This window comes from Bifidobacterium sp. W8103, assembly GCF_016100775.1.
GTDB lineage: Bacteria > Actinomycetota > Actinomycetes > Actinomycetales > Bifidobacteriaceae > Bombiscardovia > Bombiscardovia choladohabitans.
Genome location: NZ_JACFRV010000002.1, coordinates 57,672 through 172,726 on the forward strand (window position 1 = coordinate 57,672; position 115,055 = coordinate 172,726).

At 62.4% G+C, this 115,055-nt stretch carries 100 protein-coding genes and 4 tRNA genes (2 of these 104 cut by a window edge); 72 read left to right on the forward strand and 32 right to left on the reverse strand.

The window, feature by feature from the left end; all coding sequences use genetic code 11:
• From H3U90_RS06980 to H3U90_RS07030, 11 genes are all read left to right on the forward strand, one after another.
• Positions 1-451, forward strand: the 3' end of a protein-coding gene (locus H3U90_RS06980) for a UPF0182 family membrane protein (RefSeq protein WP_198177673.1). The gene continues 2,750 nt to the left of window position 1, outside the view; 451 of the gene's 3,201 nt are visible here — the last part of the coding sequence; its start codon lies off the left edge, out of view; the stop codon is at positions 449-451.
• Positions 448-978 (forward strand): GNAT family N-acetyltransferase, encoded by a 531-nt coding sequence (locus tag H3U90_RS06985; RefSeq protein WP_198177674.1) that lies wholly within the window; start codon positions 448-450, stop codon positions 976-978. Before H3U90_RS06980 ends, H3U90_RS06985 begins: the two co-directional genes overlap by 4 nt.
• Before the next feature lie 40 nt (positions 979-1,018).
• On the forward strand, positions 1,019-1,618 hold the full coding sequence (pth, locus tag H3U90_RS06990; protein ID WP_198177675.1) for an aminoacyl-tRNA hydrolase: 600 nt from the start codon (positions 1,019-1,021) through the stop codon (positions 1,616-1,618).
• Entirely contained in the window at positions 1,608-5,210 is a 3,603-nt protein-coding gene (gene mfd / locus H3U90_RS06995) for a transcription-repair coupling factor (RefSeq protein WP_198177676.1), read from the forward strand. The genes pth and mfd overlap by 11 nt, the downstream gene beginning before the upstream one ends.
• A 43-nt stretch (positions 5,211-5,253) precedes the next feature.
• Positions 5,254-6,549 (forward strand): phosphopyruvate hydratase, encoded by a 1,296-nt coding sequence (eno, locus tag H3U90_RS07000; RefSeq protein WP_024627326.1) that lies wholly within the window; start codon positions 5,254-5,256, stop codon positions 6,547-6,549.
• 95 nt (positions 6,550-6,644) lie between these two features.
• On the forward strand, positions 6,645-7,229 hold the full coding sequence (locus tag H3U90_RS07005; protein ID WP_198177677.1) for an FtsB family cell division protein: 585 nt from the start codon (positions 6,645-6,647) through the stop codon (positions 7,227-7,229).
• 184 nt (positions 7,230-7,413) lie between these two features.
• Positions 7,414-8,022, forward strand: a complete 609-nt coding sequence (locus H3U90_RS07010) for a DUF501 domain-containing protein (RefSeq protein WP_232340695.1) — start codon at positions 7,414-7,416, stop codon at positions 8,020-8,022.
• Between the two features lie 11 nt (positions 8,023-8,033).
• Positions 8,034-9,035, forward strand: a complete 1,002-nt coding sequence (locus H3U90_RS07015) for a Ppx/GppA phosphatase family protein (protein WP_198177679.1) — start codon at positions 8,034-8,036, stop codon at positions 9,033-9,035.
• A 24-nt stretch (positions 9,036-9,059) separates the two neighbouring features.
• Positions 9,060-9,145, forward strand: a tRNA-Leu gene (locus H3U90_RS07020).
• 90 nt (positions 9,146-9,235) lie between these two features.
• Positions 9,236-9,643 (forward strand): FKBP-type peptidyl-prolyl cis-trans isomerase, encoded by a 408-nt coding sequence (locus tag H3U90_RS07025; RefSeq protein WP_024627330.1) that lies wholly within the window; start codon positions 9,236-9,238, stop codon positions 9,641-9,643.
• 105 nt (positions 9,644-9,748) lie between these two features.
• Positions 9,749-10,228 carry a GreA/GreB family elongation factor gene (locus tag H3U90_RS07030; RefSeq protein WP_024627331.1) on the forward strand — a complete coding sequence of 160 codons (480 nt, stop codon included), beginning with the start codon at positions 9,749-9,751 and terminating at the stop codon, positions 10,226-10,228.
• Positions 10,229-10,406: 178 nt separating this feature from the next.
• Here the strand turns inward: H3U90_RS07030 and trhA are convergent, their stop codons facing one another.
• Positions 10,407-11,327, reverse strand: a complete 921-nt coding sequence (gene trhA, locus H3U90_RS07035) for a PAQR family membrane homeostasis protein TrhA (protein WP_198177680.1) — start codon at positions 11,325-11,327, stop codon at positions 10,407-10,409.
• Between the two features lie 168 nt (positions 11,328-11,495).
• On the opposite strand from trhA, the gene H3U90_RS07040 reads away from it, so the two are divergent.
• The gene (locus H3U90_RS07040; protein ID WP_198177681.1) at positions 11,496-12,983 is read left to right on the forward strand and encodes a sensor histidine kinase; all 1,488 of its coding nucleotides are present in this window, start codon (positions 11,496-11,498) and stop codon (positions 12,981-12,983) included.
• Positions 12,984-13,112: 129 nt separating this feature from the next.
• Here the strand turns inward: H3U90_RS07040 and H3U90_RS07045 are convergent, their stop codons facing one another.
• From H3U90_RS07045 to H3U90_RS07060, 4 genes are all read right to left on the reverse strand, one after another.
• A complete protein-coding gene (locus tag H3U90_RS07045) occupies positions 13,113-13,391 on the reverse strand; it encodes a WhiB family transcriptional regulator (RefSeq protein ID WP_015021978.1) in 279 nt (92 codons plus the stop codon).
• Between the two features lie 77 nt (positions 13,392-13,468).
• The gene (locus H3U90_RS07050) at positions 13,469-15,424 is read right to left on the reverse strand and encodes an ATP-binding protein (protein ID WP_198177682.1); all 1,956 of its coding nucleotides are present in this window, start codon (positions 15,422-15,424) and stop codon (positions 13,469-13,471) included.
• Between the two features lie 87 nt (positions 15,425-15,511).
• Entirely contained in the window at positions 15,512-16,786 is a 1,275-nt protein-coding gene (locus tag H3U90_RS07055; RefSeq protein ID WP_232340679.1) for an LCP family protein, read from the reverse strand.
• A 73-nt stretch (positions 16,787-16,859) separates the two neighbouring features.
• Positions 16,860-18,290 (reverse strand): LCP family protein, encoded by a 1,431-nt coding sequence (locus tag H3U90_RS07060; RefSeq protein WP_232341318.1) that lies wholly within the window; start codon positions 18,288-18,290, stop codon positions 16,860-16,862.
• A gap of 325 nt (positions 18,291-18,615) precedes the next feature.
• Between H3U90_RS07060 and H3U90_RS07065 the strand changes: the two genes are divergently transcribed.
• The 3 genes from H3U90_RS07065 to H3U90_RS07075 are packed head-to-tail and all read left to right on the forward strand — an operon-like array spanning position 18,616 to position 23,592.
• A complete protein-coding gene (locus tag H3U90_RS07065; RefSeq protein WP_029678496.1) occupies positions 18,616-18,873 on the forward strand; it encodes a WhiB family transcriptional regulator in 258 nt (85 codons plus the stop codon).
• 58 nt (positions 18,874-18,931) lie between these two features.
• Positions 18,932-22,072: a glycosyltransferase gene (locus H3U90_RS07070; RefSeq protein WP_198177684.1), complete on the forward strand. Its 3,141-nt coding sequence runs from the start codon at positions 18,932-18,934 to the stop codon at positions 22,070-22,072.
• Positions 22,069-23,592 carry a DUF5719 family protein gene (locus H3U90_RS07075; protein ID WP_198177685.1) on the forward strand — a complete coding sequence of 508 codons (1,524 nt, stop codon included), beginning with the start codon at positions 22,069-22,071 and terminating at the stop codon, positions 23,590-23,592. Before H3U90_RS07070 ends, H3U90_RS07075 begins: the two co-directional genes overlap by 4 nt.
• Before the next feature lie 10 nt (positions 23,593-23,602).
• Here H3U90_RS07075 and H3U90_RS07080 read toward each other — a convergent pair whose 3' ends face one another.
• The gene (locus H3U90_RS07080) at positions 23,603-24,037 is read right to left on the reverse strand and encodes a metallopeptidase family protein (RefSeq protein WP_029678500.1); all 435 of its coding nucleotides are present in this window, start codon (positions 24,035-24,037) and stop codon (positions 23,603-23,605) included.
• Positions 24,038-24,102: 65 nt separating this feature from the next.
• On the opposite strand from H3U90_RS07080, the gene H3U90_RS07085 reads away from it, so the two are divergent.
• Complete coding sequence (locus tag H3U90_RS07085) at positions 24,103-24,942, forward strand: HAD-IIB family hydrolase (RefSeq protein ID WP_415873748.1); 840 nt, start codon at positions 24,103-24,105, stop codon at positions 24,940-24,942.
• 175 nt (positions 24,943-25,117) lie between these two features.
• The gene (locus tag H3U90_RS08415; protein WP_198177686.1) at positions 25,118-25,810 is read left to right on the forward strand and encodes a ComF family protein; all 693 of its coding nucleotides are present in this window, start codon (positions 25,118-25,120) and stop codon (positions 25,808-25,810) included.
• Here the strand turns inward: H3U90_RS08415 and H3U90_RS07095 are convergent.
• From H3U90_RS07095 to H3U90_RS07110, 4 genes are all read right to left on the reverse strand, one after another.
• Positions 25,807-27,159, reverse strand: coding sequence for a Y-family DNA polymerase (locus H3U90_RS07095; RefSeq protein WP_198177687.1), 1,353 nt, complete (start codon positions 27,157-27,159; stop codon positions 25,807-25,809). The genes H3U90_RS08415 and H3U90_RS07095 overlap by 4 nt on opposite strands.
• Entirely contained in the window at positions 27,156-27,776 is a 621-nt protein-coding gene (locus H3U90_RS07100; RefSeq protein ID WP_198177688.1) for a LexA family protein, read from the reverse strand. The genes H3U90_RS07095 and H3U90_RS07100 overlap by 4 nt, the downstream gene beginning before the upstream one ends.
• Before the next feature lie 70 nt (positions 27,777-27,846).
• Positions 27,847-28,986, reverse strand: a complete 1,140-nt coding sequence (locus H3U90_RS07105; protein WP_415873749.1) for a sensor histidine kinase — start codon at positions 28,984-28,986, stop codon at positions 27,847-27,849.
• Between the two features lie 9 nt (positions 28,987-28,995).
• Positions 28,996-29,739 carry a response regulator transcription factor gene (locus H3U90_RS07110; RefSeq protein ID WP_198177689.1) on the reverse strand — a complete coding sequence of 248 codons (744 nt, stop codon included), beginning with the start codon at positions 29,737-29,739 and terminating at the stop codon, positions 28,996-28,998.
• Between the two features lie 223 nt (positions 29,740-29,962).
• On the opposite strand from H3U90_RS07110, the gene H3U90_RS07115 reads away from it, so the two are divergent.
• The gene (locus H3U90_RS07115) at positions 29,963-30,583 is read left to right on the forward strand and encodes a CarD family transcriptional regulator (protein WP_198177690.1); all 621 of its coding nucleotides are present in this window, start codon (positions 29,963-29,965) and stop codon (positions 30,581-30,583) included.
• 14 nt (positions 30,584-30,597) lie between these two features.
• A complete protein-coding gene (locus H3U90_RS07120) occupies positions 30,598-31,077 on the forward strand; it encodes a 2-C-methyl-D-erythritol 2,4-cyclodiphosphate synthase (protein WP_198177691.1) in 480 nt (159 codons plus the stop codon).
• A gap of 6 nt (positions 31,078-31,083) precedes the next feature.
• Here the strand turns inward: H3U90_RS07120 and H3U90_RS07125 are convergent, their stop codons facing one another.
• The gene (locus H3U90_RS07125) at positions 31,084-31,911 is read right to left on the reverse strand and encodes a metal ABC transporter permease (protein WP_198177692.1); all 828 of its coding nucleotides are present in this window, start codon (positions 31,909-31,911) and stop codon (positions 31,084-31,086) included.
• On the reverse strand, positions 31,908-32,783 hold the full coding sequence (locus tag H3U90_RS07130; protein WP_198177693.1) for an ABC transporter ATP-binding protein: 876 nt from the start codon (positions 32,781-32,783) through the stop codon (positions 31,908-31,910). The genes H3U90_RS07125 and H3U90_RS07130 overlap by 4 nt, the downstream gene beginning before the upstream one ends.
• Positions 32,784-32,994: 211 nt before the next feature.
• Here H3U90_RS07130 and H3U90_RS07135 point away from each other — a divergent pair, with 211 nt between their 5' ends.
• The 6 genes from H3U90_RS07135 (at position 32,995) to pyk (ending at position 41,116) form a co-directional block, all read left to right on the forward strand.
• Positions 32,995-33,915: a bifunctional methylenetetrahydrofolate dehydrogenase/methenyltetrahydrofolate cyclohydrolase gene (locus H3U90_RS07135; protein WP_198177694.1), complete on the forward strand. Its 921-nt coding sequence runs from the start codon at positions 32,995-32,997 to the stop codon at positions 33,913-33,915.
• Positions 33,916-34,018: 103 nt separating this feature from the next.
• The gene (gene rpsA, locus H3U90_RS07140; RefSeq protein WP_198177695.1) at positions 34,019-35,524 is read left to right on the forward strand and encodes a 30S ribosomal protein S1; all 1,506 of its coding nucleotides are present in this window, start codon (positions 34,019-34,021) and stop codon (positions 35,522-35,524) included.
• A gap of 71 nt (positions 35,525-35,595) precedes the next feature.
• Positions 35,596-36,243, forward strand: coding sequence for a dephospho-CoA kinase (gene coaE / locus H3U90_RS07145; protein WP_232341317.1), 648 nt, complete (start codon positions 35,596-35,598; stop codon positions 36,241-36,243).
• Between the two features lie 39 nt (positions 36,244-36,282).
• Positions 36,283-38,394 (forward strand): excinuclease ABC subunit UvrB, encoded by a 2,112-nt coding sequence (gene uvrB, locus H3U90_RS07150; RefSeq protein ID WP_198177696.1) that lies wholly within the window; start codon positions 36,283-36,285, stop codon positions 38,392-38,394.
• A 166-nt stretch (positions 38,395-38,560) separates the two neighbouring features.
• Complete coding sequence (locus H3U90_RS07155) at positions 38,561-39,562, forward strand: TerC family protein (protein ID WP_045935466.1); 1,002 nt, start codon at positions 38,561-38,563, stop codon at positions 39,560-39,562.
• A gap of 111 nt (positions 39,563-39,673) precedes the next feature.
• A complete protein-coding gene (gene pyk, locus H3U90_RS07160) occupies positions 39,674-41,116 on the forward strand; it encodes a pyruvate kinase (RefSeq protein WP_045935465.1) in 1,443 nt (480 codons plus the stop codon).
• Positions 41,117-41,265: 149 nt separating this feature from the next.
• On the opposite strand, the gene H3U90_RS07165 is transcribed toward pyk, so the two are convergent.
• Positions 41,266-41,859 carry an NUDIX domain-containing protein gene (locus H3U90_RS07165; RefSeq protein ID WP_198177861.1) on the reverse strand — a complete coding sequence of 198 codons (594 nt, stop codon included), beginning with the start codon at positions 41,857-41,859 and terminating at the stop codon, positions 41,266-41,268.
• Between the two features lie 121 nt (positions 41,860-41,980).
• Here H3U90_RS07165 and H3U90_RS07170 point away from each other — a divergent pair.
• From H3U90_RS07170 to H3U90_RS07210, 9 genes are all read left to right on the forward strand, one after another.
• A tRNA-Leu gene (locus tag H3U90_RS07170) sits at positions 41,981-42,054 on the forward strand.
• A gap of 49 nt (positions 42,055-42,103) precedes the next feature.
• Positions 42,104-42,751 carry an ANTAR domain-containing response regulator gene (locus H3U90_RS07175; protein WP_015021953.1) on the forward strand — a complete coding sequence of 216 codons (648 nt, stop codon included), beginning with the start codon at positions 42,104-42,106 and terminating at the stop codon, positions 42,749-42,751.
• A gap of 7 nt (positions 42,752-42,758) precedes the next feature.
• Positions 42,759-45,653 carry a DNA polymerase I gene (polA, locus tag H3U90_RS07180; RefSeq protein WP_198177697.1) on the forward strand — a complete coding sequence of 965 codons (2,895 nt, stop codon included), beginning with the start codon at positions 42,759-42,761 and terminating at the stop codon, positions 45,651-45,653.
• A 48-nt stretch (positions 45,654-45,701) separates the two neighbouring features.
• Positions 45,702-46,619 (forward strand): Nif3-like dinuclear metal center hexameric protein, encoded by a 918-nt coding sequence (locus H3U90_RS07185; protein WP_232340678.1) that lies wholly within the window; start codon positions 45,702-45,704, stop codon positions 46,617-46,619.
• A gap of 35 nt (positions 46,620-46,654) precedes the next feature.
• Entirely contained in the window at positions 46,655-47,338 is a 684-nt protein-coding gene (locus H3U90_RS07190; protein ID WP_198177698.1) for an NUDIX hydrolase, read from the forward strand.
• 128 nt (positions 47,339-47,466) lie between these two features.
• A complete protein-coding gene (locus H3U90_RS07195; protein ID WP_198177699.1) occupies positions 47,467-48,180 on the forward strand; it encodes a TetR/AcrR family transcriptional regulator in 714 nt (237 codons plus the stop codon).
• A 117-nt stretch (positions 48,181-48,297) separates the two neighbouring features.
• Complete coding sequence (locus H3U90_RS07200; RefSeq protein ID WP_198177700.1) at positions 48,298-49,029, forward strand: ABC transporter ATP-binding protein; 732 nt, start codon at positions 48,298-48,300, stop codon at positions 49,027-49,029.
• A 1-nt stretch (position 49,030) separates the two neighbouring features.
• Complete coding sequence (locus H3U90_RS07205) at positions 49,031-49,726, forward strand: ABC transporter permease (RefSeq protein ID WP_198177701.1); 696 nt, start codon at positions 49,031-49,033, stop codon at positions 49,724-49,726.
• Positions 49,727-49,738: 12 nt separating this feature from the next.
• Positions 49,739-51,025 carry an MFS transporter gene (locus tag H3U90_RS07210; RefSeq protein WP_198177702.1) on the forward strand — a complete coding sequence of 429 codons (1,287 nt, stop codon included), beginning with the start codon at positions 49,739-49,741 and terminating at the stop codon, positions 51,023-51,025.
• Here H3U90_RS07210 and H3U90_RS07215 read toward each other — a convergent pair.
• Positions 51,017-51,090: transfer RNA gene (locus tag H3U90_RS07215), tRNA-Pro, on the reverse strand. The genes H3U90_RS07210 and H3U90_RS07215 overlap by 9 nt on opposite strands.
• 118 nt (positions 51,091-51,208) lie before the next feature.
• On the opposite strand from H3U90_RS07215, the gene aroA reads away from it, so the two are divergent.
• On the forward strand, positions 51,209-52,564 hold the full coding sequence (gene aroA / locus H3U90_RS07220) for a 3-phosphoshikimate 1-carboxyvinyltransferase (RefSeq protein WP_415873760.1): 1,356 nt from the start codon (positions 51,209-51,211) through the stop codon (positions 52,562-52,564).
• A 32-nt stretch (positions 52,565-52,596) separates the two neighbouring features.
• On the forward strand, positions 52,597-53,397 hold the full coding sequence (gene hisN / locus H3U90_RS07225; RefSeq protein ID WP_198177704.1) for a histidinol-phosphatase: 801 nt from the start codon (positions 52,597-52,599) through the stop codon (positions 53,395-53,397).
• A gap of 156 nt (positions 53,398-53,553) precedes the next feature.
• On the opposite strand, the gene H3U90_RS07230 is transcribed toward hisN, so the two are convergent.
• From H3U90_RS07230 to H3U90_RS07240, 3 genes are all read right to left on the reverse strand, one after another.
• Positions 53,554-54,780, reverse strand: coding sequence for an acetate/propionate family kinase (locus H3U90_RS07230; RefSeq protein ID WP_198177705.1), 1,227 nt, complete (start codon positions 54,778-54,780; stop codon positions 53,554-53,556).
• Positions 54,781-54,970: 190 nt separating this feature from the next.
• Positions 54,971-56,659, reverse strand: coding sequence for a phosphate acetyltransferase (pta, locus tag H3U90_RS07235; RefSeq protein ID WP_332460602.1), 1,689 nt, complete (start codon positions 56,657-56,659; stop codon positions 54,971-54,973).
• A 126-nt stretch (positions 56,660-56,785) separates the two neighbouring features.
• Positions 56,786-59,260 carry a phosphoketolase gene (locus H3U90_RS07240; RefSeq protein WP_198177707.1) on the reverse strand — a complete coding sequence of 825 codons (2,475 nt, stop codon included), beginning with the start codon at positions 59,258-59,260 and terminating at the stop codon, positions 56,786-56,788.
• 333 nt (positions 59,261-59,593) lie between these two features.
• Between H3U90_RS07240 and guaA the strand changes: the two genes are divergently transcribed.
• A complete protein-coding gene (gene guaA / locus H3U90_RS07245; protein ID WP_198177708.1) occupies positions 59,594-61,156 on the forward strand; it encodes a glutamine-hydrolyzing GMP synthase in 1,563 nt (520 codons plus the stop codon).
• Positions 61,157-61,291: 135 nt separating this feature from the next.
• Here the strand turns inward: guaA and H3U90_RS07250 are convergent, their stop codons facing one another.
• From H3U90_RS07250 to H3U90_RS07275, 6 genes are all read right to left on the reverse strand, one after another.
• Complete coding sequence (locus tag H3U90_RS07250) at positions 61,292-61,648, reverse strand: hypothetical protein (RefSeq protein ID WP_198177709.1); 357 nt, start codon at positions 61,646-61,648, stop codon at positions 61,292-61,294.
• Positions 61,645-62,070 (reverse strand): helix-turn-helix domain-containing protein, encoded by a 426-nt coding sequence (locus H3U90_RS07255; RefSeq protein ID WP_198177710.1) that lies wholly within the window; start codon positions 62,068-62,070, stop codon positions 61,645-61,647. Before H3U90_RS07255 ends, H3U90_RS07250 begins: the two co-directional genes overlap by 4 nt.
• Positions 62,071-63,245: 1,175 nt before the next feature.
• A complete protein-coding gene (locus tag H3U90_RS07260; protein ID WP_110417278.1) occupies positions 63,246-63,542 on the reverse strand; it encodes a hypothetical protein in 297 nt (98 codons plus the stop codon).
• A 428-nt stretch (positions 63,543-63,970) separates the two neighbouring features.
• The gene (locus H3U90_RS07265; protein ID WP_198177711.1) at positions 63,971-64,297 is read right to left on the reverse strand and encodes a hypothetical protein; all 327 of its coding nucleotides are present in this window, start codon (positions 64,295-64,297) and stop codon (positions 63,971-63,973) included.
• Positions 64,284-65,291 carry a hypothetical protein gene (locus H3U90_RS07270; RefSeq protein ID WP_198177712.1) on the reverse strand — a complete coding sequence of 336 codons (1,008 nt, stop codon included), beginning with the start codon at positions 65,289-65,291 and terminating at the stop codon, positions 64,284-64,286. The genes H3U90_RS07265 and H3U90_RS07270 overlap by 14 nt, the downstream gene beginning before the upstream one ends.
• Positions 65,292-65,647: 356 nt before the next feature.
• Complete coding sequence (locus tag H3U90_RS07275) at positions 65,648-66,472, reverse strand: oxidoreductase (protein ID WP_198177713.1); 825 nt, start codon at positions 66,470-66,472, stop codon at positions 65,648-65,650.
• Positions 66,473-67,214: 742 nt separating this feature from the next.
• Between H3U90_RS07275 and H3U90_RS07280 the strand changes: the two genes are divergently transcribed.
• Together H3U90_RS07280 and H3U90_RS07285 are read left to right on the forward strand one after the other, a co-directional pair.
• Entirely contained in the window at positions 67,215-68,387 is a 1,173-nt protein-coding gene (locus tag H3U90_RS07280) for an aminotransferase class I/II-fold pyridoxal phosphate-dependent enzyme (RefSeq protein WP_198177714.1), read from the forward strand.
• Between the two features lie 72 nt (positions 68,388-68,459).
• Positions 68,460-69,452, forward strand: a complete 993-nt coding sequence (locus H3U90_RS07285) for a D-2-hydroxyacid dehydrogenase (RefSeq protein WP_198177715.1) — start codon at positions 68,460-68,462, stop codon at positions 69,450-69,452.
• Positions 69,453-69,491: 39 nt separating this feature from the next.
• Here H3U90_RS07285 and H3U90_RS07290 read toward each other — a convergent pair whose 3' ends face one another.
• Complete coding sequence (locus tag H3U90_RS07290; protein ID WP_198177716.1) at positions 69,492-70,082, reverse strand: xanthine phosphoribosyltransferase; 591 nt, start codon at positions 70,080-70,082, stop codon at positions 69,492-69,494.
• Positions 70,083-70,329: 247 nt separating this feature from the next.
• Here H3U90_RS07290 and H3U90_RS07295 point away from each other — a divergent pair, with 247 nt between their 5' ends.
• Entirely contained in the window at positions 70,330-70,623 is a 294-nt protein-coding gene (locus tag H3U90_RS07295; RefSeq protein WP_045924523.1) for a hypothetical protein, read from the forward strand.
• A gap of 207 nt (positions 70,624-70,830) precedes the next feature.
• Positions 70,831-73,347: a UvrD-helicase domain-containing protein gene (locus H3U90_RS07300; protein ID WP_198177717.1), complete on the forward strand. Its 2,517-nt coding sequence runs from the start codon at positions 70,831-70,833 to the stop codon at positions 73,345-73,347.
• Between the two features lie 51 nt (positions 73,348-73,398).
• Here the strand turns inward: H3U90_RS07300 and H3U90_RS07305 are convergent, their stop codons facing one another.
• Positions 73,399-74,052: a response regulator transcription factor gene (locus H3U90_RS07305; protein WP_198177718.1), complete on the reverse strand. Its 654-nt coding sequence runs from the start codon at positions 74,050-74,052 to the stop codon at positions 73,399-73,401.
• A complete protein-coding gene (locus H3U90_RS07310) occupies positions 74,049-75,311 on the reverse strand; it encodes a sensor histidine kinase (protein WP_198177719.1) in 1,263 nt (420 codons plus the stop codon). The genes H3U90_RS07305 and H3U90_RS07310 overlap by 4 nt, the downstream gene beginning before the upstream one ends.
• Before the next feature lie 178 nt (positions 75,312-75,489).
• On the opposite strand from H3U90_RS07310, the gene H3U90_RS07315 reads away from it, so the two are divergent.
• From H3U90_RS07315 to H3U90_RS07330, 4 genes are all read left to right on the forward strand, one after another.
• Positions 75,490-76,446: an ABC transporter ATP-binding protein gene (locus H3U90_RS07315; protein ID WP_198177720.1), complete on the forward strand. Its 957-nt coding sequence runs from the start codon at positions 75,490-75,492 to the stop codon at positions 76,444-76,446.
• A 40-nt stretch (positions 76,447-76,486) separates the two neighbouring features.
• A complete protein-coding gene (locus tag H3U90_RS07320; protein WP_198177721.1) occupies positions 76,487-77,680 on the forward strand; it encodes an ABC transporter permease in 1,194 nt (397 codons plus the stop codon).
• Positions 77,667-79,004 carry an ABC transporter permease gene (locus H3U90_RS07325; RefSeq protein ID WP_198177722.1) on the forward strand — a complete coding sequence of 446 codons (1,338 nt, stop codon included), beginning with the start codon at positions 77,667-77,669 and terminating at the stop codon, positions 79,002-79,004. Before H3U90_RS07320 ends, H3U90_RS07325 begins: the two co-directional genes overlap by 14 nt.
• A gap of 70 nt (positions 79,005-79,074) precedes the next feature.
• Complete coding sequence (locus H3U90_RS07330) at positions 79,075-79,698, forward strand: NAD(P)H-dependent oxidoreductase (protein WP_232341316.1); 624 nt, start codon at positions 79,075-79,077, stop codon at positions 79,696-79,698.
• 114 nt (positions 79,699-79,812) lie between these two features.
• Here H3U90_RS07330 and H3U90_RS07335 read toward each other — a convergent pair whose 3' ends face one another.
• Both H3U90_RS07335 and H3U90_RS07340 read right to left on the reverse strand, forming a co-directional pair.
• Entirely contained in the window at positions 79,813-81,090 is a 1,278-nt protein-coding gene (locus H3U90_RS07335; protein WP_198177723.1) for an MFS transporter, read from the reverse strand.
• On the reverse strand, positions 81,087-81,773 hold the full coding sequence (locus H3U90_RS07340; RefSeq protein ID WP_198177724.1) for a TetR/AcrR family transcriptional regulator: 687 nt from the start codon (positions 81,771-81,773) through the stop codon (positions 81,087-81,089). Before H3U90_RS07340 ends, H3U90_RS07335 begins: the two co-directional genes overlap by 4 nt.
• Positions 81,774-82,091: 318 nt before the next feature.
• Between H3U90_RS07340 and rpsD the strand changes: the two genes are divergently transcribed.
• The 7 genes from rpsD (at position 82,092) to mltG (ending at position 88,791) form a co-directional block, all read left to right on the forward strand.
• On the forward strand, positions 82,092-82,718 hold the full coding sequence (gene rpsD / locus H3U90_RS07345; protein ID WP_015021916.1) for a 30S ribosomal protein S4: 627 nt from the start codon (positions 82,092-82,094) through the stop codon (positions 82,716-82,718).
• Between the two features lie 105 nt (positions 82,719-82,823).
• Positions 82,824-83,492, forward strand: a complete 669-nt coding sequence (locus H3U90_RS07350; RefSeq protein ID WP_198177725.1) for a histidine phosphatase family protein — start codon at positions 82,824-82,826, stop codon at positions 83,490-83,492.
• 92 nt (positions 83,493-83,584) lie between these two features.
• A complete protein-coding gene (locus tag H3U90_RS07355) occupies positions 83,585-84,016 on the forward strand; it encodes a DUF948 domain-containing protein (protein ID WP_045924514.1) in 432 nt (143 codons plus the stop codon).
• Positions 84,016-84,255: a hypothetical protein gene (locus H3U90_RS07360; RefSeq protein ID WP_024627396.1), complete on the forward strand. Its 240-nt coding sequence runs from the start codon at positions 84,016-84,018 to the stop codon at positions 84,253-84,255. The genes H3U90_RS07355 and H3U90_RS07360 overlap by 1 nt, the downstream gene beginning before the upstream one ends.
• A 166-nt stretch (positions 84,256-84,421) precedes the next feature.
• Positions 84,422-87,103, forward strand: coding sequence for an alanine--tRNA ligase (gene alaS / locus H3U90_RS07365; protein WP_198177726.1), 2,682 nt, complete (start codon positions 84,422-84,424; stop codon positions 87,101-87,103).
• Positions 87,104-87,111: 8 nt separating this feature from the next.
• Entirely contained in the window at positions 87,112-87,594 is a 483-nt protein-coding gene (gene ruvX, locus H3U90_RS07370) for a Holliday junction resolvase RuvX (protein ID WP_198177727.1), read from the forward strand.
• On the forward strand, positions 87,595-88,791 hold the full coding sequence (mltG, locus tag H3U90_RS07375) for an endolytic transglycosylase MltG (protein WP_198177728.1): 1,197 nt from the start codon (positions 87,595-87,597) through the stop codon (positions 88,789-88,791).
• A 30-nt stretch (positions 88,792-88,821) separates the two neighbouring features.
• Here the strand turns inward: mltG and H3U90_RS07380 are convergent, their stop codons facing one another.
• Positions 88,822-89,295, reverse strand: a complete 474-nt coding sequence (locus tag H3U90_RS07380) for a peptidase A24 (RefSeq protein WP_198177729.1) — start codon at positions 89,293-89,295, stop codon at positions 88,822-88,824.
• A 62-nt stretch (positions 89,296-89,357) separates the two neighbouring features.
• Here H3U90_RS07380 and aroC point away from each other — a divergent pair, with 62 nt between their 5' ends.
• The 12 genes from aroC (at position 89,358) to H3U90_RS07440 (ending at position 104,676) form a co-directional block, all read left to right on the forward strand.
• A complete protein-coding gene (aroC, locus tag H3U90_RS07385) occupies positions 89,358-90,551 on the forward strand; it encodes a chorismate synthase (protein ID WP_198177730.1) in 1,194 nt (397 codons plus the stop codon).
• Positions 90,552-90,564: 13 nt separating this feature from the next.
• On the forward strand, positions 90,565-92,196 hold the full coding sequence (locus H3U90_RS07390; RefSeq protein ID WP_198177731.1) for a bifunctional shikimate kinase/3-dehydroquinate synthase: 1,632 nt from the start codon (positions 90,565-90,567) through the stop codon (positions 92,194-92,196).
• Positions 92,197-92,199: 3 nt separating this feature from the next.
• Positions 92,200-92,670, forward strand: a complete 471-nt coding sequence (gene aroQ / locus H3U90_RS07395) for a type II 3-dehydroquinate dehydratase (protein ID WP_198177732.1) — start codon at positions 92,200-92,202, stop codon at positions 92,668-92,670.
• The gene (locus H3U90_RS07400; RefSeq protein ID WP_198177733.1) at positions 92,667-95,210 is read left to right on the forward strand and encodes an excinuclease ABC subunit UvrA; all 2,544 of its coding nucleotides are present in this window, start codon (positions 92,667-92,669) and stop codon (positions 95,208-95,210) included. The genes aroQ and H3U90_RS07400 overlap by 4 nt, the downstream gene beginning before the upstream one ends.
• A gap of 65 nt (positions 95,211-95,275) precedes the next feature.
• A complete protein-coding gene (locus H3U90_RS07405) occupies positions 95,276-96,940 on the forward strand; it encodes a CTP synthase (protein ID WP_198177734.1) in 1,665 nt (554 codons plus the stop codon).
• A 259-nt stretch (positions 96,941-97,199) separates the two neighbouring features.
• Positions 97,200-98,654, forward strand: a complete 1,455-nt coding sequence (sufB, locus tag H3U90_RS07410; RefSeq protein WP_081581024.1) for a Fe-S cluster assembly protein SufB — start codon at positions 97,200-97,202, stop codon at positions 98,652-98,654.
• Entirely contained in the window at positions 98,654-99,880 is a 1,227-nt protein-coding gene (sufD, locus tag H3U90_RS07415) for a Fe-S cluster assembly protein SufD (RefSeq protein WP_198177735.1), read from the forward strand. The genes sufB and sufD overlap by 1 nt, the downstream gene beginning before the upstream one ends.
• 1 nt (position 99,881) lies before the next feature.
• A complete protein-coding gene (gene sufC, locus H3U90_RS07420; RefSeq protein WP_198177736.1) occupies positions 99,882-100,661 on the forward strand; it encodes a Fe-S cluster assembly ATPase SufC in 780 nt (259 codons plus the stop codon).
• A gap of 21 nt (positions 100,662-100,682) precedes the next feature.
• Positions 100,683-101,957, forward strand: a complete 1,275-nt coding sequence (locus H3U90_RS07425) for a SufS family cysteine desulfurase (protein WP_198177737.1) — start codon at positions 100,683-100,685, stop codon at positions 101,955-101,957.
• Positions 101,958-102,017: 60 nt separating this feature from the next.
• On the forward strand, positions 102,018-102,605 hold the full coding sequence (sufU, locus tag H3U90_RS07430; RefSeq protein WP_198177738.1) for a Fe-S cluster assembly sulfur transfer protein SufU: 588 nt from the start codon (positions 102,018-102,020) through the stop codon (positions 102,603-102,605).
• Positions 102,602-103,258 carry a metal-sulfur cluster assembly factor gene (locus H3U90_RS07435; protein WP_198177739.1) on the forward strand — a complete coding sequence of 219 codons (657 nt, stop codon included), beginning with the start codon at positions 102,602-102,604 and terminating at the stop codon, positions 103,256-103,258. Before sufU ends, H3U90_RS07435 begins: the two co-directional genes overlap by 4 nt.
• Positions 103,259-103,359: 101 nt before the next feature.
• Entirely contained in the window at positions 103,360-104,676 is a 1,317-nt protein-coding gene (locus tag H3U90_RS07440; protein ID WP_029678570.1) for a uracil-xanthine permease family protein, read from the forward strand.
• Between the two features lie 231 nt (positions 104,677-104,907).
• Here the strand turns inward: H3U90_RS07440 and H3U90_RS07445 are convergent, their stop codons facing one another.
• Both H3U90_RS07445 and H3U90_RS07450 read right to left on the reverse strand, forming a co-directional pair.
• Complete coding sequence (locus tag H3U90_RS07445; protein WP_232340677.1) at positions 104,908-105,783, reverse strand: TrmH family RNA methyltransferase; 876 nt, start codon at positions 105,781-105,783, stop codon at positions 104,908-104,910.
• A gap of 165 nt (positions 105,784-105,948) precedes the next feature.
• A tRNA-Leu gene (locus H3U90_RS07450) sits at positions 105,949-106,037 on the reverse strand.
• Positions 106,038-106,155: 118 nt separating this feature from the next.
• Between H3U90_RS07450 and H3U90_RS07455 the strand changes: the two genes are divergently transcribed.
• From H3U90_RS07455 to era, 6 genes are all read left to right on the forward strand, one after another.
• Positions 106,156-106,956: a 16S rRNA (uracil(1498)-N(3))-methyltransferase gene (locus tag H3U90_RS07455; protein ID WP_198177740.1), complete on the forward strand. Its 801-nt coding sequence runs from the start codon at positions 106,156-106,158 to the stop codon at positions 106,954-106,956.
• Between the two features lie 89 nt (positions 106,957-107,045).
• Entirely contained in the window at positions 107,046-107,393 is a 348-nt protein-coding gene (locus tag H3U90_RS07460) for a histidine triad nucleotide-binding protein (RefSeq protein ID WP_198177741.1), read from the forward strand.
• 67 nt (positions 107,394-107,460) lie between these two features.
• The gene (locus tag H3U90_RS07465) at positions 107,461-108,618 is read left to right on the forward strand and encodes a PhoH family protein (RefSeq protein WP_415873761.1); all 1,158 of its coding nucleotides are present in this window, start codon (positions 107,461-107,463) and stop codon (positions 108,616-108,618) included.
• Positions 108,615-109,169, forward strand: coding sequence for an rRNA maturation RNase YbeY (gene ybeY, locus H3U90_RS07470; protein WP_198177743.1), 555 nt, complete (start codon positions 108,615-108,617; stop codon positions 109,167-109,169). The genes H3U90_RS07465 and ybeY overlap by 4 nt, the downstream gene beginning before the upstream one ends.
• A complete protein-coding gene (locus tag H3U90_RS07475) occupies positions 109,162-110,574 on the forward strand; it encodes a hemolysin family protein (RefSeq protein WP_198177744.1) in 1,413 nt (470 codons plus the stop codon). Before ybeY ends, H3U90_RS07475 begins: the two co-directional genes overlap by 8 nt.
• Entirely contained in the window at positions 110,571-111,524 is a 954-nt protein-coding gene (gene era, locus H3U90_RS07480) for a GTPase Era (protein WP_198177745.1), read from the forward strand. The genes H3U90_RS07475 and era overlap by 4 nt, the downstream gene beginning before the upstream one ends.
• A 6-nt stretch (positions 111,525-111,530) precedes the next feature.
• Here era and H3U90_RS07485 read toward each other — a convergent pair whose 3' ends face one another.
• Positions 111,531-113,552: an AMP-dependent synthetase/ligase gene (locus H3U90_RS07485; protein ID WP_198177746.1), complete on the reverse strand. Its 2,022-nt coding sequence runs from the start codon at positions 113,550-113,552 to the stop codon at positions 111,531-111,533.
• A gap of 235 nt (positions 113,553-113,787) precedes the next feature.
• Between H3U90_RS07485 and H3U90_RS07490 the strand changes: the two genes are divergently transcribed.
• A complete protein-coding gene (locus H3U90_RS07490; protein ID WP_198177747.1) occupies positions 113,788-114,411 on the forward strand; it encodes a 50S ribosomal protein L25/general stress protein Ctc in 624 nt (207 codons plus the stop codon).
• A gap of 187 nt (positions 114,412-114,598) precedes the next feature.
• On the forward strand, positions 114,599-115,055 hold the start of the coding sequence (locus H3U90_RS07495; protein ID WP_045935416.1) for a branched-chain amino acid aminotransferase. Its footprint extends 671 nt past the window's final position; the window shows 457 of its 1,128 coding nt (coding positions 1-457); its start codon is at positions 114,599-114,601; its stop codon lies beyond the right edge, outside the window.

Consider the following 115,055-nt stretch of genomic DNA (forward strand, 5'->3'; position numbering starts at 1 on the left):
CAACCTGCTGACCCTGCCCATAGGCGGCGGACTGATCTACATCCAGCCGGTCTACGTGCAGTCCAGCGGCGCCACCAGCTTCCCCCTGCTCAAGCGGGTTTTGGTGGCCTTCGGAGACAAGGTCTCCTCCTCGGCGACGCTGGATGCGGCCCTCGACAAGACCTTCCAGGGCAACTCGGGCGCATCGGCAGGTGATGCCGACAACACCGGGCGTACCAATGCCGATAAGGCCCCTGATTCCGATAAGGCCCTGGATAAGACCGCCGGGTCCAGCGGGGCGTCGGCGACAGGAGGGCAGGCCCTGAAACAGGCCCTGGACAAGGCCAACCAGGCCATGAGCGACGGCGATGCCGCCCTGAAGAAGGGCGACTTCAGCGCTTACGGCGAGGCGCAGAACCGCCTGCGTGAAGCCCTCAAGGAGGCCTCCGACCAGGAGGGCGGCAACAAGTGAGCGCCACCCCGCGCATCCGGCTCTGCCGTCGCGGGGACCTGGAGGCGGTCACCGCCATCTACAACCAGGCGGTCATGGACGGTGGTTCCACAGCGGATACGGCCCCGGTCAGCCTGGACCAGCGCCTGCAGTGGTGGCTGGGCCACGAGCCGGACCAGGGCCATCCGGTCCTGGTCCTGGAGCAGGAGGGCAAGGTGCTGGCCTTCGGCTCCCTGTCGGCCTACTACGACCGGCCCGGCTACCAGGAGACCTGCGAGCTGGGCTACTACGTGGACCGCGACAGCCGTGGGCGGGGCCTGGGGGCCCTGATGGTCCATTCCCTGCTGGAGCGCGCCCAGCAAGTGGGCATGCGTCTGGCCGTGGCCATCATCTTCGATGACAATTCGGCCTCCAAGGCCCTGCTGCACAGGTTCGGTTTCAGCCGCTTCGGTCTTCTTCCCCAGGCCGCCTGGGACCGGTTCGCCCTGCATGATGTCTCCTACTGGAGCCTGTCCCTTGAGCGAAACGGGGTCGGGGAGCCTGTGTAGAATCTCACCGTCCCGTTTGAGAGCAGGAGGTATCACCTACATGGCATCCGATTTCTGGCTGATAGCCGGACTGGGCAACCCGGGTGACGAGTATGAGGGCACCAGGCACAACATGGGCTTCATGTGCGCCGATCTGCTGGCCGAACGATGGTCGGTCAACCTGCGCGACCACAAGGGTCTGGCCCAACTGGGTCGTGGCACCCTGGATCTTGACGGACGGCGCATACCTTTCTTCCTGGCCAAGCCGCTGACCTTCATGAACGACTCCGGCGACGCCCTGGCCTCCATCTGCTCCTACTACCACATACCGGTTGGCCGGGTCGTGGTCATCCATGACGACATGGACCTGGAGTTCGGCCGAATCAAGGTCAAGGCCGGTGGGTCCTCGGGCGGGCACAACGGCATCCGTTCCATCGACCGCTCTTTGGGCAGCAACGCATACGCCCGGGTTCGCATGGGCGTGGGACATGCCCGGAGAGGCCCGGAGGCCCACCGCCGCACTGTGGACTGGGTCCTGGGCACCTTTGTCGGCGATCAGCGCAAACGTCTGCCCGAGTTTCTGGCCGACGGCGCGGATGCCGCAGAAATCGTCGTTACCAAGGGCCTCAGCCAGGCTCAGGAGCAGTTCAATGGTCGATGAGGATACCCAGAAGTCGGAGCCCAAGGAATCGTTGAACGGGTCCCTGCGTCCTCTGTTGGACGACCTGCAGGCGGATGCTGCCTTCAAGAGGTTGGTCCAAGGGGACTCCGAACCTGCGGCTGACACCGACACCTCCCTTATGGTCCAGGCTCCCCAGGGCATCAGGCCGGCCCTGGCAGCCGCAGCAGCCGGACGTGCCCCGGTTGTCCTGGTGGTCCCCTCCGAGCGTGACGCCCAGGAAATGACCGGCGCCATCCGCTCCTGGTATGAGGGCGACCCGGCGGATGTGGCCCTGTTGCGCTCCTGGGAGACCCTGCCTCACGAGCGGCTCTCGCCCCGGGCAGACACCGTGGCCTCCCGGATGGCCGTCTTCAGGCGGCTGGCCCATCCGGTCCAGGACGATCCCGACTTCGGACCCATCCGCATCCTGGTCATGCCCGTGCGCTCCCTGCTGCAGCCGGTGGTCAAGGGTCTGCAGGATGTGGAGCCCCTGGTCTTTCTGCGCGGCCAGGATCTGCCCCTGGACCAGGCGGTCGAAGCTCTGGTCCGCAACGCCTACACTCGGGTGGACCTGGTCATGGAGCGCGGCCAGTTCGCCGTTCGAGGCGGCATCCTGGATGTCTTCGTCCCCACCATGGCCCACCCGGTGCGCATCGAGTTCTTCGGCGACGAGGTGGACACCATCCGCAGCTTCCACGCCTCCGACCAGCGCACCTACGGCAACGACCTGGACCGGATCTGGGCACCGCCATGCCGCGAGCTGCAGCTGACCGACCAGGTCCGCGCCCGTGCCCGCTCCCTGATCGGGAGCATCCCCAACGCCGACGACATGCTGGAGTCCATCGCCCAGGCCATTCCGGTGGAGGGCATGGAGTCCCTCCTGCCGGCCCTGGTCGACGACCTGGTGCCGGTGGGGTCCATGCTGCCCGAGGGTGCTCTGATTCTGCTATCTGAGCCGCAGCTTCTGGCCCGCTCCGCCCAGGACCTGGTCAAGACGGCCAACGAGTTCCTGGCCGCCAGCTGGCATGTGGCAGCCTCCGGGCAGGGCTCGGGCGCGCCCATCAGCTTCGACAGGGCCAGCTTCCTGGAATATGACGAGGTCATCTCATCCCTGGAGTACCGCAAGGGGGAGGTCTGGAAGCTGACCGACCTGTCGGTGGACCCGGACCGGGAGGGGGCCGAGCGTCTGGATGCCCTGGCTCCGGACCAGTACCGCGGCGACGAGGATCGGGCCGCTTCGGGCATCGCCTCCCTGCTGGAGCGCGGCGACCGGGTTGTGGTGACCGCTCCGGCCCAGGGGACGCTCAGCCGTCTGCGCCGGGCCGTACAGACCACTGGCGTTGTCGGGGTGGAGTACCACCGCTCCCTGGCCGTGGACGGCTTCGTGGACCAGTCCGCCCATCTGGCCCTGCTGACCGAACGTGACCTGACCGGCCGTACCAGCGTGGCCGCCGGAAGCAAGACCTCCAACCGTCGGCGCAAGGCCATCGACCTGGACGAGCTCAAGCCCGGCGACTACGTGGTCCACGACCAGCACGGCATCGGCCGCTTCCTGGGCATGCGTCAGCGCAGCGTGGGCGTGGGCCCCAGCAAGGGCAGCCGGGAGTATTTGGTCCTGGAGTACGCCCCCTCCAAGCGCAATGCCCCACCGGACAAGCTCTTCGTGCCCGCTGACCAGCTGGACCAGGTCAGCCGCTACATCGGCGCCGAGATCCCCAGGCTCAACAAGCTGGGCGGATCCGACTGGTCGGCCACCAAGGCCAAGGCCCGTAAGCACGTCCACAAGATCGCCCAGGGCCTGGTCAAGCTCTACTCGGCCCGGCAGCGCACCAAGGGCTTCGCCTTCAGTCCAGACACCCCCTGGCAGAAGGAGCTGGAGGACGCCTTCCCCTACCAGGAGACCCCCGACCAGCTGACCGCCATCGACGAAGTCAAGGCCGACATGGAGAAGCCGGTGCCCATGGACCGGCTGATCTGCGGGGATGTGGGCTTCGGCAAGACCGAAATAGCCATCCGTGCCGCCTTCAAGGCCGTCCAGGACGGCAAACAGGTGGTGGTCCTGGTGCCCACGACCCTGCTGGTCCAGCAGCACTACCAGACCTTCACCGAGCGCTTCGAGGGCTTCCCTGTGGACGTGGCCGCCATGAGCCGCTTCCAGACCGCCAAGGAGAACCAGGCCACCATGGAGGGCCTGGCCAGCGGGGCCGTGGACGTGGTCATCGGCACCCACAAGCTGCTCAACCCGCGCATCCGCTTCAAGGATCTGGGCCTGATGATCGTGGACGAGGAGCAGCGCTTCGGCGTGGAGGCCAAGGAGACCCTCAAGGCCCTGCGGACCAACGTGGACGTCCTGTCCCTGTCGGCCACGCCCATTCCCCGCACCCTGGAGATGGCGGTGACCGGCATCCGGGAGATGTCCACCCTGGCCACGCCCCCCGAGGACCGTCTGCCTGTCCTGACCTATGTGGGCGCCTACGAGGATGCCCAGGTGACGGCGGCCATTCGCCGCGAGCTCCTACGCGGGGGGCAAATCTTCTACATCCACAACCGGGTGGAGGACATCGGCAAGGTCTCGGCCAAGGTCCAGACCCTGGTCCCCGAGGCCAAGGTGGGCGTGGCCCACGGCAAGATGGGGGAGAAGCAGCTGGACGGGGTCATCCGCGACTTCTGGCACCGGGACATCGATGTGCTGGTCTGCACGACCATCGTCGAGACCGGACTGGATATCCCCAACGCCAACACGCTGATCGTGGACCGGGCCGACCGCTTCGGGCTCTCCCAGCTCCACCAGCTGCGCGGTCGGGTGGGACGTGGCCGGGAGCGTGCCTACGCCTACTTCCTCTACGACCCCAGCAAGCCCATGACCCAGACCGCCCACGACAGGCTGGCCACCATCGCCCAGAACACGGCCCTGGGTTCCGGCTACGACGTGGCCATGAAGGACCTGGAGCTGCGCGGCACCGGCAACCTGCTGGGCGACGAGCAGTCCGGACACATCGAGGGGGTAGGCTTCGACCTCTACGTGCGCATGGTCTCCGAAGCGGTGGAAGAGTACAAGGAGCCCGGGCGGACCGAGCCGGTCACCGTCAGCATCGACCTGCCCCTGGAGGCCTCCATTCCGGTGGACTACATCGACTCGGACAAGCTGCGCCTGGAGGCCTACCGCAAGCTGGCCTCGGCCCGCAACGAGCAGGACCTGCGCGACCTGCACGAGGAGCTGACCGACCGCTACGGACGTCCGCCGGCCCAGTTCGACACCCTCTTCGCGGTGGCCAGGCTCCGGGCCAAGGCTCGCTCCCTGGGCATTGCGGAGATCGCCTCCCAGGGCTCCAGGGTGCGGATCAGGCCCGTTGCCATGCCCGACTCCCTGCAGGCCAGGATCGCACGCATCTACAAGGGCAGCCAGTACCGCCCGGTGACGCAGACCCTGCTGATCCCGGCGCCCTTCGCGGGCTCCTTGGGATCGGGACCCATGGATTCGGCGGCCATGACCGCCTGGGTGGACACCCTGCTGGACGACCTGGCCTGGGGGCTGCCCAAGTCCTCGGACGATGGCACGCCAGCGGGTCCCGCGCCCGTCCAACAAAACTAGTATCCTGTAAGAGACATCACAACAACTTATTGAAGGAGCAGTTGTGGCAGCAATTGAAAGCGTGTTCGCGCGCGAAATTCTTGATTCCCGTGGCAACCCGACCGTCGAGGTCGTTCTGCAGACCGAGGACGGCGCCGAGGGGCGTGGTCTGGTTCCCTCCGGTGCCTCCACCGGCGAGGCCGAGGCCTGGGAACGTAGGGATGGCGACAAGAAGCGCTATCAGGGCAAGGGTGTGCTGGACGCCGTCAAGGCGGTCAATGAGACCATCGCTCCCAATGTCATCGGCATGGACGCCACCGATCAGCGCGCCCTGGACGAGACCATGATTGACCTGGACGGAACCCCCAACAAGGGCAAGCTGGGCGCCAACGCCATCCTGGGCGTCTCCCTGGCTGCGCTCTATGCGGCTGCCGAGTCCGCCGAACTGCCTCTCTACCGTTACCTGGGCGGCACCAACGGCCACATCCTGCCTGTGCCCAACATGAACATCATGAACGGCGGCGCCCATGCTGACTTCGCCACCGACATCCAGGAGTACATGATCTCCCCCTATGGCTTCGACTCCTACCGGGAGGCCCTGCGCGCCGGCGTCGAGGTCTACCACACCCTCAAGGGCATCCTCAAGAAGGACGGCCACGAGACCGGCCTGGGCGACGAGGGCGGCTTTGCCCCCAAGATGAAGTCCAACGAGGACTCCCTGAAGTACATCGTCGATGCCATTGAAGCCGCCGGTTACGAGCCCGGCAAGCAGATCGGCCTGTGCCTGGACGTGGCCTCCTCGGAGTTCTACAACAAGGACACCGACAAGTACCACTTCGACGGTGAGGACCGCGACGCCGACTACATGCTGGACTACTACCAGGGTCTGGTCGAGCGCTATCCGCTGGTCTCCATCGAGGATCCCTTCGCTGAGGAGGACTGGGGTGCCTGGCAGAAGATCACCGCCGCCATGGGCGACCGCCTGCAGTTCGTGGGCGACGATCTGCTGGTGACCAACCCCAAGAGGCTGCAGAAGGGCATCGACCTGAAGGCCGCCAACTCCCTGCTGGTCAAGCTCAACCAGATCGGCACCGTCACCGAGACCCTGGACGCCATCGAGCTGGCCACCGCCAACGGATTCACCTCCATGGTTTCCCACCGTTCCGGCGAGACCTCCGACACCACCATCGCCGACCTGGCTGTGGCCAAGAACACCCGCCAGATCAAGACCGGTGCCCCGGCCCGTGGCGAGCGCATCGCCAAGTACAACCGTCTGCTGGAGATCGAGGAGGAGCTGGGCTCCACCGCCGAGTACGCCGGCTACAGCGCCTTCAAGGCCTGCAAGAAGTACACCAAGTAAGGTCCTGCCGGTCGGGTCGGAGCCTCTGCAGGTTTTGACCCGACCGTGAAGTCTTTCACCCGTGGCGGTCCGCGTCGGCTGCCGCGGGTATTTTTATGGGTATGGCCAAGAACAAACGTGACGGCGCCGACCGGCGGACAAGCAGGCGGTCGTCGGGACCCATCACCTTCTTTGTGGCGGTCATCGTCGTGGCCCTGGGGCTGATCCAGCTGGTCTCCACCTTCCACGCCTACGCCATCAATCTTTCCGAGCTCAACGGCCTGCGCAACCAGCAGGCCCAGCTTGTAGAGCACAAGCGTGAACTGGAGAACCAGATCCGCCGCTGGGACGACAAGGCCTATGTGACCGCCCAGGCCCGGGACCGTCTGGGATTCGTCTTCCCCGACGAGGAGGCCATCCGGGTCCTGCATCCGGAGGCGGTCACGGGCGGCAAGGACAAGGACCAGGCCGGGAGCAAGGGGGTTCGGGCCCCCAGGAGGAACTCCCTGCCCTGGTATCAGGAGATGGCCTACTCCTTCGCCAAGGCCGACCAGGACCCGGTGGGCAATAGGAGCAAGGGGAGCGCGGGTCAGCAACCTGGTGACGGAGCCAGTCCGAGCGGATCTGCTGGTCCAGCTGGTTCCAACAGTCCAGGTGGCTCTGACAGTCCCTCTCCATCCAAGGGTGGGGAAGCGCAGTGAACTCCGAAGGTTCGGATTCCGTTGCGTCAACAGTCAATGAACCCATCAGCGGCAAACAATTAGGAAAGACGAGGAAAGCGTGATCAAGGCCCAGGGAAGGCCCCAGGCAGCGGTGGAACCTCAAGCCGGCGACAAGGCCCGGGTCGAGCCACAGGTTGGGCAGGACAAGGTCGAAATTTCCGGCCTGGTTGCTGACCGGGATCTGGCCGCGGTAAGAGAAAGAGTCCAGGAGCTTCTGGCGACTCCGGCCACACCGGAGCAGATAGCCGTCGTGAACCGGCAGCTTGGCCGCTATCCGCGGGGCATGGTGGCCGTCGGCGCCCGCTGTGTCTGTGGCAACCCCCTGGCTGTGGTCACCCGGCCCCAGCTGGAGGATGGCACGCCCTTTCCGACCACCTGCTATCTGACCAGCCCCGAGGCCGTCAAGGCCGTCTCACGACTTGAGGCCGACGGCATCATGGCCGACTGGAACACCGAATTGGGTTCGGATGCGAACCTGGCCAGCGCCTACCGCAGGGCCCACGAGCTCTATCTGGCCTTCCGCTCTGTCCTGGCCCAGCGGCTGGGCGACGACGAGGGGCACATCACGGGAATCTCGGCCGGGGGCATGCCCAAGCGGGTCAAGTGTCTGCACGCTCTGACCGCCCAGTCCCTGGTTATGGGCCCTGGGATCAATCCACTGGGTGACCGGGTTCTGGGTCTGGTGCGTCAGGTGTTCGATCCGCAGGTCTGCAGGTGCGCCCAGCCCCGGACTGAGGCATCCCGGCAAGAGGATCGACAAGAGAAGCAATGAAGGGGGTTTCCATGGATCAGGTGACAGTGGCTGGCGTGGACTGCGGCACCAACTCCATACGTCTGCTGATGGCCCGGGTTGACCGGCAGGGGCTCCACCCGGTGGCTCCCAGGCTGATGCGGGTCATCCGGCTGGGGGAGGGTGTGGATCGCAACCACCGCTTCTCCGACCAGGCCCTTGAGCGCGCCTTTGAGGCCTGTCGGCTCTTCGCCCAGCAACTGCAGGAGCATCCTGTGGATGGCCTGCGCTTTGTGGCCACTTCGGCCACCAGGGATGCCGACAATCGGGAAAGTTTTGAAGAGGGGGTGCGCTCCATCCTGGGGGTCACGCCCAAGGTGATCAGCGGCTCCCAGGAGGCCTCGCTGAGTTTTCTGGGCGCGGTCAGCGTGCTGGAGCAGCGGGGCAGCGCCGACATGCCGCCTGCACCATACCTGGTGGTCGACCTGGGTGGCGGATCCACCGAACTGGTCCTGGGCGGGGACGGAAAGAATCTGCCCGTGGATCAGGTCAGGGCCTCCTACTCCATGAACATCGGCTCCGTTCGGATGACCGAGCGCCATCTGCTGGATGATCCGCCCACTCAGGAAGAGATTGACCAGGCCCTCGGGGATGTTGACGACTGGATTGACCGGGCCTTCGACCAGGTTCCTGTAGCCGGGGTGGGCAGCTTGATCGGGGTCTCCGGCACGGTCACCACCATGAGCGCCCTGGCCCTGGGATGCCAGGTCTACGATCGCCATGCCGTCGATGGGCGGTCCATTTCCGTTGATGCGGCCCGCCGGGTTGACGACCAGGTGCTGACCATGAGCCGTCAGGAGCGTCGGAAGCTCAAGACCATCCATCCCGGACGTGTGGATGTGATCGGCGGGGGTGCCCTGATCTGGAGCCGTCTGCTGGAGCGACTGGGTCAGGCCAGCCCGAGCGCGCTGGCTTCGGGTACCTATGTGGCCAGCGAGCACGGCCTCCTGGATGGCCTGGTCCTGGACTACGGCAGGACCCTCCTGCGCGAATGATATACTAAGGCGTTATGGGTTACGGCCCCGGTGGCGAAATGGTATACGCATCGGACTTAAAATCCGCCGCCTTCACCGGCTTGTGGGTTCGATTCCCACCCGGGGCACCAAGGCCTCATCGGCTTGGAGGGCAGTGTCGCGACTTGTCACCCGGCCGACGAACCGATACTCTGGTACGCAAGAAAACCAAAGGAGTTGTCATGAGTGACCAATCCATGCCCGAGGTGAACGCCGAATTCGGCGCCACGCCGACCATAACCTTCCATGGTCCGGCACCCAGCGGGCTGCGCGCCGTGGAGCTGGTCGAGGGGGACGGTCCGGTCGTCCGCAAGGGCGATACCGTCACCGTCAACTATCACGGTGTCGTCTGGGGTTCGGATCAGGTCTTCGACTCCAGCTTCCAGCGTCATCAGCCGGCCAGCTTCGGCATTGGCGTGGGGCAGGTCATTCGCGGCTGGGACCAGACGGTGCCCGGTCACAACGTGGGGTCCAGGTTGGTGGTCTCCATTCCGCCGGAGTATGGCTATGGTCGTCAGGGGATGCCCCAGGCGGGCATCGGCGGCGACGATACCCTGGTTTTCGTGATCGACATCATATCGACACGGTAGACAAGGGTCTCCAGGCGCCGGTGAGGGCCGGCGCCTTTTTCATACCCTTGACTTTGCAGTTCAGGTCGGGCCACGAGACAAGTGCATCAAACAAGGAGGAATCACATGGCTGAGGAAAAGACGATTCTGCTGACACAGGCCGCTTACGACAAGCTGAAGGAGGAGCTTGACCACCGTCAGGGCGAGTACCGCGACGAGATCACCGAACGCATCGCGGCGGCTCGGGCCGAGGGCGATCTGAGCGAGAACGGCGGTTATCAGGCTGCCCGCGAGGAGCAGGGCAAGAACGAAGGGCGGATCAACGAGCTGATCGTCAAGCTGCGCAACGCCAAGATCCTCAAGGCCCCCAAGGCGGGCACGGTGGGCAATGGCTCCCTGGTGACCCTGACCATGGCCGGCAACGAAATGGTCTATGTACTGGGCTCCAGGGATCTGACCGTGGCCACCGACTACGACGTCATCAGCCCCGAGTCGCCCATCGGCGCGGCCCTGATGGGTGCCAAGAAGGGTCAGACCGTGACCTACAAGGCTCCCAATGGCAAGGACATCTCGGTCACCGTCAAGGATGCCCAGCCCCTCAAGTAGCGGGACGACCCCTCACCGTCCCAGCCCTGCCTGAATGAAGCCGCTCCCCGCCCTGGTCGACGGAGGGCGGCTTCGTCCATGAATGACCACTCTATGAATGACTGTTTGCTTCTTGGGATAGGCCGCCGATCTCAGTTGGGTGGCGTCTGATGAAAAGACCGTCAGGCTGCCAATCTGCTCAGCGTAGGTTGCAGACCACCAGGTAGATGGCCACGATGTGGCAGGCGTAGCCGATGACCGTGCCGCAGTGGAAGATCTCGTGGAAGCCGAATACCCGGGGCCAGGGGTCCGGCCGGCGCAGACCGTAGACAATCGCCCCCAGGATATAAGCCAGGCCGCCGGCCACAATCAGCCAAACCACGGGCGGACCGGCCATGGGGGAGTCCCAGAAGAGCTTCAGGAAGCCTACACCCGAAACCCCGAAGACAACGTAGACCAGGGTGTAGAGCCAGCGGGGAGCATCGATCCAGAAGACGTGGACGATCATGGCCACCAGGCTGGCCCCCCACATGCCCAGGATGATGATCCGCCGCCAGAAGGGGTCCAGCGCGAAGGAGATCGGCGTGTAGGTGCCGGCGATGAGCAGAAAGATGTTGACGTGGTCCAGGCGGCGCAGCACGTCCGTGGTCCCCGGGGTCCAGTCGCCCAGATGGTAGAGGGCGGAGTTGCCGAAGAGGGCCAGCGAGGCGACCATGAAGACCGCACAGGCCAGCTTGAGCCCAGTGCCGTGGGCCAGGCAGATCAGGACAATGCCGGCGGCCAGGGCCAGGGGGGCGGCCACGGCGTGGATCCAGCCGCGCAGTAGTGGCTTGGGGCGTCCGTGCACGTCCAGACGGACCTTGCGCTCGATTTCCATGTCGGGGATGCCCTCGATCCGCGAAGCCTTGATCTCCGCCTTGGTCATGATCCGTGCAGCCTTGGCCTTGGCCTTGGCGCGCACAGCGTCGGCCCTGGCCTGCAGATGGGCCTCGTGGGCCACCTCCGCGTCCCGGCGCAGGTAGGTCAGCTCCTGGCGGCGCTGCTGGCGGCGGCGTTCGAGATCGGGATCGATCTCCTGATTCTCGGGCGATCCGCCGTTCTCGCTGGTCCTGGTTGCCATGGCCCTCCCTTGGCCCCTTGGCTGGTCCGGGCCTGTCGGGTCCGGTCGCCGGGGCGAAACATCCGTGAACCACCCTACCCCAGACCTATGTATTGGGCGCGCATGTCATCATCGCCCTTGGCATGACCCGCCTGTCTGCTTCCGAGGGCCCTTTGTATGATGGAGTGCATGGCTGATTTTTCCGAGATTCTGGCATCCTGTGACGACTGCAATGAGGAGGACCGCGAGTGGCTCCACCACCTGGTGGCCGACTGGCAGGTCATCGCCGATCTAAGTTTTGCCGATTTGCTGCTCCTGCTGCGCACGGGTGAGGGGGAGTTCACCGTGGCCGAGCAGTGCCGGCCCTCTACGGTCATGTCCCTGCGCACCGAGGATGTGGTGGGGGAGCACTTCCCGGCGGATCAGCGTGAGGAGCTGGAAGCAGCCATGCGGTCCAAGGGTGTGCTGCGGTCCAACAAGCTGCGCACCATCGGCCGCGCCACGGTCTGCGATGTCTACGCTCCCATCCGCCACCAGGGCAAAACCCTGGGCCTGGTGGTCCGCGAGACCAACATGGCCACCCGCGAGTCCAACGGTCGCTACGAGAGCGAGAGCATCAACGCGGGCAAGGAACTCTTCGAGATGATCACCCGCGGCGAGTTCCCCTATGCGGATTCGGTGCTCAACCAGCGGCACAACGCCAGGGTGGCCGACGGCTTCTTTGTGCTGACGGCAAGCGGCGTGGTGCGTTATGCTTCGCCCAACGCCATTAGCTGCTTCCGCAGGCTTGGCTCGGTGGAGACCATGATCGGCCAGTATCTGAGCGAGATCGGCACCTCCCTGCTCAAGGAGAACGATCCGGTGCCCGACTCCCTGCCGCTGGTCCTGTCGGGCAAGGCGGCTGTGGACTCGGAGCTGGACGCCAACGGGTCGGCCGTCTCCATGCGCTCCCTGCCCCTGTACGGCAAGCAGGGAAGGACGGGCGCCATCGTGCTCTGCCGGGACGTGACCGAGCTGCGCCGCCGGGAGAAGGAGTTACAGACCAAGGATGCCACCATCTCCGAGATTCACCACCGGGTCAAGAACAACCTCCAGGCCGTGTCGGCCCTGCTGCGGCTGCAGGCCAGGCGGACCAAGTCCGACGAGGTCCGCAAGGAGCTCGAGGAGGCCCAGCGCCGCGTCCAGACCATCGCCGTGGTTCACGAGGGCCTCAGTCAGACCGCCGACGAGATTGTGGACTTCGACAAGGTGATCGCCAACCTGCTGAAGATGAGCGTGGACCTGGCCACCACCAGCGACCAGCACATCACCATCTCCTACGTGGGCAAGTTCGGGATGATGCCCGCCCAGGATGCCACGCCCCTGTCCCTGGTGCTGACCGAGCTGGTCAACAATGCGGTCGAGCACGGCTTTGAGGGCCGTGACGAGGGGCATATCACCATATCGGTAGGCCGGGGCGGCAACAACCTCAATGTCGTGGTCGAGGATGACGGCAACGGCTACAGCACGGAGTCGGATCAGGGCCAGGCTCGCTCCACCGGGTCCGGACTGGGCACGCAGATCATCAACACCTTCGTCACCAACGACTTCGGCGGCACGGTCAAGTGGGAGCCCCGTCGGGATGGCGGCACCCGGGTGGTCATCAACATCAAGCTGCGCGTGGCCCAGGACGTGTGATACCGGGCATCTTGCAACCCGTACACCTTACAGTCCGGACTCCTTTTGCGAGGGGTGCTTTTCAGAAAAAGAAGGGGGGCAATGGCATCGAGCCATCGCCCCCCTGCTGTTTGGCGCAATCGAGAAGATTCAGGACTGCATCTGCATGGCCTGGGACCTGCGCGCACGCATGGCCCGGCGCTTCAGAGCCCTGCGTTCGTCCTCGCTCAGTCCGCCCCAGACGCCGTAATCCTGATTGGTGTCCAAGGCGCACTTCAGACAGGCGTCGATGACCTTGCAGGTCCGGCACACGGCCTTGGCCTCCTCGATCTGCTGATAGGCTGCACCTGTGTTGCCGACGGGGAAGAACAGCTCAGGATCCTTGTCACGGCAAGCAGCCTTAGCGCGCCAATCAAACGCATTACTCATCTACCTAAGCCTCCAAGAAGTTTTTATCGGTGCTTTATCACTACCCTATGCAAGATAAGCACGATGAGTGACTTTTTTCAAGGGTCCGATTGTTTTACGGCTAAAGAGAACACCTGTAGCGGAATGGCGAGACCTGCCTCCAGGACCAGACACCGTCCGGGAATGGCGCTGGCTCGGGAGGATAGGTTGGCCAGCTGATCGGCGGGGATGCCAGCTGCCAGGTCGGCCCCTCTTTCGCCACAGGGGAACACCAGACGACGGCTGAAACGCTCAGGTCTGCGCAGGGCACCGGCCGTCTCCACGGCCAGAACCACGGTGGTTCCCTCCTGCCCCAGAGCCTCCTGCAGAAGAGGGGCCAGAGGATCCCGGCAGAGCGGATCCAGCAGGTCCTGTGCATCGTCAAGGATCCAGACCAGCCTTCGGCTGCCATTGTGGCGACCCTTAGGCGGTTCCGGTAGCGGGCCTGGGAAATCCCTACTGCTGTAGCCGTGGCCTGTCCGGCGGGTGATACGCAGATCGAAACTGGGTCCTGGTCGGGCTCCCGGCTGCATCAGGGGGATCAGGGAACGAGCCAGCAGGGCCAGCAGGGTGCTCTTACCACGGCCAGGCGGTCCGATCAGGGCCGTATGACCTTTGAGTGGTAGGCGATAGAGGTGGAGCAGGACCCCGTCATCGGAGCGTCCCAGGGGTATCAAGGGCCGTCCCGACTGCCAGAGGATATTTCCGCAGGCCGGATCATGCTCTGGCAGGGGAGGGGAGAAGAGCGGCGCTGGCGGACGGCAGCCGCAGAAGCGGCTGGCTTTGATGACCTGTTCCACCAGGGCCTGCGGATCGACCGCAGGGCAGGTGCGGAAGGCTTGTGGGCCCCGACCATGCTCCAGAAAGCCCAGACCAGGACAGGCGGGGTCGATTGCCGTGGCGCAGGAGGAGCCCAGCAATTCCCTGGACTGCAGGGGATCCCGCACCCGTAGACAGATACCCAGGTTCATGTTGGCCCGCATCTGGGCACTGACCTGTCCCATGGTCTGCTGGGTGCAGGCCACCAGGTTCATGCCCAGGGACCGGCCCTGGGAAGCCAGTGAGGTCAGCCTGTCCAGATAGTCGGGCAGGAGTTGGCGCAGGGCCTGGAATTCGTCGATGACCACCACCAGGCGCGCCGGAGGGTCGGCCATCAGGGCCGTGTCCTCCACTCCAGCTTTGGCCACCAGGCGCTGACGTCGCTCCAACTCCCGCTGAAGGCCGTTCAGCGCCCGCACCGCTCGGTCCAGATCCAGATTGGTCACGCAGCCCACGGTGTGCGGCAGTCGGGCCAACAGGCCGAATCCGGCACCGCCCTTGAAGTCCAGCAGAACCAGATTGAGCCGGTCCGGCGGCTGGCTGGCGGCCAGGGCCAGGCACCAGGTCTGCAGAAAGACCGATTTGCCTGATCCGGTGGTGCCCGCCACCAGGGCGTGGGGTCCGTCACGGGGCAGGTCGATGACCAGCGGGCGGTGATCGGGGCGGATGCCGATGACTGCCGGCGCTGTAGGACCAGATGCGGCAAGCCAGGCATGGACGATGCCCTGCCAAAGCAGGCCATGTGTTCCCGGAGCCCCTGATGCCAACAGTCGGGTCTCTAGTTCAGGGCCTGGGTCGGAGACCAGTTGAGCCAGGTCTTGCCGGGTCTGGTCCTCTCTGGTTCTCAACGGTGATGCACGATCCGATGCTGGGCTGTATGCCAATTGCGCGCGAGCGGGGGAAGCGGGGGATGGCCGACGGTGCGCTCGCAGCAGGCTCAAAAGCACCATGGCCAGGGTACCGGTCAGGCTGGGCAACAGGAGGAGAAGCAGCATCCAGCGGCCGTGGCCGACCACGTACCAGATCATGCCCGCCTGGGCCAGGGCCGGAGCCGTCTGGGCAACCACGGTCAGAATGACCTGGGCTCTGCCCTTGTTGGCATAGCGTGGATGGTCATACTCAGCATCGTTTGCAGACCCGTGGCCGACCGCCGCCGATGAAGGGCGTGCAGATGCTAACGAATGGACCTTGGTCATACTTCCAGCATGAAAGGTCCGGTGCCTGAATGCCAGGGCGAACCTGGCATGTGGTCGAACGTGGACGGTGCCTGCCAGGTGGTGCTGTCAGTTGCCGCCGACGGTGCCCGGGTCGTGACTGCCCTGAACCAGCTGGTCGAACAGCTCGGTGTTGCGGGCCTGATCCAGCAGGACGGTGGAGCCGACTCGCCTGTTGGGGAAGTAGTTGGGGTTGGTCCAATACAGGCTTCCGGTGACGCCCTTTGGGCCGCTGGCGCTGCGGAAGGCCAGGACCATGCGCACCAGGTCTATGGCGTTGGCCCGCTCATCCACCACCAGGGAATCCAGACCTGCAGAAAGGACCTTGCCGGCCGTGACGGGATTGAGCAGGACCGAAGGCTGCAGGGCCTTGGAGGTGATTGCTGAGATGGCCTGACGCTGCCGTTCGGCCCGCCCGAAGTCACCCTTGGGATCCGAGTAGCGCATGCGGGTGAAGGCCAGGGTCATGCCGCCATCGGCCTGATGGCAGCCCTTGGACCAGACCATGCCTGATCTGGCGTCGTTGACATCGGCGTCATAGCAGAGTTTGACGCCACCCATGGCATCGACCACCTTGCTGAGGCCTCCGAAGCGGATCAGGGCCACATGGTCGACCTTATGGCCGGTGATGTCCTCAATTTGGCTGGTCAGGGACCGATAGCCCGAGGTGTAGGCCACGGCGTTGATCTTCATGTATCTCCCGTCCTCTTTGACCAGGGAGTCACGGGGGACGGAAATCAGGGAAGCGGCCCCGTGCCGGGGCTTGGTCAGCACCAGGATGGTGTCGGTCCGGAAACCGGTGATGCTGGTATCCTGGCCGGCCCCCGGGGAGCCGTCACGCTGGTCCGACCCCAGCAGCAGCCAGGTGGTGGCTCCAGAGCCCGGGGCGTCCGTCAGCATTTGCTCGCGGTTGAGTCTGGCGTTGATCCAGAACCATCCGCCGCCTGCTAGTACGACCAGAGCCAAGAGGATGATCAGCAGCAGTATGCCTATGAACCTGCGCACTGGATGCTTATGGGCCAGGGCGGTACCGGAACGCAAGCCCCGATTGCCTCGACCACCGCCGTTACCCCAGCCGTTCCCACTGGGAGCAGGCTGGGCCGCTGGTCTGGGCGTGGTCCGCGAGGAGCCGCTGGTGCGTCTGGCTGTTCGGGTCCTGCCGACTTGCTTCGGCTGAGTTGCGCCTCTTGAGGAAGGCGAGAAGCTTGGAAGCTCCTGCTGTCTGCGGCTGTGCCTGGACGAGGCGGCGGGAGCGCTGGCAGCACTTTCGGGACGACGATGCCTGGAGGGCATGAAGCTTGGTGGCTCCTGCTCTTGTCCGCCTTGGTCTGAACCAGTCCGCATGCCTTCAACCTCCATAGCTTTGGCCGACTAGGCAAGCAATAGCATGTCTGAACGACCCGAGAGAGTCAATCCGCTATCTCTGCGCCGGAACCGCACAGACCGTGGCGAACAGGTAGCGGTCGGCCATGCCGATGTACTGTCCGGTGTTCGCGTCCTTGATGGTCCCGTCGTTCGGATCGACGATTCCGCCTGTGCTTGGATCAATCAGGGTCTTATTGGGCATGGTGATCAGTCCCGTGCGCGGATCCGGATCGGGCAGAGCGGTGGCGGAAGCGGAGGGGGTCTGGGTGGGGGACTGTGTTTCGGAGTTCCTGCTCCGGGTTTGGGCCTTGCCCTGTGCTCTTTGGGTGCCTTGGGTCTGATTGTCCGAGGAGGAGGTGGATGACGAGGAGGCTGTCTCGGCTTCCTCATTGGCCTGTGTCAACGGCTTGCCCTGGCGCAGCAGACGCCAGATGGTTTCGGCCTGCTCGGTCCATACCACCCGGTAGCGGTCCTGGGACCATTCCTTGACCGGTATGGTCCGGGCGTAGATGTGCGCGGTGTCGATGTGCTTGAGCGAGTTGCCCAGGCCCAGCAGGGTCTGGAAGCTGCCCAGACCCTCGCTCAGCTGCAGGGTGGACATGGAGGTGGTGGCCAGGCGGTAGGCCTTGGGAAGGTCTGAATAAATGTCGACGTTCTTGGCCTCGTTGACCAGGCTCTTGATCAGGTACTGCTGGCGGGTGGTGCGCATAATGTCCGATCCGTCGGCGCCGGTGCCATGGCGCATGCGGGCGTACTCGGTGGCCTGGGTCCCGTCCAGATGGTGCAGGCCGCGCTTCAGATCAATGCCGGTGTAGCTGTCCTTGGTGTCCTTGGGGATGCATACGTCGACCCCGCCCAGGGCGTCGATGATGGATTTGAATCCGTTGAAGTCGGCCACCACGAACTGCTGGATGTCCAGGCCGGTCAGGGAGCGGACCGCAGCAAGGGAGCAGCTGGCGGCCGAATTCGCATCGCCGCCTTGGTTGTAGCCCTCAGCGAAGATGGAGTTGAACATGACCTGTCGGCGGGCCGGGATGGTCTCGCCCTTGCTGGTGACGCAGGCCGGGGCGTTCACAATGGAGTCCCTGGGGATGGAGACCACGTTCACATAGGAGCGGTCGGCGGCGATCTGGACCACCATGGCCGTGTCGGACTGGTGGTTCTCCTCCAGGCCGTCCCCGCTGCCGCCCACCTCCGAATTGCCCTTGCCGTCGCGGGTGTCCTGGCCCAGTACCAGGACGTTCAGGGTCTTGCCCTTGTAGATGTCTTCCGGGGCCTTGTGGGCTTGGGTCAGGTTGATGGGCTCGAGCACGTGCATATGCCCATTGATGTCTGTCCAGAAGGCTGCCACGGTCGAGGCCAGGAAGCAAAGAACGAAGGTGAGGGCCAGACAGATGCCCGTGCGCAGGGAGTGGCTGCTGCGGAACCCGTCGCTGTGCTGGGGTTTGCCGTTCCTGCCCGCCTTGATGTTGGGCAGACCCATCTTTCTGGTTGGGGACGTCAATGGTATGCCTTCCTCATCGGCTGTCGCTGTAGGGGCCATTCCGGCGGGAAGAACCGGGATGGCGCTGGCGCGTGCTTGAACCAGTCACAGTATAGTCTGACCCCCATCCGCAGCTCCTCTTGGGGCGATACGAATCCCTCAACGTGTCGCTTAGTTGCGCTTGCAGGCATTTAGGGGTTGACAGAAGACCCCGGCAGTGTCTGTAATAAAAGTGTGTAAACACACTAGGGACTGGGGGGTCGCTATGAGTGGTTTTGTAGACACTCGATACAGCAATACAACTAAAAACAGGCTGACGCCGCTGATGCAATGGTTCGAGGTCAACATCGGACCATCCTGGCGGAGCGAGGCGCTCTGTGCACAGACCGACCCGGAGGCGTTCTTCCCGGGCAAGGGAGGCTCCACACAGGAGGCCAAACGGGTCTGCGCCGACTGCACCGTCCGCAAGCAGTGCCTGGACTGGGCGGTCGAACACGACGAGCGCTTTGGCATCTGGGGCGGCATGAGCGAACGGGAGCGCCGCCGTTACAAGAAGAGGATGCGCGCGCAGCGTCAGGTCTGAATCGCCGCAGGTGCCCGAGCGGGGCATCCGGTGACCTGGATTGCGTAGACTGGAACGCATGAGTTTCGTCGCGCCTCAAGCCCAGGATGTCCGGCAGGTACTCTCTGCAGTCATGAACGAATGTTCGCCTGCCGCCAGCCCTCATGTTGAGGATGCGGTGGCTGCGGTGATCACCGTCGAGCATGACCTGACCTACCTGCCTGACACCCTGCGTGCCCTCTTGCGGCAGAGCCTCTTGCCGCGCCTTCTGATCATCGCGGACTGCTCGGGGGCCACTGTGGAGCCTCTCTATGCGCAATTCCCGGTGGACGGGCCAGTGCGGATGGAGGTGCAGGTGGTTCGCGCCCGGGGCGCCTCCTCCTTCGGCGATGCCGTGGACAAGGCGCTTGGCTATGCCCGTCTGCCTGGTCGGGTTCGAGCACTTTGGCTTCTGCACGACGACTGCCGTCCATTGGACAATCATTGCCTGGATCAGCTGGTGGACACCTGGCACAGCAATCCCACTGCCTCCCTGTTGGGCGCCAAGCAGTACGACTGGCAGGGCGAGGGCCTGCGGGACGTGGGTCGGTATGCCTATCGTCACCGAACGGTTGGCCTGGTAGTGGACAGCGAGCCCGACCAGGAACAGTATGACGCGCGTCAGGATGTCTTCGCGGTGAGCCTGGCCGGCGCCCTGGTGCCCATGCAGACCATGAAGGACCTGGGCGGACCGGGTGCCTGGGCCGGCACTTTCGGCCAGGCCGACGATCTCTGCCGCCGCATCTGCCTGTCCGGCGGACGTGTGGTGGTGGTGCCCGGCGCCCGGATGGCCCATGCCGGCGCCCGGTTGAGCGGATTGCGCGACCGGAATGGACGGCCGGTGCAGCCCGACCACCGCTTGGATGCCTCCATGGGCCCCATACTGGCTCGGGAGCGTTACCTGCTGACCGATTTTGCCCTGCCCTGGTGGCTCCTGGTCTGGCTCTGGCGGGCCCTGGCGGCACTGTGGTTCACGGTCGTTGATCTTATCGGCAAGCGGCCCTACAGGGCCCTCTGCCGTCTGTGTGCGCCCTGGCGGATCCTGGCTCGTCCTGCAGCCTTGCTGACCATGCGTCGCCGTCTGACTTCCGCCTGCCATGGCGGTCCCCGTCGATTGGACGTTCTTCAGGCCAACGGTCAGCAGATCCGGCAGTGGCGGCAGCGCAGGCAGGCCTTCCGCGACCAGCAGGAGCACCCCATGCTCAGCCACCTAGCCCTGGCCCATCTGCGCCGGCAGTTTCTGCGTCGCCTGGCCTGGGCGACAGGCATGACCCTGGCCGTCTTGGTGGCCCTGGTGGCCACCCACTGGCCCCTGTGTCGTGCCATCTTCTCAGGAGGGGCCATCCATGCGCCCTCCCTGCCCTCGTCGGGAGCCGACTGGTCCCGCCTGCTGGAGGCGGCAACCACCTCCTGGTCCTGGGCCGGGGGCGTGGGACAGCCCGCAGTTCCTGCCCCCTTCCTTCTGGTCCTTCTGCCCTTCGCTCTGCTCACCGGCGGTCATGTGGCCCAGGCCATGGCCCTGATGCTCCTGGCAGAGACGGGACTGGCCGCTCTGTCTTTCTGGGCGCTGGTCGGCGTGGTCACCAGGTCCAATCCCATCCGCGTCCTGCTGGGGCTGCTCTGGGCTAGCCTGGCATTCGCCCTGGGCATGGTGGATGGTCTGCAGCTGCCCATGCTGACGGTCATGGCCTTCATGCCCGCTGCCTTTGCCTTCGTTTTCAAGGCCGTGGGGCTGTATCAGACCGAGGCTCCCGTGCACCCCAAGGCTTCGGTGCAGCAGGCGGCTCTGGCCTCCATCTGCTTTCTGCCGGTCCTGGCAGCCGAACCTCAGCTCATACTGGCCATGATTCCGCTCTTCATCATGGCGATCTGCCTGGTGCCCTCCCATCGGATCATGCTGCTGCTGATGCCCCTGCCTTCGGTGCTGGCCCTGGCACCCACCCTGGTCAACTCCCTGCATCATGCCAAGGATGGGCTTTGGAGGCAGCTTTTCGCAGACCTGATGGTTCCTTCGGCAGACCTGACTGGCCAGCCTCGAACCGGGAGCCTGGGGGAGATGCTGGCCCGTCTGCTGGGCCTGGATGTTTCGGCTCTGTGGCCTATCAGGTGGCGGGCTGAACTCTGGCGTCCGGTCACCCTGGTCTGCTGTCTGCTGGCGGTTGCCCTGCTGGCCTTTGTTGCCCTGGTTGTGCCTCGGGTGCTCAAGGCGGCCAGGATTCTGTGGATCACGGTACTGCTGGGTCTGGTCCTGGCGCTGGTCTCGCAGGCGGTCTGCACAGGTCTGGATGAAACAGGTCCAGTGGCTGGTTCAGTCCTGCCCGGCGTGATGATGGCCTTCATGGGGTTGCTGACGTGTCTGGGCCTCCTGGCAGGCAGGGCCGTCCGTCCCTTCTCGCCCCTTGCTCCCGGGCATGACCAGGCCCCCGACAACGATGCCGATCGTCCGCCCCTGCCTCCTGCGCAGTCATCCCCGACGTCAGCGGTTGCAGTCGGTGGTGGCGGAAGGGTTTTAAGGCTCCTCCTGGGCCTGCTCCTGACCCTGGTCACTGCAGGCGTGGCGGTGGCCGGTCTGGCTGCGCCTGCCGGCGGGCCCCTGTCGGCTGACGGCCGACAGCTTCCGGCAGTCGCGGTGGACTACCTTGACAAGGATCCATCCCACCGGGTGCTGGTGCTGACCTCGCCCTCCCATGGCCGCGTGGCCTACACCGGTCTGCACACTTCACGAGGGGATCTGATCGATGCCTCGCCTGCCCTGCGTGCCCAGCGGGTGAACGGCGGGCGGATGACCGGCGAGGATGTCCTCTCGCATTCGGCGGCGTCTCTGATGGCCAATGCCGACTCCAAGGCCGTAGCCGCGGTGACCGACCTGGGCTTCGGCGGAATCTACGTGCCCGTCGACCGTTCCGGGGCAGCGGGCTTGGGGTCCACGCCCAACGATGACCTGGTATCCAACATCACTGCCAGCGATGGCGCGCAGCTGGTGGTGGCCAACGCCCAGGGAACCTATTTCCGTTTGAGCTCGCAGTCCGGCAAGGATGTGGGCGTTGATATGGCCGGGGTCGATCAAGCAGAGGCCAGCACCTGGAGGAGGGTCTGGCTGTGGACCCTGGGTCTGATCCTGCTGGGATACTGCCTGGTGGCGCTGCCGCGTCCGGGCTATTTCGGAGGGGAGCAACTATGAGTGGACGAAGCAAGGGATCCCTGGTGGCCGCTCTGGTCACGGCACCCCTGGTGGCGGTTTTGATTGCAGCGCTGCTGATCTGGACGCCTCCTGCCTCCCTGGCCGATGGGGCCAAGGGCTCGACTGTCGTAGCCAGCCGGGTCAGCCAGCGGGAGGTGGCGGCCTACTGTCCGGCCCGCCTGGCGGTAGCGGACGAGGACAAGGTCGGCGATGACCAGTTCAAGGCATCGGAGGGCGATCTGAGCTCACGTGTCACTGCTGCCGCCTTCGGATCCATCGGCGGTTCCAGCCTGACTCCAATGGGGGGTGGGCAACGCACCACGGTGACTGATCCTGATCTCTTGGACGGGCAGAAGGCCATGGCCGCATCGCTCGATCCCGGTGCCTCGGCAACAGCCTTCGATTCCCGGATGCTCAAGTCCCAGCCGGGCACAGGGGCTGCCGTCGGCATGGTCTCATGGGCCACCAAGGGCGATCTTAGGGGGATTCAGGCGCTGGCCTGCCCCCGGGCCGTCATGAATGCGGACTTCCTGCTGCCCGCCACCAGCAGAGGGACCACCCAACGGCTGGTGGCCTACAATCCGTCATCCAAAGCCACGGTGATCAGTATTGAGGTCCAGGGTTCGCACTCCTCGGGCCATTTGTCCCTGGAGACAGGGAAGACCATGACCGTGGCTCCCGGCGGCCATGCCTCATACGATCTGTCTGCGGCGGCTCCTGGCCAGCAGGCCATTTACGTCCGGGCTCGCAGCTCCCAGGCCCCGGTGGCCATGTCGGTCTCCGTCAATGTCATGTCGGGGCTTGATCCACGCGGGTCGGATCAGATGGCTGCCTTGCCGGCTCCAGGCCGTGATCTGGTCATTGCCGGCCTGCGAGGTGCAGACCAGGCCACCCTGCTTCTTCAGGGCTCCCATGCCACGGCGGTGGACCTGTCCTGGGTGGATGAAGGCGGTCAGCAATCCCTGCGACGGGTGGATCTGGAGGGTTCTCAGGCCACGGCGGTGGATCTTGGCGGCGTGCCCGATGGCAAGCTGGCTCTGCACGTGCATGCCGACCGGCCTGTGCGAGCGGTCCTGCAGGTGACCGGCCAGGGCAGTCAGGACCAGTCGCAGTCCGACCTGGCTCTGATTCCTGCGGGGACTGCTGCAGCATCCTCGGCCCTGACCATATCCCAGCCTGCCCAGGCTGCGCTGACCCTGGTCAACCCATCGGCGAATCCGGTCAAGGCCGAACTGGTTGGATTCGATGACAAGGGCAACAAATTGGAAGAGCGCTCACTGACTGTTGAGGCGGGTCGAGCCAGCGAGCTTTCGACTCACGATCTGGGCGATCAGGTGGCCGCCGTGCGGCTGAATGAGGAATCTGGGCATGGCTCCTCACGGCTGATCTGGAACGCCCGCCTGAGTGTGGACGCGGTCAACCAGGCTGGCCTGGCCGGTCTGGCGGTCATGGTCCCTGACGGGCTCATGCCCACCACCACCGTGATCCGCTCCGGCCCCGACTCCACCGTCCTGCCCTAAGATTCGGCCCTCAGCGTCCCCACATGGGGTCGATCTCCTCGGGGTCGCGCCCGTAGAGGTCTGCCAGCTGCAGGACCAGCTCGTCGCGGATGATCAGCTCCAGCTCGGTGCGGTCCCGGGTCTTGCTTTGGATTGGCATTCGGTATAGGACAATCCTGGCGGGGATGCCACGTCCTGCCGGGAAACTGCGCGAGAAGAGGTCCGACCTGTCCTCCCAGGGGGTGGGGTCGGAGGGTGGCACATCCTCGACCGCGAATTGGACAGGTTTGACCAGCTGAGGCCAGCCGGCGCCCAGCCGCCGGATCTGGGCTGCGGTCAGATCGTCGAAGATTCCACACCTGGTGCGATAGCGGGGCAGGCGGGTGCCGAAGGTGGGCCGACGGATCCCCCGGCCATGGCTGTCCCGATAGACGGTGCGGGCCCAAGGCGGCTGATCGTTGATCATGACACTCACCATAGCCCCTCAACTCGGTGGCAGTTTCGATTCAGGGTGTCTTGTAGCATGGAGCGATGATCGACAAGTGGATGGGAGCAATCATGGCGGAGGACGGTGCGATGAACGTGGCCTGGTGGGGCAGCCAGGACATAGGGTCCATCTGCGCACGGGCACGGATGCTGGCCTTCGATCTGGACAATACTCTGGCGCTGTCCAAGACCCGTATGGACCAGACCATGGCCGTCCATTTCGCCGCCCTGACCCGGCTCAGGCCCGTGGCCATCGTCTCGGGCGGACGGTTCAGCCAGTTCCGCGACCAGGTGCTGGATGCCCTGCCCGACGATACCCGTTTCGATCAGCTTCATCTGATGCCCACCAGTGGCACCCGCTACTACCGCTGGCAGGACGGAAGCTGGAATTGCGTCTACGCGCACGACCTGAGTGCCCAGGACCGGCAGGCCGCCGAGGCCAGTCTGGAGCGCAGGGCCAAGCAGCTGGGCGACTGGGAGGATCAGGTCTGGGGGCCTCGCATCGAGGATCGCGGCAGCCAGATAACCTTCTCCGCCCTGGGTCAGCAGGCGCCCGTGGAAGCCAAGGAGGCCTGGGATCCCGACAACAGCCGCAAGGATGCCCTGGCCCGGGCCGTGGCCGCCGATCTGCCCCACCTGCAGGTGCGCTCCGGCGGCTCCACCAGCGTGGACATCTCAGCCAAGGGCATCGACAAGGCCTATGCCATGACCTCCCTGGCCAGGATACTGGGCGTGGAAGTCGGCCAGATCGCCTTCGTGGGCGACCGGATGGATCCGGACGGCAACGACTATCCGGCGGCTGAGGCCGGGGCCATGGCTCTGCGTGTGCACAATCCGGCCGATGCACTGGACCTGATCCGGGCCTTGGAGGCTGACCTGGCCTGAACCTGTCTGCAGACAATTCTGTGAACAGCGATTCTGTGAACAGCTGGCCCGTTCATGCACATGGTCTTCCCCTGCTTGCCTATCCTCTGCACTTGAGGGTTGGCTGGGCTATATGCGCAACCTTTCATTGGCATCCGTCCGATTCCGACAGGCGGTTTGTGCTGTTGCCTCAGCCGTGGCCAGCTCGGCCCTGGACCTGCTGGCTCCTCGGGCCTGCGCCGGCTGCGATCGCCCTGACTTTCTGCTCTGCTCCTCTTGCAGATCTCTGCTCTTCCGGCCCCTGTTGGTGCCTGCGCCCGCCTATGCCCTTGGTCTGGCCCTGGCATGCGCTCCATATCGCGGACCCGTCCGGCGAATCATTCTGGCATGGAAGGACCATGACAACCGGCCCTTGGATGGACCCTTGGGCCAGGTCATGGCCGGTCTGGCTCCGGTCCTGTCCAGGCTGATCGATCCCCTGCTCCGGTCCAAGCCCGCGAAGGCGATTCTGGTGGTTCCCGCCCCCTCCTCGGCTGCCTCCTTGCGGAGGCGGGGGAGGGTTCATCTGCAGCCGATCCTTTTGTCTCTGGTCCAGGCCCTGCAGTGGCAGGGTCTGGACGCCCGGGCGGAGCCGGCACTGATCATGGACTCCGTGAGAACCAAGTCTGTCCAGGCGGGCGGCCGCCGGAACCGTTCGCGTCGGCTGGCGGGCCGGATTACAGTTGCGGATCCATCGCAGTTGGTCGACCATCCTGTCCTGGTGGTGGACGACATCATCACCACGGGATCCACCATCCGCCAGTGCGCTCGTGCCCTGGAGGCCGCAGGCGCCCTGCCCCTGGCCGCCCTGGCTCTGGCGGCCGTTCCTCCAGGCCATGAGGATCTCTAGCGGGCCCGGGCCACGGCCATCTCATCCCAGCGGGTGGTGGACCGGGGGGAGAGCATGCCCCGGTTCATGGCCCAGTCGGCACCCGTATCCTCATCGCCCCGGCCCTGGCCGCGGATGCCACCGTAGCCTACGCCTACCCGGAAGGGACCGAAACGGCGGGTGGCATCCTCCAGGACGTCCCCCAGGCCACGGGTGTCCCGGGCTGCGTCCAGGCCTTCCAGGGTGTGGAAGTGGTCAGCATCGGTCAGGTCCAGTAGAACCACCCCGGCCCGGATCCAGCGGGCGTGCGGATCCACACGGCCCTTGAGCGCCCGGCTGGCTGCGCCGGCGATGACCAGGGGATCGTCGCTGGGATCCTCCAGGACGACGGTCCTGCTGGCTGCGCAGAACTGCTGGGGTGCATAAGGACTGGTGGAACAGAAGACCTGCACTTTTCCGCACAGACCATGCTGTCGACGCAGACGGCGGCAGGCCTTCTGGGCGTAGATGCTCAATGCCTGGGCCAGGGTGGCGTAGCCCTCGATGGGGTGGGAGAACATGCGCGAGCACAGAATCTGATTGGTGCGCACGCCCCTGGCGGCATCCGTCTCGGGCTCGATGCAGGGCCGTCCCCTCAATTCCAGCACGGTGCGCTGCAGCATGACGGAGAACCGGTGACGGATCAGTGAGGGGTCGGCATCGCGCAGGTCCAGGGCGGTGGTGATGCCCATGCCCATGAGCCTGCCGGTCAGCCGTCGGCCCACCCCCCAGACCTGGTCGACGGGCACTGATGCCAGAGCCTGATCGCCGTACTGGGCCTCTACTTGGCTCCAGAGGGTGATCCCTTCGGTCGAGGGATGGTCCTTGGCCCAGTGGTTGGCCACCTTGGCCAGGGTCTTGGTGGGCGCCACACCCACACTGACGGGGATGCCGGTCGATCGCAGGACCGCGGCGCGCAGCTCCCGGCAGATTTCGACGGTGTGTTTGTCGTTCCAGATGCTGTCCATGAAGCACTCGTCGATGGAGTAGACCTCCTGGTTGGGCAGGAAATGGGCCATGATGGCCATCATGCGCCTGGAGAGACTGGCGTAGAGCTCATAGTTGGAACTGCGGGCCACCACCCCGTCCTGCAGGGCCCGTTCGCGAATGGTGAACCAGGGTGTGCCGTTGGTGATGCCCAGGGCCTTGGCCGGGCGGTTGCGGGCCACCACGCAGCCGTCGTTATTGGACAGCACGACCACCGGGCGGTCAGCCAGGGAGGGGTCGAAGACAGCCTCGCAGGAGGCAAAGAAAGAGTTGGCGTCGGCCAGGACCACCTGACTGGTCAGAGCGGTCCCGGCTGCAGGATAGGCCGGTCTCTGCGCGCTCATACCGAGCCCCAGCCCGTGGAAGGGTAGACGGGCCTCCGGCCTTGACCTCCCGTCGTGCGCCCACGCCCGTGCGGGGTGTGTCCGGGATAGGTGACCTGAGGCAGGGGAGAGCCGCTCCGGGATTCGCCTTTGGTATCCACCCGCTGCCAGTGGTAGTTGCCGATGACCACCCCCCAGATGACCAGTTCCTCGCCCTCCTGGGGCATGAAGTCGGGGTAGGCGGGGTTTTCGGCCCGCAGCATGGTCCTTCCCTTGCGCCTGGCCAGCCGCTTGACCAGCAGCTCGTCGTCCAGGATGGCGATGACGATGTCCCCTTCGCGCGGCTCCAGGGAACGGTCGACCACCAGCAGGTCCCCATCGAAGATGCCGGCGCCGGTCATGGAATCGCCGGCCACATGGATGATGAAGGTGGAGTCGGGGTGGACGATGACGTTCTGGTCGAAGCTGAAGTCGCCGCTGAAGTAGTCCTGGGCCACTGAGGGGAAGCCGGCGTGGACGGCCTCCAGGGCCTGGGGGACAGGGCTGGGGTGTCCTCGGAAGAGGCTCAGGGCATCGACCCGGCACTCCGGCAGGGAAGCAGGGGCCGCATCCGGCGACCCATGAATGGTAGCGACCATGGCACACCTCGAACTCGATGGCATTCGAACAAATGTTCGATTTCATTATGAGTCGAAGTGCGCCTCCCCGTCAATGCGGCGCGTCGGAACCGCCGGAGCGGCTCCCGTCCCCCTCGTCCTCGTCGGGTTCGCGGTGATATCTGGGCAGGGTGATCTCGAAGTCCGCTCCGCGCGGATCGTCCACCACCTGTACCTGGCCTCCATGCAGCTGGGCCGCCCAGCGGGCGATGGACAGCCCCAGCCCGGTGCCGCCGGACTCCGTACCAGGCCCGGCCTTGCCCTTGACGAAGCGCCGGAAGATGTCGGTACGGGCCTCGGGGGGTATCTGCGAGCCGAAGTTGACTACGTTGGTGACTATGGCCTCCTGCTGCCGGTCCTCGTGGGCCTGGATCAGCACCGTGGTGCCGTCGGCCGAGTGCTTCAGTGCATTGCTGATGACGTTGGTGAAGAGCTGGCGCAGCCGGTCCTGGTCGCCCTCCATCCTCAGACCCTTCTCCAGATCAACCTGGATGTCGTGGGCGTGCCCGGCGTCGGCTATGGCCAGGGGCTGAAGGGTCTCGTCGATGAAATCCCCGAAGTCGAAGTCCTCGATCTGCAGGCTGGCGGCACCGGCCTCCATCCGCGACAGGTCCAGCAGGAAGGCGATCAGGTCGGACAGCCGGTGGGTCTGTTCCAGAATCCCCTCCAGGTTGGCTGGCGTGGGCTCGGTCACCCCGTCCGCCATGTTCTCCACCATGGCCTGCAGGGCCGAGACGGGGGTGCGCAGCTCGTGGCTGACATTGGCCACCATGTCCCGGCGCATCTGGTCGGCATGCTGGAGCTCCTCGGCCATCTCGTTGAAGGACTGGGCCAGGAGCCCCACCTCGTCATGGCTGGTCGTGGTGGCGTGGACCCGGACCGTATAGTCCCCGTCGGCCATGGCTTCGGCCGCATCCCGCATCTGCCGCAGGGGGGCGGTGAGCCCTCGGGAAAAGAAGTAGGTGATCCCCAGGGCCACCACCAGGGTCAGCGGCATGGCGATCCAGCCGCTCCAGCCCATTTTCAGCAGGAACCAGGCCATGACGAAGGCGATGGCTGTGGAGATGATGATCAGGACGCTCAGCTCCACCTTCAACGAGGCGAAGGATCCGATGGGCCGTTCGCGGTCCACCCGCGCACTCAGACCGGGCCCCTTACGCCGGCTTCTGCCGTCCTTGCTCATGGCGTGCATCCGTGGCCGCTACCGCTGGTCCTGGTCCTGTTCCTGATCCTCGGGCGGTTCGAAGGCGTAGCCCACCCCATGCACGGTACGGATCATCTGGGAGCCCAGCTTGTGGCGCAGGGCCTTGACGTGGGAGTCCACCGTCCTGGTGCCCGAGGCATCCACCCAGTCCCAGACCTCCTCCAGCAGCTTCTCGCGGGTGAGCACGGACTTGGGCCGACGGGCCAGCGTGGCCAGCAGGTCGAATTCGGTGGGGGTCAGGTGGATCTGTTCCCCGCGCAGGGTCACGATGCGCTGGGCCGGGTCGATGACCAGGGATCCGAAGTCCAGCACCTTCTCGTTCTCGGAGTTCTTGGCGATGACCTTGGCCCGCTCCACCCGGCGCAGAAGGGCCTTGCAGCGGGCGATCAGCTCGCGCATGGAGAAGGGCTTGGTCATATAGTCGTCGGCCCCGGCGCCCAGACCGGTCACCTTGTCGGCCTCGTCGTCCCGGGCGGTCAGGATGAGCACCGGCACCGGCCGCTCGGCCACGATCCGCTTGGTGGCCTCCAGTCCGTCCATGACGGGCAGCATGATGTCCATGATGATCAGGTCGGGTTTGATCTGGGACGCGGCCTGCACGGCGCTGGCACCGTCCGAGGCCACCCGTGCCGTCCACCCTTCGGCGGTGATGCGTTGGGCGATGGCGGTGGCCAGGGTGGGTTCGTCCTCAACCACCAGGATGGTGCTGGGTGTAGTGTAGCGGCTTGTGTTTTTGATCATGCCTACCTCTGTCTTCGATCACTGATCCGCAAAACGATGCTCGTCATGCGGGGTGGAGCCTTGCCGACATTCGTTCCACCACCGTCGTTTCTTCCAGAATAGTCTTCAGAGCCTCCAGGGGAAGTGTGCTCGCAGAGAATCGCGTCGCCTCCGAGCCCCGTCGGCAAGTCCATGCGCAATGACATTATTATATGGTATTTTATCGACTCGTTCTGGAGGACATATGGGTTACAAGGTCGGTGACATGGTCGTCTATCCGCGTCATGGGGCCGCCAGGGTGGATGCCATCACCGAACGGACCGTCAAGGGCGTCACCCGCAAGTACCTGCAGCTTTCCGTGCTCTCCTCTGATGGGCTGGTCATCAACGTCCCCGTCGAGAACGCGGCCAAGGTGGGCGTCAGGGACATCGTCGACGCCAAGGCGGTGGCCAAGGTCTTCGAGATCCTTCGCACCCCGGTGGTCGAGGAGAAGGAGATGAACTGGTCCCGCCGCTACAAGCTGAACGTGGAGAAGATCGCCACCGGCGAGGTCAACAAGATCGCCGAGGTCGTGCGCGACCTCTCCCAGCGTGACGTGGACGAGCATGGACTTTCGGCGGGCGAGAAGCGGATGCTGATCAAGGCCCGCAAGATTCTGACCTCCGAGATCGCCCTGTCCGAGAAGCTGGACGAGGACGAGGCCCAGCGTCTGCTGGACGTCAACCTGGGCTATGCGGAGCCCATGCCCGGCGACGACAAGCACCATACCAAGTCCCCCAAGGAGCCGGCTTCCAAGACCCTGGCACGGGTGGCCCAGGAAGCCGCCAAGAACAAGGCCAAGGGCAAGACCAAGGCCAAGCGCTGAGGCCGGATCCGGTCATGGGCCATCCAAGCGTCGGACTGGGCTTTGACGCCCATCGCTTCGACCCGACCGGCGGGCGTCGCCTCTGGCTGGCCTGCCTGTCCTGGAATGACGGAACCCCCGGCCTGCTGGGCGATTCTGACGGCGATGCGGCCGCCCATGCCCTGATTGATGCCATCCTGTCAGCCGCCGACCTGGGCGACATCGGCACCTTGTTCGGCCTGGGATCACAGTCCCCCGGAGCGGGCATGCATGGGGCGGACATGCTGGAGAAGACCATGGACTGCCTGCATGAACACGGTCGCAGGCTGCTCAACGCCTCCCTGGTCATCGTCGGACAGCGTCCCAGAATTTCCTCCCGTCGTCACCTGGCCCAGCAGGCCATGAGCCAGGCTGTTGGTGCACCGGTTCGGTTGACCGCTACCACTACCGATGGCATGGGTTTCACTGGTCACGACGAGGGCATCGCCGTCATGGCCACCGCCCTGGTGGACTGACCGGCATCAGGTGCGCAGGGCCGCCCACCCCCTGGCCAGAGCCCAGAAGAGGGTGGACAGGGTCACGATGACGAAGCTTGGAGGGGCTGGCACCATGGCCGAAATCACCAGGCCTCCCCAGATGGAAGCCAGGCAGATCAGTCCCGACAGGAGCATGGCCCGCAGGGGAGAGGCCACCAGGATGTTGGCAGTGGCCGCCGGGGTGACGACCAGGGCGAAGATGAGCAGGGTTCCCACTGCCGGCACGGCGATGGTGATGACACCGGCCATGATGGCCATGAAGGTCAGGTTCATCAGCCCGATGGGCACGCCACGGGCCTGGGCCACCTGCTCATCCAGGGAGCTGAAAAGCAGGGGCCGGTAGATCAGGGCCAGCAGGATCAGCAGGATTGCATCGAAGATTATGAAGCCGACGACCTGGCCCAGGGTGATGGTCAGGATGGATCCGAAGAGGATGGCCTGCATCTGCTGGGAGGCCGAGCTGGACATCCTGGCGAAGAAGAGTCCCAGACCGGTGGCGAAAGCCAGGACCGTGCCCGTGGCGATCTCCCTCTGGGAGGCCCGTTTGCCCAGGGCTCCGATGACCAACGCCCCGCCCAGGGCGAACAGACCCATGCCGGCAGAGACCGGCAGCCCCAGCAGGACGGCCCCTGTGGCGCCTGGCAGACCGATGTGGGCCAGGGCATGGGCGGCGAAGGTGGAGTGCCTGGCAATGGTGAAATAGCCCATGGCTCCGGCGGCCACGGCGATGCACAATCCGGCCACCATGGCGTTGCGCATGAAGGGGGCGGCGAGGATCTCCGTCCAATGGGGGTCGAAGACTGGTGTTGTCATGAGGTCCTTTCCCGGTCCGCCCCGTGCAGGCGGGCCACCTGGCTGGGTTGGTAGCGATTGTGGACGGGTCCGATCGGCTCATCCATGTCGGGGGCCACGAACATGTCCCCCTGGGGAGTGGTGACCACCTCCACCTTGGTGCCGTAGAGGTGGGTGAGCAGATCCGAGTCCAGTACGTCGTCCATGCGGGCGTAGTGGGGATGCCCGTCCAGCAGGTAGACCGCCCCGGTGAGCACAGGCAGCAGCATGTTCAGGTCATGGGCCACCACCTGGATGGTCATGCCCAGACGGCTGTTGAGCTGGGCCAGCAGGTGGACGGTGGCGCGCTGTCCGGCCAGGTCCAGATTGGCCAGGGGCTCGTCCAGCATGAGCAGGTCAGGATCGCAGACCAGGGCCTGGGCGATGGCCACCCGCTGTCGCAGGCCGCCGGAGAGTTGGGACAGGCGCAGGTGGGCCCTGTCCTCCACACCGACGAAGCGCATGGCCTTTCCGGCGCGCTCGCGGTCCTGCCGGGTGACGGGGTGGATGCCGAAGCGGGTGCCGGTCAGCCCCAGCAGGACGGACTGCTCGGCCGTCAGGTTGGAGTCGATGTCAGAGGTGTAGCTCTGGGGTACGTAGCCGATGCGGTCGTTGGCCTGGCCGGCCGGCTGTCCCAGGACCTGCAGACTTCCTGCATCCAGGGGGAGTAGACCAAGCTCTGCCTGCATCATACTGGTTTTGCCGGTGCCGTTGGTGCCCACGATGGCTGTCACGGTCCCTGCAGGAATGGTGAAGGTCCCCTCCGACCAGATCAGCCGCCCGGATCGGCGGATGGCGGCATGGTCGAAGACGATGCAGGCCTGCGTGGATGTGCTGTCCGTGTCCGTATCCATGGCTTCCTTTCCTGCAAGGGCTCACAAGGTGAACCTGCTCTTATTGAGCATGATTCTCATTATTGTTGGGGAGGGGACAGCGCGCAACTTCAGCAGTCGAGTCCTCCTGTACCGGCCCTTGGACGGAGCTTCCGGTCGGGGAGGAATCTGCGCTAGGCTGGCCCAGACGACTTCGACAAGGGTTTGCGCCCGCTTGAATGATGGAGATGTATTGACTGCAGTGAAACTGGACGGCAAGGCGGCGGCTGCGGAACTCAAAGAGGACCTGCGCGCTCGCGTGGCGAGGCTGACGGCCATGGGACGCACTCCCGGCCTGGGTACCATCCTGGTGGGGGAGGACCCCGGCTCGCTCAAATATGTCGAGGGCAAGCATCGGGACTGCGGCCAGGTGGGCATCCGGTCGATCAGGATTGATCTGCCCGCCGATGCCGGCAAGGAGCGGATTCTCGCTGCAGTGGATCAGCTCAACCAGGATCCCGACTGCACCGGTTACATCGTCCAGCTGCCCTTGCCCGAGGGCGTGGATCCCACTGAGATCATCGATCGTATCGATCCGGCCAAGGATGCCGACGGCATGCATCCATACAACCTGGGCCAGCTGGTCCTGCATACCGACGGCCGGGTGCGGACCCCACTGCCCTGCACTCCACGGGGGATCCTGTATCTGCTGGACCATTACGGGATTGACCTGGCCGGCAAGGAGGTCTGCGTGCTGGGCCGGGGATTGACCGTGGGCCGCACCATCGGACTGCTCCTGACCAACCGCGGGGTGGATGCCACCGTGACCCTCTGCCATACCCGCACCAGGGATATCGATGCCCACCTGCGCAGGGCTGACGTGATCATCGCAGCCGTGGGACGAGCCGGGCTGGTCGGCCCGGACCAGGTTCGCCAGGGTGCTGTCTTGGTGGATGTAGGCGTCTCCCGGATCCGGGATCAGCAGGAGGGGCGCTGGCGGATCAAGGGCGACATCGATCCGGCCGCCAGGTTTTCCGCAGCCGCCTACACGCCCAATCCCGGCGGGGTGGGGCCCATGACCCGGGCCATGCTCCTGGTCAATGTGGTCGAAACCGCCGAGCGGGCCGCCGGAATCCCTGCCTGCGACACGCCCGAGGTCTCCCGGCGACAATGACCGTGGTGTCTCCTATCATGGAGAATGTTCGCGCCTGCCGGCGGGAACGCATAACTCAATACGGAAAAAATATCCACCAACTATACAAGAAACAATTCAATTAATGGCAGAGAACAAGAAGGAAGTCCCCCAGGTCGCGGTCAATGACATCGGGTCCGAGGAAGACTTCATCAAGGCAGTCGATTCCACCATCAAGAACTTCGACGATGGGGATCTGGTCGAGGGGACGGTCGTTAAGATCGACCATGACGAGGTTTTGCTGGACATCGGCTACAAGACCGAGGGCGTGATTCCCTCCCGCGAGCTTTCCATCAAGAAGGATGTCGATCCCGACGATGTGGTCCAGGTCGGTGACACCATCGAGGCCTTGGTCGTCACCAAGGAGGACAAGGAAGGCCGTCTGATCCTGTCCAAGAAGCGCGCCCAGTACGAGCGCGCCTGGGGCGACATCGAGAAGATCAAGGAGGCTGACGGCGTCGTTGAGGGCACCGTCATCGAGGCCGTCAAGGGCGGACTCATCGTCGACATCGGCCTGCGTGGCTTCCTGCCCGCATCCCTGGTCGAGATGCGCCGCGTGCGCGACCTGTCTCCCTACATCGGGCAGAAGATCAAAGCCAAGATCCTGGAGCTGGACAAGAACCGCAACAACGTGGTCCTCTCCCGCCGCCAGTACCTGGAGGAGACCCAGTCCGAGGTGCGCGAGACCTTCATGGCCCAGCTCAAGAAGGGCCAGATCCGCGAGGGTACGGTCAGCTCCATCGTCAACTTCGGCGCCTTCGTCGACCTGGGCGGTGTGGACGGCCTGATCCACGTCTCCGAGCTCTCCTGGAAGCACATCGATCACCCCAGCGAGGTCGTCAAGGTGGGCGACAAGGTCACCGTCGAGGTGCTGGATGTCGATATGGACCGCGAGCGCATCTCGCTGTCCCTCAAGGCCACCCAGGAAGACCCCTGGCAGCGCTTCGCCCGGACCCACGTGCCCGGACAGATCGTCAAGGGCAAGGTCACCAAGATCGTGCAGTTCGGCGTCTTCGTCTCCGTCGAGGACGGCATCGAGGGCCTGGTCCACATCTCCGAGCTGGCCAATCGCCACGTGGAGAACCCCGAGACCGTGGTCAAGCAGGGCGAGGAGATCTTCGTCAAGGTCATCGACGTCGACCTGGATCGCCGCCGTATCTCCCTGTCCCTCAAGCAGGCCGACGACTCCGTCGATCCGACCTCCGAGGACTTCGATCCGGCCATCTACGGCATGCCCGCCGAGTACGACGAGGAGGGCAACTACAAGTACCCCGAGGGCTTCGACCCCGAGAGCAATGAGTGGATCGCCGGCTACGAGAAGCAGCGGGAGGAGTGGGAGTCCCAGTATGCGGCCGCCCACGACCTCTGGGAGCAGCACAAGGCCTTCGTGGCCAAGGAGCTGGAGAACGCCGAGGCTTCGGCCGCCGAGGACAGCCGGTCCTCCCAGGCGCCCGCCTCCGGTTCGCGCTCTCGTCGTCAGAGCTCCGAGGAGACCACCAACTACAGCTCGGAGTCCAGCTCCGAGGGCACTTTGGCCTCCGACGACCAGCTGGCCGCTCTGCGCGAGCAGCTGCTCAAGGAAAAGAAGTGAGCATCAAGCGGTGAATGGAGGGGTCCGGCCTCGGTCGGGCCCCTCCATTTGTATCTGCTGCCATAAGGTATATGCGGGAGGTCGGGATGATACGTGTGGGATTGACCGGCGGAATAGCGGCTGGCAAGAGCACGGTGGCGGCTCGGCTGGCCCAGGACGGGGCCAGGGTCATCGACTACGACCGGCTCTCCCATGAGGTCATCGCTCTGGGCGGACCCGGCGTGGGACCGGTTCTGGAGCGCTTCGGTTCAGACTGCGGGGACGGTCATGGTGGTGTGGACAGGTCAGCCTTGGCGGCAAGGGTCTTCGGCGGGCCGACGGCCGACCGGGATCGCAGGGACCTGGACGAGATCATCCATCCGCTGGTCTATGACCTGGCTTCCAAGGCCGAGCAGCCCTGGCTGGAGGGTTCCGAGGTGGTGGTCCATGAGGTGCCCCTGCTGACCGAGGTTGGGTCGGCCATTCCCTTTCATTTCGACAGGGTGCTGCTGGTGGAGGCACCAAGCCAGGTGAGGATTGCGCGTATGGTGAATCAGCGGCATATGACTGAAAGCCAGGCTGTTGAGCGTATCGGTTCCCAGACCAGCAGCAGTTTGCGACGCGCTCGGGCCGATCTGCTGGTGGACGGGTCCCAGCCTATCGAACAAATGTTCGAGTCTGTTGATAGAATATATGAAGAGCTGAAATCCTTGGCCCGGGGATCCTCGCACAGCGACTGAGGGGCCTTGGGCGAATGACGCATCCTGGAAGGGAGTTTCATGGGGTTCAACATTGAGCGGACCGACAAGCCCTTCGTGGTCAAGTCCCCCTATAAGCCCTCCGGCGACCAGCCAGAGGCCATCGAGGAACTGGCCACGCGGATTGAGAATGGCGAGAACGACGTGGTGCTCATGGGCGCCACCGGCACCGGCAAGACCGCGACCACGGCCTGGCTGATCGAGCGCCTGCAGCGGCCCACCCTGATTCTGGAACCCAACAAGACCCTGGCGGCCCAGCTCTGCGCCGAGTTCCGCGAGCTCATGCCCGACAACGCGGTCTCCTACTTCGTCTCCTACTACGACTACTACCAGCCCGAGGCCTACATCCCCCAGACGGATACCTATATCGAGAAGGACTCCAACATCAACGACGATGTGGAGCGGCTCCGGCACGCCGCAACGGCTAATCTGCTTACCAGGCGCGACTGCGTGGTGGTGGCCACCGTCTCCTGCATCTACGGCTTGGGCACGCCCGAGGAGTACGCCGGGCGCATGCTCTTCCTGCACGAGGGGGACCGGATCAACCGGGACGACCTGCTGCGCAAGTTCGTGGACATGCAGTACAAGCGCAACGACATCGCCTTCACCCGAGGCACTTTCCGCGTGCGCGGCGACACGGTCGAGATCATCCCCGTCTATGAGGAGCTGGCCGTTCGCATCGAATTCTTCGGCGACGAGATCGACCGCATCTCCACCCTGCACCCGCTGACCGGGGACGAGATAGCCCACGAATCCTCAGTGCATATTTTCCCCGCCTCCCACTATGTGGCCGGTCCCGAGCGGATGGAGCGCGCCCTGAAGACCATCAAGGAGGAGCTGGACTGGCGTGTGGGCCAGCTGCGCAAGCAGGGCAAGGAGCTGGAGGCCCAGAGGCTGACCATGCGCACCACCTACGACCTGGAGATGCTCACCCAGATCGGCACCTGCTCCGGAGTGGAGAACTACTCCCGCCACTTCGACGGGCGCGAGCCCGGGACGCCGCCCCACACCCTGCTGGATTTCTTCCCCGACGACTTCCTGCTGGTCATCGACGAGTCCCATGTGACCGTTCCCCAGATCGGAGCCATGTACGAGGGGGATGCCAGCCGCAAGCGGACCCTGGTCGAGCACGGCTTCCGTCTGCCCTCGGCCATGGACAACCGTCCGCTGAAGTGGCCCGAGTTTCTGGACAAGGTGGGCCAGACCGTCTATCTGTCGGCAACGCCGGGCGACTATGAGATGGGTCTGTCAGACGGGGTGGTGGAACAGGTCATCCGCCCCACCGGTCTGCTGGATCCCGAGGTGGAGGTCAGGCCTGTCAAGGGCCAGGTGGACGACCTCCTGGACGAGATCAAGGCCCGGGTGGCCCGTCACGAGCGGGTCCTGGTGACCACGCTGACCAAGAAGATGGCCGAGGACCTGACCGACTACCTGCTGGAGCGCGACATCAAGGTGGAGTATCTGCACTCGGATGTGGACACCCTGCGGCGGGTGGAGCTCCTGCGGGAGCTGCGCGAGGGCAAGATCGACGTCATCGTGGGCATCAACCTCCTGCGTGAAGGGCTGGACCTGCCCGAGGTCTCCCTGGTGGCCATACTGGATGCGGACAAGGAGGGCTTCCTGCGTTCCTACCGTTCCCTGATCCAGACCATCGGCCGTGCGGCCAGGAACGTGTCCGGCAAGGTCATCATGTACGCGGATGAGGTCACCGACTCCATGGAGAAGGCCATCAGCGAGACCAACCGTCGCCGTGCCAAGCAGATAGCCTATAACAAGGAGCATGGGGTGGACCCCAAGCCGTTGATCAAGAAGATCAGTGATGTCAACGACATGCTGGCCAAGGAGGATGTGGACACCCAGACCCTGCTGGCGGGAGGCTACCGCAATGCCAACAAGGCCGGCAACTCCCACCTGGGCGTGCCCCTCTACGACAAGGAGGAGGCCGACAAGCGGCATCAGGAGATCCTCCAGGCCGGTCTGCCGGCGCAGGACCTTGCCGACCTGATCCGTCAGCTGAGCGACCAGATGCACACGGCTGCGCAACAGCTGCAGTTCGAGCTCGCAGCCCGTCTGCGCGACGAAATCAAGGACCTGAAGAAAGAGCTGCGGCAGATGACCGAGGCCAAAAAGTAAGTCTGGCCTTTGGCCGGTGGTCCCAACCCCGACCATGCATGTTGCGGGCCTGTGATGCGAGGCAAGTCATCACAGGCCGGACCAGCAGACAACTCTCTGTGAGGGTGTTCTGATATGCAGAGGGGGCAGATGAGCACGTCATATCTTGCCGCTAAAGTCAGGTGATATGTCCGAAACACCTCTGCCGTTCATGGTTGTGAGCCTGGTTGTACTGGCCGTCTTCTTCGTGGTCGATCTTTTGGTGATCGGACGGCGGCCGCACGTCCCTTCGACCGGCGAATGCGTGAGGCACATCGGCTTCTTTGTGGTCATGGCCCTGATTTTCGGGGCGCTGATCTGGAAGGTGGCAGGTTCCAAGCCGGCCATCGAGTTCTACTCGGGCTGGCTGACTGAGTACTCGCTCAGCATCGACAACCTCTTTGTCTTCGTCATCATCATGGGCAATTTTGCCGTACCCCTGCGGCTTCAGCGCTATGTGCTCAGCGTCGGCATCACCATCGCCCTGCTGTTGCGCGGGGTCTTCATCCTGGCTGGAACGGCGCTGATCACCCGCTTCACATGGGTCTTTTTCATCTTCGGCTTCTTCCTGCTTTACACCGCCTGGAACATGGTCTCCAGCCGAGGCAAGCAGGAGGAGTACCACGAGAACGGGCTGATCAGGGTCCTGCGTCGGGTCATCCCCATCACCAGCCACTACGACGGTGAGCGCCTGCGGACCACCTTTGAGGGCAAGCGCTACTTCACGCCCATGCTGGTGGTCTTTCTGGCCATCGGCACCACCGATGTCATGTTCGCCTTTGACTCCATTCCGGCCATCTTCGGACTGACCAAGGACCCCTTCATCGTCTTCACCTCCAATGTCTTCGCCCTGTTGGGCCTTCAGCAGCTCTACTTCCTGCTGGGATCCCTGCTGGACAAGCTGGAGTATCTGCCCCTGGGGCTGGCCGTGGTCCTGGCCTTCATCGGGGTCAAGCTGATCATGGAGGCTCTGCACGGCAACACGCTGCCCTTCATCAACGGCGGGCGGCCCCTGGAAGCAGTGCCGGAAATACCGACCTGGGCATCTCTGCTCGTCATCGTTTTGGCCGTGGGCATCGCGGCCCTGGCTTCGGTACTCAAGAGCCGCCATATGTCCTCTGCAGCCGCTCCCCAGGGAGCAAAGCAATAAGGGAAGCGTTGAAGCACAAGGGTTGTTAGCGCTAACGGGAAATAGTGGTTCCCAGCGGCCTGAGTCTGTACAATAGAACGGTAAGTAAGAAAAAGAACAGGCAGGTAGCATATGCGCAAAGCCAAGATCGTCGATACCATCGGGCCGGCTTCGGAGTCGCTGGAAAACATCACCAAGCTGGTCAAGGCCGGCATGGATGTGGCCAGACTCAACCGGTCCCACGGCACCCCCGAAGATCACCTCAAGGTTTACAACAACGTGCGTCAGGCCAGCAAGGAGACCGGACGCAACGTGGCGGCCCTGGTCGATCTGCAGGGTCCCAAGATTCGTTGTGGCTGGTTCAAGAAGAACGAGCAGGGCGAGGACAAGGTCATCCTCAAGGAGGGCCAGGAGTTCACCATCACCACCGACGATGTCGAGGGTGACGAGCACATGACCTCCACCACCTTCAAAGGTCTGCCCGGGGATTGCCACCCCGGCGATCCCATCCTGATCGATGACGGCAAGGTCCGTCTGGAGGTCACCAAGGTCGAGGGCAACCAGGTCCACACCAAGGTGGTCGTGGCTGGTCCGGTCTCCTCCCACAAGGGCATCAACCTGCCCGGCGTGGCCGTGAGCCTGCCGGCACTGACTCCCAAGGATGAGGAGGACCTGCGCTGGGGTATCCGCACCGGCGCCGACATCATCGCCATGTCCTTCGTCCGCTTCGCCACTGACATCGACCGCGCCCATGAGATCATGGACGAGGAGGGTCGCCGCATTCCCATCGTGGCCAAGATCGAGAAGCCCCAGGCGGTTGAGAACCTGGAGGAGATCGTGAAGGCCTTCGACGGCATCATGGTGGCCCGTGGTGACATGGCCGTGGAGATGCCCTTCGAGCAGGTCCCCCTGGTGACCAAGCGCTGCATCGAACTGGCCCGTCAGTATGCCAAGCCGGTCATCGTCGCCACTGAGGTCCTGGGCTCCATGGTTCATTCGCCCATCCCCAGCCGCGCCGAGGCCTCCGACTGCGCCAACGCCGTCCTGGACGGTGCCGATGCCACCATGACCTCCAACGAGACCGCCGTGGGCGACTACCCCGACACCACGGTCTCCACCATGGCCCGGATTTCCGAGTACGCCACCACCCACGGGTTCGACCGCATCCCGGATATGCACGACCTGGACATGTCCAACTCCGGTGCCGTCTCCTCCGCCGCTGTGGATTTGGCCGACAAGATCAACGCCAAGGCCATCGTGGCCTTCACCCAGACCGGCAACACCGTGCACCGCGTCTCCCGTGAGCGTCCGGCCGCCCCCATCTATGCGCTGACCACCGATGAGCACACCTATCATTGGCTGGCCCTGAGCTGGGGCACCGAGGCTTTCATGTGCGAGCAGGACTACCACGACTTCAACCGCGCGGGTCTCATGGCCTTCGTGGACGCCACCCTGAAGAAGCAGGGCAAGGTCTCCGACGGCGACTGCCTGGTGGTGCTCAGCAGCGCCCAGGGCGAGTATGAGCCAGGAAACACCGACTGCATCTACGTGCATACGGTTGGTGCCAACGACTGATTCTCCGGACTGCCGCCTGGCTGTCGACTGAGTCAGCCGGGCAGGTGGCCGTCAGGTTCATTCGGCACTGATAGAGCAAGGAACCGGTGGTCTTTCCCGCCTGCCAAGGCAGGGAGAGGCCACCGGTTCGCTATGCGAGGGTTCTTGCCTCAGTGCAGGTCCGACAGTCCAATCTTGGCCCGCAGGATGGCGATGGTGGTTTTGGCATCCAGAATGGTCCCTGCGATCACCATGTCATAGGCCTCGTCCACGGTGAAGAGCCGCACATTCTGGTGGGGGGTCTCCGGTGCCAGGCTGGCAGGTTGGACCGGGGTCAGGCCCTCGGCATAGAAGAGGGTGGTGTGCTGCGTGGAGAAGCTGGGGGTGTTGATGAACCTGGCGAACTGGTTGAAGGAGGCAGCCTTGTATCCGGCCTCCTCGCGCAGTCGTCTGGTGGCGACATCGATGGGGGCCTCCTTGTCGTTGAGCGGATGGCCGGCCGGCAGCTCAAGGGTCCAACGGTGAGTTGGGAGTCGGTACTGCTCGACCAGGGGTATCCTTCCGTCGTCGGTGATGGCCAGGACCGCGATAGTGTCTCCGTGCTTCTCGCTGACGATGCTGCGGTCGAAGGTCTGATTGTCACTGGATTCAAAGGTGACCCTGTCGACGCTGAAGTAGTGGCTGTCCATAATTTGCTTGCGGGCCTTCTCCTGGACGGGGGAGGTGCGCCAAGGATCGAACCGTCGATAGATATGAGTGGTCATCATGCTCTCCTTCGACTGCTGATGTGCCTGTATACATAACTGTCTTCATTCTAGGGCAGATTCAACACGAATAACCTTGCGTCGTCGCCAAAGTATGGTAGATTCTCTGTGGTGATGAAAAGCCCCCGTATCCCAATTGGTAGAGGAAACGGCCTCAAAATCCGTGCAGTGTGAGTTCGAGTCTCACCGGGGGCACGATAAAGCGAACCCCAGCCGTCCCTCATCGATTTCCGGTGAAGCTCGGATGGACTTTCAGGAAACGAGGTTGAAAGTGGCTTCAGAGAGTAAGAACCGCAGCGATTCTCCCGAGGGGCGGACCGTGGTTGTGGCGGAGGATGAGGCTTTGATCAGGCTCGATACCGTCGAAGCTCTCGAGGATGCCGGCTATGACGTGGTCGGCCAGGCGGCCAGCGGCCAGGAGGCCATTGATCTGACCCGCGAGCTGAGACCCGATGTAGTCGTTATGGATGTGAAGATGCCCGGCACCGACGGCATTACCGCCGCCACTGAGATCGGCAAGGAGAATCTGGCCCCGGTGGTTATGCTGACGGCGTTCTCCCAGCAAAGCCTGGTCGAGAAGGCGGCCGATGCCGGAGCCATGGCCTACGTGGTCAAGCCCTTCGCTCCGGAAAAGCTGCTTCCGGCCCTTGAGGTGGCCATCTCCCGCTTTGACCAGATCAACGCCCTGAAGGACGAGGTCACCGACATGAAGGCCCGTTTCGAGGCCCGTAAGCGGGTGGACCGGGCCAAGGGGCTGCTCATGGAGAGCATGGGCATGACCGAGTCCGAGGCCTTCCGCTGGATTCAGAAGACCTCCATGGACCGCAGGCTGACCATGCAGGAGGTGGCCGACGTGGTCATCAACAACGTGGCCAACCAGAACGACCGTTAGCCCGCCTATGGAAGACCAGACGAAGAAGCAGGACAAGGACGGCCGCACCCTGCTGGTCGTCGATGGACATTCGCTGGCCTTCCGGGCCTTCTATGCCCTTCCCGTCGAAAGTTTCACCACCTCGACCGGGCAGCCCACCAACGCGGTATGGGGCTTTGCCACCATGCTGGCGGATGTCATGGCCAAGGAGAAGCCCACCCATATGGGCGTGGCCTTTGATGTCAAGGGCGGCACCTTCCGCAACACCATGCTGCCCCAGTACAAGGGTACCCGTGAAGCCGCCCCCAAGGAACTGCTGACCCAGCTACCCCTGATCCAGGACCTGCTCAAGGGCCTGGGCATCACCTATATCGAAAAACCCGGCTATGAGGGCGACGACATCATCGGCACACTGGCCACCATGGGGGAGCAGGCAGGGTTCAAGACCCTGGTCCTGTCCGGGGACAGGGATGCCTTCCAGCTGGTGGACGACGAGATCACCGTGCTCTACCCGGGCCACCATTTCAAGAACCTCAAGCACATGACGCCCCAGGCCATCATGGACCGCTACAAGGTGACCCCGCAGCAGTACCCGGATCTGGCCGCCATGCGTGGCGAGGGAGCCGACAACATTCCTGGTGTGCCGGGCGTGGGCGACGGCTATGCCGCCAAGTGGATCAACAAGTACGGATCGTTGGATTCCATTCTGGAGCACGCCGACGAGATCGGCGGCAAGAAGGGTCAGGCCCTGGCGGAGAACGCCGACCAGGTGCGGCTCAACCGGAAGGTCAACGCTCTGGTACGCGACCTGGACCTGGGCGTGAAGGTAGAGGACCTGCGTTTCGGCACCATCCATACAGATCAGGTCCTGCCCATATTCGAGCAGTTGCAGTTCGGACCGCAGACCCGCAAGAAGATCCTACGCGGATTCAACACGGTCGCCGATTACGACTACTCTTCAGCCTCGGCACTGGTCGATGTCAGCAACAAGCAGGAGGAGTTCACCCAGCCTGAGCGCGATAAGGCGGAGTCGGCCGACCAGCTGCGGGACTGGTGCGAGAAGCATCTGCCGGATAAGGCCCTTTGCCGACAGTCGGCGGACCATGTCAAGGCCATGGCCGATTCCCTGGATAACGTCAAGGACATCGGCGATACCGACCAGAATGCCATGCGCTGCAGCGAGGCCATGAAGGAGCACTGGGTTCTCCACGCCATCGGCTGGGCCAAGCACGGCGACTATGGCCTGGAGGAGCTGGCCATTCTCTCCATGGATGGCCACGGTCTGGTCTTCATGGCGGAAGACATTGACGAAGACATGCGTGCGGCCATCCAGGAGCTGATCGACCAGCGGATCGGGACCTGTGTGGTCCATGGCTACAAGGAGCATCTGCACTTCCTGGAAAGCCAGGGGCTGCACATGCCCCTGCCCCTGTTCGACACCAAGCTGGCAGGCTATCTGGCTGAGCCTGATTTCCATGCCGACAATCTGGAACAGGCCGTAGCCCACTTCCTGGCCATCCCCGTAGAGGAGGAGCCAGAGGCCACACAGGGGGCCCTGGCCCTGGACGGGCGAGAGGATGAGGACGAACGTCGACGGGGGACCCGGATCCTTCGCCAGGCCCAGTACGTCATGATGGTCTCCGAGCGTCTGCAGGAGCTTATGGACGAGCGCCACCAGTACGGCCTGTTGCGCACCATAGAGCTGCCCACCTCCGCAGTCCTGGCGCAGATGGAGACCGAGGGCGCCAAGGTGGATGATGCCCGTCTCAAGGAGATGCACGACAGGTTCGCCGCCGAGGCCCGCCAGGCTCAGGAAATCGCCTGGGACAGGGCCGGCAGCCGTGTCAACCTGCAGAGCCCCAAGCAGCTGAGCAAGGTGCTCTTCGACGACATGGGCCTGGTGCCCACCCACAGGACCAAGACCGGGTCCTATTCGACCAACGTCTCGGTCCTGCAGGACCTCTACATCAAATCAGTCAACAACGAGCGGGCCAACGACTTCCTGGGCGCCCTGCTCAAACACAGGGAGACCAACAAGCTCAAACAGATCGTGCAGACCCTGCGAGAGGCCGTCAACCCCCGGGATGGGCGGCTGCACACCACCTACGAGCAGACCGTGGCCGCCACTGGCCGGCTGAGCTCGGTCGATCCCAACCTGCAGAACATCCCCAACCGGGATGCCCGGGGCCGTGAGATCCGTTCGGCCTTCGTGCCTGGCAGCGGGTATGAGGCGTTGCTCTCTTCGGACTACTCCCAGGTGGAGCTGCGGATCATGGCCCACCTTTCCGGGGACCAGGCCCTGATCGACGCCTTCAAGTCGGGTGCCGACTTCCACCGGTACGTGGCCAGCCTGGTCTACGACATCCCCATGGAGGAGGTCACCGGGGACCAGCGCTCCCATGTGAAGGCCATGAGCTACGGCCTGGCCTATGGACTGAGCACCTATGGCCTGGCCCAGCAGCTCAAGATCAGTCCGGCCGCGGCTGATGTGCTGCGCGCCAAGTACTTCGCCACCTTTGGCAAGGTCCATGAGTACTTGGAGTCCCTGGTGGCCGATGCCCGGGAGAAGGGCTACACCGAGACCATGTTCGGGCGGCGGCGCTACTTCCCTGGGCTGCGCTCCAAGCGGCGTCCCACCCGTGAGGCCGCCGAGAGGGCCGCTCTGAATGCGCCCATCCAGGGGTCGGCTGCCGACATCATGAAGATCGCCATGATCAAGGCCAGCCGTGCCTTGTCCGACCAGGGGCTGAAGAGCCGCATCTCCCTGCAGATCCACGATGAACTGCTGGTGGAGATCGCTCCCGGAGAGACTGACAAGGCCACTAAGCTGGTCAAGGATTCCATGGAACATGCCGTTGAATTGGCCGTGCCCCTGGACGTGTCCACCGGCATCGGCCAGGACTGGGAGCTGGCTGCTCACTGACCTGACATGGAGTGGCCTGGGCCCAGCAGGATCCAAGGAGGGATCGTCATGCCTGACCGGCAGGATGAGGTTCAGAGGTCTTCGGTGCCCCTGGGCCAGGTGGTTGATCTGCTGGAGGGGCTCTACCCTCTGGACTACGCGGAAGACTGGGACCATCCGGGTCTAGTCGTAGGGGATCCGTCCTGGCCGGTCAGACGGATCTGGTGCGCTGTGGACCCTCGGCCCGATGTGGTTCAGGAGGCTCTGGATCACAAGGCCGACCTGCTGATCACCCATCATCCGCTTTTCTTCAGATCAGTCCACCAGGTTTCCGGCCTGGACTTCCGCGGGGATATGATAACCAGGCTGATTGAGGGCCATTGCGGGCTCTGGGTGGGGCATACCAACGCTGATGCCGCCTACCGCGGCGTGGCCCAGGCGGCTGCCGATGCCCTGGACCTGCAGGATGCGAGACCGTTGGCTCCTCAGCTGGTCTCCAGGCGCGACCTGCATGCCGATCAGGGGATTCAGGTAGGCCTGGGTCGTTGGGGAAGGCTTCCCAAGCCCACGCCTTTTGAGGATTTGGTCCATACAGTGGCGGGCCTCCTGCCCAGGACGGCTCTGGGTGTTCAGGCGGTCGGTCCGTCCGAGGCCATGGTCTCCACAGTCGCCCTGCTGCCCGGCTCAGGGGACTCCGAATTCGACCTGGTCCGGTCCACGGGGGCCGATGTCTACATCACCAGCGATTTGCGCCATCACCCTGCCACGGATGCCTACCAGCAGGCCCTCTACGAGGCCCGGCTGGCCGGTCGGCCCAATCAGCCCAAACCCATGCTGATCAACACCCCGCATTCCGCCATCGAGAGTCTCTGGTTCCGCTACGCCCAGGGAGACATTGCCAAGGCCCTGGAGATGGCTACCGGTGTTCGTCAAGAGGTGGAGGTCTCATCTGTCGTCACCGATCCCTGGACCATGGTGGTGCGCTGACGGCTGGGGGTTGCTGGTTGAGGAGGAATGATTGCATGAGCGATGAGGAACAGGATCTGCGGGCACGATTGGCCGCCAGACTGGCAGACCGGGATGGCCAGGGACCCAAGGGTATCGATATGACCCGCGCTCCCGAGCTGATGGATGACAGGGAGGTCTTTCGCGGCCCGATATTCGTCATTGACCAGCAGCAGGTGGCCATGTCCAGGCGTGACGGTTCCAAGGAAACCATCGATCGGCAGCTCATCCGTCACGACCCCTGCGTGGTCATGCTGGTACACGACTGTGCTGCCGATGCCTATCTGCTGACCCGCGAGTACCGGGTGGGTGCCCAGGCCTATGTCTTCGGCCTGCCGGCCGGCTTCATCGATCCAGGGGAGAGCCCCGTCAAGGCCGTTCTGCGCGAGCTGCGTGAAGAGACGGGTCTGGTCCCCGGGCCCGAGGGCGCTCGGGGTTCCGAAAGCCATCTGGATCCGGCGGACGGCTGGATCGATGCCGCTCCCGATGTCTACTCCTCCCTGGGCATGAGCGACGAGCTCGGACATATCGTGGTCCTGCATCTGCGTCGCTGGCATCAGGGGTCTACCGACTTTGATCCAGGCGAGCATATCCAGTCGGCCTGGGTCTCCTGGCAGGAGCTTTGTGCAGCGGGAGTCGCCGATGCCAAAGCAGTGGTGGCCATTCAGCATGAGGCCATCCGTCGCCTGCAGAAGGATTAAGGTCCCAGGCATCAACGCCTGTGATTGGGCGAGTAGAACATACCGGTGGTATGATAGGTTCTTGTCAGAAAAGATGGTCAGCTCAGAATGATCAGGCATTGTTGCGCTGACAGGAAGAGGAGCACTGCATGGGCACGCCGAAGGATCCCGAAGGACATCGCAATCAGATCCTCGATGTAGCCCAGCGGCTCTTCCTGGAAAAGGGCTACGATGGAACCAGCATCCAGGACATCGTCGACGGCCTGGGCGGCATGACCAAGGGGGCGGTCTACTACCATTTCCCCTCCAAGACGGCTATTTTCCACGCGGTTACCGAGCGTATGGCCTCGTCCTCCTCCCAGGGAGACTGGCTGGGGGACTGGCCTGGCGAGACCGGGTTGGAGAAGCTGCGCAATGAGCTTATCGCCTCCCTGTCGGCATACTCGCGTCTCGATGTCACCTTTTCCGCCAGAACCCTGTTGAAGAGCCCCCGCATGGTCGGGGAGATGTACTTGAAATCCATGGACAGGATTGTGGACGTGATCACCCCCTACGTTCGAGAAGGCGTGGAGGACGGCTCCATTGCCCCTTGCAATCCCGAGGATTTGGCCCAGGTGCTCTATATCCTGCTCAACATGTGGATAGGGATTCGATTCTCGACCATGACCCGGGACCAGGTGGTCTCCAAGTTCTCCCTGTTGGCGGATATGCTCAAGGGAATAGGGGCGCCTGTCATCGATGATCGGGTTATTCGTGCGGCCGTGCATTTGCACGCACATCTGAAGAGCAATCCTTTGACTGCCACCAGCGGGGAGTCCACGCAAGAGGAATCTGACAAGAATCAGGATCAAGGGGTCTCTTAGAGCCGATAGATATCTTAAGGCCAAGAGGGCTCTGTCTACTAGCAAGATTCGGGCACTCAACGAGTAATGGTTTTTGTTTCCACCAAACATACCATCGGTATTTTTGAAAGGAGTTTTATGCAGGTGCTGAAGGCGGACGGAATTGTCCAAGTGTTTGAAGGCAGGGAGGTGCTGTCCGGACTGGATTTGACCCTGGGGCAGGGCGAGATTCTGGGCTTGCTAGGTGCCAACGGGGCTGGCAAGTCCACGCTGTTGAAGATCCTGACCGGAATGCAGAGGCCTGTCGGCGGCAGAGTCTGTTTTCTGGGAAGGCCTCTGAGCGAAGACTACCCGGGCAATCTGGCCAGGATGGGAGTGTTCATCAACGAGCCGGTCTTTTATGAGTCCCTCAGCGCTAGGGAGAATCTTGAGATTGACCTGACCTACCTGGCATTGGCAGACCGGGAGCATAGGGATGCCGAGCCTACCGGGATCAGCCAACTTTTGGACAAGGTCGGTTTGGCCGCCGATTCAACCACGCCTGTCGGCAGGTATTCCATGGGCATGAGGCAGAGGCTGGCCCTGGCCAGGTGCATGGGCCATCATCCTGACCTTTACCTACTGGACGAACCGCTCAACGGACTGGACCCTGTGGCCATCGGACAGCTGCGAGATAGCCTGCGCAGCCTGGCAGCCCAGGGGAGTGCAATCCTCTTTTCCAGCCACATTCTCTCCGAAGTGTTGCGCACGGCCGACCACGTGATGGTCGTGGCGGACGGCAGAGTCAGCCTGCGGGCCAGCGTGCCGGAGCTCCTTAATCAGGGCCAGGAGGTCGCCGAGCGAACCCTGGTCAAGGCCATGGAGGGCTGATATGAAGACGCTGCTGAAATTAGAACTGAAAAAGACCGGGCTATGGCCCTGCATCTTCGGAGGGCTGGCAGTAGTGGCCGCAGCCTTGGCCATCGGAGGCATGTTCCTGGCCATTGGCCATACTAGCGGACGGTCAGATCCTCGGTTGTCAAGCCTGGCCTTCGTGCTGCAGATGGCCATGGTCATCCTTCTGGTGGGCTTCTCCCTGGTGGCTGCTGCCCTCTGCAACCTGGTCTTCATTGAGCCCTATACGGGGAGGAACCTGGCGCTCACCCTCTCATTCCCCATATCGCGAAGCCGAATCCTGCTGGCCAAGTTGATCTTCGTCGGCCTCTTCACTGCGCTCTCCTACTTGGCTGGGACGGCCATCACCCTGACCGTCATGCTACTGATCGACCGTCTTGTGGGTTCGCTTGGAACGGGCTCGCCAGGCAGTCTGCTTGAACAGGTCCTCCTCATGCTGGTTACCAGCCTTGCCGGACTGGTGGGGTTGGTTGGCATCGCCCTCTCTATAGGCTTCTGGAAGCGTTCGCTGCCCATCATGTTCGCGGTCCTGCTCCTGCTGGACGCTGTAGTGGGCAACCTGCTCTCCCTCTCCCCGCTGCTGTCGGCGCTGGTGCTTCTGATCATCTTCCTGGCCTCCCTGCCGGCCTGGTGGCTGCTTCACCGGACCCTCATAAAGATCGAACTGCCCTGATCGGCCGCTGAAATGCAGGAGCTTCTGAAGAACAAGCCTTTTGTGACCATGGTTCTGGCCAGTCTGTTGAATACGGTCGGAGGCGAGCTCTTCAACATCGTCTTCATTGTCTATGCCCAGACCATGCCCTTTGCCGGACTGGCCGTCTCCGTAGCCTCAATGGCCTGGGTGGCTCCAGCTCTGACGGCCATCCTGACCGGATACCTGGCCGACAGGACCGCGCACAAGACGCGGATGCAAGTTGTGATCAAGCTGATTCAGGTGTGTATTTACCTGGCTATGGCCATGACAATCGGCAGGTCCAAGAGTTTGCCCGTCTTTCTGCTGCTGGTAGGCATGGACATGACATCTTCCATGTTGGAGGGATATGCAGGAAGTCTGTGGATGCCGGTCCTCAAACACCTGGTCCAGCCAGGCCAGCTCCATCAGGCGACCTCAATCACCTCCGCTGCATCCAATGTCGCGGCTGTCATCAGTGCAGGCGGAGGTGCGGTGTTGATCGCTATCCTGGGCAACAGATTCGCTGTATTCGCGCTGATCAATGCTGCCACCTTTCTGCTGGCGGGAATTTTGGTGGCCATTGGCTATAAGGCATTCGCCAGGGCGGAGGTCACAGGCAATGGTTCACCTGTGGGCAAGCATGTGGGCCTGTCTTCCAGTCTCCGTATGGCCTTGGGGGAGTTCCGCAGCTCTACATTCATGGTCCTGATGGTGGGCTTCGGCTGTCTGGTCAACCTTCTGGGGACGGCTCTGCAGCCCCTGCTCAATCTGGGGCTGATTTCCATGCCCGAGGTCTGGTGGGGAAGCTACGGCACAACCATAGCCGTAATCAACGGCATCTCCTCGCTGGGACTTATCCTTGGCGCACTCCTTGCCGCAGATCCGCTCAGGCGGCTGTCCATGGCCCATTTGCTGACCGGAGTCATGGCCGCAGCCGCCATGGTAGGGATCAACCTGGTATGGCTGCACATGCCTGCCCTGCTGTTCCTCCCGCTCCTGGTCATGAACTATCTTTTGGGCAAGATCAACCCTCGGTTCATGACCATGCTCATCAGCACAGTGGGCGAGGACCACCTGGCTGCAACTATGGGAGTGGTACAGACTGTCATGATGATAGGGGCGCCTCTGGGGCAGATGATTTTTCTGACGCTGGGAAATCTGGTCGGCATCGCCATCACCATGTCGATTTATGCGAGTCTGACGGGCCTTCTGGCTCTGACGGTTCTCCTTACAGGATTGCTGGGCATGAATGCCAAGGATCCGACTCCCGACATGGGCCAAAAGCAAAAGTCGGGCTAGCCGGATTTGAACCGGCGACATCCTGCACCCAAAGCAGGCGCGCTACCAAGCTGCGCTATAGCCCGGCGCCCATCAGTATCACCGTATGGGCACAATGTATCAATATAGCACAGGGTCGGGTCCCCACTGGACCTCTAGGGGTGAGCAGGGAGCGGAAACAGCTCTGCGCCTGCGGTTACCATGGTGACCATGACAGTGGAAGAGACATGGGCGGCGCCGCAGGCGGGTGGCCCCTTGGATGCAACGGTGACCATACCGGGGAGCAAGTCCCTTTCGAACAGGTATCTGATTCTGGCGGCCCTGGGAAGCCGCCCCGTCAGGCTGACCGGTCTGCTCAGGTCGCGTGATACGGACCTGATGATTCAGGCTCTGGAGGCCCTTGGCGTGAGCTGTCGGGTTGACCCGAACAGTCCCACAGAAGTGGCAGTTGCTCCACCGGCAGGCGGACGTTTCCGTGGCGGCGCCCGGGTAGACTGCGGACTGGCTGGAACCGTTATGCGCTTTGTGCCGGGTCTGGCCATGCTGGCTGATGGTCCCACACGCTTCGACGGGGACCAGCAGGCCTATCGGCGACCTATGAGGCCTCTGTTGGACGGCCTGACCCAGTTGGGAGCCAAGATAAATTACCTGGGCCAGGAAGGTTTCCTGCCCTTTGTGCTCACGCCGCCGTCTCACCTGGTTGGCGGAGAGGTGACCATAGACTCCTCGGCATCCTCGCAGTTCATTTCCGGCCTCCTGCTGCTGGCGGCCAGGGCTGATGGCCCGACGACCATCGTCCACTCCGGCCAGCATCTTCCCAGTCTTCCGCACATCGCCATGACTGTTGATGATCTGCGTCAGGCCGGAGTCCAGGTTCAGGCCAATCTCAACCGTTGCAGGTGGAATGTTGAAGGCAGGGGATCTGCTGGGACGCAGCTGCCTGATCAGATCCAGGTGGAGCCCGACCTGTCGAATGCGGCCCCCTTCCTGGGAGCGGCCCTGATAGGTGGCGGGCAAGTCAGTGTGCCCAACTGGCCGGAGCGGACAACACAGCCAGGCGGCTTGCTGCCCAAGTATTTGGAGACCATGGGTGCGCAGGTAGACATGGTTCCCGACGGGCACGGCAGCGCCACCTGCAGGGTGACCGGCGGGGGAGCCATCCATGGGCTCGGCGACTTCGACCTTTCCCCGGCGGGGGAGATCGTGCCCTCCATTGCAGCCATTCTGGTCTTTGCCGACGGGCCCAGCCGCCTGCATGGCATCGGCCACCTGCGCGGTCATGAGACCAACCGGCTGAAGGCGCTGGCTACTGAAATCGCCAGAATAGGAGGTCGAGCCCGCGAACTGGATGATGGCCTGGCCATTGAGCCTGTGCCGACTCAGCGTATGCACGGGGCCGTCATGGAGACCTATGCCGACCATCGCATGGCTACTTTCGCCGCCATGATCGGGCTCAGGATACCCGGCATCCGGGTGCGCAACATCGGTACCACGGCCAAGACCATGCCTGACTTCCCGGGTATGTGGAAGCGAATGCTGGCAGGCGAGGTTCAAGGCTGAACCAGAGCGATTCAAGCGAAAGGAGCCGTGTTATGAGCATCGAGGATGAAAGGCAGACCTGGCAGGAGGATCTGGATCTGGCCATCGCCATGGCCGATCAGGCCGATCAGGTCACCGTGGGTTACTTCAAGTCGCCAGATCTTAAGGTGGAACGCAAGGCGGACAATACCCCGGTCACCCAGGCAGACAAAGAGGCGGAGGCAGTGATTCGTCGTGTTTTGGCCCGAGCAAGGCCCAACGATACCATCTATGCCGAGGAGCTGGGAAAGCAGGAGTCCAACGGCAGACGGTGGATCGTCGATCCGATTGACGGGACCAAGAACTATGTGCGCGGAGTCCCCGTCTGGGCGACTCTGATTGGCTTGGAGGTAGACCATCAGATGGTGGTCGGCACGGTATCGGCCCCCATGCTGGGCACCCGCTGGTACGCTGCACGGGGTCAGGGAGCCTACATGGCGCGTCAGGGCGAAGCCCCCAAGGCCATCCACGTATCAAATGTGAACCGGATGGAAGACGCATCCATGTCCATATCGTCGCTGACTGGGTGGAAGGCCATAGGACGTCGGGAGCGGCTTCTTGACTTGACCGATCGGATCTGGCGCCTGCGTGGTTTCGGCGACTTCTGGCAGTATATGCTCCTGGCCCAGGGAGCCATTGACCTGGCGGCCGAGCCGGAACTTGACCTCTATGACATGGGTGCCTTGGTTCCCATCGTGACCGAAGCCGGTGGCAGCTTTACTGACCTGGGGGGCAACCCGGGTCCCTGGGGTGGCAATGGCCTTGCCAGCAACGGTCTTCTGCACAAGGAAGCCCTGGCGGCCTTGGGCGATTGAAACATACGACTTATAGAAGAAGGCTGGTGACCACAGCAATGCATGTAATCACCAGCCTTCTTGGTTCTTAGGACCAAGTTCTCAGGACCGAACCCTTATCTCAATCATCCCTCATTCGACCATCAGTTGGGTTGAGGGGGCAGGCCCGGTCAGCGGTCAGGCCTGGAACTTGTTGCCGTAGGCATCGCCCTGGCTGGCGACGACCTCGGCCTGGCGGGCGATGGAGAGCTCCTCGTTGGTGGGGATGACACAGACGGCGACCGTGCTGTCGGGGGTGGAGATGATCCGGGCCTCCTTGGAGCGCTGGTCGTTCTTCTCCTGGTCCAGCTTTACACCGAAGGGCTCCAGCTGCTCGATGACCCGGCGGCGCACAATCTCATCATTCTCGCCGACGCCGGCTGTGAAGGTGATGGCGTCCAGGCCGCCCATCTGGGCTGTGTAGTTGCCGATGTAGCCGACGATGCGGTGGATGTAGATATCCAGGGCCAGCTTGGCGTCCTCATCGCCCTCGGCGATCAGCTTGTGGACCTCGCGCATGTCGCCATGGCCGGTCAGGCCGGTCATACCGGAGCGCTTGTTGAAGAGGGTGTCCAGCTCGTCAACGCTCATGTGGGCGTTGCGGATCAGGTGGAAGACGACGGCAGGGTCGATGTCGCCGGTGCGGCCGCCCATGACCAGACCCTCCAGAGGGGTCAGGCCCATGGAGGTCTCGACGGGATGCCCAGAGACCTGCGCCGAAGCGGAAGCACCGTTGCCGATGTGCAGGACGATCTGTCGCAGGCCCTCTGCAGGCTTACCCAGCAGACCGGGAACCAGCTGGCCCACATACTGATGGCTGGTGCCATGGGCGCCATAACGACGGATGTGGTACTGCTTGGCGATGTCCTTGTTAAGGGCGTAGGTGGAGGCCTTCTTGGGCAGTTCGAAGAAGAAGGAGGAGTCGAAGACGAAGACCTGCGGGGTCTGCGGCATCAGCCGGCTCATGACCTCGGCGCCCTCGGCCTCGGGTCCGTTGTGCAGGGGGGCCAGCACGGCCAGATCCTTGACCTGGCTCAGGGTCTTCTGGGTCAGGAGGGCAGGCTTGGGGAAGATGGCTCCACCCTGGACGACACGGTGGCCCACGGCGATGATGCCCGCCTTGTCCAGATCAGGGCCATACTCCTTGAAGAAGCCCAGGACGCGCTTGAGTCCGGTCTCATGGTCGTGTATGGGTTCCTCAAGCTCATGTTTCTCGCCGTTGACCTCGTGCTTGTAATGGCCATCGGTGGGCTCGCCGATCTTCTCGACCAGACCCGAGGCCAGGCTCTGGCTGGTCTCCAGATCGACCAGCTGGTATTTGATCGAGCTTGAACCCGAATTGATGACTAGGACGGTTTTCGCCATTGGGGCATCCTCCTGATGTGCTTGTATAGAGCCTGCGCTCCTCAATCAGTCCTCAAGATTACTCGTCGGCCCTTACAAGGCGCGGTATATTGCCAGGCCGACATGGTTTTGGGGCTGCTGCTGAATCTGTGTCGGAGATATGAATCAGCAACAACCCCTGAGGTTTATAGGGACATTAGATGGACGGCGATCAGTCCTGGGCTTCGACGGCGGTCAGAGCCACGGTGTTGATGATGTCGGCCACCAAGGCGCCGCGCGAAAGGTCGTTGACCGGTTTGTTCAGACCCTGCAGGACCGGTCCGATGGCCAGGGCGCCCGAGGTGCGCTGGACGGCCTTGTAACCGATGTTCCCGGCGCTCAGGCTGGGGAAGACAAAGACGTTGACTGTTCCGGCAACCGGATTGCCCTTGGCCTTGGTGGCTGCCACAGTGGGCGACCAGGCCGCGTCGAACTGGATGGGGCCCACGATGGGCAGGTCCGGCGCCTTCTCCTTGGCCAGGCGGGTGGCCTCTTCAACCAGGTCGACATCAGGACCCTTGCCTGAGCCTAGCGTGGAGTAGGAAAGCATGCCCACGCGCGGGTCCACGCCGAAGGAGCGAGCGGTTTGGGCCGACTGGATGGCGATGTCGGCCAGCTGCTCCGAAGATGGGTTGAGGTTGATGGCGCAGTCGGCGAAGACCGCCACATGGTCGGGGAAGCACATGAGGAAGGCTCCGGATACCAGCGAGGCGCCCGGCTTGGTCTTGATCACCTGCAGGGCTGGGCGAACCGTGTTGGCCGTGGAGTTGATGGAGCCGGACACCAGGCCATCGGCCTTACCTAGCACGACCAGCATGGTGCCGAAGTAGGAGGGATCAGCCAGTTGCTTGCGAGCCTGCTCCGGGGTCATGCCCTTCTTGGCACGCAGCTGGCAGAGGCGATCAACCATGGGGGGCAGCACCTGCTCGTCGTCCATGGACTGGAATGAGGCCTTGTCGAGGTTGTTGAGGCCAAGCTCCTTGCCGCGCGCCAGAATGGAATCCTTGTCGCCCACGATGACCAGGTCGACGATGTCGCGCGCCAGTAGGTAGTCGGCCGCCTTGATGATGCGGTCCTCGCCGCCCTCGGGCAGGACAATGGTCTTCTTGTTGGCTTTGGCCTTGGCCAGCAGGTCGTTCTGGAAAGCTACTGGGGTAGTGGCCTTGGGACTGGCGGCTTCGGCCGCCTTCAGTACCTGGTCGACATCCACCTCCTGCTGGAATGTCTGGCTGGTGGCCTGGCGGGCCTGATCGGCGGACGGATCCGTGTCGAAATCCATCTTGGAGACGGTCCAGGTCGGCAGGTCGTACTCCTGGAAGGCCTGGGTAAGAGGCGCCTTCTGCTCTGGCTGGCATCCGGTAATGAAGACTCCGGCAAGCACGGCTCCTTGGGCCTCGATGGTCCTGCGGCAGGCGGCCACGGTCTTCATGACCTGGCCGGGTTCCCTGCCGATGGTGCAGACGGCCAGCATGACCGGGGACCTCAGGTCGGCGGCGATTTGTGCATTCAGAGCGAACAGGCCGGGGTCGAAGAGTTTCGAGGCATCGCTGCCCACGATCAGGACACGCTCGGGGTGAGTGGCTTCCATCAGCCCGTCATAGGCGTTGAGGACATCGGCCCGGGTCTGCATGGGGTCCTCAGTGGCGTGCCCAGGACATTTGCCACGGCAGATTTCAGGGTCCGTGTCAGGGAACGAGCTGGCTGCAACCAGTTCCGGGGTCAACGGGTGCTTCCTGCAGGCGATTGGTCTGAATACCGCCGTTTTGGCCTTGGCGCTCAAGGCCCTGGTCAGGCCGTAGGCCACGACATTGCGACCGTTGGCGGCTTCTGGGCTGATGATGGTGATGCTTGCAAGACTCACTGTGTCTTCTCCTGTCCGGACGTGGTTGCCTTGATGACTGCTTTGTTCACAACCTTGTCCAGTATACAGAAACCGCCCGCCATGCGGGCTGCGCATGACGGGCGGTTCCAGGGTCGGATCAGCGTATCACTCGTTGTCTCCGGCGGTCGCGGCGGTGGCGGAGATGGTCTCCTGTCCGGCGCGGTTGGCATCGGGCCAGACCCAATCGGTGTAATCGGGGTGGTCGTAGCCCTTGTCCACGGCGAACTGGAAGGCCTCGTCGCGGAACTTGGTCCACTTGTCGATCTGGTCGGCGTACTTGCCGGCGTCCACCAGCTTCAGGGCGGAGGCGGCCAGGCACCAGCGGTCCATGTTGTTGACGCGCACCATGTCGAATGGCGTGGTGGTGGAGCCCTGCTCCTCGTAGCCGTGCACGGAGAAGTTGTCGTGGTTGGGGCGTCCGTGGATCAGGCGGTAGATGGACCCGGGGTAGGCGTGGAAAGCGAACAGGACCGGCTTGTCCTTGCTGAAGAGCTCGGTGAACTCCTCGTCGGATAGGGCCTGATCGTTTTCCTCGGTGTCCTGGATCTTCAACAGGTCGACCACGTTGACGAACTGGACCTTCACGCCCAGCTTCTGCAGCATGTCGTCGGCGGCCAGGGCCTCCTGGGTGGGGATGTCTCCTGCGGTGGCGATGACAACATCAGCATCCTCGGCATTCTTGGCGTTGGAGGCCCAATCCCAGCGGGCGGCCCCCTTCTCCAACTCGGCGGCGGCCTCGTCCACGCTCTGGTAGGTGGCGGCGGGCTGCTTGCCGGCGAAGATGGCGTTGATGCAGTTGGTCGACTTGTAGCAACGCTCGCCCACGTTCAGCAGCATGTTGGCGTCGGCGGGGAAGTAGATGTTGACCACGTGATCGTTGTTGAAGTTCTTGTTCAGCAGGATGTCGACGAAGCCTGGATCCTGGTGGGAGAATCCGTTGTGGTCCTGACGCCAGACGTGCGAGGTGACCAGGAGGTTCAGTCCGGCGATGGGCTTGCGCCACGGGATTTCGCGGACGGTGGCCTCCAGCCACTTGGCGTGCTGGTTGATCATGGAGTCGATGACGTGCACGAAGGACTCATAGGAGCTCCAGATGCCGTGGCGTCCGGTCAGCAGGTAGCCCTCCAGGAAGCCTTCCATCTGGTGCTCGGAGAGCTGCTCGATGACCTGGCCGGTGTGGGCCATGTGCTCGTCGGTCAGCTCCGACAGGTAGTCGGCATCCCACTGCTTGTTGGTCACCTCATAGGCGGCGGCCAGACGGTTGGAGGCCGTCTCGTCAGGTCCGAAGATGCGGAAGTCGGTGGGGTTCTTGGCCAGTACGTCGCGGGTGTAGTAGCCCAGGACGCGGGTGGCCTCGGTGGCGCCCCAGCCATGGCCATGCTTCTTGACGTCGATCTCGTAGTCGTGGATGTCAGGCAGCTCCAGCGGCTTGAGCAGCCGGCCGCCGTTGGCGTTGGGGTTCTCGCCGATGCGAAGGTCGCCCTTGGGCATGAAGCTGGTGACCTCGGGACGCAGGGTGCCCTTCTCGTCGAAGAGCTCCTGGGGCTTGTAGGAGGCCAGCCAGTTCTTGAGGATCTGGAAGTGGGCCTCGGTGTCGCGGGCGGAGGTCAGCGGCACCTGGTGGGCGCGCCAGGATCCTTCGGTCTTCTTGCCGTCGATGAACTTGGGGCAGGTCCAGCCCTTGGGTGTGCGGAAGATGATCATGGGGTAGAAGGGACGGGTCATGTCGTCGGTTTCGGCCCGGGCCTTGATGTCGCAGATCTTGTCGAAGACGGTCTCCAGCATGTCGGCGAAGCGACGGTGGATGGACAGGTGGTCCTCGTCGTCGAACCCTGCAACGAACTCGAAGGGCTCATAACCCATGCCATGGAAGTACTCATGCAGCTCCTCGTCGGAGATGCGCGAGAGGATGGTCGGGTTGGCGATCTTGTAGCCGTTCAGGTGCAGGATGGGCAGGACGATGCCGTCGGTGCGGGGGTTGACCAGCTTGTTGGACTGCCAGCCGGTGGCCAGAGGGCCGGTCTCGGCCTCACCGTCACCCACGATGCAGGGCACGAAGAGGCTGGGGTTGTTCATGATGGCGCCGTAGGCGTGGGAGAGAGCATAGCCCAGCTCGCCGCCCTCGTGAATGGATCCGGGGGTCTCAGGGGCGAAGTGGGAGGGGATGCCGCCCGGGTAGGAGAACTGGCGGAAGAACTTCTGCAGGCCAGCCTCATCGTTGGTGATCTTGGGGTAGTACTCGCTGTAGGTGCCATCCAGGTAGGACTGCGAGGTGCCGGCGGGGCCGCCGTGGCCGGGGCCCATGATGATAACGGTGTTCTGCTGATGGTCGGCGATCAGGCGGTTGATATGGCCCAGCAGGAAGTTCAGGCCGGGGGTGGTGCCCCAGTGGCCGACCAGACGATGCTTGACATCCTCCCGAGTGAAGGGCTCCTTCATCAGGGGGTTGCTGCGAAGATAAATCTGTCCGATGGAAAGATAGTTGGCCGCCCGCCAATACTTGTCGACGGCCTCGAGGGTCTCCTCGGCGATTGGGGTCTCCAGCTTCGCCCAAGGGGTGCCGATAACAGGATTCGTCATGTGTACTCCTGCACTATAGTGCGATTGTTTATTTACTTCGGTTACGGGCTCGTACGGTGTCATTTCAGGCATCCGTCGGGTTCGTACCCAATGCCTACATGGTACGTGAACGAGCAGACTTTTCTGAACGTTTTCTTGCAGTGTGTGTTCGCTCTTGTGAGAAAATGCGAGGGAATTGTCTGCTTGCAGACAGGAATTTCCGCCGGGGGTGCCGGTGAGGGCTCAATCACGGTAGCATTGTCGAAAACTGGAACCATACTGGACTTGTCCGCGTGCGTTGATTCGTCGCTCTCGGGCATCCACGGCAGATACAGCATATATATAAGGAGTCTTATGGCACAGGGTCCCGTCCTGGTGGTCGATTTCGGTGCGCAGTACGCCCAGCTGATCGCTCGTCGAGTCAGGGAGGCGGGGGTCTACTCCGAGCTGGTGCCTCATTCGATGAGCCTGGATCAGATGCTGGCCAAGGATCCCAAGGCGGTCATCCTCTCCGGCGGACCGGCCTCCGTCTACGTGGACGGGGCGCCGACCATCGACAAGAGGATTTTCGAGGCGGGGGTGCCCGTGCTGGGCATCTGCTACGGCTTCCAGGTCATGGCCCATGAGCTGGGTGGCGAGGTGGACAAGGCGGCCCTGGGGGAGTACGGCAAGACCGAGGCCATCATAGACAGCGCCAAGGGAATACTGCAGGATTCTCCCGCGCGGCAGGATGTGTGGATGAGCCATGGCGTCGCCGTCAACCGTGCGCCCGAAGGCTTTGAGGTTTTGGCGCATACCGAGGGTGCTCCGGTGGCGGCCATGCAGGATCCTTCCCGGGGGCTGTACGGGGTCCAGTGGCATCCCGAGGTCACCAACACCCCTCTGGGGCAGGACCTGATCGATTGCTTCCTGCATCAGTGCGCCGGACTGCCGTCGGATTGGAACGCCTCGGGTATCATCGAGCAGCAGGTGGAGAAGATTCGTCGCACGGTGGGTGACGACCAGGTCATCTGCGGCCTGTCGGGCGGCGTCGATTCAGCCGTGGCGGCCGCCCTGGTCCACAGGGCAGTTGGCGACCAGCTGACTTGCGTCTTTGTGGATCACGGTCTGCTGCGTAAGGGGGAGGCCGAGCAGGTCAAGCATGATTTTGTTGCCGCCACTGGCATCAAGCTGATCGCTGTGGATGCCTCGCAGGACTTCCTGACAGCCCTCAAGGGCGTTTCCGAGCCCGAGCGCAAGCGCAAGATCATCGGGGAGAAGTTCATCCGCACCTTTGAAAAGGCCCAGCGGCAGGTGATCGAGGAGGCCGGCAAGACCGGCAAGGAAGTCAAGTTCCTGGTGCAGGGCACGCTCTACCCCGACGTTGTCGAGTCGGGAGGCGGAGACGGTGCTGCCAACATCAAGTCCCACCACAACGTGGGTGGTCTGCCCAAGGACGTCAAGTTCAAGCTGATCGAGCCCTTGCGCACTCTCTTCAAGGACGAGGTCCGGGCCATCGGCACCGAACTGGGCCTGCCTGACCAGATCGTCTGGCGTCAGCCCTTCCCGGGCCCCGGTCTGGGCATCCGCATCATCGGCGAGATCACCCAGGAACGTTTGGAGACCCTGCGCGAGGCCGACGCCATCGCCCGCGAGGAGCTGTCCAAGGCCGGGCTGGATCGGCAGATCTGGCAGTGCCCGGTGGTGTTGCTGGCCAATGTGCATTCAGTAGGTGTGCAGGGCGACGAGCGCACCTATGGCTCGCCGATCGTGCTGCGTCCGGTCTCCTCTGAGGATGCCATGACCGCTGACTGGACGCGTCTGCCCTACGACTTGCTGGCCACCATCTCCACGCGCATTACCAACGAGTGCCCGGGCATCAACCGTGTGGTCCTGGACTGCACCTCCAAGCCTCCGGCAACCATCGAATGGGAGTGAGCATCTGGGCCGACAAGTCGTACGGCAATACGTCAAAAACAGTATGGTCATATGGCATGCCGGCTTATCCGGTTATCTTCTGACTACTCGAACGCCGATGGTCGATTGAAGAGCTTGGGTGCTGTAATCCGTCGTTTACTGCTTGGTGATGGCCGCGTTGATCCGGTCAACCAGCTCGCGGGGTTGCTCCACCCCGAGCACCAACCGGTCATAGTGCTCGTCCTTGAGTTGGATGACAATGGGAATTTCCGGTCTGGTGACATTCCAGAATGTCTTTTCCCCATGCTCAATGTATGTGCCGGCCCATTTACCGGGAACATGAAGGCCGGGCGCACGCAGCCCCTTGGTATCATCAAGAATGCCCGGATCTTCGCTCGCACCCAGAACATGCTCGAGCGGCACCACCAGTTTCCCCTTGAATGACCACATCTTATCCAGGCCCTGCGGTTCAACCTCCAGCGACCGTCCGACAATTGCCACCTTGTTGTTCATGACTTGCTTCTTTCATCATCAGACTGCAACCGAATACCTGCACGCTGCAGCAGCGTTTCGCCAAGGAGCTTGGCTACATCAACGGTCACAGCATTGGTATCTCCCGATCCCGAGCAGGACAGCTTCACAAGGTAATCCCTGACCAGCCCACGAACCTCAAGATCATGATCCGACAGCTCCATGAGTGCTACCAATACCAGATTGAGCACTCCTGAATTGCGCGACTCCGAACCTGTTGCATCACGAAGCGCAGCCACGAACATGCCACGCTTGCTGCCGAAGGCACCGTAGAGACTGCCCCGGAGCAGACCTGTGGCCTTGACGAGAGCATCAATCGACGTGCCCTCATAGCCATGTTCCAGGAAAACCTCGCGGGCACGGGCAAGTACCTCATCGTCGTCGAAACTTCTCTTGCGACCCATGCTCGTCAAGATAGCATTATTTGACTAAACAGTCAAGAATAATAAATGGTAGTTATTCTCATAATCATCGTTCCTTCTTTTTTTTTTGAAGCTGCCGGTGCCGGGAATAGTAATTCGCTGGCTAAGATACCCGTAATGAACACAAGAATTAAGAGCCATGAAGATGGCCCCCATCCGAGCATGAAGATTGTGATAGGAGGGAGTGAGAACAGATGTAATAATTACGTATCCCAATGACACTGCTGGCCCTGAAGGACTTTCTGTGTTCTGTTTTTCGATTGAAGAAAATATTCACGGTTTCCAGGGAACCGATCAGGAATAAGAGTACCAGCTCGGCAGTCACGAGCATTGTTGAAAAGGCCGAAACCGCTCCGCGTCTCTTCCTGGTTTCATTCGACCTTCCTTAATTACCAATAAAGTTGGTGATGACCAACATTTTTGACGTCAGTGGTCGCCAGAATTGCAAATGCCCAGAGCATAAATCAGCTGAAATGCTGTCGTATTACGCAGTCAAATCTCAATTATTCCCAACATCACATTGGGGACATCTTCTCTAGTCGGAACCTGTTCAATTATTAGCTTCTGCACAGTTGTTGTGAGTTCTGGGGTGCTAGCTGTTTTAGCAACACCAACATCGGCGCCGCTGACGTGCTTGTTGGTACTGGGGCCAGTAGCTTGTGTTTTCTTTGACCGCATATCAATACCCTTTGGTTGATATGCATGCCGAACGGCATAGCCCTACTGTAGCTGTGGCAAAAACAAAAATCGACATAATTGCTGATGAGATCAATCCTGCAGGAAAGACACGAGATGATTCAGAGTCTTCTACAGCACAATTGGGGAATGCTTCATTGGCTCCGAGTAATGCGCTGGTAAGGTTGGCAAGCGCTCTAAGTCAAGTCGGACCGAGATCTTCAGCAATCCACGCAGGCGTTCTGGTATGCACCATCAGAATCATCAAGACCAGAGTATGGCCATACCGGTGTTACACCGGGTCAGAGCGCAGGTGGCTCATTGCCGCAAAGCAGCGGGGAAGACGAGAAGCATTATCCTCTTGGGACAGAAGGTAGGCCTAAACAAAAGAGTCTCAATCACAGTGAGCCGAATATATCGTCACTTAGATGACTTCGAGGTATACCCATATCCCCAGTTCGCTTGAATGGGACTGGTGGGGCTCACGGAATAATGCTATCAGTGTCCAGCAGACTCTTGATGCCTGTTTCATCTGCGTTGTGTTCGGTTCGGACAGCTTTCTCTGTCATCTGAGCAAGGTACACGGCGGATTTCAGACTTAGACTCGGCTCCGCACGCCTGAGTTCACGGATAAACACAACTTGATCCTTGCTGGGATTTATTCCCCTGGAAGTGGCGATGCTTTGGGCCCATTCCACTGCCGCAGTCATGGGGTGTTCGTAGTCGGCAAATATCTTTGTGACTTCAACCCTCGGATTCTTGTCATTCGTCAAGCTCATGGCTATTCCTCTCAAAATTCCTGGTGCTCATTGTTGGCCGCTGAAGTTCTGATCACTTTTAGAATCCAGTCGCGAGAGTCGTCGTCACAGAAGCCGCCGATACCTCAACGCTTTCATGAATCGCCTATGACTCACTTTCATAACAACCATATAACAACATCATGGAATCACTAATCGCACGTTTTGTGTCGTCAAACTCTCATGTCGTGGCCTTGGCCGCTCTCAACTCCCAATGCCTTCTGGCTCTATCCGTCAGTATGTTGCATATTTCGAACCTACTGATCTGGGCGTAGCGTGTTGCTCCCTGGCCGGTTAGCAAACTGCTGGTATAGTGTCGACTGAGTCATCTGGCCACGCATATGGGGTAGAGTACATGTCGGATGCCAGCCACCGCGCCCAAGGCATGTTGTTCCGGTCCATGAAGACCTTCATTTTGGTATGAATTTGCTTGCCGTCGCTAAAACTGAGGCGATTGTCTTGCCTTTTTTTGCGAGGAAACCACCTGCTACCAACACGCTTCCGCCGAGGGTGGACATGTTCTTCTTCACATGATCCGCACGGTCTTTTCTTTTGGCCAAACAGCGGGCGCAGAAGATGCTATCCGGGTTATCCAAGAAAGTGTGGCATCCACGGGAGTTGCATACGGTCATCAGTTTTGAGCCGCATTTCGGACAGTAATCGAAGTCTTTTTTATATTTCAAGTTCTCTTTGTAAGAGTCGCATTCCTGGTTGGTGCAGCCTCTAACGCTCTTCATGGCTCTCATCCTTTTTATCAGTTACCTTTAGGTACAAGTGCTTTACGGGCAATGCTAGGGATTTGCTTAGTTTGGATACGTCAAGTTGGAGTGCGGCCCGAGATCGCCAAATTCCCTGTTCGGTTCCTGTATCGGAGCGATCGCATTCCGCTAGAAGGCCCGCATTGTCTCCTACAGTCGTCTTGATAAAGTGCGAATATGTTTCCAGGGCTTTTACCATGGCCTTGGGCTCTCCCTGTTCGCAAAAAATGGCTGCTCGGGCAATTGACGCCTCGTGTATGGCGGGAAAGCAACCGTTGATGCTCTCCATTCTTTCATCGATGAGTTTTGTACGTTTGCCTTTTTCATGCTCGTAGTCGCCATTTGCGAGATATTTTACGTCAGACTCCATCTTCAGCTCGAGCTGGGCCTCTGCGTCCGATAGAGCGCGCAAAGCCTGAGATATAAGGAGCTTTCTAAGAGTGTCATCGTCAACTTCACGGGCCTGCAGATAAAGGCGCATGCCGCTCTGTAGGAGGCCGAGCCTGTCGTTCTGTTGCCCCTCGAGTACTTCCTGCACGCGCACATCTATGACTGCAATCTGGCGGGCGATGTCTTCAAGCTGACCTTGAATTGCCCTGAGTTGTATTGCGTTCGCCGCTTGAACGGGATCAATTCCCTCGCTGAAATCCTCGCGCTTGATGGGTAATTTCTTTCCATATCGCCCGTTGGTATCCAAAAGTTGGGCAAAGGTGTTGCCTGCTCTATCGGTGGTTAGCTTGATGTCACCATTAGCGATGGCATCGAGGGTATTTTTTGGAGCATCTACCACCAAACGCAAATCGCTATTCATGGCTTTATGAGCCAAGGCGAATTCGGAGGATTCACGTTCCAGTGCATGAACGATGTCTTTGATGGCGGTATTGCCTTTAGTGATGCCATTCTTTATTCCGTTCCGGAAAAATGCCAAGGGCGAGTCCGGATCGGCGCTGAACTCAGATTCTTCAGGCTTCAACCAAACCCCCTATCGAAAGACATGCCGACTGCACGCTAATAGCTGACGATAATTAATTAGATTATAACCGTCCATTGCTCAAAGGCGTTTAAAGCAATTGCTTTGTTTGGGAGTAGTCAGAGACTGAAACAAATATCAACGAATAGGCGCGGCAAATTATTTGCAATATCCCAACCCAGCGTCATTCACACGTCCGTCCTCATCAGCACCGGCCTTAGGCCAGGAAAGTGATGTATATCAGACTCTTGGTATTTCACAATAGCTAGGTCAGAACTTTGCCTCACCAAACTTAAACTTCCTTGCGCACATCTGGCTTCAATGGCGTATTGCTCTGGCACATAGTTTTAGCGTTTAGTTTAGAGGTCCTTGGCATGGACCATCAGGTAGTCCCAGGCACGGGTGGGGATCAGGGTATGAAGGGCAACCAAAGGTTTGGCTCCGAAGCCCAGAAGGTAGCGTGGACGAGGATGGCGTACGATCGAGGCACGGACGATGGCCCTGGCGATAGCGGATGGTTTGGTCAAATGCCTGCTCGAGTACAGTTTGCGTAGCCCGGCTGCAGCCCTAGATCCCGACTTTTGATAGGCACTCCTGTGGGTGACCGCCTGGAGATGGTCGGCGGCGATTGCGCCCCAGTTGGTGGCAATGGCTCCTGGCTCGATCAGGACCACGTCGATGCCGAAGGGTCGCATTTCCATACGCAGTGCGTCGCTGAAGGCTTCAAGGGCGTACTTGGTGGCGTGGTACCAGGCACCCATATAGGTAACCATCCGGCCTGCCATGGAAGAGGTGTTGACGATCCGGCCGCGTCTGGCCCGGCGCATGGCGGGCAGTACCAGCTGGATCAGGCGGGCAAGGCCGAAGAGGTTGACCTCGAATTGTCGGCGGACCTCATCAATGGAGACCTGCTCGACCGGGCCATAGGAGCCATAGCCGGCGTTGTTGACCAGCAAATCAACCCACCTCTCCTTCTGCAGGATTCGTGCGACGGCCTTCTCGATGGAGGCGGAATCGGTCAGGTCCATCTGAACGGCTGTCACCCCTTTGTCGCCCAGCGGCTTCAGTCGTTCGACACGTCGTCCTGCTGCATACACCCGGTATCCATGCTCGGCGAGCATTCGAGCGGTTTCATACCCTATGCCGCTGGTGGCCCCAGTGACCAACGCCACTCGATTGGTCATTTCCTCACCCCTTTTGACGGATATCCAAGAATTCTGTCTCTTGCCTGTCTTTGAGGCAAAGTATATGACGGCGATCTCAATGCAAAGGCCTGTACAGTCAAACAAGGCCACTTTTATGATCGAGTTTGGTAGTACGACACCGCTTTGACATGACTCTTTTCCCAGTTCGTTTTAGCTGACCATAGCTTGCCGGCCATAGCGAAGAGATGAGCTCAGCATACAACCGATAAATGCTTCGGGATGTAATGGGTTGGAATGAGATGAGAGTTTGTGTGGGGAGGGGGCTATCTCAATGTGCTGGTAAAGATTCGCGGTTTGCGATTTGCCAGCCTGGTGAATGGGTGATCCGAGGAAGCCTTCCAGGGAACCTGAAGATTAATCTGGCCTGGTACCATGTCACCTGCTATAAAAATGTGTTTTGGATGCCAGTCATGTCCACAAAATGGAAGAGACTGGTCAAATAATGGTCGCGTTTATAGGATTGCCGAAACTTCGCTGTACGCTTCTTAACAATGCTGATTGTAGATTCCGCAGGAGGTTTCAGCATGCAGGGCACACGATTTACCTATTGGTGGCACGGATTCGATTTGTGACGCCGCGTGCCTTGTAGGAACGGTTGCATGGATCGGAACCCACCGGCCCTGCAGTCGTCGACAGCATTTCCCGTGCATCGTCACCGCATAGTCGGTAGGGCGGCACCAGCGACAATGGTTGTAGTAACCGCATGGGAAAGGACAAGCCAATGACATTGGCGGATCATATGAATGCCAGGGTCAAAGCCCTGGCACCGAGCGACATTCTCGAGTTCAACAAGGAGATCGCCGGAATAGACGGCATCGTGAAGCTGACCCTGGGGGAGCCGGACTTCTTCACCCCCGAGCACGTCAAGCAGGCGGGCATCCAGGCCATCCAGGACAACCACAGTCATTACACCGAGAGTCGCGGCATGCCCAGTCTGCGCAAGGCGGCGGCCGGCTATCTACACGCCAAGTACGGGCTGGACTACGACCCTGACACCCAGATGGTGATTACGGCCGGGGCCACCGGGGGCATCTTCTCGGGCCTTACCGCCATGATCAACCCGGGGGATACGGTCATCCTGCCCACGCCCATCTTCCCGCTCTACATCCCCATCGCCCAGCTGAGCGGAGCCAAGACCGTCTTCGTCGACACCTCCGATGACGGCTTCATCCTCAAGCCGGACAAGCTGGAGGCCGCCATCGAAAACAGCGATGGTCCGATCAAGGCCCTGGTGCTCAACTATCCGACCAATCCCACCGGAGTGACCTACGCCCGCGAGGATCTGGAGGCTCTGGCCCAGGTGGCTCGCAAGCATGGCTTCTTCGTGCTCAGCGATGAGATCTACGCCGAGCTGACCTATCAGGGTACCCATGTGTCCATGGGCACCATTCTGCCGGAGCAAACGGTCGTTCTTGGCGGGGTTTCCAAGTCCCATGCCATGACTGGATGGCGGGTCGGCATCGCCGCTGGCCCTGCCGACGTCATTGACCAGATCAGCAAGGTCAACGAGTTCACCATCACTTCAGTGACCACCAATGCCCAGTATGCGGCCCAGGAGGCTCTGACCAAGGGCATGAATGACACGGATCCGATGCGCGAGGCCTACCGCAAGCGGCGGGACTATCTGGTCAAAGCTCTGCCCGAGGTGGGTCTGGACGTCATCGATCCCAAGGGGGCCTTCTATATCTTCGCCCGGCTGCCCGAGGGCATGCGCGACAGCTGGAGTTTCGTCTACGACCTGGCTCGAAAGGCCAAGGTGGCGGTAATCCCCGGAGCAAGCTTCGGGCCTGGGGGAGAAGGCTACGTCCGCATCTCCTATGCTGCCTCCATGGAGGATCTGCACACCGCCGTGGAGCGGATTGGCGACTATATGCGCGCTCAAAATCGCGGCTGACCCCGCCGGCGATTCGTGCGACAACCATCATCTAGCAACAATCAAAGAAGACAGTTACCGAGGACAGAAACAATGAGCAGCATTCTGATGTATTCAGTGCGCCCCGACGAGCAGGAGGCCATTCAGGCCTGGGCGCAAGCCAATGACATCCAAGTGGATACCACAGACCGCGACCTGGGGATGAAGACCGTGGACATGATCAAGGGATACGACGGTATCGTCATCCAGCAGCACGCGGCCCTGCCCGAGCCGGAGCTCTACCAGCGGCTCAAGGACTACGGCCTCAAGCAGCTGACCCTGCGAATCACGGGGTATGACATCGTAAACCTGCAGGCCGCTCGGGAGAATGGGCTGGTCGTCACCAACGTGCCTGCCTACTCGCCCAGGTCGGTCTCCGAACTGGTCCTGGCCCAGGTCATGCGTCTGGTCCGGCATCTGGGGGAGGCCAGCGCTCGCGAGGCCAAGGACGACTATACCTGGGCCGGGCTTCAGGCCCACGAGATTCACAACCTGACGGTGGGGATCATCGGAGCCGGCAAGATCGGATCGGCCGTGGCCAGAACCTTCCGGGCCCTGGGCTCCACCGTCATCGCCAACGATCCGGTTCACCGCCCCGAGCTGGCAGACACCCTGGATTACGTGGACCTGCCCACCCTTTTGCAGCGGGCCGACATCGTCACCGTTCATACGCCGCTTGACGAGACAACACACCATCTGATCAACGCGCAGGCCCTGGAAGCTATGAAGCCCTCGGCCTTCCTGATCAACGCCGCCCGTGGCCCCATTGTGGACACCCCGGCCCTGATCAAGGCCCTGCAGACCAAGTCCATTGCCGGTGCCGCCATCGACACCATCGAGGGTGAGGCCGGAATCTTCGAAAATGATTTGAGCGGGACCAAGGTCGACAACCAGGCCCTGGAGACCCTCAAGGCCATGCCCAATGTGGAGGTCTCGCCCCACATCGGCTTCTACACCGATGCCGCCGTGACCGCAATGGTCAACATCTCCCTGAACGACGTGAAGACCATTCTGGAGGGTGGCACCAGCGAACATCAGGTGGACTGACCGTATTATTTACGCGACCCAGACCGGACGCCGACCTGCTCAGGCAGGATTGGGAGCAAAGGTAATGGTGCCCTGGTCCGGGTCCATGCTTTCCACGATGGCCAGGGACTTGAGGTTGTAGCCCTCTTTGAGCAGGGTGCGGCCCCCCTCCTGGAAGCCCTTCTCCACGGCGATGCCGATACCCTCAATGACGACCTTGGCGTCATGACAGATGTCGATCAGACCATGCAGGGCGTTGCCCTTGGCCAGAAAGTCATCAAGAATCAGCACATGCTCGCCCTCCTTGAGGAAGCGCTTGGCCACGATGACGGGGTACTCACGCTGCTTGGTGAAGGAGTAGATGCGGGCCGTGTACTGGTCGCCGTCGAGGTTTATGGACTGGGTCTTCTTGGCGAAGACCACCGGCACGTCCCCGAAGTGGCGGGCGGCCAGGCAGGCGATGCCGATGCCGGATGCCTCGATGGTCAGAATCTTGTCGATCCGGTGACCGGCGAACAGGCGGGCCCATTCAGCGCCCATGTGGTCGAAGAGCCGTACGTCGCACTGATGGTTGAGGAAGGCGTCCACCTTGAGTACATTGCCAGGCTTGACCGTGCCCTGGCGGCGGATTCGCTCCTCAAGTTCCTGCATGTCATCGTCCTTGTCGTCATGAGAGCGGGGCCCCTTTGGTCCCGACGGATAGACACCAAGATAACCCGGTTCTGGGACTGTGGTCCGGCTGCCCTGGTCCGCCAGGTTTCACCTCCAGCGGATTGTAGTGTCTTCCTGGCGTGTCAGCCCGTCAATGCGCGGATTCAAGGTCCTGACTATTACAGTGAAAATTGACCACAATGGTCACGCATCGTCGCGGTGCGTTCAAGGACCTAAGGAGGATCATATGGGGATTCTGGATGATGCAAAGGATGCCATGAAGTCTGCCGGCGAGAAGATTTCCGATGTCGCTGGCGATGTAAAGGACACGGTTATGGACAAGGCATCCGATGCCAAGGACGCCGTTGCCGATAAGATGGGCGACGCCAAGGACGCTGCCCAGGACAAGATGGGCGACGCCAAGGACGCTGCCTCCGACAAGATGGACCAGGCCAAGGCCGATGCCAAGGTTGGCAAGGCCAAGGCTGAGCAGGGCGCCACCGAGGCTGTCAACAACGCCAAGGACCAAGTGCGCAACTGACTGGGTCATCTCGACTTCCCCGACTAAATCCCGTTCGCTTTCCCTATTCTCAAGGCGGACGGGGTCTTTTATGTCTGCCGGTATGTCTGCTGACTAACCCTTGAGCCAAGATCCGATGACACCGCTTTGTGGTAGAAATGGTTCTTTGCCGGGTGTGCGCCATCCGGCCTGTGATGGTGACGGAGACCAGATGGCAAGAGGTGGCTTGTGAACGAGGAACCGGACTTGATCCAGCGCAGCGCCAAGGAGCTGCTCAAGGGACTCAACGATCGGCAGGCCGAGGCAGTGCAATACCAGGGGCCGGCCCTGCTGATCGGTGCAGGTGCAGGCTCGGGCAAGACCAGGGTGCTGACCCGCAGAATCGCCTGGATCCTCAGCCAGTTCGGCGCTTGGCCCAGCCAGATTCTGGCCATTACCTTCACCAACAAGGCAGCATCGGAGATGCGCGAGCGTCTGCGCCGGCTGATCGGGCCCGTGGCCGACCGCATGTGGGTGTCCACCTTCCATTCGGCCTGCGTGCGCATTCTGAGGCGGGACGGCAAGGAGATCGGCCTGCGATCGGGCTTCACCATCTATGACACGGCTGATTCCGAGCGCCTGATCAAGCTGATCGGCAAGGATCTGAACATCGATCTGAAGCGCTACACCCCCAGAAACATTTTGAGCCACATCTCCGACTACAAGAACAACCTGCAGGATTGGCGCACACAGCTGCAGGAGTACGCCCCCGACTACCGGCCCGGGCAGCGTGGCCAGCAGATCACCGCCCGCTTCGGCAACGAGGAGGAGCTCTACTCCGTGGTCTACGCCGAGTACGAGCACCGGCTGGCTCAGGCCAACGCGGTCGACTTCGACGATCTGATCGTACGCACGGTCCAGTTGCTCCAGCAGTCCCCGATGGTGGCGCAGTATTACCACCACCGCTTCCGCTACGTGCTGGTGGACGAGTACCAGGACACCAACCATGCCCAGTACGTGCTCATGCGCGAGCTGGCCGGTGCCGATGCCGGCAAACAGGACCAGGCCTGGATCACCGTGGTGGGCGATTCGGACCAATCCATCTATGCCTTCCGAGGGGCCGACATCAGCAACATCAGGGACTTCGAGAAGGACTTCCCCGGAGCCCGGACCATCCTTCTGGAGCAGAACTACCGTTCCACCCAGACCATTCTGGATGCGGCCAACGCCATCATCGTCAAGAACGAGGGCCGCAAGCCCAAGAAGCTCTGGACCGCCCTGGGCAAGGGGGAGCCCATCGTGGGCTATGCCGCCGACAACGCCCAGCAGGAGGCCGCCTGGATCGCCACCGAGATTGCCCGGTTGCGCAGCGAGGAGGGCATTCCCTATTCCGATATGGCCATCATGTACCGGGCCAACGCCCAGTCCCGCGCCCTGGAGGAGGGGCTGATCAACGCCGGCCTGCCTTATCAGCTGGTGGGTGGGACCCGCTTCTACGAGCGCAAGGAGATCAAGGACGCCCTGGCCTATCTGCACGCCATCGCCAATCCTCAGGACGATGTGAACATGCGGCGGATACTCAACGTGCCCAAGCGCGGACTGGCCGCACGTGCCGAGGCGGCGGCGACCTCCTATGCCGATCTGCATCAGGTCTCCTTCTGGGAGGGGGTGCAGCATATCGAGGAGGTGCCCGGAGCCTCCACGCTGATGGTCAAGCGGATGAAGGCCTTCAGGGATCTGATCACCTCCCTGACCGGCTTTGCCGCAGAGCACGATACCAAGCCGTCCCAGATTGTTGAGAAGGTTCTGGAGGAGTCCGGCATGTTGGATGAGCTGCGCAAGTCGGTCGATCCGCAGGATGCCTCCAGGCTGGAGAACCTTGGTCAGCTGCAGTCCGTGGCAGCCGAGTTCGAGCAGAAGACTCCCGACGCCACGCTGGCCGGTTTCCTGGAGACCACGGCACTGGTGGCAGACTCGGACCAGCTGCCTGGCCTTGGCGACGACTCGGGCAAGGTGACGCTGATGACCCTGCACACGGCCAAGGGTCTGGAGTATCCGGTGGTCTTCCTGACCGGCATGGAGCAGGGAACCTTCCCACACTCACGTTGCCTGGAGGATGCCGACGAGATGCAGGAGGAGCGTCGGCTGGCCTATGTGGGCGTGACCCGTGCCAAGCGGCGTCTCTACCTGACCCGGGCCGCCGTCCGCTCCCAGTGGGGGCAGGTCAATGAAATGCTGCCCAGCCAATTCCTGGACGACATCCCTGACAACCTGATCGATTGGAAGCGTCGACAGGCCGGCAACGAGCGGATGCGCGCGGGCTGGGACCTGGGTGATGATGAGGACGAATTCGGCGGCTTCGAGGATGAAAGCGACGGCCGTGCATTCGGCCATCGTTCATTCGGCGGCTTTGGCTCTTCCCGCAATGGATACGGGCGCTCTCGGACCTCCTCGCAGCGGTCGTTCGGATCATCGGGGTATGGCTCTCGCAGCTCCTCCTCCAGAAATGGAAGGGTCACGACCCGGCGGAGCACGACAAACCCGTCGTCAACCTCACACGCTGGCAGGGCCTCGGCCCAGCCCAAGTCGAACGGCCTATCCATTCAGGACTTCTCCCTGGGAGACAGGGTGGCCCACGACCAGTATGGCCTGGGCAAGGTGGTCGACATTCAGGACAAGGGGCACAACTCGGTCCTGACCGTGGACTTCGGCTCCGAGGGGACCAAGAGGCTGATGCTGCGCTTGGCGCCGATCGAAAAGCTCTGAACGATCGAGACTCAGGGCCTACCCACGGACGGGACCACAGAATCTATGCGCTCATGACTCTTGCGAGGACAGCCATTCCACAGCGAGCTGGGTGCGGTTGGCCAGGTTGGTCTTGGACAGGATGGCGGAGATGTGATTGCGGACGGTGCCCTCGCTGAGGTAGAGCCGCCTGGCGATGGCCTGGTTGTCGAGGCCGTCGGCCACCAGAGCGACGATTTCACGTTCGCGGTCAGTCAGTGTTTGGAAGCGCCGGGGAACGGTATCAGCCGGATTCTTTCGCGTCCGTTTGTCCTCATCGCCAAGTGACAGATTAGCCACGGCCTCGGCTCCAAGAACCGTCTGCCCGGCCATAACGGCCTGGAGGGCCGGCACCACCGAGGCCACGTCCTGCTTGATCACATACCCCTTGGCACTCAAGGCCAGGGCGCGGGAAATATATTCCTTGTCTGCAAAGGTGGTCAGAAAGAGCACCCGAGCAGCCGGATCCACGGCGATGATGCGCTCCGCCGCCTCCAGGCCATCCATGCCCGGCATCTGCACGTCAAGCAGCAGCACGTCAGGCCTGCCGCCAGGGGCCTGAAAACTCTCAAGGGCTGACTGGCCGTCATTGGCTGTCCAGATCACGTCTGCAGTACCGGTTGCCGTCAGAATCGTTGACAGGGATGAGCAGACGATCGGATCGTCATCAGCGATAGCGACTTTCATGCCATGACCTTCTTATCCTCTACTTGCTCATTTGTGCTGTGGCTGGACCAGGGCTCCTTGGGCAAGGATACGAAGACCTTCCATCCTTGTCGGTTGGGACCGCTGTTGGCCGTGCCGCCCAAGGCTCTGGCCCTGGCCTCCATATCAGCCAGCCCCATGCCGCGCTGGAGCTCTGGCTCCTTTGGGCGAGTGCCGTCAGGCTGCGACTGCTGACTCCCGCCGTCATCCTGCACCACCATTTGCCAGAAGGCCGGGAGGTCGCGCAGAACCACCTGCGCTGACTTGGCTGAAGAATGGCGGATCGTATTGGTAAGGGCCTCACGAACAATGGTGGCCAGGCAACGGCACACTGGCGCAGGAGCTGTCTCAATGCCATTGTTCAGATTGACCTGCAACCGCCCCATAGAAGCCTCGGAGCTGGCATCCTCCATCTGGGATGCGAAGTCGGTGCCCTCATCCTCCAAGTCATGCACCGAACGACGGATTGTGGTCATGGCCTCGTCCAAGGTCTTGCCGACATCATCCAGTATCTGCTCGGTACTCTGATCGCCCCTGCTCTGCGCAACCACCCGGCCAGCCTGGATTTGCATGATTGCTCGGGTGAGCAGGTGGCCCACATTGTCATGAATATCTCGGGCGATCCGTGTCCGCTCGGATAAGTGCGCCATTCGGGTCGCCTGGGCCCGCTCCTCGTCCAGGTCGTTGATGCGGCCGCGCAGTTGGCGAATCCGGTAGCGTTCGGTGTCCTCAATCTGCCAGACACGCCCCTTAGCCACTGCCAAGTGCGCACATGCCAGTCCGCCGGCTTGTGCCAGCGCTGAGATCAGCAAAGCCAGCAGGGCATAGCGTTGGGTGAGGCCACTGAACAGTATGAGGTCGGCCATGGCAGGTATCAACCAAAGGAATGCCGGAAGCAAGGCCGAGAGTAGCCTGGGCCAGGCCAGTCCAGAATCCTTGGCCTGGGAGTCTTTCAGGCTGGCTGATCTTGTAGCCGGGACCATGGTTCCGAGCCCGGCTCCCGCCTCGAAAGCCAGGGCCGGCAAAAAGAAAAGCCAGTCTGGTATGAACGTTGCCAAAATCGACACCAGACCACTGCCCCACATGGAGCCTGGCGCCGGCAGCAGCCATTCACACAGGGCTCCTGCGGCCAGCGAGGCCAGGAGTCCGGCGATCAGGGTTCCTGAAACCCCTGAACCAGACCATGATCCGCATAAGGTCCCAAGAGCAAGCAGGACCAGCCATCCAGCTATCCTGCCCATGACTATCTCCTCGCCCTCTTGCCCTATTGTCTCAATAGTAATTGTCGGGCTACCCCTTCCTGAGCCTGACAGCAGGCAGAATCACCCATGACAAATGTCATAGGTCTGATTCGAACATCCACAATATCGATGACGGCTGTCACGGTGTTGGGCCAGCCGTAGCTGGGATGATGGAATCATGAACAGTTCAGATGAGCAAGAGCCGGCCTTGCAGGTCAGCGCATTGGTGAAGCGCTACGGTGACATGGTGGCCTTGGACCACTTCGACATGGAAGTCAGCAGAGGTGAGGTATTCGGACTGCTCGGCCCCAATGGTTCAGGCAAGTCAACCGCCATCAACTGCATATTGGCACTGCTCAGCTTTGAATCGGGGACGGTTCGGATATTCGGGCAGGAGATGACCCCGACCTCCTATGACCTCAAAAGTCGTATCGGCGTGGTTCCACAGAATGTGGCTGTTTTCAACGAACTGAACGTGCAGGAGAACATTGACTATTTCTGCTCCCTCTATGTGCCCAGGAAGGCCGACCGCAAGGAGCTGGTGGAACAGGCCATAGACTTCGTAGGGCTGGGCGACTTCCGCAAGTTCCGTCCCGGCAAGCTGTCGGGCGGTCTGTTGCGCAGGCTCAACATCGCCTGTGGCATCGCCCATCAGCCCGACCTCATCTTCTTCGACGAACCTACCGTCGCCGTTGACCCCCAGAGCCGCAACGCAATCCTGGAAGGCATCGAACGGCTGAATGCCCAGGGGGCCACGGTGGTTTACACCAGCCATTACATGGAGGAGGTGGAGCAGATCTGCACGCGGATCATGATCATGGACCACGGCCGACAGATCGCCCTAGGCACTGCTGAGGAGCTCAAGGGCATGGTCCAGGCCGGCGAGCAGGTCACCGTCGAGACCCTGGACCTGCAGGAGTCCACTCTGGCCAAGATCCGCGCCCTGCCTCTGACCCAGTCCGTCGACTATGACGGCAAGGAGCTGGTCATCCACTGCCGGCAGGGCGAGCACAACCTGCAGGATGTGCTGACGGTCCTGGAATCCACCCAGACCAGCTACGGCCACCTGACCAGCCGTCCGCCATCCCTGAACGACGTGTTTCTGGAACTGACCGGCAAGGAACTGCGCGACTGAGCGCGGTCCCAGGCTCAATTGCCGTAAGGAGCATCTATTCATGTGGAACTCATTCCTGATCAACGTCAAGACCTCGATACGCAACACCTCCTCCCTCTTCTGGGTACTGGCATTTCCAGTCATATTGGCCGCTCTGATGCTGGGCATCATGGGCAACCTGCAAGACGGTTACTCTGCCGAGGCGCAACATTTCGCCATAGTCTCTGACGCCAACTGGAAAGCCAGCCTGGGTGCTGACGAATTGGTTTCATCACTATCGAAGAAACCCAAGGCAGGGACCGATGAGACTCAGCTGCTTATCCCGACGACAGTGGCTTCCAGGGCCGAAGCAGACACACGTCTGGATAGTCAGAAGGACATCGGCTACCTGTACGCGGGTTCTGACGGACGGGTCAACATGGTCCTGTCCGATCGTGAAGCCGCCAACATCCAATCCGACTCAACTGCCTCAGAAGGCATAACGGTCTCTATTCTCTCCGCCTCGCTAGTCAGCTTCAATCAGGCCAACTCGGCAAGCTCAACCTTGGCCTTGCCAAATACTCAAATACTGCTGCAATCCGGCCAACAGACCTACACTAAGCAAATCCGTCTGACCCATATCAATCCTTCGATGACCGCACCTTACTTCTTTGCCGTGCTCGCTATGGCCTGCCTTATCGGCGCCAGCACCGCAGCAGAGATGATTGCCAGGACTCAGCCCAACCTTTCAGCCCTGGGAGCCCGACGGGCCAGTTCTCCCAGCTCCAAGTGGCGGCAGGCAGCGGGCGCCTTCCTGGCCTCCTGGCTCTTTTCTGCAGTCAGCCTTCTGGTCGCATACATCTTCGTCCGCACAGTCTGCGGCGTGCAAACCGGCGGCCGTGACCTGATAGCCCTCATAGCCATCGCCGTGGGCACCTTCATGGCCACTGCTTTCGGTTCTATGATGGGCGCCATTCCCAAACTTTCCACCGAAACGAAGGTTGGCCTGGTCATAGGCATCGACTGCACGCTGAGCGCCTTTATCGGTCTCTACGGCAGCCTGGCTATGGACCTCAACAACGCCATCCAGGAGCACGCTCCGATCCTTCACTTGATCAACCCCGTCAAGCAGGTCTCCAACCTCTTCTACGACATCGTCTACTACGACAGCCTGGCACCCTTCGCCCGGACCTGCGGCATCCTGGCTATCATGGCCGCCGTCTTCCTGGCCATCTGTGGTCTGTTCCTAAGGAAACAACGTTATGAATACTTGTAAAACGGCACTGCGCGTCATCTGGGCGCATAAGTTCTACCTCCTCCTGTACCTGGTGGGGATGAGCCTCATCATGATCGTCATCGGTTCCACAAACATGCAGGCCGCGGTACGTGCCAATGCCTCAAGCTCGGTTGGGCGCTTTGAACCCGCGAAGGCGAAAATAGTCGTTATCAACAGGGACCGTGGCAACCAGGTCGGTTGTGAGCTGGGCCAAGGTCTGGAGCGGTACCTGGGCAAGTCGGCCCAACTGGTGACAGTCGAAGATAAGCCTCAAGCCCTGCAGGACGCCAATGTATCCGGCAAAAGCGATTTGACCGTCATCATTCCAGCGGGATATGGCCAACGCTTTCTTGATGCGCTTGAAGATACTGCTACCCAAGCTCACAGCGGTAGCAAAGCCACTGATTTCCCTAAAGTTGAAACAGCTGCCTCCTATAATTCCAGCCGCGGCAGTTTGGCACAACTGCAGGTGGACAGTTATTTCGATGCTCTTCGTACTGCTCTGCTACCAGATCTGGGTCAAAACGGTCCCATGAAGCTGCATTCGTCTGCAGCGATCGAGGATGCGGCTGCCTATGCAGTATCGCACTATGCCAGCAACCAGCCACATGTGGGCATCCATGCCAGCCCAAAGGATGATGACCATGGCGCCCTCTTGGAAGGCTTCGCCACCACCGTCGGCCTGGCTGCCTTTCCCCTGATGACAGCGCTGACGGTCTGTGTTGCTACGCTTTTCGGAGCCTTCAGTTCTCCCGACCGACATCGACGCCTGCTTGCCTCTCCAATGCGATCAAGCAGCCTGAACGGACAGGAGCTCACAGCAGCCCTCATCCTGGCGGGCTTCTCCTGGTTATACTACGTGGCACTCGTCGCTTTCAGCATGGCGGCGTCAGGGGTGTCCTTGGCTTCGCTTGGCTGGGGGAGGGTGCTGCTGAGCTTTTTCGTCATGCTGATATTCGCTGTGTCGGCGGCCTCCTTTGGATTCATGCTTGCTCAGTTCAATCCTTCCTCTTCTCTCATAAACTCGGTAGGGGTCATCTTCGGCCTGGTGGTTATGTTCACCTCCGGGTCAAGTTCGGGAGGCCCCCTGCCTCCGGTCATGCAGACCATCGGCAAATTGACGCCGGGCTGGTGGTACAATACAGCAGTCCAATCAATCATGGATTCCAGCGCAGCAGGTCCGGCCTCCTGGGGTCTTCCGTTGACCGTGGTCGCACTGTTTGCACTGGCTTATGCCTGCCTCGGTCTCATGGTCTCCCGCCTGACGCGCACGCGGGCCACCCTGGTCGCTCCTGTCAGTTCCGACCCCAGCATGATCGGGTAGTTTTTCCGCATTCATATCATCTTTCTGTCAACGGTTTTGCTTATGGTAATCTACCGAATATAAAATAATTTTGGAGAATAGAGCCAAAACCGAATGCAGCACAACTGAAGAAGTAAATGATATGAACATACTCGTTATTCAAGGATCACCCTATGGAGGTAGTTTCAGCCACACCAACGCCCAGGCTTATGCACAAGCTGCCCGGCGTAAAGGCCACACGGTCGAAATGATCGACCTCAGCCAGGAAGACTTTGACCCAGTGCTTCGCTACGGCTATGTCAAGCACATGGAGGACGAATCAGCGCCTAAGCGTTATCAAAACATGGTTGCACGAGCCGATCATCTGGTCTTCGTCTTCCCCATTTGGTGGGCGGGCGAACCGGCCATCCTCAAGGGCTGGCTGGATAGGGTACTCACGCCCCAATTTGCCTACAGATATGAGAGCAGCCTTAAGTCGGAGGGGCTGCTCAGAGGCAAGACGGCGCAAATTATCAGTAGCAGCCATGGGCCGGCCTTCGTCTCCAAGATGTATGGCTCCACCGTGACCCGATGGAAGTACTCCATCCTGAAATTCTGCGGTATCAAATTCACCGGGGCCAGCATTCTGGGCTTCATAGATTCGAAGATTGATACACCTGAACGCCGCGACGCCTTCACTCGGAGGATTTGCGAGACAGTCCCCTCAGCAAAGTAAGGCCTGTCAGCCTTATTGAGACGCTTTTGTGTCTATGTCGCTAAGCGATGGATCCCTGGTCGTCAATGGCGAAAAAGCGCCGGCGCGGCATTCAAAAGGCCTTCACTTCGTTGATCATTCATCCGGCTTCATGGCCAGTCTGGCAATCAGACATGTCAGTAGTGTCACCGTGACCACCCCAGCGATGATCAGGGTCATGGGGCAGTGGTCGATCAGCGGGCCGAAGGCGGCCTGTCCCAGCGGAATCGCGCACATGCATAGACTGTTGGTCAGCCCTATAACTTTGCCTATCAGCATTGCAGGGGTATGAATCTGCTCATAGGACATGGAAGTGATGTTGACCGTCTGCACCATTCCCGCAGCCAGAGCCATGCACCCGGTTACCAGGGCGAAGAGGACATGAGCAGGCAAATGCAGAAGCAGCCCTGCGGCAATGGGCAGGAGGACCAGGGCGCTGCCCGAGAGCAGCAAGGGTATCCGTTGCAGATAGAACCAGCTAGGGCGGATGGACACCAAGATGGCTCCAAGCAGGCTCCCGGAGGCCAGTATCCCTTCGGCCAGCCCCTGCATGGCATTGCTCAGACCCAGTGTCCGAGTGATCATATATGGCAGGGCCACGTTGATGTAGGAGGCAAAGATCAGGTTGGCCGCCAGGCTGAGTCCTATGACCACTTTGAGGTTGCTATGTCTGATGAGGAATTGTGCAGCTGCTTTGGTGTCCGCGACCAGGTGGCCCACCAGTGCTCTTGGTCCTTGGGAGGAGCTCTGTGCTGGTTCGGGAATCCTGACGGCGATTCTGATCCAGACGGCAGAGAGAAGACAGACCAGAGCGGCAACCCCGACCACTTGCATGATTCCGAAGAAGCCCATAACCATGCCGGCCACTACTGGTCCGATCATTCCTACCAGGGAGATCGCCTGGGAAACCAGGGCTGATGCACGGGTCAGGTCTTTTCTGTCCACCAGACAGTGAAGGGCCGCCTGCACCGTTGGGCTGTAACAGGCTCTGTAGGCATTGACCAGCATCATGCAGGCCACGGTCAAAAAAACCGGGTCAATCTTCTGGCTTATCAGGATGTACAAGAAGGCGGTCAATGCTGACAGAATGTCCAGGACCGCCATGGTGGACTGCTTGTGCAGCCGGTCGGCCAGAGCTCCGCCCAGGGGGGTCAGGAGTATGGATGGAAGGACCGCCAGAGCAGAGACCATGCCATAGAGGGATGCCGATCCTGAGATGTTGAGCAGGTGAAGCGGAAGGGCGAAGACCAAACATGTTTGCCCCAGATTGGAGAGAATCTCAGTCGTCAGAAGAGCAATGAACGGCAGTGTCAGCAGCCCTCTGCCCTTGGAGCGGTCTCTATTTGGAGCTTGGTCGTGAGCGGGCGGGTTCATATCGCGACTTCGCTTTCAGTCTTCTCATGGTCGTTGCTTTTGGCGTCGGTGCCGAAGGATGCCAGAAGGTCCGAGAATCCCTGATCTTGTAGGGGGATGCCCAAGCTTTGCATGATCGTGAAGAAACAGGCGGCTCTGGTGCGCAGCTCAGCTTGCGTGCCTTGGCGAAAGAAGGGCAGCAGCCACATGTTGGCCAGCAGGCGGAGGATCTCCGCGGCTTGTTCGACCTGGTTCACATGCATTGATCCGTCCTGATTGCCCTGTGTGATCAGGTCGACAAAGTCGTCCCGCTCATCCACCAAGGCGGTGAATTCCATGCCGATCATCTTGGGATTGGCCTTTGGGTTGAATTTGCGGAACATCAGATTCGCGGCCTCCAGTCTCTTTTGCGCTCGCTTGGGGGAGAAGAGCGACTGCAGCTGCTCCAAAGCCGTGCCTTGCCTCGAGCGGGCATGGTTCTTGCCGGTCGTCTCGCTCATGGCCTTCATCAACCTGTCGGCCACGGCGTCGAAGAGGTCTTCCTTGGATCGAAAATGGTGGTAGACGGCCCCTCTGCTCAGGCCTCCGGTCGCATCAATGATGTCCTGCATACTGGTTTTGTCGTAGCCCTGACGGGTGAAGAGCTCCGTGGCGGCTTTGATGATTCGTTCCTGCGTCAGCTCAGGATGTGCGTTGCGGGCCATGGCCGTTTTCCTTTCAGGTAGATGATGATGAGTCGTTGTTGATTGGTTGGGCAGTTTGCCAGCCTTGACCCAATATCATACCGACCGTTGGTATGAATATATCACAACATACTCTCTGCCGTCGGTCGGGCACATGTGGTTTAATAAACACTTGGTTTGCGCATTTGTGCGCGAACCTATCTGGAGTCTCAGCCCATCAATGGGTCGGCGGCCGCAAGGTCGTTCGTGCTTGGCACGGTGAAGCATTGGAGAGGCCTGACTCGACGGTTCCGGCCGTCTTCGTTCAGATAACGACAGAAGCAAGTAAGGATTGCATCAATGACTAACATTCAGCGTGCGCGTCGCCAGGTCCGCCTGTCCCGCGCTCTGGGCATCGCCCTGACTCCCAAGGCCCAGCGCCTGTTCGAGAAGCGCCCCTATGGCCCCGGCGAGCACGGCCGCAGCCGCCGTCGCACCGAGTCCGACTACGCCGTCCGTCTGCGTGAGAAGCAGAGGCTGCGCGCCCAGTACGGCGTTTCCGAGAAGCAGCTGCGTGCCGCCTATGAGCGGGGCACCCATGAGTCCGGCCAGACCGGTGCCGCCATGCTTCGCGAGCTGGAGTGCCGCCTGGACAACCTGGTCCTGCGCGCCGGCATCGCCCGCACCACCGCCCAGGCCCGTCAGTACGTGGTTCACCGCCACATCCTGGTCGACGGCAACATCGTGGACCGCCCCTCCTACAGGGTCAAGCCCGGCCAGACCATCCAGGTCAAGCCCAAGAGCCAGACCATGGTCCCCTTCCAGATCGCTGCCGAAGGCGTCCACCGGGATGTGCTGCCCGCAGTCCCCGGCTACCTGGACGTGGACCTGGCCTCCTTGAAGGCCAGCCTGGTCCGCAAGCCCGAGCCGGAGGAGATCCCGGTTCAGATCAACATCCAGTACGTGGTCGAGTTCTACGCTCGCTGACCACTAGGAACTTCCACTAGTAACTTTGAGGCCCCGGTCCGTCCGGGGCCTTTTGCATGTCAGGATCTGCCGAGCCCGCTGGGACATGGGTGGGATAATGGGGGCATGTTGCTCCATCTGTATGCCGTCCGCCATGGGCAGACCTATTTCAACCGCTACAACCGTCTTCAAGGCTGGTCCAACTCGCCGCTGACTGCATCGGGGCTGGAGGATGCCGACCGTGCGGGTCGTAAATTGAGCAAGGTGAACTTTGCTGCCGCCTACTGCTCGGACACCACTCGCGCCCAGGAGACAGTCCGCAGAATCCTGGACCAGAACCAGTCGGAGAAGAAGCCTGAGCCGGTCAGCGACAGCCACTTCCGCGAGCAGTTCTACGGCTACTTCGAGGGGCAGGACATGGCCATGGCCTGGTGGGCCGCAGGCGCGCCTCATGGGGCGGGCACCTACCAGCAGATTGTGGACCAGTTCGGACTTGCTGCTACCAGGGACTTCCTCAAGGAGGCCGATCCCTTCGGTGATGCGGAGTCCGACAGCGAGTACTGGACGCGCATTGCCGGCGGATTCGCACTGATTGCCGCCGACCCGCATCTGAAAGATGGCGACCGTGTCCTGCTGATCTCGCACGGCAACACCCTGCTCAGTCTGGTCAACCGATTCGGCGGCGGGCGTTATGACACCAGCAGCCGCCCGAGCAACGGAAGCGTCACCATATTCGACTTCGATACGGAGGCCCCCTTTGAGCGCGCCCTGCAGGTTCGGTCCTTCAACCGTTGAACCGGCTTCAACCGGCCGGTCATGGCCTGGTCTGATAGACGGCGCGTGCTAGCGTTGTCCCCAGTATCGTACCAATGGAAGAGAGGTAGCAGATGGACGTAGGACAGATTGCCGGCCTGATAGCGGCCATTGCCTTCGCTATCTTGGCAGGGTTTCTGATCTATCCCCTGATTCGTCTGGGGAAGCTCTTCGACCAGCTGGCGCAGACCATCAAGCAGGCGGGCGACCATGTCGTGCCCACCCTGGACGAGTCCACCAGCACGGTCACCCAGCTCAACCAGACCCTGACCGACGTCAATCGCATCTCCGCAGCGGCCTCGACCACGGCAGGCAACGTCGGCGCCCTGACCGACCTGTACGGATCCATGCTGGGCAAGCCGGTCATCAAAGTGGCAGCCTTCCTCTATGCCCTGCGCAAGACGATCTCGTCATTCCTTTCTGGTGGCCGCAACAGCGCCGAATCCAAGTCCTCCACAGCAAAAAAGGCCAATGACGGCCAAGGGAACGAGGGGAGTACCCGCTGATGTTCAAACGGATCTTCTGGATGGGCCTGGGCGTCACGGCAGGCGTAGTCCTGGTGACCAAGGCCGAGGCCTATGTCAGGGCCAATACCCCCAAGCGTGCAAGGGAATTCGTGCTGGGCGAGGACCAGGACCAGGTGGCCTCACGGACCCTGTCCGGCCTGGTGCGCCAGTTCACCCAGACCATGCACCAGCGACAGGATGAGCTGGACCGCCGCTATCTGGACCGTTTCCAGGGCTGAGCCTGGGGCGGACAGGCCAGGACAGATGCGCCTGGCCGGTGTAAAATCACCATATTCAGCTAAGAGTCCGGAGTGCGGGCGACCTGTTCGCACCCCGGACAACCGAGTCATTTGGACGACCCGTTATCCCCTCGGCGTTCACCGGGTCTGAAGGAGCAGAAGCAGCATGCGCACATCGGAAATCGCCAAGCGTTTCCTCGATTATTTCCAGGACAAGGATCATCTGGTGGTTCCCTCCGCCTCCCTGATCTCGCCCAATCCCACCACGCTCTTCACCATCGCCGGCATGGTCCCCTTCATCCCCTACCTGCTGGGGGAGCAGACCCCGCCCAAGAGCCGGATGGCCAGCAACCAGAAGTGCGTGCGCACCCTGGACATCGACGAGGTGGGCAAGACCACCCGTCACGGCACCTTCTTCCAGATGCTGGGCAACTTCTCCTTCGGGGACTACTTCAAGGAGGAGGCCATCCACTATGCCTGGGACCTGCTGACCAAGCCCCAGGACCAGGGCGGCTACGGCTTCGACCCCGAAACGATCTGGGTGACCACCTACACCGACGATGACGAGGCCCGCTCCCTGTGGAAGAACGAGGGCTTCGACCCCGAGCACATGGAGATCCTGGGCATGGAGGACAACTTCTGGACCACCGGCGGCCCTGGCCCCGGCGGCCCCTGCTCCGAAATCTATGTGGACCGCGGCCCTGCCTATGGCAAGGAGGGCGGCCCCTCGGCCGACGAGAACCGGTACATCGAGATCTGGGATCTGGTCTTCGAGAACTACGAGGTGGACAACGTACGCTCCAAGACCGACCTGCACATCGTGGGCGAGCTGGAGCACAAGAACATCGACACCGGCGCCGGACTGGAGCGTCTGGCCTACCTGCTCCAGGGCAAGCAGAACATCTACGAGACCGACGAGGTCTACCCCGTCATCCAGGCTGCCGAGAGCCTGTCTGGCCGGCACTACGGCGATGACGCCCAGGATGACGTACGCTTCCGTGTGGTGGCCGACCATGTCCGCTCGGCCCTGATGATCATGAGCGACGGCGTCCGCCCCAGCAACGTCGGCCGTGGCTACGTGCTGCGCCGTCTGCTGCGCCGGACCATCCGCTCCATGAAGATGCTGGGCGTGGACCAGGAGGTCCTGCCCCAACTCTTCCCGGTCTCCAAGGATGCCATGGCCCCCAGCTACCCAGAGCTCAACGACACCTTCTCCGAGGTGGCCGAATCGGCCTATGGCGAGGAGCTGGCCTTCCGTCGGACCCTGGACAAGGGAACCACCATTCTGGATACGGCCGTCAACAAGGCCAAGAGCGGGAAGGGCGAACCCGAGGTCTCCGGCAAGGATGCCTTCACCCTGCATGACACCTACGGCTTCCCCATCGAACTGACCCTGGAGATGGCTGCCGAACAGGGCGTCAAGGTGGATCAGGACGAGTTCCGGAAGCTCATGAACGAGCAGAAGTCCAGGGCCCGCGCCGATGCCATGAAGAAGCGGCACAACGTGGATCTGAGCGTCTACGACGATATGCGCAAGAACCTTGACGAGCCTCAGGTCTTCCTGGGTTACACCGACTTCTCCAGCCGCTCGACTGTCCTGGGCATCATCCAGGAGGGCAAGGGAGCGGTTCCAGCCGTCAAGGCGCCCGCCCAGGTTGAGGTGATTCTGGACCGCTCTCCCTTCTACGCCGAGGCCGGCGGCCAGCTGGCCGACCAGGGAGAGATACTGACCGACGATGGGGCCGTACTGGAAGTGGACGACGTGCAGAGGCCCATCAAGGGGCTGACCATCCACCGCTGCCGACTGACCGAAGGAACGCTGACCCTGCAGGCCAAGGTCACGGCCACCATCGACCGGAACCGGCGCGGTGCCATCGCCCGTTCGCACACCGCCACGCACATGGTCCACAAGGCCCTGCGAGAGGAACTGGGTCCCCAGGCCACGCAGCGCGGTTCCGAGGATGCACCCAACAGGCTGCGTTTCGACTTCCAGTGGTCGCAGGCCCCAAGCCGCCAGGCCATGGATGCGGTGGAAGCCCGTGTCAACGATCGTTTGCGGGACAACCTGGCCGTGACCGCTCAGGAGATGAAATACGACGACGCCATCGCCCTGGGCGCCATGCACCTGTTCGGGGAGAAGTACGGCGACGTGGTCCGTGTGGTCTCGATCGGCGAGGACGGCTGGAGCCGTGAGCTCTGCGGGGGAACCCATGTGGACCACGTGGGCAAGATCGGCGCGGTCTCCATCATGTCCGAGGCCTCGGTGGGCACCGGCGTCCGTCGTGTCGATGCCGTGGTGGGTCAGGGGGCCTACGAATACAACGCCCGTGAGCACGCCCTGGTCTCTCAGCTCTCCGACAAGCTCAACGCCCGCCCTGACGAGCTTGAGTCCAGGATCTCTGCCCTGCTGGCCAAGCTCAAGGAGTCCGACCGCCGACTGGCGGCCACCTATGAGCAGCAGATGGCCCAGGCTGTGCCCGAGTTGGCCAACCAGGCCCTGCATGCTCCGGGCGAAGTCAAGATCGCATCCCGGAATATGGGGCATTTCGGCTCGGTCGATGCCCTGCGCAAGGCGGTGACAGACCTGAGGGGCCGCATGGGCGATGAATATCCCGTTGTGGTCGCCTTGGCCGGAGTCAGCGAGGATGAGAAGCCAGTCATCTTCGTAGCCACCAACCAGGCGGCCCGTGACCGCGGTCTCAGGGCCGGCGACCTGGTCAGGACGGCCTCCAGGGTCCTGGGAGGAGGAGGCGGCGGCAAGCCTGACTTCGCCCAGGGCGGCGGCCAGGATGCTTCGGCCATCGATCGGGCCTTGAAAGACCTGAGTGATCAGGTCCGAGAGGGCTGAGCTCTCCCGTGGGATCACAGACAGCCGTGTGGCTGGGGGTGGATCTTGGCGAAGCCAGGGTGGGTCTGGCCCTGTCGGACCCGGAGCTGACCCTGGCCTTTCCCGCCGGTAATATCAGGGTTCAGGGCGACTACTTTCAGGCCCTGGACCAGGTGGAAGACCTGATTATGGACAAGTGCGTGTCCCGAGTCGTGGTCGGACACCCCCTGCTTCTGAGCGGCCAGGCTGGTCGCAGTGCCAAAAAGGCGGCCCGTTGGGTGCGTGCCCTGACCAGTCGTCTGCAGGAGGATGCACACGATGCTGGCGTTGCCTCTGAGCAGCTGCCCAGTGTAGTATTGCGAGACGAACGACTGACGACCGTCAGCGCCCATCGACAGCTGTATGATGCCCGCGTGGACGGGCGAAGACATCGTCCCGTGGTCGATCAGCAGTCCGCTGTTGTGCTGTTGCAGTCGGCCCTGGACGACCAACGTGCCGACAAGGAGTGCTAATTGGCCGACGACATGCAGGATTTCTTCCAGGACAAGGTCCAGTGGGTTGCCGACGGGCAGGCCCCGGTTTCCGCTATGCCGCCGCGTCCTCCTCGTTCACGTCGTGAGATGCGCCGTCGGCGGGAGAGACGCAAACATCGCAAGCAGATCATGATCGTCATCGTCACCCTGGCTGTTGTGCTGGCCACCTCCTGCGTGGTGATTCTGGTGGGCGGACTGCGCCATGGCGCCCCACGGATCGTAGCCACCAAGGAGGTCGCCCCCGACTATCCAGGCCCCGGCGGACAGCCCCTGGAGTTCACGGTCGAGAGTGGCCAGGGGGCTGATCAGGTGGGTGCCAACCTGGTCAAGGCCGGAGTGGTCAAATCCACGGCTGCCTTCCTGCACGCCATCACCAGCACCCAGTCCGAATCCAGGCTCCTGCCCGGCACCTTCGATCTGCGTCTGCGGATGAAGGCCTCTGACGTGGTGGCCATTCTGACCGACCGAAGCAAGGCCGGAGGCTTCCTGCAGGTGAGGGCCGGCGAGCGGGTCCGCGATGTGGTCGCCCGGGCCGCCCAGCTCTCCGGGGTTCCGCAGAGCGAATTCGACGCCCTGATCCAGGCCAAGGGCGAGGACATTCTGCCCCAGGAGGCACAGGGCAACTTCGAGGGTTGGCTGCAGCCTGGCGAGTACGACGTACGCAAGGCAGGTTCGGCCAAGGCCATCCTGGGCAACCTGGTCTCCAAGCGGATCGAGCACCTGGACCAGTTGGGCGTGCCAGGTGGCCAGGAGCGGCAGACCATACTCAACACGGCCTCCATCACCGAGGCCGAGGTCAACAAGTCGGAATACTACAGCAAGGTGGCCCGGGTCATCGATAACCGATTGGCCAAGGGAATGCCCCTGGGCATGGACAGCACCGTGGCCTACTCCAACAATGTCTCCGCCTTGAAGCTGACCGATGCCATGCTGAAGAATGCCAACGACCCCTACAACACCAGGGTCCATCAGGGTCTGCCACCAGGCCCCATCGGCAGCCCGGGAGACGAGGCCATCCAGGCGGTCATGCACCCCGAGTCAGGCGATTGGCTCTATTTCGTGACCGTCAACATGGACACGGGAGAGACCAGGTTCAGCGACAACCCGGATCAGTTCAACCGCGACGTCAAGGAGTACAAGGCCTGGGAGTCCCAGCACAACGAGCAGGGCAGGTAGCGCCTTGTCCCTGGATCCCAGTTGCCGGTCCTAGAGGGCTTCGATGATCAGGGCCACCACCGCTGCGGCCAGGATGACCGGGACGTAGGCCAGCGAGAGAGGGTCGTCTGTCCTGACCGACCCGCGGCGACGGGCCAACCAGACCAGAGCCAGGGCGGCCAGCCCCAGCAGGCCCATCATCAGCCACCAGACCAGGATGGCCGTCCATCCCAGAACAGACAGGCTCAGGGCCACCAGACCCGTTGCCGTCACATCGCCCAGTCCCAGGGCGCCGGGTCGGACCAGGGCCAGCAGGAGCTGAAGGCCTGTACATGCCAGAGTCAGCAGCAGGCACTGCACCAGCAGCATAGGACGACCCTGGATCAGGGAGAAACCCAGCAGGGTCACAGCCTGCAGCACCAGTCCCAAGAGCACCAGAAGACGTGGGACTCGCCGGAAGCGGATGTCGATCAGGGCCAGGAGGAGGGCGGTCAGCAGTCCCGGCGCTGGGATGAGGTAGACCATCTTCTAAGATAATCATAGGTAGCCCTAACCTGGCAAACGAGGAACGAACGAGGAGCTTGAATATGTTGCGCTGGCAGACGGCAGGGGAATCCCACGGAGAGGCCCTGGTGGCCATGATGGAGGGTCTGCCCGCAGGGGTCGCCGTATCCACCAAGGATATCGAATCGGCCCTGGCCCGTCGTCGGCTGGGCTATGGTCGCGGGGCCAGGATGGGCTTTGAACAGGACAAGGTGCGTCTGCTGACCGGGGTCAGGCATGGACGGACGCTCGGTTCGCCGGTGGCCATCGAGATCGACAACACGGAGTGGCCCAAGTGGGAGCGGATCATGAGCGTGGACGAGCTGCCTGCTGATCAGGAGCCCCCGGCGACCGGTCGCAACGCCCCCCTGACCAGGCCCAGGCCCGGTCACGCCGATCTGACCGGCATGCGCAAGTACGGGTTTACGGATGCGCGTCCGGTCCTTGAGCGCTCCTCTGCCAGGGAGACCGCATCCCGAGTGGCACTGGGATCGGTGGCCGCCGACTTCCTGCAGCAGGCCCTGGGGATACGGACCGTTTCCCATGTCATCTCCATAGCCGGGGTCGGCCTGGAGGGGCATGAGGTCACGCCCGGTCCTGAAGACGGACCCGCCCTGGATGCCTCTCCGGTCAGGACCCTGGACAAGGATGCCGAGAAGCGGATGATGGCCAGAATCGACCAGATCAAGAAGGACGGCGACACCGCCGGCGGGGTCTTCGAGGTCATTGCCTATGGTGTGCCTGCGGGGCTGGGCACCTACGTGGAGGACGACCGACGTCTGGATGCGGCCCTGGCCAGCGCCTTCATGGGCATTCAGGCCATCAAGGGCGTGGAAATCGGCGATGGATTCAGGGAGGCTGACCGCCCTGGTTCACAGGCCCATGACGAGATGGAGCCCGGTCCTGACGGTACCATCCGCAGACTCAGCAACCATGCTGGCGGTCTGGAGGGTGGCACATCCAATGGCCAGCCCATCAGGGTCAGGGCCGCCATGAAGCCCATCTCCTCGGTGCCCCGGGCCCTTCGCACGGTGGATGTGGCCACCGGCCAGCCAGCCCAGGCCATCCATCAGCGTTCCGATGTGACCGCCGTGCCTGCCGCCGCGGTGATCGGCGAAGCCATGATGAACCTGACACTGGCGCGCTTCGCCTTGGAGAAGTTCGGCGGTGACTCGCTCGAGGAGGTTCGGCGCAACGCCCAGGCCTACCTCCAGTCCTGGCCCGAGCATCTGCGGTGAGGGGCGGAATCGCATGATTGAAAGCAGCAGTATGCCCAGGGCCGTCGTCATCGGCATGCCGGGTGCGGGCAAGACCCGGCTGGGCAGGGAGACGGCCGCCCTGATCAAGGCGCCCTTCCGGGATACCGACCAGTGCATCGAACAAGAAGCAGGTCGGTCGGTCAGCGAGATCTTCGACACTCAGGGCGAGCAGGCTTTCCGTGAAATGGAGACCCGGGCGATCCTTGACCTTTTGAAGGATTTCCCTGGCGGCATCCTGTCCCTGGGGGGAGGGGCTCCCATGAGCACCGAGGTCTTCCAGGCGCTGCAGGACTATCGGCGGGCAGGCGGTGCTGTGGTCTACCTACAGATCGACCCGGAGGAGGGGGTCAGCCGGGCGGCACGGTCGGATCATCGCCCCCTTCTTCGCGGCGGCGCATCGGAGCGCTGGATGGCTCTCTATCGCGAGCGTCGCAGCGTCTACCAGGAGCTGGCCACTATCACCCTCAAATCCAGGAACACCACCCCCCGTGCCCTGGCCAGACGGCTGGCCGATGCCCTGACTGAGCGGGTGGTTCACGTCAGCGGTCCCGATCCCTACGATGTGAGGATCGGCGCCGGGGTGACCGGTCGACTGCATGAGTTGCTTGGAGACCAAACCATGAGGGTGGCCCTGATTCATACCCAGCCTGTCCAGCGCCATTCCGACCATGCCCGGGCCCTGCTTCGCCAGGCCGGGTATCAGGTGGTGGATCTGACCATTCCCGACGCGGAGGCCGGCAAGACCATCCAGGTCAGCCAGGGTATCTGGGAGCGCCTGGCAACCGAAGGCTTCACCCGTTCCGACGCCGTGGTGGGACTAGGCGGGGGAGCGGCCACAGACCAGGCCGGGTTCATCGCCGCCACCTGGATGCGGGGCATCCGTTATGTGAACTGCCCCACCTCCCTACTGGCCATGGTAGATGCCTCCACCGGCGGCAAAACCGGCATCAACCTGGAGCAGGGCAAGAATCTGGTCGGCAGCTTCTACACTCCTGCTGGCGTCCTGGCTGATCTGCGGACCCTGCGGACCCTGCCCAATGAGATCTTCGTAGAGGGGCTGGGCGAGGTGGCCAAGTCCGGTTTCATCATGGACGGCGGCATCCTGCGCGAGCTGGAGGAGCGGGCCGAATCCCTACGCGCCTTTGACGGTCAGGAGTCCGACCAATGGCTGGGCACGGTGGTCCAGGATCTGATCGAACGCACCGTCGAGGTCAAGGCCCGGCACGTTTCGGTGGACCTCAAGGAGTCCGGCTTGCGGGAGTTCCTCAACTATGGGCACACCCTGGGCCACGCCATCGAGAAGATCGAACATTTCACCTGGCGGCATGGTCAGGCCGTGTCCGTGGGCATGGTCTTCGCAGCCGAGCTGGCCAGGATCACCGGCCATCTGGATCAGGAGGCGGTCGACTACCACAGGAGGCTTCTGTCTTCGCTGGGACTGAGAACCTGGTGGAATGGGGGAGACTTCGACCAGGTGCTGGCCCTCATGCATCGGGACAAAAAGGCCCGTGGCAACAAGTTGCGGTTTATCATTCTTGATGGTTTGGGCAAACCCACCCACCTGGACGACCCGCCGGTCTCGGCGATCAAGGAGGCCTTCCAGGCCATACGCAAGGAGGAATGACAGATGGCGGATGCCGACAAGGGCAGGCGGAAGGTTCTGGTGGTCAACGGACCCAACCTGGGTCGGCTGGGTGTGCGCGACCCCGATGTCTACGGTCGTCAGGATCTGGCGACGCTGACCCGGGACTGCGAAGACTGGGGTCGGCAGCTGGGTCTGGATGTCCAGGTGCTGCAATCGGACGACGAGGGCCAGGTCATCCGCTGGATGCATCAGGCCGTGGACCAGGGCAGCGCGGTGGTGCTCAACCCGGCCGCCTTCACCCACTACAGCTATGGACTTGCCGATGCCGCCGTCCAGGTCACCCAGGCAGGGCTGCCGCTGATGGAGGTCCATATTTCCAATCCTTCATCCCGGGAGGCCTTCCGCCGACGCAGCGTCATCTCGCCGGTGGCAACCGGCACCATCACCGGCTTGGGTTTCTACGGCTACAGGCTGGCCCTGGAAGCTGTGGCCCACCTGCTGGAGAACGCATGAGTGACAGCGGGGAGACCGGCAGGAAACTCCCCGCACCGCCCAAGGCCATCCTTGTCCGCGGCGCCAGGGTCCACAACCTGCGCAATCTGGATGTAGACATTCCTTTGAACCACCTGGTGGGCATCGCCGGTGTCTCGGGCTCCGGCAAGTCCTCCCTGGCTCTGGGGGTCCTCTATGCCGAGGGTTCCCGGCGCTACCTGGAATCCCTGTCCACCTACACCAGGAGGCGGATGACCCAGGCCCAGCGCCCACAGGTGGACTCGGTGCGTTTCCTGCCCCCCGCACTGGCCCTGCGTCAACGCCCGGGCGTGGGCGGCATGCGCTCCACCTTCGGCACCGCCACCGAGCTGCTTAACGTGCTCAGGCTGATGTTCTCCCGGCTGGCCAGCCATGTCTGCCCCAATGGCCATCGCCAGGAGCCCACCCTGGCTGTGGCGGCCGAGATGCCCATCACCTGCCCGATCTGCGGCGCTACGGTGGAGCCTCCCAGCGCCGAGGAGCTGGCCTTCAACTCCCTCGGAGCCTGCCCCACCTGCCAGGGGACCGGGACGGTGCGCGAGGTGGACGACGCCACCCTGGTTCCCGACGACAGCCTGACCATCGACCAGGGGGCCGTGGTGCCCTGGCGGACCTTCGGCTTCAACGTACAGCCCGACATCGTTCGCGAATTCGGAGTCCGCACCGACGTGCCCTGGCGGGATCTGACCGATCGGGAGCGGAAGATCGTCTTCGAGGGGCCGGCCGAGAAGAAGCACATCACCATCACTTCGATCAAGGGTGTCCACGAGCTGGACTTCACCTTCCGCAACGCACGGCTGACAGTGACCGAGGAGCTCAAGAGGGCCAACGATGACAAGCGCCTGGCCAAGGTCGCCAAGTTCCTGACCGAACGGACCTGCCCGGACTGCAAGGGCACCCGGCTCAACCAGCGGGCGCGTCTGCCCGAGATCAACGGGGACAACCTGGCCGAGGTCACCTCATGGCCCCTGGATAAGGTGCTGGACTGGGGTCGGAAGCTGCCGCCCACGCTACACGAACCCATGCGGCCCATGGCCTCGGCCCTCTGCAAGACCCTGGACGAGATGGGCAGGCGGTTGATCCAGCTGGGACTGAGCTACCTGACCCTGGACCGCTCCAGCGCCTCCCTGTCCACAGGGGAGCGGCAGCGGGCCCAGTTGGCCAGGGCCGTGCGTAACGAGACAACCGGCGTGCTCTATGTGCTGGATGAGCCCTCGACCGGCCTGCATCCTGCCAACCTTGAGGGGCTCATAGGGGTCATGCGCGACCTGCTGGCCGACGGCAATTCGGTGGTTTTCGTCGACCACGACGTCAAGGTTCTGCAATCAGCCGACTATCTGATCGAAATGGGTCCCGGAGCAGGGGAGCGCGGCGGCAGGATACTTGCCCAGGGGACCCCTGAAAAAATCGCCGCTGATCAGGATTCCCGCATCGCCGGTTTTTTGGATGGCCGCGAGTCCGTTTTGGTACGGGACCGGCATCCCATGCCTGCAGGGAATGAGTGGATCCGCATGCAGTCAGGACCCATTCACACGGTCCATCCCCTGGACCTGGCCATTCCGCGTGGATGCATGACGGCAGTGACTGGTGTATCCGGCTCCGGCAAGACCACCATGATCCTGGAGTCGCTGGTCCCGGCTCTGCAGGCCCGCATCCAGGGCAATCCCATGCCCAAGCATGTGCACAGTCTGGACCCGGCCGGCATTGACAGGGTACGCCTGGTGGACTCCTCGCCCATAGGTATCAACGTGCGCTCCACAGTGGCCACCTACTCAGGGCTCATGGACCGGCTGCGCCGCCTCTTCGCGGCCACTGACCAGGCAAAAAAGGACAAGCTGGGCCTCTCGGCGTTCTCATACAACACCGGCTCCCTGCGCTGCCCCCAGTGCGACGGAACCGGCCAGATCAGCCTGGACGTGCAGTTCCTGCCCGACATCCCCATCACCTGCCCCAGCTGCCATGGTCGTCGATACCGTCCGGAGGCCGAGCACTACCGTCTGTCCACCCCGGCCCACCCTGAGCCGCTTAGCCTGCCGGATCTGCTGGCCATGGAGGTGGGCCGGGCCCTTGAGGTCTTCGCACAGGGCCGAGAGTACACAGCCATCCGCCGAGGCTTGCAGACCTTGAAGGACCTGGGCCTGGATTACCTGACCCTGGGGGAGGACACCCCCTCCCTGTCGGGCGGGGAGGCCCAGCGGCTGAAGCTGTCCAATGAGTTGGGCCGCAGGCAGAATGGCTCCATGTTCGTCCTGGACGAGCCGACCACCGGCCTGCATCCCCTGGATGTGCGTGTCCTGATCAGCGTGCTGGAGCGCCTGGTCAGCAAGGGGGCCACCGTGGTCTTCATTGAGCACGATCTGGACATGATCGCCAACGCCGACCATGTGGTCGATATGGGCCCGGGCGGCGGTGATCGAGGTGGAGGAATCGTGGCCCAGGGCGACCCCGAATCCGTGGCCCGCAACCCGCGCTCGGTGACCGGTCGCTACCTGGCCGACCACCTGCATCTGAGCCGTCCCTGAATCCGACCTTCCTTCTCGAGTGTTGGCCGGTTTCTGGTCGCTCCTGCCTGATAGGCTGAAGTTCCATGGTCAGAGAACATGGAAATTCGCAAGGGCATATCACCAAACACATTTTCGTCACCGGCGGCGTGGTCTCTTCACTGGGCAAGGGACTGACCGCATCGTCTCTGGGCCGACTGCTGAGAAGCCGCGGAATCCGCGTTCTTCAACAGAAGCTGGATCCCTACATCAACGTCGATCCGGGGACCATGAACCCCTTCCAACACGGCGAGGTCTACGTGACCGAGGATGGGGCCGAAACCGACTTGGACATCGGCCACTATGAGCGTTTCACCGATGTCTTCCTCTCCCAGAAGGCCAACGTGACCACCGGCCAGATCTACCAGTCCGTGCTGCGCAAGGAGCGGGCGGGGGAGTACCTGGGCCAGTGCGTCCAGGTCATTCCTCACGTGACCAACGAGATCAAGAGCCGCATGCGGGCCCAGGCCAGCGACGACGTGGATGTGATCATCACCGAGATCGGCGGGACTGTGGGCGACATCGAGTCCCAGCCCTTCATGGAGGCCGCCCGCGAGGTGCGTCGGGACATCGGCCCGGACAACTGCATGTTCGTCCATGTCTCCCTGGTTCCCTACGTGGCCGCCGCCCACGAGCTCAAGACCAAGCCCACCCAGCACTCGGTCATGGCCCTGCGCCAGCTGGGCATCGCCCCCGACGCCCTGGTGCTGCGCTCGGACCGGCCGCTCAACCAGGGCATCAAGGACAAGATCTCCCTGATGTGCGACGTGGATGCCGAGGGCGTGGTCAACTGCGTGGATGCGCCCAGCATCTACGACGTGCCCAAGATCCTCTACAAGGAGGGTCTGGATACCTACGTGGTGCGCAAGCTTGGGTTGCCCTTCCACGACGTCGACTGGAACGAGTGGGAGGACCTGCTGGACCGGGTCCACAACCCCCGCACCAAGGTGGCCATTGCCATCGTGGGCAAGTACATCGATCTGCCCGACGCCTACCTGTCGGTCATCGAGGCGCTGAAGGCCGGCGGTTTCGCCAACCGGTCCCAGGTCCAGGTCAAGCTGGTGGCGGCCGACACCTGCGAGACCATGGATGGCGCCCGGAAGGCCCTGGAGGGTGTCGACGGCATCGTGGTCCCCGGAGGCTTCGGCATCCGCGGCATCGAGGGCAAGATCGGCGCCCTGCGCTACGCCCGTGAGACCGGCCTGCCCGCCCTGGGCCTCTGCCTGGGACTGCAGTCCATGGTCATCGAGTTCGCCCGCCACGTCCTGGGGCTGGAGGATGCCGACTCCTCGGAGTTCGAGCCCGACTGCGAGAACCCGGTCATCGCCACCATGGAGGAGCAGAAGGACATTGTGGCCGGCCATGGCGACATGGGCCACACCATGCGGCTGGGCGCCTACCCGGCAGTGCTCAAGCCCGACTCGCTGGTGGCCCGGCTCTACGGCTCCACCGAGATCTCCGAGCGTCACCGCCACCGCTACGAGGTCAACGTGGCCTACAAGGAGCGGCTGGACAAGGCCGGCCTGCACATCTCGGGCACCAGCCCGGACGGGCAACTGACCGAGTTCGTGGAGCTCTCCCAGGACCAGCACCCCTTCTATGTGGGCACCCAGGCCCACCCGGAGTTCAAGTCCCGGCCCACCAAGCCGCACCCCCTCTTCACCGGCCTGGTCAAGGCCAGCCTGGAGCACGGAGGCCAGGAGGCGGCCTGAGGTCGATTCCTTGCGTACTCTTTCGCTATGATCGCCCGTTTCCCTCTCATAGGGAGGCGGGCGATCGTCCATATCGGCGCTTTGTCAAGAGGAGGGGTCGGATTCCTTAGAGAGCGTAAGCCCGGGTCTGGCGGTTCACCAGTGCCCCGGTTATCCTGTAATGGTGTGATCGGCCGCATATGGCGGCCGTGCGTGTGTTAGGAGGTCTCAGCTCGTGGACAGCACCTCGCAGCGGACAGACACATCGCGGGATGTGGAAATGAGCCAGTATGTGGCCGACCGCTCCCGCGTAAATGAAGAGAAAATCAAAAAAGACGACCAGATCATCTCCGAGTTCGGCGACTATACCTATGGCTGGCACGACTCCGACGATGCGGGGCGCAACGCCCACAAGGGCATCGACGAGGACGTGGTCCGGGCCATCTCGGCCGACAAGGGCGAGCCTGACTGGATGCTGCAGATGCGTCTCAAGGGCTATCGGGCCTTCATGGAGAAGCCCATGCCCAAGTGGGGCGTGGATTTGAGCGGGTTCGATGCCGACGACTTCAAGTACTACGTCAAGCCCTTGAAGGAGCAGGCCAAGGACTGGAAGGACCTGCCTGACGACATCCGCACCACCTATGACCGGCTGGGCATCCCCGAGGCCGAGAAGAAGCGGTTGGTCTCCGGAGTGGCCGCCCAGTACGAGTCCGAGGTCATCTACAACTCCATCCGCGACGACCTGCGCAAGCAAGGGGTCATCTTCCTCGATACGGATACGGCCCTCAAGGAGTACCCGGACCTCTTCCGCAAGTACTTCGCCACGGTCATCCCTCCGGACGACAACAAGTTCGCCGCCCTGAACACGGCGGCCTGGTCGGGCGGCTCCTTCGTCTACGTGCCCAAGGGGGTCCATGTGGACATCCCCCTGCAGGCCTACTTCCGTATCAACACGCCCAACATGGGCCAATTCGAGCGCACCCTGATCATCGCCGACGAGGGTTCCTACGTCCATTACGTGGAGGGCTGCACCGCACCCATCTATTCCACCGACTCCCTGCATGCGGCCAACGTGGAGATCGTGGTCGAGCCTCACGCCCGTGTGCGCTACACCACGGTCCAGAACTGGTCCAACAACGTCTACAACCTGGTCACCCAGCGTGCCTATGTACGTGAGGGTGGCACCATGGAGTGGGTGGACGGCAACATCGGGTCCAAGGCCACCATGAAGTACCCGGCCTGCATCCTGGCCGAGCCCTACGCCAAGGCCGAGACCCTCTCCCTGGGCTTCGCCGGCAAGGGCCAGTACCAGGACACGGGCGCCAAGATGATCCACCTGGCACCCCACACCTCCTCCACCATCGTCTCCAAGTCCATCTCCCGCAACGGGGGAAGGGCCGCATACCGAGGCCTGGTCAAGATCATCAAGGGCGCCGAGAAGTCCTCCTCCTCGGTGGTCTGCGACGCTCTGCTGGTGGACGACTACTCCCGCTCGGATACCTACCCGCATGTGGATGTTCGCGAGGACGACGTCTCCATGGCCCACGAGGCCACCGTCTCCAAGGTCTCCGAGGACCAGCTCTTCTATCTGATGAGCCGCGGCCTGGAGGAGAAGGAGGCCATGGGCATGATCGTGCGCGGGTTCGTGGAGCCCATCTCCCGGCAGCTGCCCATGGAGTACGCGTTGGAGCTCAACCGCTTGGTCGAATTGCAGATGGAGGGTTCGGTAGGCTGATGTCACAGAAGAGCGAAATAACCATTCCGCATGCGGATCCCAAGGATCCCTATGCTTTCCCGGCCACCATGCCGTCCAGCGCCGACAAGGAGCCCCGATCCTTCAAGCCTGACGACTTCCCCATGCCCACCCGCAAGCAGGATGACTGGCGGTTCACCCCCATCGACCGGATGGAGGAGTTCTTCACCGTCTTCAATCCCAGCGGTCTGACCAAGGTCTCGGTCACCATGATCGACGGGTCCGAACCGCCCGCGGATCAGGTCAGCGTCAGCCGGATTCCCATGGATCAGGCCCCCTGCGGCACCGTCCTCAAGCCCAGCGACCGAGCAGCCGCTGTGGAGTGGGCCAGCGGCAAGCAGGCGACGGTGGTGAACCTTAAGGGCACCCTGGATCAGCCCGTGCTGGTTCGCGTCATCGGCGGTGGCCCCGAGCTGGACGCCTTCCACCTGGTCATCAAGGCCGAGGCGGGCACCAAGGCCGATTTGGTGGTCGAGCACCAGGGCCAGGCACGTCTGGCTGAAGGGGTTGAAATCGACATCGGTGACAATTCGCAGATGTCGACCACCTTCATCCAGGAGTGGGACAAGGGCAGCAAGCATATAGGCAACCACCGCATTCACCTTGGTGCCGAGGCCTCCCTGCGTCACTCGGTGGTCAGCCTGGGCGGCGATGTGGTGCGGCTGCGCATGGATCAGGACTTCGGTGGCGAGCAGGGCGACCTGAACATGCTGGGCATCTACTTCGTCGATCCCGGCCAGCACATGGAGCACCGGACCATGGTGGTGCACAACCATCCCAACTGCAAGTCCCGTGTGGTATACAAGGGGGCCCTGGACGGCATCGGCGCGCACACCACCTGGGTGGGCAACGCGCTCATTCAGCCCACCGCGCCTGGAACCGACTCCTACGAGCTCAACCGGAACCTGGTGCTCACCCCTGGGGCCATCGCTGATTCCGAGCCCAACCTGGAGATCGAGAACGGCGACATCATCGGGGCAGGCCATGCCAGTTCGGTCGGACGCTTCGACGACGAGGAGCTCTTCTACCTGCAGTCCCGCGGCATCCCCGAGCAGGAGGCCCGCAAGCTGGTGGTTCGAGGCTTCTTCGGCGAACTTGTGGAGGAGATCGACGTCCCCAGCGTCTCCGGGCACCTGATGGGGGTCATCGACCGCAGACTGGCGGCCGGCGAGGATCAAGAGATGCAGCACGTTTTGGAGGAGAACTGACATGTCCACATTGGAAATCAAGGATCTGCACGTCTCAGTGGAGACCAAGGAGGGTCGCAAACAGATCCTCAAGGGGGCCACGCTGACCGTCCACTCCGGCGAGACCCACGCCATCATGGGGCCCAACGGGTCCGGCAAGTCCACCCTGGCCTACACGCTGGCCGGCCATCCCAAGTATGAGGTGGATTCGGGCCAGGCCCTGCTGGATGGGCAGGATCTGCTCAAGATGACCCCGGACGAGCGGGCCAAGGCCGGGCTCTTCCTGGCCATGCAGTACCCGGTCGAGGTGCCCGGCGTGTCCATGACCAACTTCCTGCGTACGGCCAAGACCGAAGTCGACGGCAAGGCCCCGGCCATCCGCCAGTGGACCAAGGATCTGAACGATGCCATGAAGCGGCTGCGCATGGATCCCAAGTTCGCCCGGCGCTCCGTCAACGAGGGCTTCTCGGGCGGCGAGAAGAAGCGGGCCGAGGTCCTGCAGCTGGAGCTGCTCAAGCCCAAGTTCGCCGTCCTGGACGAAACCGATTCCGGTCTGGACGTGGACGCCCTGCGCATCGTCTCCGAGGGGGTCAACAGGGCCAAGGAGAACACTGGCATGGGCGTGCTCATGGTCACCCACTACACCAGGATCCTCAAGTACATCAAGCCCGACATCGTCCACGTCTTCGCCGACGGCCGCTTTGTGAAGACCGGTGGCCCGGAGCTGGCTGACACCCTGGAGGAGACCGGGTACGACCAGTACCTGCCCGAGGGCGCCGACTCGGAATCAGCCCTGGCCTGAGGATAAGGGAAGAGGCCCGCAATGGTCATTGATGACAGCATTAGGCAGCAGTTTCCGATTCTGGACCAGCAGGTGCATGGCCACCCCTTGGTCTATCTGGATTCGGCTGCCACTGCCCAGAAGCCCCTGGCGGTCATCGATGCCGTTCGGGACTTCTACCTGAAGGACAACGCCGGGGTACACCGGGGCGCCCACGAATTGGCCGCCCGCAGCACGATGGCCTTTGAACACGCTCGCTCACGCGTGGCCGCCCTGGTCGGCGCAGAGGGCCAGGAGGGCGGCGAGGAGATCGTCGTCACAGCCGGGGCCACGGCTGCTCTGAACCTGTTGGCCACCGCTTTTGGCAACGCCAGTCTGGGTCGGGGAGGCAAGGCGGCAGGTCGGTTCGCCCTAAAGCCTGGCGATGAAGTTGTGGTCAGCAAGGCCGAGCACCACTCGGTCCTCCTGCCCTTCCAGGAGCTCTGCTACCGGACCGGAGCAGTCCTCAAGTACTTCGATCTGGACTCGGAGGGCCGTATTATGGCCGATACCGCCGACCAGGTCATCACCGAGCGGACCAAGGTGGTCGCCGTCACCCACGTCAGCAATGTGACAGGTGCCATCACTGACATCAAGCCCATCGTCCGCCGTGCCCATCAGGTGGGTGCCCTGGTGGTGCTGGATGTGTGCCAGTCGGTGCCTCACCTGCCTATCGATCTGCACGCCATGGATGTGGACTTCGCCGCCTGGAGTGCGCACAAGATGTATGGCCCCACCGGCGTGGGCTTCCTCTATGGCCGCCGAGAACTGCTTGAGGCGTTGCCTCCGGCATCATTCGGCGGATCCATGGTGGAACTGGCCTATCTGGACCGTCCGGCCAGCTATATGGATCCTCCGGCCCGGTTCGAGGCCGGCACCCAGCCGGTGGCCCAGATGATAGGTGCTGGCGCAGCTGCCGATTGGCTGATGGATTTGGGCATGGAGAACGTAGCCGAACACGAGAAAGCCATCACCACTGGTCTGTTGAGGCTGGGGGCGTTGGACGGGGTACGCATCCTCGGGCCGACCACTCCCGAGGGCCGGATCGGCACGGTCGCCTTCGACGTGCAGGGGGTCCATCCCCATGACGTGGGCCAGTATGTGGATTCGCGCGGCATTGCCATCCGCGTTGGACACCACTGCGCTCAGCCGGTCCATCGACACTTCGGTCTGATGGCCTCCAACCGGGCCTCGACCGGCGTGTACAATACCGTGGCCGACACGGATGCCTTGCTGGACGCCGTCTCCGGAGTCCGCAAGTTCTTCCGGGTGGCCTGAGGGTCTTCACCTGAAGCACATTGACGGTTTTGACAAAGACATACTGGTAGGTTTAAGGACATGGCGGATTTCGGGATGGATGACGAGGAACTGGAGCAGATGTACCAGGAGGTGATCCTGGACGCAGCCCGCGATCCTCACGGGCGTGTAGGGGATCAGGCTGATGGGGGAGAAGACTCTGACGGTGACGGCGTGACCATCAGGGTGGAGCACGAGGCCTGCCTGGCTGCCGAGTCCCACCAGTTCAATCCCACCTGCGGGGATCAGGCCACCATCCATGTGGAGGTGGCGCCTGGCGAGCAGGGAGGTCCCGACCTCATCCAGCGAATCGTCTGGCAGGGTTCAGGCTGCTCCATCAGCCAGGCCAGTCTGTCCATCATGGTGGATTTGGTCCAGAGGCAGACCGTTGACCATGCCATGGATCTGGCCGCCGACTTTCGTAAGCTTATGGAATCGCGCGGCGCTGGACTCGAGGACGAGAAGGCGCGGGACGCCCTTGGTGATGCCATGGTCTTCCAGGGCGTGTCCAAGTATCCCATGCGAATCAAGTGCGCCCTGCTGGGCTGGGAGGGTATGAAGGCCTCGGTGGCCCAGGCCCTGTCAGCTGGGCGAGAGAGCGACAAAGGTGAGAAGGAGGAGCAGGTATGAGTGGCAATACGAATTTGGTGCCCGAACCCCAGGACTCCATCCTGGCCTCGGTGGGCAGGGCCATCAGCGATCCTGGCACGGCACAGGCTCTGGCGAGCAATCCCCTGGGCGCGGAAACGGTTCTGAAGTCGGCCGAGGGCGGTTCCATGCGGCAGGTCGACGGTCAGGCGGACAAGAAGTCCGATGCGGACCAGGGCTTGAATGACCACACCTCGGGTAGCGAGCCGGTCGCAGATAGCGAGGAAACCGCGGCCCAGAATGCCGCTGATGCTGAGGCTGCCGCTGAGGAGGCCATCCCTCTCAAGGCCGTCGACGACATCGGCCGGGCCACAGCGGAGGATGTCAGGGAGGCCCTGCACCAGGTCATCGACCCCGAGCTGGGCATCGATGTGGTCGACCTGGGGCTGGTCTATGGCATAGAAATCGACCAACTGGGAAGGGCCATCATCACCATGACCCTGACCACGCCGGCCTGCCCACTGACTGACCTGATCGAGGACCAGTGTGCCAGCGTTTTGGCGGGCCTGGTCGAGGAGTTTCGCATCGACTGGACCTGGTCGCCGCGCTGGACCCTGGACATGATTACTCCTGAGGGTCGCGAGCAGCTGGCCGCCATCGGCTTCAACTTCGAGAACATGCCCACCTACCAGTGAGACCATCCGCCCTGCAGACCAACCCGGGTCCTCCCATGCGAATATACTGATGATTCCGGTCCGCCGTGACCGGCACGGCGCACGAGAGAAAGCACAGTGAAATGGCATTGTCCATGGGCTGGAAACTGCACGGCGACGGGAAAACATTGGCTCCGGGCGAAGTGGTGGAACCCGATGAGCGACTCACATGGCCACGTACGGCTGGCATCGGCGCCCAGCATGTCATTGCCATGTTCGGCTCCACCTTCCTGGTCCCCATTCTGACCGGATTCGATCCCTCTACGACCCTCTTCTTCACGGCCATGTCCACGGCCCTCTTCCTGCTGATCAACCGCAACCGTCTGCCCTCCTACCTGGGCAGCTCCTTCGGCTTCATCGCCCCGGTCCTGGCAGTGACCACCGCCCACAAGGGTCTGGCCGTGGCCTCCTTCGGGATCATGGTCACCGGCGCCCTGCTCTTCCTGATCGGCCTGATCGTCCACTTCGCCGGTTCGCGATGGATCGATATGATCATGCCACCGGTGGTCAACGGTGCCATCGTGGCCATCATCGGCTTCAATCTGGCCCCCTCGGCCTGGAAGAACTTCAAGTCGGCCCCGCTGACCGCCCTGGTCACCCTGGTTGCCGTCATGCTGATAGCCGTGCTTTTCAAGGGTCTGATCGGCCGACTCAACATCCTTCTGGGCGTCATCGTCGGCTACATCTTCGCGGTCACCCAGGGCCAGGTAGATTTCGCAGCGGTGGAAAAGGCCGCCTGGTTCGGTCTGCCTCACTTCCACACCCCGCAGGCCGACCCGTCCGTCCTGGCCATGTTCATCCCCGTGGTCCTGGTCCTGGTGGCCGAGAACATCGGTCACGTCAAGTCCGTGGCCCTGATGACCGGACGCGATTATGACGATCAGATCGGCACCGCCCTGATGGCCGACGGACTGGGCACCACTCTGGCCGGGCTGGGCGGAGGCTCGGGCACCACCACCTACGCGGAGAACATCGGTGTCATGGCCGCCACCAAGGTCTACTCCACGGCAGCCTACTGGTGCGCCGCAATCTTCGCCTTCCTGCTCTCCCTCTGCCCCAAGTTCGGGGCCATCATCAACACCATCCCCACAGGCGTTCTGGGCGGGGTCACCACCATGCTCTACGGCATGATCGGCATGCTGGGTATCCGTATCTGGGTGGAGAACAAGGTGGACTTCGGCAAGTCCGTCAACATGACCGTGGGTGCCGTCGTCATGATCGTGGGCATCGCGGACTTCACCTTCGCGGTTGCCGGGGTCAGCTTCAACGGCATCGCCATCGGCTCGGTGGCAACCCTGGTCATGTACCACGGTCTCAAGGCCATCGGCCGCTGGCGGGGGACCATCGATCCCGACGACTACATTCATGAGGATTCGCAGGCCGTCTCCCAGCAGAGCTGATTGCGCCGGAGTCGCCCGACCCTCCGTGGTTGCCTGATACTCGAACGTTGTCTGCGTTCGAGTATCGCCTGATGCCAAGGGTTGCCCGTTGTCAAGGTTTGCTTGATGCGGGAGATTGCCGGATGTTAGTGCTCGCCCGATACCAAACCGATATTAGGTACTCAGCCATGAAGTGAGCTAGCGGAGGGCAGCAGGAATTTGCTGTATAGTTGAGGGCTCAGTTGGCGAGGCTCAGTCAGCTTGCTGAGGTCTGGTCGCGTAGAAGGCCACGGCGCTCGAGGCAGCCACATTCAGGCTGTCCACGTCATGGCTCATGGGGATGCGCACGGTCAGGTCCGCCCGGGCGATGGTCCTGTGGCTCAGTCCGTCCCCTTCGGTACCGAATATCAGGGCCAGGCGATCGATCCGGTCGGGCCCGTGCCCTAGACGCTCAGACAGCTCGTCCAGGCTGATGGCATCCCGGTTCAGGGCCATGGCCGCCGTGGTGAAACCCAAATCATGCAGCTGCTTCATGCCCTGGTCGGGCCAGGCGTGGAGATCGTCGCCGCCGATTCTTGTCCAGGGAACCTGAAAGACCGTGCCCATGGAGACCCGTGCGGCCCTGCGGTACAGGGGGTCGGAACAGGAAGGGGTGAACAGGACCGCATCCACCTGCAGGGCTGCCGCCGAACGCATCAGCGCGCCGATGTTGGTGTGGTCGACAATGTTCTCCATGACGGCTATCCGTTTTGCCGAGCGGCAGATATGCTCCACGGTGGGCAGAGGCCAGCGTCTCATGGCGGCCAGTGCGCCCCGATGCAGCCGGTAGCCGGTGATGGTCTTGAGCTGTGCTGGGCTGGCCACGTAGACGGGAATGTTGGGTCCGAAGGCTGCGTCCACCTGGTCGAACATGGAGCGCATCCCCTCCAGCCAGGGCTCTTCCACCAGGAAGGAGATAGGCTCAACCCCGGCATCAAGGGCGCGGGCGATGACCTTGGGGGACTCGGCGATGAACAAGCCCCTGGCGGGTTCCAGACGATTGCGCAGCTGCGGCTCGGTCAGCCTGGTGTAGGCCTCGATCCTGTCATCGTCGATGGAGCCGATTCTCACCTTGAGCACGTCTGCCATACCTCCTTCTGGTTCTGTCAACAGCATAGGCAAAGCAACCGAAAACCGAACATGAGTCATTTTCGACGGAGAGTGTGGATAACAGGTCAGAAAGAGCCATGTTGATCAAATACGGAAAGCAGGGAAGATACGAATCGTAGAAGTCCCCAACGATGTGGAATCGAGTGTCCGGAACGGGAGTTGAACCCGTACGCCTGTATATATATAGGCACTAGCACCTCAAGCTAGCGCGTCTACCATTCCGCCACCCGGACAGGTGCGTAACCGCAACGGAGACAATCATAGCATCTCAGGCGACATCGTGCACTGGGCGATCAGGGGAGCGTGTCGTCGCAGTGAGTGCTTTTCGGCGGCGGGCTGTAGCCTAACACCATGACCGCACCCCTCTTCCTGTTGGATCCCGACCACGATGATTCCCCACTGGCCAGCGACGAGCTCCATACCGGCTGGCGCCTGACCCTGCCCGAGCACATCCGTCGCCATGCCCTGGGTTCCATGAGGCTGAAGAATGGGGACCAGCTGGATCTTTCTGACGGGGGCGGACTGCGCATCAGCGCCATGGTAAGGGATGCCTCGACCGGCCTGGTGGAGGTCACCGCTGTGGGGCGGCAGGCGCCTCCCGAGAAGGAACTGATTCTTGTTCAGGCCCTGGCCAAGGGCGGCAGGGACGAGCAGGCCATCGATATGGCTACCCAGATTGGAGTTGATCAGGTCATGCCTTGGCAGGCTGATCGGTCCATAGCCAAATGGAGGCCGGGCCGCAACGACCGGCACTGGCAGGCCACATTGGATGCAGCCACTGAGCAGAGCCGGAGGGCCTACCGTCCTCGACTGCTGGACAAGGTGGACAGTCGTGGCCTGGCCTCCTGGTGCCGGAAGGCGACCGATCAGGGAGGCCTGGTCCTGATACTGCACCAGGACGCCGATCTTGGATGGGATGCGGTCCGTAAACGCACAGACAAGCTTCCAACGAGCTCATCGATCGCCGTGGTTGTGGGTCCCGAGGGCGGGATTGCCGATCAGGAGATTCAGGCCATGATGAGGCAGGGGGCTCTGCCGATCCGGTTGGGCGGCAACATCCTCCGGGCCGCTCTTGCCGGACCAGTGGCCCTGACCCTGTTGGCGGACATGCTGGGCCGCTGGCAGTTGGACGCCCCTGAGCCCAGCGCATGAAGTCGCACACAATATACAACCTCGACAATAAGATGGAAAACAGCGAAAACACCAAAAACAACAATGTCGGCAAACGGTAAGGAGTGGTCATGAGCGATGACGATCGACAGGAGGACTGCATCTTCTGCAGAATCGTGGCAGGGGAGGTTCCCAGCGAAAAGGTCTACGAGGATGAGACCGTCTACGCTTTCAAGGATGCCAACCCCAAGGCCGCCGTCCATGTCCTGATCGTCCCGCGCCGCCACTACGCATCGGTGGCCGAACTGGCCAAGGCTGATCCTGAGACTCTGGCCCACATCGTCCAGGTGGCGCAGCAGATCGCCGACCAAGACTTCCACGGAGCCTACCGACTGATCTTCAACACGGGGGAGGACGCCGGCCAATCGGTCTTCCACGTCCACGCCCATGTCCTGACCGGACAGGTATTGCCCGAGTGAGGCCCATGTTCACCATCGTCATCGTGCAGGAAGGGAACCCGTGGCGGTAACTACGCGAACCCTGGAGATTCCGGAGGGGATCGACCCGGTTCAGGTGTTAGGGCCGGAGGATGCAGTCATCGACAGGATCGGGCGCGCCTTCCCGGCAGTGTCCATCCTGGTTCGGGGCAACCGGATTGTGCTGCGGGCCCAGGACCGGCAGGGCGACGTTCAGGCAGCCCAGATTCGGGACCTGCTGTCTGAACTCATGCAGACCGCCGATCAGGTTCCCCTGGATGCCGATCAGGTGGGGCGAATACTGGATCACCGTCGCTTGGGGGCCGTCGACGCAGCCGATTACTCCCGTCCAGCAGAGCAAAAAATCACGGGCAGCAATACGCCATACCAAACCTTCGTAAACTACAAATCGCAGGATCGCAATACGACAGACAGTACTTCTGTAGACCGCAATCATCGGGGAAGAGCCATTGCAGAGCCGGAGAGGGCCAAGGCCATAGAAGACACCAAGTATCCGGGTCAGGCAGCTCCTGCTGCAGTTCGTCGCCGCCCCCTGACCCAGGCCTCCAAGGGTCCGATCAGGCCCAAGACGGATGGCCAGTCCGCCTATGTGGCGGCCATTGAAACGCATACCATCACCTTCGGCATCGGTCCGGCCGGCACAGGCAAGACCTATCTGGCGGTGGCCAAGGCCGTTCAGGAATTCCGGGCCGGGCGCATCGGGCGAATCATTCTGACCAGGCCTGCCGTGGAGGCGGGAGAGAGCCTGGGCTTCCTGCCCGGCACCCTCAATGAGAAGGTCGATCCCTATCTGCGGCCCCTCTACGATGCCCTGGCTGACATGCTGGGCACCTCGCGGTTCCACCGACTTCTGGCCGATGAGACCATTGAGGTGGCTCCGCTGGCCTACATGCGCGGGCGCACCCTGAACGATGCCTTCGTCATCCTGGATGAGGCGCAGAACACCACCCGCAGGCAGATGAAGATGTTCCTGACCCGTCTGGGCTTCAACACCAAGATGGTCATCACCGGCGACGTCACCCAGGTGGATCTGGGCGGGCCTGCATCCGGTCTGGCCACCATCGAACAGGTGCTGCACGGCATCGACGATATTGCCTTCGTACACCTGCAGGCGGCCGACGTGGTGCGCAATCGGCTGGTCGGGCAGATTGTCCGGGCCTACGACCGTGCCGATCAGGCCCGCAGCCGGGGACGGGAGCAGGCATGAGCGTAGAAGTGACCAACGAGACCCAGTGGCTGATCGACGCCAAGACCTTCTCCGACCTGGGTGTGTGGGTGCTGGACCAGATGCGGGTGAGCACCCAGTCCGACATGACCATCATCTTCAATGATCCCGAGCCCATGGCGGTGCTGCACGAGCGCTGGATGAACCTGGCCGGGCCAACCGATGTCATGAGCTTTCCCATGGACGAGCTGCGCCCCGGGGACGAGAACCATCGGCAGGAGGGCATCCTGGGCGACATCGTCATCTGCCCCTGGGTGGCGGCACAGCAGGCTCTGGCTGCCGGTCATTCCACCATGGAGGAGATGCTGCTGCTGGCCATCCATGGCACCCTGCACCTGCTGGGATACGACCATGCCAGCAGGGAGCAGGAGGCGCAGATGTTCGGACTGCAGCGCCAACTCCTGCTGACCTTCCTGGCGCTGCGCCAGGGGCCCATTGCGGATGCCGCGCTGCCGGCCGGGGCCACCAATGCGCTGGAAATCTACGAGCGGTACGGCCGTGATGCCCACCGGAGAGGCAGATCCCATGAGTGAGCGGACCATCGCCGCCCTGGTGGTCATGGCTCTGGCCGTCATCGCCCTGGTCGTGCTCTCCCTGGCGCTTGCCGAGGCCCAGGGGGCGCTCAACCGGGTGACCCGATCCAGTCTCAACAATTTGATCCTGGGCCTGCAGACCGACCAGGAACTCAGCCAGTTCTCCAGGATGAAGCGGATTGACCGCATCCACCGGGCCCAGAGCCTGATTTCCCAACGGCAGGTGACCGGAAGCGCCTGTGCCTTTTTCCGCATCATCTGCGACATCATGGTCGGCGTCCTCGTGGCCTGCATGGCTGCTCTTGGCGGCCTGCCCTTCTGGGAGCAACTGCTGTGCGGAGTGGTCATGGCCATCCTGGTGGCCGCCGTCTCCGTCACCCTGGGTCCTCATGGCCGCTCCCGCCAGCCCATGGAAGCACTGCTCAAGCACGTCCGTCTGGTCGGGCTGGCTGTCCTCCTGACGCCTTTCAAGCGTCGGCGGCAGGCCCAAGCCCGTTCCCGCATAAACCATCGCGGTGACCTTTCCGACGACGAGGAGCTGGAGAAGATCCAGATCGAGCAGGGTCGTGCCATGGTCGACCAGCTGGTGGAGGCCGGCGCCTTCGATCCGGAGATCTCCGAGATGCTGAAGAACGTGCTGACCCTGTCGACCACGCTGACCCGAGAGATCATGGTCCCTCGCACCGACATGATCTGCATCTCCAAAGACGCCAGTCTCGATTCGGCCCTGAAGCTCTTCTCCCGGTCGGGATTTTCCCGTATACCCGCCATTGGGGAGGACGTGGATGACCTGGTCGGCATCGTCTACCTGAAGGATGTGGTCCGGGCCCTGGCCTTCAGCCATAAGGGCGACAGATCGGTCGCCTCCATCATCCGTCGGCCCGTTCTGGTGCCTGAGTCCAAGCCGGTGGACGACCTCTTCCACTACATGCAGCGCTCCCGCCACCACCTGGCCGTGGTTGTGGACGAGTACGGGGGCATCGCAGGCCTGGTCACCATTGAGGACGCCATCGAGCAGATCGTGGGGGAGCTGGAGGACGAGCATGACCGGGTCCAGCACGACGAGCCCAAGCAGATCGGCCCTCATACCTGGCAGCTGCCGGTCCGCACGCCCATCGCCGACCTGGAGGAACTCTACGAGATAACCATCGACGAGGACGATGTGGATACGGTCTACGGCCTGCTGACCAAGCTGCTGGGTTCCGTGCCGGTCTCAGGCTCATCGGCGGTGACCCGGGGAATCAGGCTGACTGCGGGCGAAGCGGTTGGCCGCCGCAAGAAAATCGCCACCATCGTGGTCGAGCCGGCCAACGGATCCAGCATCGCCCTGGAGGACGGTGTGGAGCAGGAAGACCAACAGACCGACGGGGAACAACCCGAGCAGGACAGTCAGGAGAATTCATGACCAAGGAAGAACACAGCGACGCCAAGGTGCCGGTCCACCGATCGGGGTTTGTGGCAGTAGTGGGCCGGCCCAATGTGGGCAAGTCCACCCTCATGAACGCCCTGGTTGGCAGGCCCATCGCCATCGCCTCCTCCCGGCCGGAGACCACCCGCAAGGCCATCCGGGGGATTATGACCCGCCCTGAGGCCCAGGTGGTCCTGGTGGATACCCCGGGCATCCACCGTCCGCGCACCCTGCTGGGCCAACGGCTCAACGACGTGGTCGAGGCCTCCCTGTCGGACGTGGACGCCATTGCGTTTCTGCTGCCCGCCGACCAGGCCATCGGCCCCGGAGACCGCCGCATTCTCAGTCGGCTACGGTCCGACTTCGCCCGCAAGGACCAGGACGGCAAATGGATCTGGCGGAAGCCCCTGATTGCCGTAGTGACCAAAATCGACCAATTGGACAAGGGTCAGCTGGTGGACAAGCTCCTGGAGATCGGCGCCTTCGCCGACTTCTCCCAGATCGTTCCGGTCAGCGCCCTGGAGGCTGACAACGTGGATGAGGTGGCCCAGGTGCTGATGGATGCCATGCCCGAGGGCCCTCAGCTTTACCCCGACGACCAGCTGACCGAGGAGCGTCCCGAGGACATGATCGCCGAGCTGGTCCGTGGAGCCTATCTGGAGGAGCTCGACGACGAGCTGCCCCACTCCCTGGCCGTCCGCGTGGAGTCCATCGAGCCGGATCCGGATGGCGGGCGCGACACTGTACATATAGGCATTTATGTGGAGCGCGACTCCCAGAAGCCCATCGTCATCGGGCGTGGGGCCGAGCACCTGGTGCGGGTGAAGAAGAAACTGCGTACCGCAGTCAACCGGACCATGGGACGCAAGGTCCGGTTGGATCTGCACGTCAAGGTGGCCCACAACTGGCAGACCGACCCCAAGCAGCTGGAGCGCCTGGGGTTCTGATCCTGTTCAGCGGCGGGGTGCCGGGGTGCGCTTGGCCGTGTACATCCGGCTGTTCAGCAGGTCGGCGTAGCGCTCGATGACCTTGGGCCGGATCACCTTCATGGATGGTGTCATCAGCCCGTTGTCCTGGGTGAACTCCTCGGGCAGGATGATGAACTTGCGTACCGATTCGGCCCGGGAGACGCCCTCATTGGCCCGGTCCACATACTCCTGGACCTCGGCCCGGACCACGGCGTTCTGCGCAGCCTCCTGCAGGGACATGTTCCGATCCAGTCCCTTGGAGGCCAGCCAGGGCCGCAGGGCGGACTCGTTCAGGGTGACCAGGGCCGAGATGAAGGGCCGCTTATCGCCCAGAACCAGGGCCTGGGAGACGATCTCGGAACGCTCGATGACCTCCTCGATGGGCCTGGGGGAGACGTTCTTGCCACCGGCGGTGATGATCAGGTCCTTCTTGCGCCCGGTCAGGAAGAGGAACCCGTCACGGGAGAGCCGTCCCAGGTCGCCAGTGGCGTACCAGCCGTCCTCGGTGAAGGAATCGCGGGTGGCCTCCTCGTTCTTGTGGTAGCGGTGGAATACACAGACACCCTTGATCTGCACCTCGTCGTCCGAGGCGATGCGGATGGTGAACCCCGGGAAGGGGATGCCCACCGAACCCCTGTGGTAGGGGGTGCCCAGGGGGTTGAAGGCGCAGGGCGCGGTGGTCTCGGTCAGGCCGTAGCCCTCATAGACCGGGACATTGGATCCGCGGAAGAACCCCAGCAGCTCCGGGTCCAGGGGAGCGCCTCCTGAGACGATCCACTTGGCCCGTCCGCCCAGGACCTGGCGCAAAGAAGAATAGACGAGCGGGTCGTAGAGAGCACGCCGCAGGGCGCTGCGCCTGGTAGGCCAGCCCTGGCGGGAGATGTCCTCCATGTAGGTGCGTGCCGCCCGTGCCGCTCCATTGAAGATTCTGCCCTTGATGCCGTGCCCGGCCTTCTGGGAGGCGGCGTTGTAGACCTTCTCGAAAACCCTGGGCACGCCGATGATGACCGTGGGCTTGGACTCCTGCAGGTCGGACAGCAGGGTGGCCAGTCCGGAGGAGATGTACACGTGCATGGTTCCGTAGACGACCCCGTAGCTGATGGCCCGGGCGAAGGTGTGTGCCTGGGGCAGGAAGAGCAGGATGGATCCATCCGGGTCGTGGGTCAGATTGGGGATGAAGGCGTTCAGGTTCCTGGCCAGCTGGCAGTAATGCTCATGGGTCATCTCCACGCCCTTGGGCGCCGCTGTGGAACCCGAGGTGTAGACGATGGAGCATAGGTCGGTCTTATGGATGGAGTTGATCCGCTCGTCAAGCTCGGCGTCGCTGACCGACTCCCCGTAGGCCTGCAGCTCCTGCAGGGCCCCGGACTCCAGGCAGGCGATCCGCTCCAGGGTGGGGCACTCCTTGTCGGCCCCCTCGGCCTTGGCCCGCATCTCAGCGGTCTGCACCACTAGCAGCCTGGCATCGGAGTTGTTGACGATGAATCGGATCTGCTCGGCCGAATCGGTGTCGTAGATGGTGGCGATGACCCCGCCGATGGACAGGACCGCGGCATCCACGATGTCCCACTCGTAGCTGGTCCTGCACATGAAGGCCACGGCATCGCCCTTCTTCAGCCCGTAGTGCAGGAAGCCCTTGGCGGTGGTCCTGATGTCGTGCAGGATCTCCCGGCCGGTCCGGTAGGTCCAGCTGCCGTTCTCCACAAAGTGCAGAACCGGCTGATCGGGGGTGCGGCGGGCCCGGTCGGCGTAGATGTCATAGACGGTCATGTCGTCTGGCACCGGTCCCATGCCGGCGGTGGTGGCCGAAAGCAGTCCCGAGGCCGGATCCATGCGCGTGGTGGTGGCGTAATCGGCAGACCAGAAATGCGTGTTGGGCAGGGCGAGTGACTCCTCGGCGGCCCGGGGGGTAGCCTGCGACGGATCCTCATTCTCCTCGCCAGTCGGTCCCTCCCCATGACCCACCTGGTGTGCCACAAAAGATTTGACCGATGCTAGTAACGACACGTTGTCTCCTTCAATAATCGCGGGATATGTCCAGAATAGCCGCCTACTTGGAGAAGGGCGGGCCCGGTGCTAAAGTGGGCACGTTGCTTTGGCGAGGGAGGCTTCACGGCCTCCGTTATCGACTCGGCTGGATCATCGGCGGCCATTCCTTATGGGCGGTCCGGAATCCGACGCGGCGATGCGCCAGGACCGGCCCAGGTCGGTCTTGAGGAACCAGACAAGGAAGGAAGCCAACATGGCCAACACAATTAAGCTCGAGGGCGAAGTCCGCGACCAATTCGGCAAGGGAGCGGCACGCCGCATGCGCGTGGCCCAGCAGATTCCCGCCACCATCTACGCCGGCGGCGCCCAGCCCGACTACATCAAGCTGCCCATGCGAGAGACCACACTGGCCCTGCGCCGCGCCAACGCCCTTTTCTCCATCAGCTTCGGCGGGCAGACCAAGACCGCCGTGGTCAAGGACGTGCAGCGCAACCCGGTCAAGCGCCAGGTGGAGCACATCGACTTCTATGAGGTCCGTGCCGGCGAGAAGGTCACTGTGGAGGTGCCTGTCTTCGTCAGCGGCGAGACCAAGGGCGCCGCCGTGGCCCTGATCGACACCCAGAACCTGCAGGTCCGGGCCGATGTGTCCAACCTGCCCGAGCGCATCGACATCAGCGTGGAGGGCCTGGCCGAGGGCGATAAGATCCTGGCCAAGGACATCAAGCTGCCCGAGGGCTCGGAGCTGGTCATCGACGATATGGAGGAATCCATCGTCTCTGTCGAGATCCCCAAGGAGGAGAGCCTGGAGACCCCCACCGAGGAGACCGAGCAGGCCGATGCGGAAGCCGCTCCGGAGGCCGACGCCCAGAGCGAGTGAACCCAGGGTTCCGCTCTACAAGGCCGTGGGATCATCAGGATCCTGCGGCCTTTTTGTGTGAGACGGTCACTATGCGAAATGGGATGAACAGGTCGGCGCCTGCCTATGCGATAGTTCGGGTACCGGGCATCGCCATAAGCATTGCACCCGAGCAACCAAATACAGTAGCAAGAAGAAGTGGTAGACAATGGCAGAGCAATCACATCACGACCCGAAGGCACTCAATGAGTTGGCGGACGCTTTCAAGGTCATTCCCAACGATCATCCCGCCTCTGACGAGGAACGTGCCCGGCTGATTGACAAGCCCGCCTTCGGCCAGCTCTTCTCCGACAACATGACCCACATGGGATGGACTTCGGATGACGGCTGGAAGGATCGCAGGGTTGAGCCCTACGGACCGATCAGCCTGGATCCGGGGGCCTCGGTGCTTCACTACGCCCAGGAGGCCTTCGAGGGGCTCAAGGCCTACTACCACGACGACGGCTCTATCTGGCTCTTCCGGCCCGATGCCAACGCCCAGCGCTTCTACAACTCAGCCAAGCGTCTGGCCCTGCCCCCGCTTGAGCCCGATGACTTCCTGGGTTCGGTTGCGGCCCTGGTTCGCCGTGACGCGGCCTGGGTGCCCAGGCGGCGCGAGTACACGC

What these genes read in the sequence shown, in the direction of transcription:
- H3U90_RS07455 (WP_198177740.1), top strand. Translation starts at nt 106,156, where the DNA reads ATGACCGCACCCCTCTTCCTGTTGGATCCCGACCACGATGATTCCCCA.
- trhA (WP_198177680.1), bottom strand. Translation starts at nt 11,327, where the DNA reads ATGGCAACCAGGACCAGCGAGAACGGCGGATCGCCCGAGAATCAGGAG.
- H3U90_RS07030 (WP_024627331.1), top strand. Translation starts at nt 9,749, where the DNA reads ATGGCTGAGGAAAAGACGATTCTGCTGACACAGGCCGCTTACGACAAG.
- H3U90_RS07055 (WP_232340679.1), bottom strand. Translation starts at nt 16,786, where the DNA reads ATGCGGACTGGTTCAGACCAAGGCGGACAAGAGCAGGAGCCACCAAGC.
- H3U90_RS07400 (WP_198177733.1), top strand. Translation starts at nt 92,667, where the DNA reads ATGAGTGACAGCGGGGAGACCGGCAGGAAACTCCCCGCACCGCCCAAG.
- H3U90_RS07060 (WP_232341318.1), bottom strand. Translation starts at nt 18,290, where the DNA reads ATGGGTCTGCCCAACATCAAGGCGGGCAGGAACGGCAAACCCCAGCAC.
- sufU (WP_198177738.1), top strand. Translation starts at nt 102,018, where the DNA reads ATGGCGGATTTCGGGATGGATGACGAGGAACTGGAGCAGATGTACCAG.
- H3U90_RS07120 (WP_198177691.1), top strand. Translation starts at nt 30,598, where the DNA reads ATGGGCCATCCAAGCGTCGGACTGGGCTTTGACGCCCATCGCTTCGAC.
- hisN (WP_198177704.1), top strand. Translation starts at nt 52,597, where the DNA reads ATGAGCATCGAGGATGAAAGGCAGACCTGGCAGGAGGATCTGGATCTG.
- alaS (WP_198177726.1), top strand. Translation starts at nt 84,422, where the DNA reads ATGCGCACATCGGAAATCGCCAAGCGTTTCCTCGATTATTTCCAGGAC.
- H3U90_RS07390 (WP_198177731.1), top strand. Translation starts at nt 90,565, where the DNA reads ATGATTGAAAGCAGCAGTATGCCCAGGGCCGTCGTCATCGGCATGCCG.
- H3U90_RS07255 (WP_198177710.1), bottom strand. Translation starts at nt 62,070, where the DNA reads ATGGGTCGCAAGAGAAGTTTCGACGACGATGAGGTACTTGCCCGTGCC.
- H3U90_RS07110 (WP_198177689.1), bottom strand. Translation starts at nt 29,739, where the DNA reads ATGATCAAAAACACAAGCCGCTACACTACACCCAGCACCATCCTGGTG.
- H3U90_RS07250 (WP_198177709.1), bottom strand. Translation starts at nt 61,648, where the DNA reads ATGAACAACAAGGTGGCAATTGTCGGACGGTCGCTGGAGGTTGAACCG.
- uvrB (WP_198177696.1), top strand. Translation starts at nt 36,283, where the DNA reads ATGGGGTTCAACATTGAGCGGACCGACAAGCCCTTCGTGGTCAAGTCC.
- H3U90_RS07475 (WP_198177744.1), top strand. Translation starts at nt 109,162, where the DNA reads ATGAGTGAGCGGACCATCGCCGCCCTGGTGGTCATGGCTCTGGCCGTC.
- H3U90_RS07045 (WP_015021978.1), bottom strand. Translation starts at nt 13,391, where the DNA reads ATGAGTAATGCGTTTGATTGGCGCGCTAAGGCTGCTTGCCGTGACAAG.
- H3U90_RS07440 (WP_029678570.1), top strand. Translation starts at nt 103,360, where the DNA reads ATGGCATTGTCCATGGGCTGGAAACTGCACGGCGACGGGAAAACATTG.
- H3U90_RS07350 (WP_198177725.1), top strand. Translation starts at nt 82,824, where the DNA reads ATGTTGCTCCATCTGTATGCCGTCCGCCATGGGCAGACCTATTTCAAC.
- H3U90_RS07165 (WP_198177861.1), bottom strand. Translation starts at nt 41,859, where the DNA reads ATGACCACTCATATCTATCGACGGTTCGATCCTTGGCGCACCTCCCCC.
- H3U90_RS07155 (WP_045935466.1), top strand. Translation starts at nt 38,561, where the DNA reads ATGTCCGAAACACCTCTGCCGTTCATGGTTGTGAGCCTGGTTGTACTG.
- H3U90_RS07195 (WP_198177699.1), top strand. Translation starts at nt 47,467, where the DNA reads ATGGGCACGCCGAAGGATCCCGAAGGACATCGCAATCAGATCCTCGAT.
- polA (WP_198177697.1), top strand. Translation starts at nt 42,759, where the DNA reads ATGGAAGACCAGACGAAGAAGCAGGACAAGGACGGCCGCACCCTGCTG.
- H3U90_RS07115 (WP_198177690.1), top strand. Translation starts at nt 29,963, where the DNA reads ATGGGTTACAAGGTCGGTGACATGGTCGTCTATCCGCGTCATGGGGCC.
- H3U90_RS07260 (WP_110417278.1), bottom strand. Translation starts at nt 63,542, where the DNA reads ATGAGCTTGACGAATGACAAGAATCCGAGGGTTGAAGTCACAAAGATA.
- H3U90_RS07275 (WP_198177713.1), bottom strand. Translation starts at nt 66,472, where the DNA reads ATGACCAATCGAGTGGCGTTGGTCACTGGGGCCACCAGCGGCATAGGG.
- H3U90_RS07460 (WP_198177741.1), top strand. Translation starts at nt 107,046, where the DNA reads ATGAGCGATGACGATCGACAGGAGGACTGCATCTTCTGCAGAATCGTG.
- H3U90_RS07340 (WP_198177724.1), bottom strand. Translation starts at nt 81,773, where the DNA reads ATGGCCCGCAACGCACATCCTGAGCTGACGCAGGAACGAATCATCAAA.
- H3U90_RS07095 (WP_198177687.1), bottom strand. Translation starts at nt 27,159, where the DNA reads ATGAGCGCGCAGAGACCGGCCTATCCTGCAGCCGGGACCGCTCTGACC.
- H3U90_RS07040 (WP_198177681.1), top strand. Translation starts at nt 11,496, where the DNA reads ATGGCTGATTTTTCCGAGATTCTGGCATCCTGTGACGACTGCAATGAG.
- aroQ (WP_198177732.1), top strand. Translation starts at nt 92,200, where the DNA reads ATGGCGGATGCCGACAAGGGCAGGCGGAAGGTTCTGGTGGTCAACGGA.
- H3U90_RS07050 (WP_198177682.1), bottom strand. Translation starts at nt 15,424, where the DNA reads ATGACCAAGGTCCATTCGTTAGCATCTGCACGCCCTTCATCGGCGGCG.
- H3U90_RS07125 (WP_198177692.1), bottom strand. Translation starts at nt 31,911, where the DNA reads ATGACAACACCAGTCTTCGACCCCCATTGGACGGAGATCCTCGCCGCC.
- H3U90_RS07005 (WP_198177677.1), top strand. Translation starts at nt 6,645, where the DNA reads ATGGGTATGGCCAAGAACAAACGTGACGGCGCCGACCGGCGGACAAGC.
- H3U90_RS07190 (WP_198177698.1), top strand. Translation starts at nt 46,655, where the DNA reads ATGAGCGATGAGGAACAGGATCTGCGGGCACGATTGGCCGCCAGACTG.
- H3U90_RS07355 (WP_045924514.1), top strand. Translation starts at nt 83,585, where the DNA reads ATGGACGTAGGACAGATTGCCGGCCTGATAGCGGCCATTGCCTTCGCT.
- coaE (WP_232341317.1), top strand. Translation starts at nt 35,596, where the DNA reads ATGCGGGAGGTCGGGATGATACGTGTGGGATTGACCGGCGGAATAGCG.
- H3U90_RS07405 (WP_198177734.1), top strand. Translation starts at nt 95,276, where the DNA reads ATGGTCAGAGAACATGGAAATTCGCAAGGGCATATCACCAAACACATT.
- H3U90_RS07325 (WP_198177722.1), top strand. Translation starts at nt 77,667, where the DNA reads ATGAATACTTGTAAAACGGCACTGCGCGTCATCTGGGCGCATAAGTTC.
- H3U90_RS07065 (WP_029678496.1), top strand. Translation starts at nt 18,616, where the DNA reads ATGCAATGGTTCGAGGTCAACATCGGACCATCCTGGCGGAGCGAGGCG.
- sufC (WP_198177736.1), top strand. Translation starts at nt 99,882, where the DNA reads ATGTCCACATTGGAAATCAAGGATCTGCACGTCTCAGTGGAGACCAAG.
- era (WP_198177745.1), top strand. Translation starts at nt 110,571, where the DNA reads ATGACCAAGGAAGAACACAGCGACGCCAAGGTGCCGGTCCACCGATCG.
- H3U90_RS07360 (WP_024627396.1), top strand. Translation starts at nt 84,016, where the DNA reads ATGTTCAAACGGATCTTCTGGATGGGCCTGGGCGTCACGGCAGGCGTA.
- H3U90_RS07320 (WP_198177721.1), top strand. Translation starts at nt 76,487, where the DNA reads ATGTGGAACTCATTCCTGATCAACGTCAAGACCTCGATACGCAACACC.
- H3U90_RS07315 (WP_198177720.1), top strand. Translation starts at nt 75,490, where the DNA reads ATGAACAGTTCAGATGAGCAAGAGCCGGCCTTGCAGGTCAGCGCATTG.
- H3U90_RS07285 (WP_198177715.1), top strand. Translation starts at nt 68,460, where the DNA reads ATGAGCAGCATTCTGATGTATTCAGTGCGCCCCGACGAGCAGGAGGCC.
- H3U90_RS07280 (WP_198177714.1), top strand. Translation starts at nt 67,215, where the DNA reads ATGACATTGGCGGATCATATGAATGCCAGGGTCAAAGCCCTGGCACCG.
- H3U90_RS07425 (WP_198177737.1), top strand. Translation starts at nt 100,683, where the DNA reads ATGGTCATTGATGACAGCATTAGGCAGCAGTTTCCGATTCTGGACCAG.
- H3U90_RS07080 (WP_029678500.1), bottom strand. Translation starts at nt 24,037, where the DNA reads ATGATCAACGATCAGCCGCCTTGGGCCCGCACCGTCTATCGGGACAGC.
- H3U90_RS07445 (WP_232340677.1), bottom strand. Translation starts at nt 105,783, where the DNA reads ATGGCAGACGTGCTCAAGGTGAGAATCGGCTCCATCGACGATGACAGG.
- H3U90_RS07210 (WP_198177702.1), top strand. Translation starts at nt 49,739, where the DNA reads ATGCAGGAGCTTCTGAAGAACAAGCCTTTTGTGACCATGGTTCTGGCC.
- H3U90_RS07310 (WP_198177719.1), bottom strand. Translation starts at nt 75,311, where the DNA reads ATGGGCAGGATAGCTGGATGGCTGGTCCTGCTTGCTCTTGGGACCTTA.
- sufD (WP_198177735.1), top strand. Translation starts at nt 98,654, where the DNA reads ATGTCACAGAAGAGCGAAATAACCATTCCGCATGCGGATCCCAAGGAT.
- H3U90_RS07295 (WP_045924523.1), top strand. Translation starts at nt 70,330, where the DNA reads ATGGGGATTCTGGATGATGCAAAGGATGCCATGAAGTCTGCCGGCGAG.
- H3U90_RS07130 (WP_198177693.1), bottom strand. Translation starts at nt 32,783, where the DNA reads ATGGATACGGACACGGACAGCACATCCACGCAGGCCTGCATCGTCTTC.
- rpsA (WP_198177695.1), top strand. Translation starts at nt 34,019, where the DNA reads ATGGCAGAGAACAAGAAGGAAGTCCCCCAGGTCGCGGTCAATGACATC.
- H3U90_RS07100 (WP_198177688.1), bottom strand. Translation starts at nt 27,776, where the DNA reads ATGGTCGCTACCATTCATGGGTCGCCGGATGCGGCCCCTGCTTCCCTG.
- H3U90_RS07015 (WP_198177679.1), top strand. Translation starts at nt 8,034, where the DNA reads ATGGATCAGGTGACAGTGGCTGGCGTGGACTGCGGCACCAACTCCATA.
- H3U90_RS07240 (WP_198177707.1), bottom strand. Translation starts at nt 59,260, where the DNA reads ATGACGAATCCTGTTATCGGCACCCCTTGGGCGAAGCTGGAGACCCCA.
- H3U90_RS07200 (WP_198177700.1), top strand. Translation starts at nt 48,298, where the DNA reads ATGCAGGTGCTGAAGGCGGACGGAATTGTCCAAGTGTTTGAAGGCAGG.
- H3U90_RS07085 (WP_415873748.1), top strand. Translation starts at nt 24,103, where the DNA reads ATGATCGACAAGTGGATGGGAGCAATCATGGCGGAGGACGGTGCGATG.
- H3U90_RS07105 (WP_415873749.1), bottom strand. Translation starts at nt 28,986, where the DNA reads ATGCACGCCATGAGCAAGGACGGCAGAAGCCGGCGTAAGGGGCCCGGT.
- H3U90_RS07380 (WP_198177729.1), bottom strand. Translation starts at nt 89,295, where the DNA reads ATGGTCTACCTCATCCCAGCGCCGGGACTGCTGACCGCCCTCCTCCTG.
- H3U90_RS07175 (WP_015021953.1), top strand. Translation starts at nt 42,104, where the DNA reads ATGGACTTTCAGGAAACGAGGTTGAAAGTGGCTTCAGAGAGTAAGAAC.
- aroC (WP_198177730.1), top strand. Translation starts at nt 89,358, where the DNA reads ATGTTGCGCTGGCAGACGGCAGGGGAATCCCACGGAGAGGCCCTGGTG.
- H3U90_RS07185 (WP_232340678.1), top strand. Translation starts at nt 45,702, where the DNA reads ATGCCTGACCGGCAGGATGAGGTTCAGAGGTCTTCGGTGCCCCTGGGC.
- H3U90_RS07490 (WP_198177747.1), top strand. Translation starts at nt 113,788, where the DNA reads ATGGCCAACACAATTAAGCTCGAGGGCGAAGTCCGCGACCAATTCGGC.
- H3U90_RS07290 (WP_198177716.1), bottom strand. Translation starts at nt 70,082, where the DNA reads ATGCAGGAACTTGAGGAGCGAATCCGCCGCCAGGGCACGGTCAAGCCT.
- H3U90_RS07075 (WP_198177685.1), top strand. Translation starts at nt 22,069, where the DNA reads ATGAGTGGACGAAGCAAGGGATCCCTGGTGGCCGCTCTGGTCACGGCA.
- H3U90_RS07025 (WP_024627330.1), top strand. Translation starts at nt 9,236, where the DNA reads ATGAGTGACCAATCCATGCCCGAGGTGAACGCCGAATTCGGCGCCACG.
- pth (WP_198177675.1), top strand. Translation starts at nt 1,019, where the DNA reads ATGGCATCCGATTTCTGGCTGATAGCCGGACTGGGCAACCCGGGTGAC.
- H3U90_RS07435 (WP_198177739.1), top strand. Translation starts at nt 102,602, where the DNA reads ATGAGTGGCAATACGAATTTGGTGCCCGAACCCCAGGACTCCATCCTG.
- H3U90_RS07335 (WP_198177723.1), bottom strand. Translation starts at nt 81,090, where the DNA reads ATGAACCCGCCCGCTCACGACCAAGCTCCAAATAGAGACCGCTCCAAG.
- rpsD (WP_015021916.1), top strand. Translation starts at nt 82,092, where the DNA reads ATGACTAACATTCAGCGTGCGCGTCGCCAGGTCCGCCTGTCCCGCGCT.
- mfd (WP_198177676.1), top strand. Translation starts at nt 1,608, where the DNA reads ATGGTCGATGAGGATACCCAGAAGTCGGAGCCCAAGGAATCGTTGAAC.
- pyk (WP_045935465.1), top strand. Translation starts at nt 39,674, where the DNA reads ATGCGCAAAGCCAAGATCGTCGATACCATCGGGCCGGCTTCGGAGTCG.
- H3U90_RS07305 (WP_198177718.1), bottom strand. Translation starts at nt 74,052, where the DNA reads ATGAAAGTCGCTATCGCTGATGACGATCCGATCGTCTGCTCATCCCTG.
- H3U90_RS07230 (WP_198177705.1), bottom strand. Translation starts at nt 54,780, where the DNA reads ATGGCGAAAACCGTCCTAGTCATCAATTCGGGTTCAAGCTCGATCAAA.
- H3U90_RS07070 (WP_198177684.1), top strand. Translation starts at nt 18,932, where the DNA reads ATGAGTTTCGTCGCGCCTCAAGCCCAGGATGTCCGGCAGGTACTCTCT.
- guaA (WP_198177708.1), top strand. Translation starts at nt 59,594, where the DNA reads ATGGCACAGGGTCCCGTCCTGGTGGTCGATTTCGGTGCGCAGTACGCC.
- ybeY (WP_198177743.1), top strand. Translation starts at nt 108,615, where the DNA reads ATGAGCGTAGAAGTGACCAACGAGACCCAGTGGCTGATCGACGCCAAG.
- H3U90_RS07265 (WP_198177711.1), bottom strand. Translation starts at nt 64,297, where the DNA reads ATGAAGAGCGTTAGAGGCTGCACCAACCAGGAATGCGACTCTTACAAA.
- H3U90_RS07205 (WP_198177701.1), top strand. Translation starts at nt 49,031, where the DNA reads ATGAAGACGCTGCTGAAATTAGAACTGAAAAAGACCGGGCTATGGCCC.
- sufB (WP_081581024.1), top strand. Translation starts at nt 97,200, where the DNA reads ATGAGCCAGTATGTGGCCGACCGCTCCCGCGTAAATGAAGAGAAAATC.